This is a genomic window from Bradyrhizobium sp. URHD0069 (assembly GCF_000701345.1).
Classification (GTDB): Bacteria; Pseudomonadota; Alphaproteobacteria; order Rhizobiales; family Xanthobacteraceae; genus Bradyrhizobium.
Window position 1 is genome coordinate 1 of sequence record NZ_JNIJ01000031.1, and the last position, 89,644, is coordinate 89,644.

Here is an 89,644-nt window from a genome sequence, read left to right on the forward strand (position 1 = left end):
CAGCAGCATGAGGGGCACATAAGATCAGTGCGATAGGAGGACACCCGAGATCCACCGGGCAGTGGAAGGATGTCCCTCGCGGGACGATGGATGAGGTGAGTTCGCATGTCCGCTTGGACCTGCCGTTATCTGACGGCAAGGCCGACTAAAAGATTGTTCCGCCTCGTCTTCGAATCCCATGATGGAAGGGCCTGGTGCCGATTCCGAAGAGAAGCACGAGCCCGCGAGCGACATCGACACTGCAGTGGCGGATAGTCTGAAAGCGCTTGACCCCAAATGGCCGATTAGAGAAGCGGACATTGCTCGATGCCGTGGGATGGAGCCGAAGCGGGCGGCCTGGCTGGGGGGCGGGTTCTGAGATGGCTCGATAACAATTTTAGGTTGATTCAGGTATTTAGAAGTGCCATTTTCAAATTTTCTGGATGGGTGGCACATGCGAAATTTTATTTTTTGGCTTCTTCTTGTTTTGCCTAGCTCAGCGTCGTTCGCCGCAGATGGGCGTATTGCTTTCATTCCCGGCACGGGAGGTGATCTTAAGTTTACCAGTTTGTATTCGGTCGACTACAAGTGCCGGTTTGATCAACAGCGCAGCGATGCTTTGATTCGGTCTCTTATCGATGCGACCGACTCGTTCTTCGGAGTCGGTACGTTAAATATGAACGTCAGCATTTTCTCGTCTAACGCGGCTGCTGCGCCAGTTGTACCAGCTGCTGGTGCGACAAGGACGCCAATTTTTAGCTCGAATGTGGCAACACTTCAATTTCGAGTTTTTCACGCTAGTGAACTCGCCGGGCGGCCTTGTGCGGGACAATTCTTTATAAGTGGATCCGAAAATTACAATGTCGAGGCGCAACTAGGGGTCAACGTAACTAATCGAGCCGCCGAGTTCTTCTCCAAACTTACTGCTCTGACCTTGTCGACTGCAACAAACCTGTATGCCTTGTTCAAAGCCCAGCCACCCCCGGAATTAGCAACCTCGGTCAATAATGGGTCCGCACTCCTCACCAATTATCTGAATGCTCGAGACCTCTTTGGAGCAACCGCAACTGTTTCTAAACAGGATGGTGGCCAGCTGAGAATCGGAAAGAACGTTGTCTATACCTACGACGGTGATGGAAAAGTTGTTTCATCGATGGAAATGATCGTAAATCCTGTGGTTAGTCTGGTGATGGACGGCCACACAAAATTCCTGGCTGCGTATTACGCTGCTAGCAGCACGAGTGGGGCTGCTGTAACTGTAGCAGGAACGGACGATGCGATGCGTGGACAGTGTGCTCAAGCAACGCAAGTGTATTACAGTGCCGGCATATCCGATGATCGCGACGTTGCGTTTCTACTTTATCGTCGCCTGATCTTAGCGGACAATTCAACTGACAAAATTACCAAGTGCCTTGGTCCTGCAATCGCCAGAGCTGCTTTGACAATCATGGATAAGTTGCAAAGGCTCGAACCTCGATACCGTATAACCCTCGCCAATGTAAAAGACCTGGTTCCTGTCAATACTTCAGATCAACCGCACAACCGACCGACGCTCGCGGATGAAATGGATTCGTTTACTGATCTACTGGCCAGGCACTTGCAGAGTGATGGTCTTCGGGCGGGACAGCTGAGTAAGCTACTTAGCTACTTTGCGCCGACGGTTACGGTTGAAGATCAAACCGCAAATTATAAAGCACTTAAGCTCCTTTACCCGGAAGTTACCGCTGACACGAGCAAGACGCTTTCACGGGACGAGATGCTCGCGTCTTTTCGAGAGAAGGGCTTAAAGCGATGGCTCTGCGTGCAGAGAACTAAAGCGAACACTACTCCGACGGTACCTCTTTATGATCCAGAAATAGACTCTGCCGTGACCGTAGTCGCTGCAAAGGCCGAAGCGAGCGAGGTGCTTGATAAGAATAAAAGCACGTTGTTTGGTGTCCATATCAAGTTTAACAAGGCCTTCAATAGTGAGCCTCTGATCATCAACAAGCTAATCTTTGAAGAGAAGAGACTCGGTATTATACTGAAGGCGAACCCAACCTGCATTCCTGACGTCGGGGCGAAACCGGCAGCATAGCTATTTCTAATAGCTCGATACCTTGTGCGTCCGACAATCGTAAGGCCCGTCCTTCCCGGTGCCTTTGATATTCGCATTGAAGTACCGCCCCATCGATTGAGTTCATCCGATTGCTGGCTTCGCTGAAGCATGGGAAATGATGACGGCAAGTTGCAGTTCGACGCGCGGCGCACTCGATCAAACTGCCGCATCAATTCCCATTCCGCTTTGGGTCAAACTGAGAAGAACTCAGTACGAGCATATGATTTCCGCTTCGCCCTCGAACTCGGACATTGCTCGATTCAGTCGGCACTTCGCTTTTGTGCCGGAAGGCGACGGTAGCTTGCTTCATAAGTTTAGCGAAGCTGTCGGAAGAAATTCTGAATTTCACCGGCAAGCGCAGCCGGCTGCTCCATGGCAGCGAAATGACCGCCCTTTTTCATCTCCGTCCAGCGCTGGATGTTTGTGTACGTTTTTTCGGCGATTGAACGACGCGGCAGGATTATGTCCTTTGGAAACGCAGCATAGCCCGTTGGGACGGTGATCGGATGCTCTGGCGAGATCGGCAAGCCGGAGTGCAGGCGACCATAGTATGGCCAGAACGACGAGCCAATCGCTGCAGTGAACCAGTAGAACGCGATATTCGCGAGCATGCGATCACGGCTTATGGCGCTCTCTGGGAGACCGTCGTTATCAGACCATGAGCGAAATTTTTCTACGATCCATGCGGCTAGACCTGCGGGAGAGTCCGTGAGCCCGAAAGCCAGAGTCTGTGGTTTGGTGCCTTGAATTTGTTGATAACCGGTTTCTTCTTTTAGCCAATGCGCAACTTGTTCATTGTATCGCGCTTCGCCTTCCGAATTCGCCATGGTCTTGTCGCGTGGCGTGAACAGTAAATTAAGGTGGATGCCGCAGACGGACGATGGATATTTTTGTCCAATGAGCGAGGCAGCGGCGGCACCCCAATCGCCGCCTTGTGCAGCGAATTTCCGATGTCCAAGAATCTTGGTCATCAGATCGTGCAAGCAGGCTGCGATGTCCTGAAGAACAAACCGTTTCTGCCCAGGCTTAAAGGAAAGCCCATATCCGGGCAGCGACGGTACGATGACGGTAAAAGCGTCCCTTGGATCGCCCCCAAATCGAGCCGGATCGGTCAGTCGGGGAATAATGTCGAGGAATTCAAAGACTGAGCCCGGCCAACCGTGCATTAGCAGGAGTGGGTATGGGTTCGGGCCAACGCCGGGAACGTGCAGAAAATGCAGATCGATGTCGTGCAATGGCACCTTGAACTGCGGGAATGCATTCAAAGCTGCTTCTTGAGCGCGCCAATCGAAACTGTCCTTCCAGTAGGACACCAGGTCACGAATATAAGCGACGCTGGTGCCGTAGGCCCATGGCTCGCCGGGGGCGGCATCAGGGAAACGGGTGAGACTGAGGCGGGTTTTCAAATCGGCAATGTCCGCGTCGGGAATCCTAAGTACGAATGCCTGGGGTGCCATCTCCAAATGATCCTTGAACTATCGTTTCGCGATACGGATTGAATACTGCCATTACCAAGAGAAGCCCGCCGAACTCGCGTCGGGCATGCCCGCCACGAACAGAATGCGGCAGTGTAGCTGTCTAAACTCGACACCTGGAAGCCGTCAGGGAGCGATCCAATGAAATTTCCTTGGTGATCGCAATGTCCGGTGTGGGGTCAAACTGAGAGGAACTCAGTACGAGCCCATGTTTTCCGCTTCGCCCTCGAACTCGGACATTGCTCGATGCGGTCGGCACTTCGCATGCTCCATAATCAAAGCGGATTGGGCCCGATCTTTCCAACCTCCCCCGGTGGATTTACGCAATCAGCAATCTCAACTTTCACCTTGTGAGCGGGAATGCGAGCGGCGGGGAACGGCGAATTCGTGCCTGACCTCCGGGGTCAAAACCCGAACCAGGGGCGGCGCGACCGCCAATAGAGCTCGGAATCGACGGTTCGAAGCAGAGCGGGGATCAACAACGTCTTGGAGGAGAACCGTGAACCGCCGTGAATTCTTGACCGCCGCTGGCGCTGCTGCCGCCGCAAGGACCCTCAGTGGATTAGCCCAAGGAAAGGAAGCAATCATGACCGACGATAGTTCGTTCTGGCCGAATGGCGCTCGCCTCGCGATCAGCATGTCCCTGATGTACGAAGGCGGCGGCCAGCCCATCTCCGGCGCCCCCGGCGTCATCCCTGAGCCGATCAAGAACGGCCTGCCGGACATGCCGACCAACGGCGTCTTCGAGTACGGCATCTACGAGGGCACACCGCGTCTGCTCAACCTATTCGACAAGCACGATATCAAGGTCACCGCCTTCATGATCGGTCAGGCGGTCGACAAGGATCCGGCGCTCGCCAAGGAGGTTGTGCGCCGTGGACACGAGGCCGCCGCCCACGGCCGCACGTGGTCGGCGAGTTACGATCTGAGCCCGGCCGACGAGCGCCAATTCATCATCGACAACATGCACAGCATCGAGCACGCCACCGGTCAGACGCCGAGGGGGTGGAGCGCGTACTGGGTGCGCAATAGCCCGCACACCCTCGACATACTCAAGGAGCTCGGCTTCACTTACTACCTGGACGAAGCCAGCATGGACCAACCGTTCATCCTGCCGGTCAAGGGCGGCGACTTCGTCACCGTGCCCTACACCTTCCACATGAACGACATCGTGTCCTACCCGTTCGAAGGCTACAACCCGGCCGCCTACGAGCAGGCGCTCAAGGACGAGTTCGATCAGCTTTACGAGGAAGGGGCCACTCGCCGCCGGATGATGGTAATGGCGCTCCATGATCGCATTTCGGGTCACGCCAATCGTGCGCGCGTCCTCGACCGTTTTTTCACCTACGCCAAAAGCAAGCCGGGCGTCTGGTTCGCTCGCAAGGACGAGATCGCGGATTGGGCTTTGAAGACCCGCGACAAGACCCCCTATCTCGATCGCGGTCCCGTGCAGAAGACCGGCCTTTCCGGCCCGTCCGCCTGAAGCGACCTGCAGGCCCAGCTGAACGTTGGAAGCCTCCCTCCAATGTTCAACTGCGTACTTGTTTCGCCTTCAATTGTGCATTCTTGCACAATCGTCGCGCATGCAGTCGGCACTTCGCATCTGTGCCAAAGCCAGGACATCGGCCGATCTCATTCGATCACCTTGTCGCTGCCCCCATGTTGGCCAAACGCAGGTTACCGATGTAACCAGGTAAATCAAAAATGCCACTCATCCGTAACGTGCTCCAATTTATTTTGTTGATCTGCAACCATGGCGGCGGATCAGGAGAAGCAAGATGACTGAGCTGAAGGAGCACGTAATGCCTGACATCATGCCTGACATCGCGATCGATGACGCTACGCCGACCTGCCGAGTCGTTGGCGCGGGGGCGGAAGCCAGCGGAAAGCAGGGACACTTGTATACGCCCGGTATTTCTGCGCAGTCGGTAGGAGCGCGGAGAATCCATTTGCAGATCGTAAGATTCCCGCCGGGCGGACGGGCCAATGCGCATAAGCACGACGGACACGAAACTGCCATCTATGTCCTGAGCGGCGAATCCGGCATGTGGTATGGTGAGAGACTTGAACAACATCTCATCGCACGAGCCGGGGAGTTTCTATACATCTCCGCCAATATGCCTCATCTGCCCTACAATCTGAGCGCTTCGGAGAGCTGCGTCGCCGTCATTGCGCGCACTGACCCCAATGATCAGGAGAGTGTCGTATTGCTCCCGGAACTCGATGGAGTTCACGGCGCTTGAGAGTGCAGCTTGCGGTCGACGCAACGCGCGCGCCGGTATGCACTGCGATTCCGGCAATGTCGTTGCCTACGAGCTCGCATTCACCGGTATGAAGGCCGCACCGTAGTTCAAGATGGAGCGAGCGCGCCGTGTCACGGATGGCGCCGGCACTGCGCACCGCTCTTCACCGCGGACCTTCGCTACGGCCGATCGTGGCCCCCTCAGACCGACCGTCGCCGCCCGTCAGATCCCACCGTAACAGACCTGCTTCATGGCTTCGTGGTCGCGCTTTGGTTCCGGAACGCCGCCTCTCCGGCGTCCGACACCTCGACCCACTTCTTGTCGGGCGCTGCGTCCGCGACGTAGCTGTCGTGCCAGTTCCACCACTTGTAGGTCGGGGTCTGAGGATAGCCCTCGGGCGAGTCCTCCCAGACCTCCTGCCGGCCCAGCGGCGTGATGTCGAGGTAGTTCCAGGTGCTCCCCATCTGCTCGTCGCCGCGGTTGTTGATGAAGTAGGTGCGGAACACGCGCTCGCCGTCGCGGTAGAACACGTTCGTGCCGTGCCACTCGTCCACGCAGAAGTCGGCGTCGAAGCTGTCCGTGAGGGTGAGCCACGGCATCTGCCAGCCCATCCGCGCCTTCAGCCGCGCGATGTCCGCCTGAGGCGCACGCGAGACGAAAACGAGGGTAGTGTCACGGGCGTTCAGGTGGGCGACGTTGGCGACCTGGTCGGCCACCATGGAGCAGCCCCGACAGGCGTGGTCGGGCCAGCCGAACACTCCCGGCTCGAAGAAGGCGCGGTAGACGATCAGCTGACGCCGACCGTCGAACAGGTCGAGCAGGCTGGCCTTGCCCGCAGGACCCTCGAACGCATACGCCGTCTCCACGGCCATCCATGGCATTCGTCGACGCTCGGCGGCCAGGGCGTCGCGGGCGCGGGTCTGGGCTTTTTCCTTCACGAGCAGCTGCTCGCGTGCCGCCTCCCACGCCTGCGACGACACGACCGGTGGTGCGTGCATGGCAGGTTGACTGCCTTTCCGTCCGTTCTCGGCTGATGTAGTCATCGCGTCTGAACCTCCTAGTTTGAGCGAATTCCCGCGCCTTGTGGCTGAAGCGCGATTCCATTCGCGGCTCATCGCTCGTTGCTGGTCGTGAGATAGTTTGGCACCGGAAATCGAACGGTGGGAGTAACAAGTGTGGCGGTATTCAGACGGGGTCGCTGATTGCAGCCGCGGCGCGTGCGCTCGAAGCGGGCGATCCCCTCGGCGGCCTTGAACCGCGTGGCGTTGCGCGACGGTGCTCCTGCGCTCGCGCTTCGAGGGATCGCGATGGTCCGGCACGGCCGCTTTCCGGAACACGATCCGATGAGCGCGAGGTCCGGATTGGGTCCATTGGCGTCGTTTGACCGCCCGCCGATGACTTCCGATCTACCCCGGTGAACCGACATCACAGTCGGTGCGCATGTCAAAAAAAAGCCATGTGCGGAGGTAGCCGAACCTCAGATGGTTGCTATGGTTCTCATCTGCTTTGAGAGATGAGGGAAGCGGTGATCGTTCACCCTCGCGGAGACGCCAGTCGTTTCCTGAAGAACGCCAGGATCTCGTCGCGGGCCGCGATCGTCGGCTGGCCGGCCTCGTCGATCAGATGAGCGGTCACGACACTGTGCGGGGTTATGGCGTTGCGTTCGAAAAACGGCGCAAGATCGGTATTTCCCGCGCTGTCCGGAAGCACGCGGCCGATGAAGCGATCGCCGAGCACCTCAGCATAGGCCTCGAACCGCTGGGCCATGCAGAATTTGTCGCCCTCGAAGCGATAGGCCATTACCGTCAAATCTTCCCGTTCGAGCCGTTCGCGGACGGCCTTCACTTCGTCCGGCGCGATTTCAATGCCGGCCGGATTGTTCAGTGGCAGTGACGGCTGGGAAAGTACCGGCGCCAACACCGACGGTTCGAGCATCATGGTCAGCGCGAAGTTTCCTGTAAAGCACATCCCGATGGCACCGACGCCGGGACCGCCGCACTCCCCGTGCGCAAATCGGGCCAGCGACCGCAGCCACTTTGTCACCGGACTGGATTCGTTCGAGGCCAAGGCGCGAAACTCGGCGCTCACAGAGGCGTGCTGAAAGACCGCGGCACCCTCCTCGGCACCTGGAACGGCGCCATCGCGGCCGAACAGCGACGGCATGTAGACGGTGAAGCCGGCGTCGCGGACCCAGCGCGCAAACCGTGCGACATGCGGGCTGATGCCTGGCATCTCCGTCATTACGATGACCGCGGGTCCCGAGCCTGCCACGTACACGCCCTTGCTGACATCATCGAGGGTAATGTCGCGGCGCGTGAAATCCTCAAGCGGATCGTCGTGCTTCATGGACCGCTTCGGCATCGGCGTAATTTCCTTGTTGGCGACAACGCCGCACGTCTCGAACCCAGAGGTCACTGGATCCGCGGTCCCGTGCACCTGGAATCTGCTTACAAGCAGGTCATGCGCTTTACAAGCAGGTCACGCGTTCGGCGGCGACGTAGCCGAACAGCAAGCCGACGCCGAACAGCAGCACCAGTCCCGCCGCGCCGAATTCCACACCGCGCATGATCAACGCGCCGCTGCCCTCGCGGCCACCGCTCAAGCGCGCGGCGAGGTCCTTCGCGGTGACTGCAATTACTGCAATGATCGCCACCGTGATCGCGGTGCCGAGCCCCATCACGAAGGTCGCGGCGATGCCGGCCCAGAACATGCCCTGCGCCAGCGCGAAAACCAGCACCAGGATCGCGCCCGAACAGGGCCTGATGCCGACGGCGAAGATCGCGCCAAATCCGCGCCGCCAGCCGCCGGGACCGGCGAGTTCGCTTGGATCGGGACCATGGGAGTGGCCGCAATGCTCGTCATGGACGTGGCCGTGCTCGTGTCCATGGCCATCGTGAGCGTGCTCATGATCGTGATGCGCTACATGGGCGTGAGAATGCGAATGGTCGTGGCGGTGATGGTCGTGTCCATGTCCGGCATGATCGTGAGGCGCCGCTGCGGCTAGCGCCATCGCCGGTGCCAGCGGCTTTACCTGCAGCGCGCGAATAAATCCGCCACCCTTGGTCCAGACCAGCCGTGCGCCGAACGCCGCGATCAGCGCATAGCTGACGATCTCGATCACCTTCTCGGCGCCGCACATGGTTTTGGCGGTGGCGTTGAGCAGCCAGGCGCAAATCCCGACAATCACCACCGCAACCAGCGACTGCATCAGCGCGGACGCGAACGACAGCGCGATGCCGCGCCGCGCGGTCTCCTGGTTGGCGACCAGATAGGACGAGATCACCGCCTTGCCATGGCCGGGCCCGGCGGCGTGAAAAATACCGTAGGCGAACGAGATCGCGAGCAGCGTCCAGACCGCGCTGCCGTCAGACTTCGCGGCGCGGATGGTGGCGGACATCTCGCGATAGAATTCCGATTGCTTGGCGAGCAGCCATCCGACGATGCCGCCGACCTGCGGCTCCGCCCCGCTCGGGCGCGGGCCGCCGAACGGGTTCTGCGCCATCACGACGTGCACAAAGCTGTCGAGCGCCAGGATCACCAACGCCGCCGCGACGCCAACCGTCAGGACGCGCGCGAAGCTCGGGCTGAATTCCGGCCTCACGGACAATCCACCGTGATCTTGTTGGCGAACATCGCCCCGTAGTTCGAGTTGTCCCCATCGAGGAAATTCTGCTCGCCGAGCCGTTGCGCAGTGGCGGTGCCGTCATTCGGCCGCTGGAATTTCATCTGGCAGGCGGCGGGAGCTCCGACCAGCTTGATCGGATTTTTGTCCGCGAACTTGAAGTCGATGAAGAACGCCGGATCGAACACCTCCAGCGCAAGTTCCCTGAATTTCACCGGCGTCTTCAGCGGCAAGGTGAAATGCAGCGTCAGCTCGGCATCCTTGTATTCAAGGAAGTAGTCGACCGGCTCCTGGAATTTTTCCTTTTTGCCGTCGGCCTTGGCAAAGGTGAAGAAGCCGAATTCCTTCAGCGATTCGACGTTGGTCTGCGCCAGCGGCGCCAGTTCTTCGCGGCTGTAGACACCCTTGGTCTTGGTCTCGATGCCCTGCAATGCGTAGGTCGAGAACATGTCGTCAAAGGTCCAGGCGTGACGCACGCCGGTGATCGAGCCATCCGGGGCATAAACCAACTCGCTGGTTGCGGTGATCCAGACGTGCGGATGCGCCTGGGCTGGTTTCGCACCGAGCGCAAGGGTGCCGGCAAGCAGCAGCAGAGCCATCAACCGAAGCATCAATGTATTCACGTTAGATTGCCTCTGATGTTTCGAGCAGGCCGCGGCGACGCAGCAGCGCGTCGGGCTCCGGCTCCCGGCCGCGGAACGCGACATAGGCGTCTTCGGGATCGCGCGAGCCGCCTGACGAGTAGATGTCGTCGTGCAGACGTTTGGCGACCACGGGATCGAAGATGTTGCCGGCCTCCTCAAAGGCGCCGAAGGCGTCGGCGTCCATCACCTCGGACCACATGTAGCTGTAATAGCCCGAGGCATAGTGATCGCCAGCAGTGGAAAAGATATGGCCGAACTGCTGCGGCCGGTGCCGCAGCGCGATTTCCTCGGGCATCCCGATTTTCTCCAGCTCCTTGCGTTCGAACGCCCGCACATCCCGGCTGGCCGCGGCCGGCTGGGTATGGAATTCGAGATCGATCAGGGCCGAGGAGACGAATTCCACCGTGGCAAAGCTCTGGTTGAATTTGCGCGCGGCGAGGAAGCGCTGCAACAGATCGTCCGGCAGCGGCTCGCCGGTCTGGTAATGCCGGGCGAATTGCCGCAGCACCTGCGGCTGCTCCTGCCAGTGCTCGTAAAGCTGCGACGGCAGCTCGACGAAATCGGTGAACACAGAGGTGCCGGACAGCGAGGGATAGGTCACGTCCGACAGCATGCCGTGCAGGCCGTGGCCGAATTCGTGGAACAGGGTCCGCGCGTCGTCCGGCGACAGCAGCGACGGCTGGCCCTCGGCGCCTTTGGAGAAATTGCAGACGTTGATGACCAGCGGAGCGACGTCGCCGTCGAGCTTCTGCTGGTTGCGCAGCGAGGTCATCCAGGCGCCGGAGCGCTTCGAGGGCCGCGCGAAGTAGTCGCCATAGAACAGCGCCTTGTGCTTGCCGGCACTGTCCTTCACCTCCCAGACCCGCACGTCCGGATGCCAGACCGGAATGTCCGTGCGCTCCGAGAAGCTGAGGCCGAACAGGCGGGTCGCGCAGTCGAAGGCGGCCTCGATCATGTGGTCGAGCACCAGATAGGGTTTTATGGCGGCGTCGTCGAAATTGGCCCTGACTTGCCGCAGCTTTTCGGCGTAGTAGCGCCAGTCCCACGGCGCCAGCGCGAAATTGCCGCCCTCCTCCGTCACCAGCGCCTGCAGCGCATCGCGATCCGCCAGCGCCTGGGCCCGGGCCGGCTTCCAGACCCGCTCCAGCAGGCCCCGCACCGCCTCAGGTGTCTTGGCCATCGAATCCTCCAGCCGATAGGCGGCGAAGGTGGCAAAACCCAACAGCTTGGCGCTCTCCTCGCGCAGCTCGAGGATTTCGACGATGATCGCGTTATTGTCGTTGTCGTTGCCATTGTCGCCGCGCGCGGTGAAGGCCTTGAATACCTTTTCGCGCAGGTCGCGGCGGGTGGAGCTCTTCAGGAACGGCTCCACGAAGGAGCGCGACAGCGTCATGATCGCCTTTCCCGGCATGCCGCGCTCATCAGCGGCGGCCTTTGCGGATGCGACAAAGCTGTCGGAAAGGCCGTCGCGATCGGCCTCGCCGAGCTCCATGAACCAGTCCTGCTCATCGGCCAGCAGATGGTGACTGAATGCCGTGCCGAGATGCGCCAGCCGCTCGTTGATCTCGGCCATTCGCGCCTTCGCCGCTTCGTCGAGCCCGGCGCCGGCGCGCTGGAAACGGGTATAGGTGCGCTCCAGGAGCCGCATCTGCTCGCCGGTCAGTCCGAGCGTGGCGCGGTTGTTGTGCAGCATCACGATGCGGCCGAACAGCACCGCGTTCATCATGATCGGGTTCCAGTGCCGTGCCATGCGCAACGACACCTCGTTGTCGATCTCGAGCAGCTCCGGATTGGAATGCGCCGACACCAGGTCGTAGAACACAGCCGATACCTTGGAGAGCAGCTTGCCCGAGCGCTCCAGCGCGGTGATGGTGTTGGCGAAGTCCGGCTCGGAGGGATCATGGGTGATGGCGGCGACCTCGGCTGCGTGGTCGGCGAAAGCCTGCTCGAAGGCGGGGAGGAAATGCTCCGGCGCGATCTCCGCGAATGGCGGCGTCTCGAACGGGGTCTGCCACGCCTTCAGCAGCGGGTTTACTGGAGCTTGCGAGGTGACCGCCGTTTCCGGGGTTTCCGACATAACAATTCCCGTTTTGCGTTCTAGGTGAATGGAGAAGCTATAGCACGCGATGGGGCTTTTTTGAGCCCTTTTGCGCTTGATAGCGGGGGCGTTTTCAGAGAGATTGCGCACCCAAACCAGGATCAATCCCCATGAGCTCGCAGCCCTCCCCGACCGCAGCCCGCCAGATCGTCTGGCCCAGCGTCATCACGGTCATCAGCGCGGCGATTTTGATCGGCGCCGAAGTGTTCGGCGCGGCATTCGCCGGCGGCTGGGCGCTCGCGATCCTGTTCGGCCTCGAGGACACCGCCGCGCACATCCTGCAGGCGGTGCTGTTCGCGGCCGGTGTGTTCGTCATGACGACGTTCATCCGTGCCGCGCAGCGAGTCGAGCCGTTTACGCGACGCGCGTAAGGCGGGCTTAAGCAACAAAGCCGCTCGCGGCTTGCTTCGAACGTTCACGCTTCCTTAAAGATGCTTAACGGCTGTTCACATTAAAGCCTGCTCGCAAGGCCGCTTGCAGCGCGCTTGCGTGCGCTGAGCGCTGCGCTTGCGACCGCGCGTAGGCAAATTTGTCGCGAGTCTAAAAAAAATCTTGCGAAGCCGAGTCAAAACCCTTATTTCCGTTCTTGCCCAATTTCGCACGTGCCTGTGGTCGTGTGTCAGTCGGTAGGTATCCGGACAAGAGGCCGGACAGCCGCCAAGGGATGAAGAACCGAGGGTCGCTTAAGTCTTCCAGGCTTAAGGGGCCAGCACCTCTCTCAAGAGATGCCGTTGAAGGTCTCTTCGCTCCTTGCAACCGTGACTGGCAGCCGGAGGCGAACCGGCGCACCTCGTTCTCAACGGGGGACGCGACTTAAAGCAACGACGGATCGGGCTTTTTTGGTCTCTGCCGGCTTTCCACCAGCCGGCGCGAATACCGAAGAGGCTTGTCCTTCATTGCCAGGTGTGCGGGCGGGATCCTTCCCAACCAATCCACGGCAGCACAATTCGGTTTGAGTCTTTTGGCTTCATTGCGCCTCCATCGCGCGATGTGGCCGAAGCGCTCGTATCCGAGATCATTTTTGAACGTGTCCCGTCGCTGGGCCGTTTGGGGGAGTGCTATGACCGAACGTATTCAGGAATTCCTGCGCAACCGTCGTAACGAGGGCCAGGACGTCGAGCCGTGCCTTGTCGTCGACCTCGAAGTCGTGCGCGACAACTATCAGACCTTCTCGAAGGCGCTGCCGGACAGCCGCGTTTTCTACGCCGTGAAGGCCAACCCGGCGCCGGAAGTGCTGTCGCTGCTGGCCTCGATGGGCTCGTGCTTCGACTGCGCCTCGGTCGCCGAAATCGAGATGACGCTGGCTGCCGGTGCGCCGGCGGAGCGGGTTTCCTATGGCAATACGATCAAGAAGGAGCGTGACATCGCGCGCGCCTTCGCGCTCGGCATTCGCCTGTTCGCCGTCGATTGCACCGCAGAGGTCGAGAAGATCGCCCGCGCCGCCCCCGGCGCCAAGGTGTTCTGCCGCATCCTCTATGACTGCGCGGGCGCCGAATGGCCGCTGTCGCGCAAGTTCGGCTGCGATCCGGAGATGGCGGTCGAGGTGCTCGATCTCGCCAAGCGCCTCGGCCTCGAGTCCTATGGCATCTCGTTCCATGTCGGCTCGCAGCAGCGCAAGGTGAAGGCGTGGGACCGCGCGCTGGCGATGGCCTCGACGGTGTTCCGTGACTGCGCCGAGCGCGGCATCAACCTGTCCATGGTCAACATGGGCGGCGGATTCCCGACCAAGTACCTCAAGGACGTGCCGCCGGTCGTGCAGTACGGCCGGTCGATCTTCCGCGCGCTGCGCAAGCATTTCGGCAACCAGATCCCGGAGACCATCATCGAACCGGGCCGCGGCATGGTCGGCAATGCCGGCATCATCGAGACCGAGGTCGTTCTGATCTCCAAGAAGAGCGACGAGGACGAAGTGCGCTGGGTGTATCTCGACATCGGCAAGTTCGGCGGTCTCGCCGAGACCATGGGCGAGTCGATCCGCTACGCCATCCGCACCCCTCATGACGGCGCGGAAATGACGCCGTGCGTGCTCGCAGGTCCGACCTGCGATTCCGCCGACGTGATGTACGAGAAGATGCCGTACCCGCTTCCGGTGACGCTTGAGATCGGCGACAAGGTGCTGATCGAGGGCACCGGCGCCTATACGTCGACTTACTCGTCGGTGGCCTTCAACGGCTTCCCGCCGCTGCGGACCTACCACATCTGAGGTCGCCTCTCTGAGGCACGAGTACTCGGGAGCCGGTTCGCCGGCTCCCTCCCCTCACAGCAGATTTCCACCAACGCTCCCCTGGCCTCGCTGCCGGGGACGCTAGGATCGACGCGCCATGACTGTTTTGCCGAAGGCTCCGCCTGCATACCCCGCCGCTCCGTTTACGATCCGCAACGAGCGTGCCGCGGACGTCGCTGCGCGTGAAGCGCTGCTCGATACCTGTTTTGGCGCAAACCGTAACCTGCGCACCTGCCAACGGCTGCGCAACGGACAGGCGCCCGCCGATGGCCTCGCGTTTTCGGCCGTGCGCCAAGGCCGCATGGTCGGAACGTTGCGGTTCTGGCAGGTGAGCGCCGGCCGCGTGCCGGCGCTGGTGCTCGGCCCCCTCGCCGTCGATCCGTGCTGCCGCAAGCTCGGCATAGGACGGGCGCTGATGAAGCACGCGCTGGCGGCGGCCGCGGCGCACGGGCATGGCGCGGTGATCCTGCTCGGCGATGCGCCTTATTACGCCCGCTTCGGCTTCTCGAGGCGAAAGACCGGCGAATTGTCATTGCCCGGACCGTTCGAGCGCGATCGCCTGCTCGGCCTCGAGCTGCGCGAGGGTGCCCTCGACGGCGCCCGGGGAATGATCGTGCCGACCGGCAGGGCGGCCGCGCAAAGCAGGCCGCGGCTCGCGGCAAAGCTGCGGAAACTGGTGCCTCACGCGGCCTGATTTGCCAGAGCGCGATCAGCAAAAGCGGAATCCGGTTTTGCGTCCGATCGCGCTCTAGATTATTAAACCGGCGCATGATCCGCCGAACCGCTCACACTTCGGCGAATCATGCGCTGGAGACACGGCAATGGCGTGGCCTTCAACACGGTCACACGACGTTCCGCCCCGAGGTACACATATGTCCCGCCGCCTGATTTCCACCGGCTCGCCTTTTGAGAAGACGGCAGGCTACAGCCGCGCCGTCATCGATGGCGATTTCGCCTTCGTTTCCGGAACCACCGGCTACGACTACACCACCATGACCATGCCGGCGGATGTCACGAACCAGACACGAAACTGCTTCAAGACCATCGAATCCGCACTCAAGGACGGCGGCTTCGCGATGGCCGATATCGTCCGCGCAACCTATTACATCACCGAAGCCAAGGACGCGGACGCCCTGTTCGCCGTCTGCGGTGAAAAGCTTGGCGATATCAGGCCGGCCGCAACCCTGCTCGTCGTCGCGGGCCTCTACAAGCCCGAGATGAAGGTCGAGATCGAAGTGACCGCGAAGCGGCGCACCGCCTGACCGATTCCGTCCTTCCCAGCGCTTCCCTACTCCGGAGAACAGTTCATGAGCCCGCCCGATCGGCAAATCCACGCGAAAATTTCCGGCCCTATTGTCATGATCGGCTTCGGCTCGATCGGCAAAGGCACATTGCCGCTGATCGAGCGGCATTTCGACTACGACAAGTCGCGCTTCGTCATCATCGATCCGCACGAGGATGGCGAAATCGCCCGGCAGCACGGCGTGCGCTTCATCAAAGAGGCCATTACCCGGGACAATTATCGCGAGCTGCTGGTGCCGCTGTTGACCGCCGGAGGCGGCCAGGGATTTTGCGTCAATCTGTCGGTCGACACCTCTTCGGTCGACCTCATGACCATGTGCCGCGAGGTCGGCGCGCTCTACATCGACACCGTGATCGAGCCGTGGCTTGGCTTTTACTTCGACAAGAATATCGGCCCCGAAAAACGCTCGAACTACGCGTTGCGCGAAACGCTGCTTGCGGCAAAGCGCAAGAATCCGGGCGGCCCGACCGCGGTCTCCACCTGTGGCGCCAATCCCGGCATGGTGTCCTGGTTCGTCAAGCAGGCGCTGCTCGACATCGCCCGCGACACCAATACACCATTCAATGAACCGAAGAGCCGCGAAGACTGGGGTCAGCTCGCCCACAAGCTCGGCGTCAAGGGCATTCACATCGCCGAGCGCGACACCCAGCGCGCGAAGAAACCGAAGCCGATCAACGTATTCGTCAACACCTGGTCGGTTGAAGGCTTCGTGTCCGAAGGCATGCAGCCGGCCGAACTCGGTTGGGGCACCCACGAAAACTGGATGCCGGACATTGGCCGCACCCACGACTACGGCTGCGGCGCGGCGATCTATCTGCTGCAGGCTGGTGCCAACACACGCGTGCGCTCGTGGTGTCCGACGCCGGGCGCGCAATATGGCTTCCTCGTTACCCACAATGAGTCGATCTCGATCGCCGACTATTTCACGGTGCGCGATGGCCAGAGGGTGATGTATCGCCCGACCTGCCATTACGCCTATCATCCAACAAACGACGCGGTGCTGTCGGTGCACGAAATGTTCGGCGCCGCCGGCAAAATGCAGCCGTCGTGGCGAATCCTCACCGAGAACGAGATCGAGGACGGCATCGACGAGCTCGGCGTGCTGCTCTATGGCCACGGCAAGAACGCCTACTGGTACGGTTCGCACCTCTCGATCGAGGAAACAAGGCAGCTCGCGCCCTACCAGAACGCCACCGGCATGCAGGTATCGTCGGCGGTTCTCGCCGGCATGGTGTGGGCGCTGGAAAATCCGACCGCCGGAATCGTCGAGGCGGACGAGATGGATTTCCGCCGCTGCCTCGAAATCCAGACGCCGTATCTCGGTCCGGTGAAGGGAATTTACACCGACTGGACACCGCTCAGCGATCGTCCCGGGCTGTTCCCGGAAGATATCGACGCCAGCGATCCCTGGCAGTTCAGGAACGTGCTGGTGCGGTGAGGCAGCTACACGTCATCCGGGCTGCGCCAGCGCGAAGCCGCCCGATTGGTCAAGCGAGCCCTGTTCGGATGGTTAGCCAAAAGTCGCTGAGCGAGATTCGGGCGCGCGTGAGCGCGCCCGAAATGATGGTGTTCATTTCTTCATATAATCGAACGCGACCGTCCCCAACCCGAGTGTCAGGTCGGCCTTGAAATGCAGGGCGGAGACGACCTCGCGCACTGGCAGTCGCGCCACATCCGCAAGCGCGTGCGGGAACAGGCCGAGCGCCGAGGGGCCGGTCCAGGCCTCTTTCAAGATGATGTCCTCGAGATTGAAGCGAACCAACTCGCAGATTCGTGGGCTGCCATCGACATGCGGAATGATCTTCAGGATGAAATTCGGCGCCTTCATGCTCTTCAGCACGGTGTCATGATCGACGGGACGGTGCTTGTAACCCATGGTTCCGCTGACGCAGAGCACCGAACCGTAATGCAGCGATCCCACCAGCACGTCGCTCTCGACTTCGATCTTCGGCGAAGCCCGCTTTTTGGGAAATCCCCACAATTCGCGGCCGCCCGCGATCGGCGCATCATCGTCGAGATACATTGCGTGGGTATAGGCACCGTCCTCGCCGTTGAGGCGGACCGGGATCACCTGTCCGGTTTCGGTGTAATCGCCGAAGCCGGTTGAGTCAGGCATCCGGATGAATTCGTATTTCACAACGGGCTCGGTGACTTCGAGCGGCTCCGGGACCACAGCGGCGAGCGCTTCCGGATCGGTGCGATAGGTGATGACGAAATATTCCCGGTTGAAAAAACGATAAGGTCCCGGCGGGAAAGACGGGCTGGTGAGCGGCATCGAATAGGCGGTTCGCCGGACATCGTCGATCTTCATCTTCAGCCTCATGCGTCATCTGCGCTGCCGCGAGTTTCGAGGGCATTATGCGGCAGCCGGTGGCAACAATCGAGGCTGTAAAATCGGCAGCATGGATCACCTTGTCGTAGGCCCGCCGTCATTCCGGGGCGATGCTAACGGGTCCAGCCTCTGGTCGGCTCGATGACAGGCTCCGCATCGAACCCGGAATCTCGCGCCTCATCTCGGGATTCCGTGTTCATCGCTGCGCGATGCCCCGGAATGACGATGCTACCTTTCCTTGATCGGCGAACCAGTCTTTTCAGCCGGAGCGGACGGCAGCACAGGCGTCGCGCCCGCCTTCTGCGCGTCCGTATCGGGACGGGCAGGCTCAGGCGCCGGCGTCGTCGGGCGCTCGCCGCCGGGCTTCGACTCGGCGGGTGGGGAATTCTGCGGCGTGGGGCTGGGGGACGCTTGCAGCGGCGGCGTCGCCTGCGCCATCTGCGGATGGGCGGTCGTGAGCTGGATCAGCGCAAGCCCGGATACAGTCAACCCAACCACGATCAAGGCGGCCGCGATGAGGATATCCTCCCTGTAAACGCGTTTTCTTTTCTCCGGGGACATCTTGTTCACCGCGCAATCATTTCGCGGCGTCAACGGCCAGAGGCCCGTATTGTTCCCGCCGGGAACAATGATCGCCGGCTAAAGCTCCAGCAGGCCTGCGTCGCCGTCCTCGGCGGCGAACGCCAGCAGCGTGCCTTTGCCGTTCCAGGCCAACGCCGAAACCGGCGCGGTGCCGTTCCGACGCACCAGAATTTCCGCGCCATCGTCGATCCGCATCATCAGGATAGTGCCGTCGCTGTAGCCCGCGGCGAGGATATCATGCTTCGGATGGCAGGCGACCACGGCAACGCGCGCCTGCAGCGGCGCCAGCATTGCAGGCTCCTTGCCCATCGGGCCGTCCTTGCTGCCGAACGGCCACATGATGACGGTATCGGCGCCCGAGGTCGCCAGGGCCTTGCCGCCGACGCTCCACGACATCGAGCGGACGCGTCCGGGATAACCGGTCATACGCATGTGGCGGTTGTCCGCCAACCGCCAGCCATGCAGCGCCGGCTCATGCATCGTGCTGACCAGAAACTTGTTGTCCGGGCTGAACGCGACGCCGAGATGCGAGCCGGCCCACCCCAGAAACTCTGGCTGGGCTGCCATGTTGGGAAACCACAAGGTCACGCCGTTATAATGCGCGACTGCGAGCCGCAAGCCCTTCGGCGCGAACGCCAGCCCGCCGACGGTCGAGGGCACATCTAGGGATTTTTCCTCACGCTTGCCACTGCGGACAAAGGCGGTCTTCCCCGCCGACCACGCCACCGCGCCATCGGGATGAAGGGCGACATTGTCGATCCAGCGCCGTTTTGCGTCGGTCGCGATGAGCGCGACCTCGCCGCTTGCGCTGAACGCAACCAGCTTGCCGTCATCGCCGCCCATGACGATGCGTCCGCCGTCGGATGCCGCGCACATGATGCCGCCACCGTGGACGGCGACCGGCGAAACCTCAGCCTCCCCGCCCACCACAAAGACGTTTTCCTCGGCGCCGACGAAGGCTGCGCTGTCGCCGAGAAAATGCACCGACGTCACGGGCATGCCGATCTTGACCGGGCGCACGCGGTCGATAACGGAAGCGATGGAGGCCGAATTGTCGCCGGGATCGAACTCTTTCATCACGTGGTAATGCAGCTCTCGAAGCCGTCGCGGATGGTCTGCTCGGGCAATTCGCGGCCGATGAAGACGAGGCGGCTCTCGCGCGGTTCGCCTTCCTTCCAGGCCCGCTGGTGATCGCCCTCGAGCATCATGTGGACGCCCTGGAAGACATAGCGGTCGTCATCGTCGCTGAAGGCAAGAATACCCTTCGAGCGCAAGATCTTCTGGCCTTCGCTGGCGACCAGGTTTTGCAGCCAGGGCATGAATTTGGTGGGATCGAGCGGCTTATCCGATCGCAGCGACAGCGATTGCATCTCCTCGTCGTGATAGTGCTTCGGGCCGCCATGGCTGTGGCCGTGATCGTTGTGGTGATGATGGCCATCGTGGTGATCGTGATGATCGTGGTCGTCGCCGCCGTCCAGGAATTCCGGTTCGATTTCGAGGATCCGATCGAGATCGAATGCGCCGCGCTCCAGCACGTCGGACAACGCGACCTGACAACGCTCGGTGCGATGCAGCTTGGCATAGGGATTGATGCCGCGAATCCGGGCCTCGACTTCGGCGAGTTCCGCCTTGGTGACGAGGTCGGTCTTGTTGAGCACGATGACGTCGGCGAACGCGATCTGGTTCTTGGCTTCTGGCGCGTCCTTCAAGCGATCGTTCAGCCATTTGGCGTCGGCGACCGTCACCACGGCGTCGAGCCGCGCATTCTTCTGAACGTCCTCGTCGACGAAGAAGGTCTGCGCCACCGGCGCCGGATCGGCGAGGCCGGTGGTCTCGACGATGATGGCGTCGAATTTGCCCCTGCGCTTCATCAAGCCATCAAGGATCCGCACGAGATCGCCGCGCACGGTGCAGCAGATGCAGCCATTGTTCATTTCGAAGACTTCTTCGTCGGCGCCGATGATCAGATCGTTGTCGATGCCGATCTCGCCAAATTCATTGACGATGACGGCGTATTTCTTGCCGTGATTTTCCGACAGAATGCGATTGAGAAGCGTGGTCTTGCCGGCGCCGAGATAGCCGGTCAGCACGGTCACGGGAATTTTTTGGGACGTCAATTCTGGCATAATAACTCCGGAGCGGTATTCGCGGCGCACGGCAGCAGGGAGGCCCCTGCCCTAGTTCGAAAGCGCGCTCGTCAGGGCCTTTATATTGTGCCTGACCATATCAATGTAAGTGGGGGCATCGCCCTTTTCGCCGGTCAGGCTGTCGGAATACAGCGTTCCGCCGATCCTGGCGCCGGTCTCGGCCGAGATCCGGCGCATCAGCCGCGGATCGCTGATGTTTTCAAGAAAGACCGCCGGGACTTTCGAGGCTTTTATCTGCGTGATGATCCCTGCGATGTCGCGGGCGCTGGCCTCGGATTCGGTGGAAACGCCTAACGGCGCGATGAATGCGATGCCATAGGCGGCGGCAAAATAGCCGAAGGAACCATGGCTCGAGATCACCTTGCGCCGCGCTTGCGGAATTTGCGCGATGGCCTCGCGCACCTCGCGATCGAGCGCATCGAGTTTTGCCAGATACGCATCTGCATTGGCACGATAGATCGCGGCTCCCGTTGGGTCGGCGGCAACAAGCGCGTCGCGGATATTGGCGACATATGTCCTGGCGTTGGCGACCGATTGCCAGGCATGCGGATCGGCATCGCCGCCGACCTTATGCGGCGCGATGCCTTTGGTCGCCGTCACGATGGCGGCCTTGCCGCCTGAGGATTGCACCAGCCGCGGCAGCCAGCCCTCCAGACCGAGGCCGTTGATGACGACGAGCTTCGCGCCCGCGATCTTCTTCGCATCCACCGGCGCCGGGGTATAGACGTGCACGTCGCCATCGGGCCCCACCAACGACGTCACGCTGACCCGCTCGCCCCCGACATTTTTTGCGAAATCGCCGAGGATCGAAAAGCTGGCGACGGCGTTCAGCCGATCCTGCGCGCGCAGCGGCGCAGCCGCCGCCATGAGGATCAGACAGATCAGCCACAGTTGAAAACGCCGCATCGTGTTCGCCCTTATGCTTCGAGATGGCGCCCGGGAAATATCTGCCTGAACAGGCCACTGACGCTGCCGAACACCACAGAGCCAACATACAGCACCGCCGCCACCAGAATGATCGCGGGCCCCGACGGCAGCCCGGTTTGAAACGACAGCACTAGTCCGGCGTAGCCCGAAACAATCGCGCTCGCGACCGCGATGCAGATCATGCCGGTGATATCGCGTGACCAGAACCGCGCGATGCCCGCGGGCAGGATCATCAACCCGACCGCCAGCAAGGTGCCGAGCGCGTGAAAGCCATTGACCAGGTTGATGACGACCAGCGCCAGAAACGCCAGGTGCGCCGGCGCACCGGCACGGCTCACCGTACGCAGGAATACCGGATCGACGCTTTCGATCACCAGCGGGCGATAGATCACCGCCAGCACGATCATCGTAATGGTGGCGTTGAAGGCGATGACCAGCAGGGTCTGGTCGTCCATCGCCAGGATGTTGCCGAACAACACGTGCAGGAGATCGATATTGGTGCCCTTGATCGAGACGATGGTGACACCGAGCGCCAGCGACACCAGATAGAAGGTGGCCAGAGAGGCGTCTTCTTTCAGTTCGGTGGTGCGCGACACGACGCCCGCGAGGATCGCGACCGTAAAGCCCGCGATCAATCCACCCGTCGTCATCGCGAACAGATTGAGGCCAGATAGTAGGAAGCCGATTGCCGCCCCGGGCAGGATCGCATGCGCCATCGCATCGCCGACCAGGCTCATTCGCCGCAGCATCAGAAACACGCCGATCGGCGCGCCGCCCAGCGCCAGCGCGATCACCGCCGCAAGCGCCCGGCGCATGAATTCGAATTCGGTGAAAGGCGCTACCAGCGCGTCATAGATCATCACGGTCAGGCGGCCCGCGAAGGCATATCGCCCACCGCACAGGCGGCGGCGCTGTCGTCGAACGCTTCGCACATCCGCCGCGCTTCCAGAAGGTTGTCCGCGCTCAACACGTCGGCGGTTGCGCCCCAGGCGACCTTCCCCCGCGCCAGCAGCAAGGTTTCGGGGAAGTTGGCGCGGACCAGATCCATGTCGTGCAGCGCCGCCAGCACGGTGCGCTTCTCGGCGTGCCAGTGCCGCACCAGCGCCAGCAGATCGGCCGAGGTCCTGGTGTCGATGGCGTTGAAGGGTTCGTCCAGCACGATCAGGCGCGCGTCCTGCAACAGCACCCGCGCAAACAGCATCCGCTGCATCTGCCCGCCCGACAGCGTACCGATGGTGCGGTTCTCAAAGCCGTTGAGGCCGACGGCCGCGAGCGCCTGCGCAATCTTCTCTCGCTCCACCTTGCCCATGCCGCCGAAAAACCCGGTCGAGCGCCAGAGCCCGGTGCCGACCAAATCGAACACCGAGATCGGAAAGCTGCGGTCGATATCGGTCGTCTGCGGTAGATAGGCGATATCCCGGATATTGAGACCGCCTGTTATGATCGACCCCGCAAGGGGTTTGAGAATGCCGACGATACCGCGAAACAGCGTTGATTTGCCGGCGCCGTTGGGCCCGACGATTGCGAGCAGCGCGCCGGGGGCGACTTCGCCGGAGAGGTGGTGCACCGCCGGGTGCCGGTCGTAGCCCAGCGTGACGTCACGGAATTGCAATTGCGCAGCCATGCTCACCTCATTGCCAGGAGCACGAAAACCCACAGGCCGGCGCTGACGGCAAGCGCAGCAGCCAGCCGTGAGATGACAGGCATGCGCAGGATCGACCAGGGTGCGGCTTGCGGCGGATGCGGCGAAGCCGGCCCGTGACTGTGGACGTGCCCGTGTCCGTGGCTGTGGGGCTGGGAGGGAACCATCCGAGAATGTTATATTATAACATAATCCGTGTCCACCGAGGCCGCTATGGCCTCCCCCCAATTACCATCACAATCGCGGCTGGCAGAACCGGTCCCGCAGCACCAGCCGCTGAAAAGCCGCTGGAAGGTGAGCAGCGCCCCTGGGGCGGCCCGCCGCCGGCCCGATGGAGGCCAGCCAAATGGAAGAGTGACGAGACCATGCGGGTCTCAAGGATGCGGGTCTCATGGATGCGGGGATTGCTCACGTCAGATAGCGAACCAGCGCAATACCGGCGAACAAGCCCAAGATCGAAAACGCCACCGAACCCAGCACGTAGAACAGTGCAAGCCCGATCGCGCCGCGCTCATACAATAGCACTGCATCGAGCGAGAACGCCGAGAACGTGGTGTAGCCACCGAGCACGCCGGTCATCAAAAACAGACGCCAGGGCTGCGACGCTTCACCCTTGAACGCGAGATAGCCCGCGATCAGGCCCATGATCGTCGAGCCGGTGATGTTGATGAGGAAGGTGCTGTAGGGAAACGCGGTGCCGATATAGCGTGCGCATACAAGGTTGACGATGTGGCGCAGCGACGAACCAAGACCGCCGCCGATAAAGACCAGGACATAGCTCATCCAGCTTTTTCCCACGCCGCGCGGACCAAGCCCACCGGCTAAAGCATTTTCCCCTGCGGTGGCCTCATCCTTCGAGACGACGCGGAGTTTATCATCGGGCCGCGCGGAGCCTGTCATCGGGCGCGCGCATTCGCGCGACCCGTTGGCGCGGACCCGTTGGCGCCTCCCCAGGATGAGGTTCTAAACCCTCACCGCGGCAACGCCGCACGTCTCGAACGGCGAGGCCATTGGATCCGCGATCGAGTCCACCTGCAGTTTGCTCCAATCACGGGTTGTGCCGGAAGCCCGCGGCCGCCGCAAGGATCAGGACAAGGATCAGGACAAGATCAGGAAATGTCAAAACAAACGAAGGGGCGGCAGCTCAATGCCACCGCCCCGGGATAGTGCCTGATATTTATCAGGCCTTTGAGAACAGCTGGTCGACATACTCCCAGTTGATCAGATGATCGACAAACGCCTTCAGGTAATCCGGACGGCGATTGCGGTAGTCGATGTAATAGGAGTGCTCCCAGACGTCGACGCCAAGGATCGGCGTCGCGCCATGCACCAGCGGGCTTTCGCCGTTGGGCGTCTTGGAGATTTCAAGCTTGCCGTTCTTGACCGACAACCACGCCCAGCCCGAACCGAACTGGCCGACACCGGCGGCGGCGAAATCGGTCTTGAATTTCTCCAGCCCGCCGAGGTCCTCGGTGATCTTCTTTTCCAGACGGCCGGGCAACTTGGTGCCGCCGCCATTGGGCTTCATCCAGTTCCAGAAATGCAGGTGGTTGTAGTGCTGCCCGGCGTTGTTGAACAGCGGCGCATTCTTGCCGAACGAGCCTTTGACGATCTCCTCGAGAGATTTGCCCTCGAATTCAGTGCCCTTCAGCAGATTGTTGCCGTTGGTCACATAGGCCTGATGATGCTTGTCGTGATGGTATTCCAGCGTTTCCTTCGACATATGGGGAGCAAGCGCGTCATAGGCGTAAGGAAGGTTGGGAAGCGTGAAGGTCATGGGGTGATGTCCGCAATGATGGGAGACGTAGCTTAACGGGAACTCTTATAGAAGGTTCCACCGGTCTTAAACACCGCAATCTGGGAAACGCGGGGCGGGAGTGCCCGGCACGTTGCCACAGAACTCATGGCGGGCGGCCCCTCAATCGCAAATCTGCCCTGCGGTCGAAGAATTGTGCGGAGCCCCCGAAAAGTTGCCTGTCTCGATCGCGGAATCGGTGACTCCCCCTGCGTGCAGCGCGTATGAGGGGAGCACGCGGCGCGCCGGAGGTTGAGGGTGGAATGAGCATCGAGATCGACGTTTTGAACGGAGACGCATCGTGGCCATTGGCAGAGCCGCTGTTCAAGGCGGTCTGGCCGTCCGATGTGGTCGAAAAGCAGCCCTGGGGACATATCAAATGGGCCAATGCCGACCTGCGCGTGCTGATTGAGGCGCCGTCCGGCGGTCTCGCCTGTCATGTCGGAATTTACTTCCGGACGGTAACCTGGAACGGCCGCAAGGTTGATATCGGCGGCATCGGGGGTGTTTCGACCCGCGAGGACTGCCGGCGCCATGGCTATGCCAGCATCGCGCTCAACGCGGCGATCCAGACCATGCGCGACCACGAAGCCGTTCGATTCGCACTGCTGTTCTGCGAACCCCACAATTTCGCATTTTATCGATCGCGCGGCTGGCATCCATTCGCCGGTGAAATCTACGCCGAGCAACCCGAGGGACGAATTCGCTTCGAGGCGATGGCGCCGTTTATCTTCGATTTCAGCCGCGCCCCACGGGAGGGCGTCATCGACCTATGCGGCCTGCCTTGGTAACCATGCGCGCCCCGGGGTGGCGTTAGCCGGCCGGCCTATAATATGTTACTCATAATCTATTGCTGGCGCCCGAGGCGTGAGCTAGCTGGTGACGCATGACGATTGACGCTCCGCTCAATGCAGTCCCGGCCGGCGCTCCCGCAAACAGCCTGTTGACGTCGCCGATCCTGCCGACGCTGCTGAGGCTCGCTTTTCCCAATACAATCGCGATGGTCGGCACTACCCTGGTTGCGGTGGCCGAGACGTCCTATATCGGCCGGCTCGGAATCGAGCCATTGGCTGGCATCGCGCTGGCTTTTCCCTTTGTCATGCTCACGCAGATGATGTCGGCGGGCGCGATGGGCGGTGGCGTCTCCTCCGCCATCAGCCGCGCGCTCGGCGCGGGAAAGCGCGATCGCGCGGCAATACTTGCGCTGCACGCGGCGATCATCGGCGTCTGCGGAGGACTTTTCTTCACCGTGATGATGCTGCTGTTCGGCCGGCAGTTGTTCTCGCTATTGGGCGGGCGCGGCCGCGTCCTCGAAGAAGCCTGCAACTATTCGCAGGTGCTGTTTTCCGGCGCCGTCGCGATCTGGCTGGTCAATACGCTGGCATCGGTGCTGCGCGGCACCGGCGACATGCGACTGCCGTCGGCAACTCTTATCGGTGTAGCACTGATCCAGATCGTCGTTGGCGGCGCGCTGGGTCTTGGCCTTGCTGGTCTACCGCAATTCGGAATGCGCGGCGTCGCCGCCGGGCAGCTCACGGCGTTCTCGCTCGGCGCGATATTTCTGTCGTGGTATCTCATCAGCGGCCGCAGCCGGCTGCCGCTGGACTTCTCCGCGTTCACGTTTCAACGCGGCATGTTCACCGATATTCTCAGGGTCGGCGCGATCTCCTGCCTGTCGCCGCTGCAGAGCGTGCTGACGATCCTGATCTTCACCAAGATCCTGGCCGGCTTCGGCACCGAAACGCTGGCCGGTTACGGCATCGGTTCGCGGCTTGAATTCCTGTTAATTCCGATTGCGTTTGCATTCGGCGTCGCCTCGGTGCCGATGGTCGGCATGGCCATCGGTGCCGGCCTCGTGACGCGTGCGCGCCGGATAGCGTGGACCGCAGGCGGCGCTGCCGGCTTGAGCGTCGGCCTGATTGGGCTGATCGTGGCGGTCGAACCGGCGCTCTGGGTCTCGCTGTTCACCCGCGATCCCGGCGTCACGGCCGCGGCGAATTCCTACTTCGCATGGGCCGGTCCGGCCTTCGGCTTTTTCGGCATGGGTGTTTGCCTTTATTTTGCTTCGCAGGGTGCCGCGAAGGTCGGCGGGCCGGTGCTGGCAAGCACCGCCAGATTATTGTTGGTCGGGATCGGCGGCTGGTGGCTGGCGTCAATCGATGCCCCGTCCTGGACGTTGTTCGCTCTCGTCGGCGGGGCCATGATTGTGTTCGGCCTGAGCACGGCCGCATCCATTCGACTGACGCCGTGGGGCAAATGATCGGTGGATGCCCGGGGGCTGTGTCGGCGCGCTGTGCGGCGGCGAAACCCGGACACGATCGGCGCGCTGAGCGTCTACTGAAAGACGCGCGGTGTTTTCCTCGTCCCGAGGAACGGCGTCTTCGCCGCGTCTCGAAGAATGGGGGCGCATCGGCTCACGGTTCGAGACGGCGCGCCGGACAGCGCAAGAGCGCTGCCAGGAGAGCGCCTCTCGCCTTGAGGAGTGAGTGGATTCAGGCCGGTCTCGCCTTCAACGCCGTGGCCGCCGAGGCATAGCCGCCCCGCGCGCCGTCGATGAAATGCACATGATCGCTGCGCAGCGCCGAAGGCGTAAAGCAGGTCATCATCGCCGCATCCTGGCGATGCAGGCCATATCGCGCAACGCCTGCGGAGCCAGCTTTGACGAGGCGCTGCGTCAACGCGCTCTCCAGTTCCGGCGTGCAATCGAGGATCATGCGCAATCCGTCGTCGTATTTGCGGAAATCGGAATTCTCCACCACCTGCTGCACATAGGTTTTCGGCACGAAGCCGCCCACGCTGATGCCGAGGCGCATGATCAGATAGGCAAATAGCGTATTGGCAAGCACGAACGCGCGCCGCCTGAACAATGAGCCGCCGCGCGCGGCCCGCGCCTCGAATTCGACACCGGCCGGCGGCCATCGAAGCGGCGGACCGCCCTGCGGCACCGGCCGCCCCGCATCCGGAGTACGCTCGGCCAGCGCGACGATTTCTTCGATCAGCTTGCGAAACGCCAACGGATCGGCACCGCGCGACGGTACCACCAGCACCGACAGGATAAGACCGCGCACCGAGGGGATTTCCTCGAACCGGCACGAAAGCCCCGAAAGATCGGGCTGCGTGCCGGACGGCGCAAGCGGCACCACGAATTCCCCGCGCTTCATCGCCGCTTCGGCCCAGCCGAGACCGCCGCCGGAAAACATCGCATAGGACAGATTTGGCGACGGGCCGAACCGGGCGACGCGGACGTCCAGGCTCTGCGCCCGAACGGCTGCGACGGGCACCAGCGCAACCCGCATCATCAGGTTGAGGTCGTCCTTGACCCAGGTTGCGGTTGCCGCCAGCGCAGCGCGGGCGGGCTCCAGGTCGTCGGGCGATACTGCAAAGCTTGCGCCGTCACCCCCGAACACGAACGGAAACTCGCGGCCCTCAAGCGCATTGGTGACCGCCGCGATCACGGCGGCGCCGGCCATGTTGACCGCCTTGTAGCGCGCCTCCGCGATTGCCTTGGTCGATTCCACGATATCGGCGACGCCGATGGTCCAGTCATCCGGCAGCGGCGAATACAGCGCTGGGTCCATCAGCCTGCCGAAGCCGCGAAAGACCGGAATGCTGCTGTAAAAGGCGTCGGTGCCCTGGGGCGTGGTCATGGCTTCGGGATCGTCCGGATTTTGAAATTGTCAGATAGATACGGTCGAATTTGAAATTCGGGTTCGCGGCGAGAGCTGATTTGGCGATTCGAAGCCGCATATTGAATAGCAAGCCCCGCGCAAACAAATGATTTCAGGGCGGATGCCGATGCCTCGGCGGAAGCTCCCGGCACGTTGCGGAACGCCAACGTCGTATCCGCAGGCTGACAGAAGGTCCGCCGGAACGCTCCAGTGAGCGCGTGACCTGCCCAAGCGAGGAAATCAGCGGCTTTCGCCATGCCGCAGGAACCTAGCGAAGCGGATTCCGATCTTCGTGCTTCGCTGCCTGCGGATCGTGACAGCCGACCAACTGCACCAGTTTTTGCGGATGCATCTCATGAGAGCTGTCAGAATGTTGCTGCGACATTGGGCCATGAGGACCGCTGTCAACAATCACATTTGTTCTTTGCGAAGGTTGTGCGGGCACCGAGCGCTGTTTTGAAGGAATCATGAACAGCTCCTTCGTTGGGGAAGCTTGGTTAACCCAATGGAACCAATCGACCTCACTCCAAACTATAGCGCTAAATCGAGCGCAATGATGGCTCGGATAATTTCCGGAGGCACCGGCCCGGGTGTCGCGAGGAAATTGCAGCCATAGCCCGGTCTCGTGACCCAGGTCACATACCCCGGGCATGGACCGCCCGTAGCGTGCCTGCAACCAATCTCACGCCGAGATTTGTTGTGGGAGAACGTCATGAGCTTTTTCAAGGGAAATCTGTTGGGAGCTTTGGTTTTGGCAAGTCTGCTGGCGGTCGGACCGGCAGCGTCGGCTTATGCCCAGAACGTAGCAACCGCTAACGCCGCTGCAGCGACGCCATCGCAGGCGGTTCAGAAATCAGTGCCGGCGGCGGAGAAGCCGCTTGGCGCAGGCAATTCCATGGCCTTGACCGGTCCGGAACAGCGCATCGCGCTGGTGATCGGCAATTCGAACTATCAAAACGTCGTTCAGCTCGCCAATCCCGCCAACGACGCGAAATCCGTCGCTCAACTGCTCAATAGCGCGGGCTTTGAAGTCATTTCCGCCACGGATCTCAGCCACAATCAAATGATTGAGGTGATCCAGAATTTCTCCAGCAAACTTGCCGGCCTCGGTCCCGATACTGTGGCGATGGTGTATTATGCCGGCCACGGCGTGCAGCTCGCGGGCGAGAACTATCTTGTTCCGGTGGACGCAAAGATTTCTTCCGAGCCTGACCTGATCAGCGGGTCACTCCGACTCGTCGACATGATGGCGACGCTGGAGGCGATTCCGAGCCGGATGCGGATCGTCATCCTCGATGCCTGCCGAAATAATCCGTTCCCCTCGCTCAACGATGCGGGACGCGGACTTGCGATCGTCGACGCGCCGAACGGCTCGATCGTCGCTTATTCAACGGCACCAGGTACGGAAGCGCTCGACGGCGTCGGCAACCACAGTCCCTATGCCGATGCATTCTTGCGGTTGGCGCACGAGAAAAACCTGCCGATCGAGCAATTGTTCAAGCGTATTCGCCTTGACGTGAACAATTCAACCGAAGGCCAACAGACCCCGTGGGAAAGCTCGTCGCTGACCAGCGATTTCTATTTCTTCGGCGATACCGCGGTGGCAGCAACCAAAGCGCCGGCGCAGGTGAAGACCGCCTATGCGGCCGACAATCTTCCCTCGCGTGCCGCGCGCCAGGCCTATGACTACGTGCTGGCCGAAAATTCCGTCGAGAACTATCAGGAATTTATCCGGTTTTACCCTCACGACCCGCTCAGCGACCGCATCCGCGCGCTGCTGGCCAGCCTGGTGCAGGCGAAAGCGTGGCATAGTGCGGTGGTCGCAAATTCTCCGGTCGCGTATAAATCGTTTTACGACAAATTCTCGGGCAGTCCCTATGCACAGAATGCGTTGAAGTTGGCGGCGCAGCCGAAGATTGTTCCGCTTTCGCAGCCGACACGCATTATCGCGCCAGCCTCGATCAAGCTCGGTGGGTTCGGTATCTCGAAGGACAATCCCGGTCTCAACGCACAGGGCTTGTTGCAAGGCCGTGCGGCTCCGCGGCAGGGAAATGTCTTGCAGAGTATCGGCAAACCAGGCGCGGACAAGCCAGGCATTGGCGGCCGGATCGTCACGCTGCATTCGCCCGGCACCACTGCCCCTTCAGCGAATAATCGCCCCGGCAAGATCTTCAATCTGCCCGGCGGTAGTTTGAACAAGACCGGTGCACAGCAGAATTCGAAACCTGACGGAGGCGTAACCCGGATTGGCGATCGGCATGCGAAATCGCTCTCGCAAATTCAGGTTGGTCAGCAGCCGCCGAAATTCCGGCAGGAGCGCATCTCATCGACGCAGTTCAATGGATCGGCGATGCAGTCCCAGGGTCGATCCAGTGGCAGGTTTGGGCGTTGGTAAGGGATGGGCGGGTTAGGCCACCGGATGCACGATCCGCAACCCGGTGGCCGACCCGTCCTACGGGTTGCAGTCTTATATTTCGTCATCGAAAACAAGAAGTGACGCCCGGCATCTTCATTGCCGGGCGTTTGTTCTTCACGCCGTCTGCAAATGTCCGGTTAAAAAAGCGTGACGCGGAGGTCCACCCGCGCCGACGCCCGAGGCTAAGCCATTCCCTGCAAGACGAGGCGATTGAGGCGGGCGGCGAAGGCCGCGGGGTCCTCCGGCAATTCGCCGTCAAGAATTTGCGCCTGTTCCAGCAGCAGCAGCGACAGGTCATTTGATGTCGCTGACCCCGCTTCGGCCTTGGCTATCGCGGCAACCAGCGGATGCCGCAGATTGATCTCCAGGATCGGCTTGGTTCTCGCGCCCCGATTCTGCTGTGACAACAACCGCTCCAATTCCCGGTCAGGCCCATGGCTGCCGGCGACCAGACAGGACGCGCTCGTGGTCAGGCGCTGAGAGGACCGCACGTCGCTGACGCGATCGCCGAGGCTCGCCTTGATGGTGGCGATCGTCACCGCCTCGTCGGCATTGGACTCGGGCATGTCCTTTGCCTTCTCATCGAGAAGCGGAATCGGATCGAAGTCGACATCGCCCTGGCTGAGCGACTTCAGCGGCTTGCCTCCAAAATCGAGCGGCGCCGAGGTCCAGAACGCATCGACCGGATCTGTCAGCAACAAAACCTCGATGCCGCGGGCGGCGGCCGATTCCAGCCTCGGATTAGACTTCAGCCGCTCGATGCTGTCGCCGATCAGAAAGTAGATCTCGGTCTGATTGGGCTTCAGGTCCGCGATATATTGCTTCAGTGTCCGTTTCTCGCCGGTCGTGGTGGTGAACCGCGACAACGCCAGCAATTTCTCGCGCCGCTCAAAATCCTCGTAAATGCCTTCCTTGATCACCGGGCCGAAGGCATCCCAGATCCCAGCGAAACTTTCCGGCTCCTTCTCGGCGAGCGATTCCAGTTCCCCGACCACGCGGCTGGTCACGGCTTTGCGGATCTGCGCCAGCTGCGGATTGTTCTGCAACATTTCGCGGGAGATGTTGAGCGGGAGATCCTCGCTGTCGATCACGCCGCGGATGAAGCGCAAGTGGGCCGGCAGCAGATCGGCGTCGTCGGTGATGAACACCCGGCGGACGTAAAGCTTGACCTTGCCCTTGCCCTTGCGCGCCGGCTCGAACAGGTCGAACGGCTTTGTCGATGGCGCGAACAGCAGCACCGCGTAGGAGTAGCGGCCTTCGGCGCGGTAATGCAGCGTCATCGCCGGCTCGTCGAAGGCGCCCGCGATCGACTTGTAGGCCTGCGTGTAGTCCTCCGGCTTCAATTCCGATTTTGAGCGCTGCCACAGCGCGCTTGCCGAATTGATCTGCCGCGGCTCGCCTTCTTCCGGCACAAGCTCGATCGGAAACTGGATGTTGTCGGAATAGGCGCCGACGACGCGCTCGATCTCGTAGGTCTCGAGATATTTTTTCGTATCAGGCTTCAGGTGCAGCACGATTTCGGTGCCGCGCGCGATGCGCTTTGCATCGTCCTCGCTGCCGCGCGCGATCTCAAATCCGGAGCCGCCCGAGGATGACCAGGTCCAGACCTCATCCGAACCCGCACGGCGGCTGGTCACGACAATGCGCTCGGCCACCATGAAGGCGGAATAGAAGCCGACGCCGAACTGGCCGATCAGGCCGGCGCCGTCCTTGGCCTCGGTAAGACGCGACAAGAAAGACCTGGTGCCGGAGCGGGCGATGGTGCCGAGATTGTCGATCAGCTCCTGCCGGTCCATGCCGATGCCACTGTCGGCAACCGTCAGCGTGGTGTCTTTCTTGCTCGGCACGATTCGGATTTTCGGCGGCTCGCCGTCAGCAACCAGCTCGGGCCTGGCGATCGCCTCATAGCGCAGCTTGTCGCAGGCATCCGACGCGTTCGAGATCAGTTCGCGCAGGAAGATATCGGTTTCCGAATAGACCGAATGCACCATCAGGTGCAGCAGCTCGGAAACCTCGGCCTGAAAAGGTTGGGATTCGACTGGCGTATCGGTAGTCGGCATCTCGCTAGCTCAAAGGGTTTATGCGGATGATGAGGGGTAGTGGGAAAAACGTCGATATAGCGCGGCGGACTGGAGATCAAGTATTGAAAAAGAACGCCGCCGCGTCATCGGCTTGGGATCTATCCGGGCTGTGGGTACAAGCTAAGCGCCGACTTGTGACTAGACAAGCCATCGTTGCCCGCAACAGCCTCACTTCGCCCCCTGCTGGGATCGCTACTTTCAGGAATGCCTCAAGAAAATCCCTGCACGGAACGGGTAAGGTCCGGTGTAGGGTTGCGAAAGCCGGAATCTAGCTTGGTCCAGTCGAGACACATACAATCCAATGATGTGACAGCGCACCTCGGACCACGTTCAGATCGGATCGGCCATTGACGTCATTTCCGCCGGATCTAGATTCGTGAGTTTGCGATAGACTTCGGGGGCTGTCGCGCCTTCGGTATTGAAAAGAAGAACGCGCGACGTGGCGTTCAGATCCAGCATCGTCCGCGCATTGGCGTCCCGCATCACCGCGATCAAGCCGGCGAGACCCGCACCTCCGCTTTCGCCCGCAATGATTGCGGCACTGCTATCGCGTGGGCGCGCAAGCTGATTCATGGCCGCAATGGCATCTTCATCGCGTAAGGTCATATATGCGTCGGCGACGCGCGAAAGAACGCCCCAGGCAAGCAAGGATGGTTCGTAGCATTCCAGCATTGCCATCACGGTCGGTTCGCTTGCCTCGATTTTGATGGGTTTGCCAACGCGATTGCTCTCGAACAGACATGCCGCACGATCAGGTTCAACTATAATGAATTTCGGCCGAGCCGTGCCAAGGGTGAGACAGATGTTCGCGGCCACCGAGGCGGCGAAGCCACCCACGCCGGCCTGCAAAAACACATGCGTCGGCGGTTTCGGCAATTGGGTAAGCGCCTCCGTCACCATCGCGGTGTAACCCTGCATCACAAGGCGAGGAATGCGTTCATATCCCGGCCACGACGTATCTGAAACGATGGTCCAACCTTCCAAACGGCAAACGCGTTCCGCCTCAGCTACGGCGTCATCGTAGTTTCCGGGAACGTGAATGAGTTTTGCACCGAACCGCGCGATGGCGTCGACACGTTCGCGGTTGACGTTGTCATGCACGAAGATGCTGGCTTTGCAGCCGACAAGATTGGCGCCCGCCGCAACCGAGCGGCCGTGATTGCCATCCGTGGCGCAACCAACCGTCATCTGCGCGACAAGTGAACGAATCTCGGGATCCAGCAGTTCCGACGGAGCCACGTTGCGCTTGAGCAACCGGCCTACTTCTTCGAGCACAAGACAGACGACGGCATAGGCTCCGCCAAGCGCTTTGAAACTTCCGAGGCCAAGACGATGGCTCTCATCCTTGATGTAAACCGATTGGACGCCGAGCGTTTTCGCGACGTCGGCCAGCGCGCGAAGCGGAGTCGCACGATGGATCGGAAGCAGCTCCAACATTTGTGTGACCCGGGCGGCGGCCTCAGGTCCCAGCATTTCGCGATCGATGGCTCTGAGCGCTTTGCCGTAGTCTGCGTGTCGGTTGGCTTCAATCATGTAAAGACTTGCCTCCTGACACAAACTTATCTCGCAAGTTTTGATTTTTGTGCGCTATTATCGGATTGTTATGCAATATATTTGCGTTTAGGGGCCGTCCGGATGAAAACACACGATCTTGATGCCTTCGATCTGAAAATCCTCGACCGCCTTCAGGCAAACAACCGGACCTCGCTTAGTGAAATTGGCAAGGCGGTCAATCTGTCCGCGGCGGCGGTGCAACGACGCGTCCGGCGAATGGAAGACGCAAAGATCATCCAGGCGAATGTCGCGGTGGTGGACCCGCCGGCTGTCGGACGCCCGATCACGCTTATCGTCGAAGTACACCTTGACAGCGAACAGGCCGACATTCTCGATAACGCGCGGAATGAATTCGCGTCGGTGCCGGAAGTGCAGCAGTGCTACTACGTGACGGGCGCGGCAGATTTCATACTCATCATCACGGCGACAAGCATGGAAGAATACGCCGCGCTCAGCCACCGGTTGTTTCTCGAGAATCCCAACGTGAAGCATTTCAGCACGAATGTCGCGATGAGCCGCGTCAAGGTCAGCCTTGCGATACCGGTCGAACACGGCGGTTGAGCACGCGGCCGACCGGCCACCATCAACCGCCGAGATAGGCCTGGCGAATGTGATCGTTGTCGATCAGTTCGCTGCCCTTGCCAGACAGCACGATCGAACCCGCCTCCATCAGATAGGCGTGATCGCACAAGTCGAGGGCGGAATAGGCATTCTGCTCCACCATCAGGACGGTCGTGCCCGCCTGCCTGATACCGTCGATGATCTCGAACACCTGCTCGACGATGTTGGGTGCAAGACCGAGCGAAGGCTCGTCGAACATCACCAGTTTCGGCCTCGACATGATCGCGCGACCGATCGCCAGCATCTGCTGCTCGCCTCCGGACATCGTTCCGGCCACCTGCCTGCGGCGTTCGGCCAGTCGCGGAAACTGGGTGAAGATACGATCCTTGTCGGCATTCATGCCTTCGATGTCGGATCGCAGATAAGCGCCCATGTCGAGGTTCTCCTCGACCGTCATGTCCGGAAAGATACGCCGGCCTTCCGGACAATGGGCGATGCCGCGCATCAGAATCTCCCGCGCCGAACATCGTGCAATGTCCTGCCCTTCGAACATGATCCGGCCGGAAGTCGGAGACAAGACGCCCGAGATGGAGCGCAGGGTTGTGCTCTTGCCGGCGCCATTGGCCCCGATCAGCGCAACGAGCTGTCCCTTCTTGATGGACAGCGAAATTCCCTTGATCGCTTCCACCTTGCCATAGCGGCAAACAAGATTGCTAATCTCTAGCACGCTTTTTCGCTCCCACCCCGAGATATGCCTGAATGACTTCCGGATTGCCCTGGATCGCCGCGGGTGGTCCATCGGCGATCAGGCGGCCGTAGTTCATAACCACGATACGATCCGATATGCCCATCACCATGGGCATATCGTGTTCAACCAGTAGTATGGTGACGCCCATGCCGCGCAGCTTCGTCAAGACCCGCATGAAGGCGGCGGTCTCCGAGGCGTTCATTCCCGACACCGGCTCGTCAAGCAGCAGCATCGTCGGATTGGCCGCCAGCGCGAGCGCGACGCCGAGCAGGCGCTGGTCGCCGTAGGACAACGAGCCGGCGATATCCGCCGCCCGATGCTCGACGCCGACCAGCTTGAGGATCTCGTGGGCGGTGTCCCTCAGCTCCTTTTCCGACTGCCGCTCCTGCGGCAGGGCCAGCAATGTGTCCCACAGGCTGGAACGACCGCGCCTGTGAAGTCCGGTCATGACATTCTGGAACACGCTGATGGTCTGGAACACGCTGGTGCGCTGGAACGTGCGCACCAGTCCAAGGCCGGTGATCTCATGGGGCTTGAGCCCGTTGAGCGACGTGCCACGATAGCGGACCGTCCCCTTCGTCGGCTTCAGGAATCCGGTGATGATATTGAACGCCGTGGTCTTGCCGGCGCCGTTGGGCCCGATCAGGCTCAGAACCTCGCCCTCGTTGACGTCGAAGTTCAAATCCGAGATCGCGACAAGGCCGCCGAAATGCACGGCGATGTGCTCGACCGACAGGGCCGGCACGCGCGGCTTCGGCGCCGCCAAACCAGCTGGAGTGGAGATAGTCATTATTTCGCCGGCTCCAGCTTTGCACGACCCTCGTTTTCATCGACGACGCCGAACCAGCGCTCGATCGCCGGCACGATGCCTTGCGGCAACACAAAGACGATCAGAATCATCAGGGCGCCATAGAGGATCCACTGCGATTCCGGAGAAGCGAACGAGCGAGCGACCACCGGAATGAATCCGAAAATCAGACCGCCCACGATCGGACCGGCGAGCGTCCCCTTGCCTCCCGTAATCACCATGATGACCATGGTCACGGTGTAGAGGAACATGAAGACGTCCGGATCGATGATCCGCAGATAGTGCGCATATAGACTTCCGGCAGCGCCTGCGATCGCCGCAGAGGTCACGGCAGCCAGGATCAGATAGCGCGTGACGTCGATGCCGACCGACACCGCGAGCGACTCGTTTTCCTTCAACGCCACCATCGCGCGCCCGACCCGCGATCTGGTCAGACGGCTGATGATCACATAACAAACTACGCCAATGGCCAGTACGAGATAGAAATTGGCGGCCTTGCCGTAGAGATCGAGGTAGCCAAGACCGGGCAGACCGAGCGTGAACGGCGGAATCGACGTCAGCGCGAGCGGTCCTTGCGTCAGTTCCACCCAGTTGAGCGCGACCAGCCGAACCACTTCAGCGAAACTGATCGTGACGATGACGAAATACGCGCCGCGTACGCGGAACGACAGTTTGCCGACCAGGTAACCGCAAATCCCGGCAATGATGACGGCGAGCACGAAGCCGATCCAGACCGGCCACGGTTCGTGAACCACACGAATGCCGCCGAAGAGTTCGATATCGAACCCCAGCGAAGTGAGCGCGCTGACATAGGCGCCAATACCGAAGAAGGCGACATGGCCGAGGCTCAGCTGGCCGGTGTAGCCCAGCAGCAGGTTGAGACTCATCGCCGCGATGATGAAGATGCCGGTCGTGACGCAGGCATTTAACAGATAGGGATCTTTGAGCCAGAGCGGAATCGACGCGAAGGCGAGAACCGCCAGGAGGGGTAATAGCCGCCTCATCCGATTCGCTCCGATCGTGCGAACAGGCCGGTCGGCTTGAACATCAGCACCAGGATGATGATCAAGAATCCCATCGCATCGCGATAGCCCGACGAGATATATCCGGCACCCACCTCCTCGGCGAAGGCAAGGATAAACCCGCCGATGGTTGCGCCACCGATGCTTCCCAAGCCGCCGAGAATGACAATCGCAAAGGCCTTGAGCGAAGCGATATCACCCATGTGCGGCGAGATCACATATACCGGACCAAGCAAGGCGCCAGCCGCAGCCGCCAGGCTCGATCCAATGGCAAACGTAGCCATATAGATCACCTGAATGTTGACTCCCATGAGCGACGCCGTGTCGCGATCCTGGAACGTCGCGCGCATGGCCTTGCCGATCTTGGTTCGGTTGATGAGAAGATAGGACCCCGCGATCAGGGCCAGCGCCGAAAAGAAAACGAAGACGCGCAGCCAGGAAACCGAAACGGGACCAAGCGCCAGCGTCGATTCACCGAAAGGCGTCAAAACCGACTTCGCGACGCCGCCCCAGACAAATTGCTCGGTATTCTGCATGACGATCATCGCGCCGATCATCACCAGCATCGTGGTGTCGATGTCCGCTCCGCGCATCGGGCGCAGCAGGAAAAATTCGATCGCCGCGCCGAGAATGCATCCGAAGGCCACGGCGATGATGAGCGACAAAAAGAAGTTCACCCCGATCACGGTGGATACGAGATAAACGAAATACGCACCAAACGTGTAGAGCTCGCCATGGGCGAAGTTCACCACGCGCATGATTCCGAAGATCAACGTGAGGCCGATCCCAAGCAAGGCATAGGTACCGCCAAGGATCAACATGTTGACGATGTGCTGAAGAAACTCATTCATTCGAGTTACGAGGTCCTTGGAATTCTTTCAGGTCAGAACATCCGAAGGCAAGCGGGGGCCAAGACTCGCGCCTGCCCCCCGCTTGCCATGCTTTCAGGATTTCGGGTGTGTGACTTTGCCGTCGACGATCTTGATCAGATAGACGTTGGGACGGCTCTGTCCGCTTTCCTTACCGGACGGTCCCCACTTCTCGAACTTGATCGGACCGTTCAGGCCCTTGATCTCGGTCTGCCACAGCGCTTCGGTGATCGCAGCCGGCTCGGCCTTGCCAGCCTTCTCGATCGCGGCGGCGATGGTGCGGATGCCGTCATAGCCACGGAAGCTTTCGGTGGAGCCTGCGAAATTGAAGCCGCGCTTTTTCCACTCACCCAGGAAAAACTTGGTGGCTTCGGGGTTCGGCGTTTCATCCGGCAGCCACGGCAAGAACGTGGTGAGATGCATCGAGTTATTTGCCGCAGTACCGGCCTGGTCGATCAGCTGGTCCGGATTCTGCGAGCCGCCCGTGGTGACTATCTGCTTCTTGAGGCCAAGCGCATTGGCCTGCTTCAGAACCAGCGTCAGCTGTTCGACAGCGGCCGTCACGATCAGTGTGTCGGCATCAGATGCCCTGATCTTGGACAATTGCGCATTCATGTCCTGCGACGACTGGTCCATCATCTCGACCGAACGCACCTGAACGCCTTCGGCCTTGAAGAGCTTGGTGAAGTCATCGGCGGTGCCGCGGCCCCAATCGTTGTTGATGACGAGGAAATCAACCTTCTTGATTCCAAGCTTCGAAATCATCGGCTTGAAGGCCGCCTCTTCGATCGATGACGGCGGCGAAATGCGGAAGATGTACGGATTGCCGGTGGTTGTGATCTTTCCCGATGACGAGGTCTCGACGACCATCGGCACCTTATATTCCATCAGCTTGGGCATCACGGCGAGCGTGAGGCTGGATCCCCATGCCCCCATCATCACCGGCACCTTGTCGCCCGAGATGAGCTTCTCCGCGACCGCGGCCGCTTCCGTCGGATTACTCTTGTTGTCTTCGATGACGAGTTCAAGCTTCTTGCCGAGAACGCCGCCCTTGGCGTTGATCTCGTCCGCGGCGATCTTGGCGCCGTTGACGACATACGTCCCCGATGCGGCAAAAGCTCCGGTCAGCGGCTCATTGACGCCGATCTTGATCGTTTGCGCGGACGCCTGGGCCGCGAACCCGGCAGCGAAGACGACAGGCAGTACAAGTCTGGTATAAGATTTCATTTCGGACTCCTCCATTTGCCCGCCCACCGAGCAAGCACCATGCCAACTTCAGTAGTTGATCTCTGCTGCAGGGCAGCCGGTGGCCGGTTGCGGGCGGCTACATCATACTAACATTAGAATGATGCGACATCCTCGTAAATGGGCAAAACATCCTTTTCAGCAATTAGGGACATTGACGGCCAATCCGCCGCGGGAGGTTTCCTTGTATTTTGCCTGCATGTCGGCGCCGGTTTCCATCATGGTTTTGATCACCTGGTCCAGCGAGACGTGATGGGAGCCGTCGCCGCTCAGAGCCAAAGACGTGGCGTTGATGGCCTTGATCGCGCCGAATGCGTTGCGCTCGATGCAGGGAATTTGCACCAATCCGCCCACCGGATCGCATGTCATTCCCAAATGATGCTCCATGCCGATTTCGGCGGCGTTCTCGATTTGCTCGGATGAACCTCCGAGCGCGGCGGTCAAACCCGCCGCCGCCATCGAACAGGCCACGCCCACCTCGCCCTGGCAGCCGACTTCCGCACCCGAGATCGACCCGTTCATCTTGAACAGAGAGCCGATGGCGGTCGCGGTCAAGAGAAACGTTCTCAGGCCTTGGTGGGACGAACCCGAGCAATAATCGAGGTAGTAGCGCAGCACCGCGGGTATTACTCCTGCGGCGCCATTGGTGGGAGCCGTTACGACCCGACCGCCTGCGGCATTTTCCTCGTTGACGGCGATCGCAAACAGACTGGCAAAGTCCATGGCCTCCACCGACAATTGCGCGTTCTTGCTCCGCGCAGCTTCAAATCGCGCCTGCAGACCGCGCGCGCGGCGCTTGACCTTCAGGCCCCCGGGCAATTCACCCTCGGTGCGCAGCCCGCGCTCGATGCAATCGAACATCACCGTCAGAATGTAATCGAGCCTTGCAACGACGTCGTCCTTGCTGCGCTGGACGCATTCATTGGCGAGCACGATGTCGGCGATCGACAGACCTGACTGCCGCGATACCGCCGTCAAATCGGCCGCGCTGCTGAACGGAAAAGGAAGCGTAGGAACGGACGCGGCCGCCGAGGCGCCCTCACCTTCCCTATGGATAAACCCGCCACCCACCGAAACCCAGACTTCCTGACGAAGCACCTTGTCTTCGCCATCCACGGCGACGAACCGCATCGTATTCGGATGGGACGACGGGACGGTGTCGAAATCGAAGACGATGTCGCGAGCCGGATCGAATGCAAGACCCTCGCCGGTCGGAAGCACGAGGCGCCTCGTCTCCGCGATCTTCTTCACGATCTCATCGACTTTATCGGGGTCCAGCGTTTCCGGGGATTGCCCCGACAGGCCGAGCGTAATCGCCTTGTCGGTGGCATGCCCCTTCCCGGTCCAAGCCAACGACCCTAACAAAAACACGCGCAGACCCCTGATCTGCGCGCGCTCTCGATCATCCAGCGCCGCGACGAAAGCCGAGGCCGCTTTCATCGGCCCCGTCGTATGCGAGGACGAGGGACCGATACCGACTTTGAAAACGTCAAAAACGCTAATCATCACCGGCAACCGGTCAGGAAGGTCGATTACTTCGTCTTGTGGGCTCGCAGCTGCGGAATGACTTCCTTGGCGATCAGTTCGACCTGATCCATCTGGTACTTGTAGGGTACGAAGATGATCTTCTGAACGCCCGCATCGAGATGCGCCTTGAGCTGTTCGATGCATTCTTCGGCGGAGCCCATGATCGCGGAATCCCGCGAACAGTCGCTGTTCTCCGGGAAATCCCACTCCTTGTTGAGCCAGTCGAGCATGTCCGCCTGAACCGCGGCCTTGGACTTGCCGATCATGATCGGCAGTTGGGACGCGTTCAGCAGCTTATCGGGATCCTTGCCACCTTCCTTGGCGAAGTTGCGGATTTTCGTCCACGATTTCGTGAAGGATTCCGCCGTGTAGAAATATGTCAGCCAGCCGTCGCCTGCGGTTGCCGCACGCTGCAATACCTTGTCGACATAGCCGCCGATCAGGATCGGAATCCGCGGCTGGGCCGGCTTCGGATACATCACTGCAGCGGAAATATTGTGCTGCATGTATTTTCCCTCAACCATATGCTCCGACCAGAGACGATTGAGAATCTCCAGATTTTCGTCCATCAGCTTGCCGCGCTTTTCGAACGCAATTCCCATGGCGTCAAACTCGCGCTTGTACCAGCCTGACGCCATGCCCATGATCAGACGGCCGCCGGAAAACTGATCCATGCTGGACAACTGCTTGGCCAGTGCAACGGGGTTGCGTAACGGCAGCACCAGAATGCCGGTTCCGACCTTGAGCTTGGTGGTAGTGGCGGCGATCGCCGTCAGCGTTGTCAGGGAATCGAGGATCGGGAAGTTCGGTTCAACTCCAAGCAGCATGTGATCCCAGACCCACAGCGAGTCGTAACCGAGTTCTTCAACGCGCACCCCATATTTGATCAGGCCCTTCGGGTCCGGCATTTCCGGATACGCGGTGAAATTGCGGGCAGCGATGCCGAACGTGTTCGAAAGTATTTCCATGGCTTCTTTCCTTGAACTTCTACGCGATGAAGAGGCGGTCAGGATCGAGAACCCTGAGTGTGGTTAGCTCCTGATTCGACGGCGGCTCCGTGACGGTCACGTTCTTGTCAAAGACAAGATCGAAGCCGGTATTGTCCTGAAGGTTTTCCTTTGTGACACCCGGATTGAGCGCCAGCACCTTCATCTCGCGGCTATTGTCGTCAAACGAGAATACCGCCAGTTCGGTGATGACGCGAAACATGCCGCCTTCCGGCAGTCCGCTCTCCGCGCGGGTGTTGTTTCCGCGAATAAATCCGGGGCTGGTGATGAAATCGACCTTCTCCACAAATCGTCGTTTCTCATGCTTCATCGCGACAATCATGTTGGTCAGGCTGGCGATGTCGTTTCCGCCGCCGGTGCCCGGCAGACGCGTTTTCGGTTTGGCCGGATCGCCGATGTAGGACGAATTCAAATTGCCGTACCGGTCGATCTGGGCGCCGCCCATGAAACCAACATCGACATATCCGCGCTGCAGCAGCAAAAGCACGTCGGCGCTGCCCAAAACCATGTTGGCACGCTTGGTGCAGCGCTGGTCGTTGGTCGATGGCGGAAGTTTTCCGGGCTCGACGAACGCACCGATGACGCCGCCCTCGAACAGGATTGTCAGACCGGGGCAGTGCAGGCGTTGCGCCAGCGTCGCCGCCAGCAGCGGCGTTCCAATGCCGGCAAAGACGATCTGCCCATCCTTGAGCTGTCGTGCGCTCAATACGGTGATGATCTCGGATGCGGTATATTTGGGTGCTTCAATCATCGAAAATGCTCCGGCCACGACGGCTTGCAGCCACTATCTCCCCGACGCCGATCATCGACAGGAATTCGGTCCACGACTTCGGGCCATAGACGTAATCGTCGAGATATTTCTTCATGCCGGCGATCGGATCGCCGTTGACCTGCGCGACATACATCTCAAGGTGCTGCATCATCGGCTCGTAGACACCGAAACACTCGTGCGGCGCCGAGCCATAGGGCACTTCGACAACCGCATCGACGCAGAAGAACGGAATTTTCGTTTGATCCGGCGCGCGGCGAATCTGATCGTTGGAGACGATCCGCTCGGTCGTCAGGATCACGCGATTGGCGGCCATCGCTAGGTCGATGTCCATGAACTGAAGGCCGTCAATCTGTGCGTTGCCATACGCGTCACACCTCTGGACATGGATCAGCGCGACATCAGGATTAAGGGCAGGCACCAGCAGCAACTTCTCGCCGGTGAACGGGCAATCGAATTCCTTGGCTTCAGGACGCTGCTTTGCGACGCCGGATCCCAGCATCGAGCGGATGGGGAGAAACGGCACGCCCATTCCGCCGGCCCGGTACCGCATGCCCATCGCCATGTGGCTCCATTCGTCGTAACGGCACGCGCCGCTTTCGACGTTGTGGCGCATGACTTTCGACAAGCCCCAGAGGATGCCCTGCGCGAACCAGCTGGTTTCGATGTGATTGGCCGCGCCGGAGCCGAACAGCAGATCGCCGTCGGTCGAGACGATGCAACGCGAGCAGGACAGATCCTTCTTTCCGGCGCGGATCAGCTGCCAGATCAACGCCATCGGCGTGCGCGACATGGTCGACCCGCCGATTCCCACAGACATGCCGTCGCTGACAAAGGATGCCGCCTGTTCAAGCGTCACGACCTTTTCACGAAGACTGCGATCGCGCCGGGCGAGCCGGCCTCGAAGCTCTTCGTAAGATTGAACCGTACCGGGTTCCACGTTCATTCTCTCCTTGTTCGCACTGGTCTGCATCATGCGGCGACGCCGGCCTTTTCGTTGAATTGCTCGATCAGGCGGTCCCAAACCGGGATATCGGCGACGAGACCTTCCCAGAACGACTGATCTTTCCGGACGTCGAAGTCTTCGGCACTGATGCCCTGCTGCTCGACCCAGGTGTAGTAGCCGAGGTTGAAGATGCGCCGGCGCGAGGCATGGGTCAGTTCCTCCACGTGATCGTCCGTGGTGGACTCCAGAGCGGCGCCGAAAATCTCCCCGGCATTCACCTCATCGAATTTGCCGTCATAGTGCTTGGCGACATACATCTCCCGCTCGCTCTGGTAGAGCGCAGCACTATCGGTCGCGATGGTCACGATCACATCGTCGGGACCGTAATCGAGGTGCTTGGCGAGCTTGATCGACGCGACGATATTGGCAAAACCGGAAATTCCGACACCGTCGAAAGCAGCAATAAGCCGGGCATCGAGCTTGCGGCGATTCTGAAGATATCTGCGGCCGACCTCGTTCCCGAACAGCACGTTGAGGCGATCGCTGACACGATCGGAAACGCCGATCGCGACATTGGTGTTCATGACATTGTGGATGAACGGAATGTGCTTGTCGCCGATGCCCTGAATGTTGTGCTCGCCATACCCGTTCGAGAGCATGGTCGGACATTCGATCGCCTCGACCGCCGCGACCTTTGTGCCATAACGCTTCTTGAGATAATCACCGGCGGCGATGGTTCCGGCGGATCCTGTTGCCGAAACGAAGGCGGCCAGCCGCGCCTTGGCGGTCTTGCCTTGCATATCCGAGAAGGCTTGCTCGCATGCTTGACCCGTGCAGGCATAATGAATGATGTAGTTCGAGAACGACGAGAACTGATTCAGGATGACGTTCTGCGGATCGCTCTCAAGCTCCGCGCATTTGTCGTAGATTTCCTTGACGTTGCTTTCCGTACCTGCCGTGCGGATGATGTCGTCGGGATGGGTGACCCATTTCTCGAGCCAATCGAACCGCTCGCGGCTCATGCCAGCAGGCAGCACCGCTATTCCGCGGCAGCCCAGGACGCGGGACACGGCGACACCGCCGCGGCAGTAATTTCCGGTCGACGGCCATACCGCCCGATGATGCGAGGGATCGAAACGCCCCGACACCAATTGTGCCGCGAGCGCGGAATAGGCCGGCAGCACCTTGTGCGCGCCGATCATGGGAAACCGGCAGCCGAGCATGACCAGAATCGGCGCCCTCACCCCGGTCAACTCGGGGGGCAGCACGATATAGCCGGGCACATCCGCCCGGCTCGTGCGGTCAGCGCCATTGTACCAGTTGATGCGCCATAGATTTTTGGCGTCCGGCTGATCCGCACCGGTGCCCGCGAGCGAACCCGATATTTTCGATGGAATCGAGCCGGCATCCGCCAGTTGCGAGAACGTCGGCAACACAACACCGACTTTCCGCGCGTATGCTGCGGCAAGATCCCGCGCCCTAGCGTCGATAACTTCCGGACGGACGACAGCAAGACTCATAAAACACCTCTATACAGGATTGGTGCTATCATTAGTATGTTAGGAAGTCGAGCGGCCCACCGATTTTTGTTAGTGGGCCCGCGTCGCATCTGCAGCCGCGGCGCGGTCCACATCAGCGGCTGCGAACGAGCGATCTCGAAGGCTGTCATTGGCCGTTGCGTAGAGCGTCGTTCGCTGGCGCGACAGACGACCTGCCGAACGAATGATCGCTTCCATAGCCTGTGGCGTCATCTCCTGCCCGTGCGACGCACCGGCTGACCGCGAGATGGTTTCATCCATCAAGGTGCCGCCGAGGTCATTGACGCCGGCCGACAAGCACCAACGCACGCCTTCCGCGCCGAGTTTGACCCAGGATGCCTGGATGTTCGGAATATGCGGATGCAGCACCAGCCGCGCGACGGCGTGCATCAGGATGGTTTCGCGGAACGTGGGACCGCGCCGGGCTCGGCCCTTGAGATAGATCGGCGCTTCCATGTGAACAAAGGGCAGCGGGACGAATTCCGTGAAGCCACCGGTTTCGATCTGAAGGTCGCGGATCCGCTGAAGATGCCGCGCCCAGTGTTCGTAACGCTCCATATGTCCGAACATGATCGTGGCGGTCGAGCGGAAGCCGAGGCGGTGCGCAGCGCGCATGACGTCGAGCCATTCGCCGGTCCGTATCTTGTCGTGACAGAGAACCTCGCGCACCTCGTCGTCGAGAATTTCTGCGGCCGTCCCAGGCAACGTTCCGAGCCCGGCTTCCTTGAGCCGGAGCAGGAATTCGGTCACGGGTATATTGAGGGTCTGCGCGCCCTGATGGACTTCGAGCGGAGAAAACGCGTGGACGTGGATGTCCGGCGCCGCCGCCTTCACCTCGCGGCAAATCTCGACATATTTATCGCCGGTGTAGGACGGATGGATACCGCCCTGCATGCATACTTCCGAAGCACCCCGTGCCCACGCCTCGCTCGCCCGCCGCGCGATCTCTTCCATGCCAAGATCGTAGGGTTTGCCCCGCAGGTTTTCGCTCATCTTGCCCTTGGAGAAGGCGCAGAACTGGCACTTGAACGAGCAGATATTGGTGTAGTTGATGTTGCGCGTGACGACGTAACTCACGGTGTCGCCGTTCATGTGCTGCCGGATATCGTCGGCCGCGCGGCATATCGCCGAAAACCCGTCGCCGCGCGCGCGAAACAGATCGACAATCTCCCCTTCGTTCAGCGCGTGGCCCCGCTGCGCCTTGGCCAGCACAGGCCCAAGCCGGGATGGCGTCACCACCTGCCATGCCTTCTCGAGCAGGCCGACCTCACGCGCCGGCAAAGATCCGGTGCTGCCCGGACACCAATCATCGGTCCGCGGCGAACCTTCGCCGTCAACCAGGTCCAGCACCGCCTTGCGCAGACCCTTGTCGATCCACCGATCCGGATATTGGGCATAGGCCGGATAGATGGCGAGACGCTCGACCAGATCCTTCCCGGCCGCCCGCGTCGCGGCCTCAAGCACACGCAGATGCGGCCACGGCGCCTCGGGGTTGACGTGATCCGGAGTTACTGGCGACACGCCGCCCCAATCGTTGATCCCGGCGGCAACCAGGGGACCGAGCGCTCCGGAACTCAAGTTCGGCGGCGCCTGAATATTCATGCTTGGCTCGAAGATCAGCCGCGCTATCGCGATCGTCCAGAGATGATCGTCGAGGTCAGGTGCTGCAGCATGCGCCATGCGGGTTCCGGGTTTCGGCCGGAAGTTCTGCACAATCACTTCCTGCAGGTGACCGTGCGCGTCGTTGAGATCGCGCAGCGCCAAAAGCGAGTCGATCCGCTCCTCGCGCGTTTCACCGATGCCGATCAAAATGCCGGAAGTGAAGGGAACGGCGTGCTCTCCCGCGATGCGGATGGTCTCCAGCCGCGCGGCCGGCTGTTTGTCCGGCGAGCCGTGATGCGCCGCACCCGTAACCATCAGGCGCTCGGATATGCTTTCCAGCATGATGCCCTGTGATACCGACACGCGGCGCAAGTCTGCAATGTCTTCGCCCGTCATCAGGCCTGGATTGATGTGCGGCAACAGGCCGGTCTCGCGGAACACGGCACGCGCGGCTTCGGCCAGATAGGACAGCGTCGTGGCGTGGCCAAGCTTTTCGAGTTCTTCCCGCGCGGCGCGGTAACGCAGTTCCGGCTTGTCGCCGAGCGTGAACAGCGCTTCCTTGCATCCGGTGGCCTTGCCGGCCTGTGCGATCGCGACCATTTGCTCGATCGACAGGAAAGCTTTTTCACCGGGCCGCGGCGGGTGGGCAAAGGTGCAATAGTGACAGACGTCGCGGCACAACTGCGTCAGCGGAATGAAGACCTTGCGCGAATATGAGATCTGATGCCCGTGCGCCAGATCCCGGCGCTCCGCCGCGGCGTACATCAATGCACCGAGATCCGGCTCCTGGATCAGCGAGATCGCTTCTGCCCGGGTCAGCCGCCGGTTTGACGAGAAATTCTGCAAAACGGATACAGCCATTATAGCTGCCCTCCCAGACTTTGCAGGACGGGCGGTCCCACGCGCGCGTGTACTAAGTTCAGTTCGTCAAGCAGATCCGATGTCCGCGACCCCGACCGTCGGGGAGCGGCCACCAGATCATCGGGACAATCGATGTCGTGTCCGAGGCTATCGAGATGACAAATCTCGCAGGTGGCGCCCATACGGCGTGCTGCCGTCAGATGCCCGCTGAAACTGCCGTCGCCGAAGCACGGCTGGATCGCGTAAGGATAGGTCATCGCAAGACAGTTCGTTCCGCCATCGCGCAGCGCTGGCGCCAGAACAACCGCCCGATCCTCCATCGCACGCAAGACGTCGCGTACTTCCGCCGCGGTAACGAAGGGCACATCTCCGGGGACAATCATCGCGCCGGCCATCCGTTGGCTGGAAAGCGCGTTCAGCCCTGCCCGGACGGCATCATTCACGCCGGTTTCCGGGACGTCATTGAGGATCTCGGCGCCGAAAGGACGAACGGCCTCCGCAACCGCCGGATCGCAGGACACCACGAGAATCCCGGCAAGCTCGTCGACACTGCTCAGAACCGTCATGACGTCATGCAGCATTGCGCGCGCAAGGCGTGCGCGTTCGGAGGTGGTCAACACCGCCGCGAGGCGTGATTTGGCCTGACTGAAACGCTTGGCCGGAACAATCGCCCAGACCTGATTTTCGCTGCAATGCTGCGATGCCATCAAGAAGCTCCTCCGGATGTCTGCGACGCACGCGCCGTCAATTTTATCGCGAACTCGGCGGTCGTTCGCGCCAACCTCGTGCGATCCTCAAGATTTCTCATCAGGGTCGGCGCCACGCACACCGGTAAACCGAGCCCGGCCGCGTCGGCACGATCCTGCTCATCGATGACGATGCCGTCGATCAGTCCCGCATAATGCGCGACCAGCGCGCGCGATTCCGCAGGCACGCCCAGTTCCGCCATGATCTTCGCCGTCGGGCCCTTCACGGCCTGGCCGCCGATCAGCGGCGAGACGACGACGATGGGAACAGCCGCTTCTTTCAGGGCGCTGCGCAAGTTCCGAATCGACAGGATCGGATCGATGCTCAAATAAGGATTGGACGGACAGATGATGATGGCTTCGAGACCGGGATTTCGCAGCGCCGCCAGCACGGCATCCGACGCGCTGGCGCGCTCCGCGCCCCTGAACTCAATGCGCTTGACCACCGGCGTGCATTGCTTCTCGACGAAATAGCGCTGGAACGGCATCGCTGCATTGGCCGTGATCACCGTGGTTTCGACGCGATCGTCGGACATCGGCAGGATCGTCGCCGCGATGCCGAATTTCTCCGCGATATCGCGCGTGATATCGGTCAGGGAAACGTTCGCACGCAACTGGCGCGTCCGCTCCACATGCATCGCAAGATCGCGGTCACCGAGCTGAAACCAGGTCTCGCCGCCGAGTTCATGCAAGGCCTTCATGAACTGCCAGGTCTCCCCGGCCCGCCCCCATCCGCGCTCGAGATCGCTGCGGCCACCGAGGGTATACAGCACGGTGTCGATATCGGGCGAAACGTGAAGACCGAGATGCTCGAAATCGTCACCGGTGTTGACGACGATGCTTACGGCTTCACCATAGAGGCGCTCCAGACCAAGCGCGAGCTTCGCGCCGCCGACGCCGCCGCACAATGCCAGCAGCCTTGGAGCGCATGACGACGGGGGACGGGTGGCGTTCATCTGAATTTGTCCTTCTCGCGTGAGCGGACCAGCGACGAGGCGGGTCGCGCTGCGGCCGAGAATTCGAGACCGCGCACGATGACGACAGGCAGCCCCTCGTCGGCCTGCCCCATGATCAATGAGGCGCCCGCGGCGATTTCATCGGCGACCGCCACTTCCGTCACCTGCATCGGCCGCCCGAACATGTCGGGCGCGCCAATCAGGTCGATCAATGACGGCACGCCGGCGGCTCCCAAGGCCACACCGACAACGCCGTTGCGCCAGGGGCGTCCGAAGCTGTCGTTGATGATGACACCGCTGTTGACGCCGAACCTGTCGTCGAAGTGCGCCTTGAGAACGGCGGCGGATCCGTCGGGATCGCTCGGCAGCAGCAGCACACGCTCGTTGTCGCTGGACTGGCTGATGTTCGAATGATCCACGCCCGCATTGGCCATCACGAACCCCAGACGATGGGCGACGATCAGGACGTTGGGCCAGGAGCGGACGACTTCGTCCGACTCCGAGAGCACGACCTCGACGTATCGCGCATCCTTTTCGATCTTCTCGCCGAGCGCCCGGGCCGCTTCCGACGGCACGACGTCCCTGAGATAGACGTAGCGCCCTTCCGCCTTGGACACGATCTTTTGCGCGATGACGACGATGTCGCCATCTTCGAGCGAAAGTCCGGCCGCGATGATCGCATCGGCGATGACACCGGCGAGTTGATCGCCGGGCTCGACTTGCGGTATTCCCGGCACGGCGAGATAGCTGACGCTCTTGACCATGACGTCCGACTACGCAGCGGATGAAGGAAGCCCCGTGATACGGATGCCCGCACCTGGCACTTTGTACTTGCGGTTGATGCCGATCAGGACCGACGTCAACGCCTCGGCCGCCGCCGAATTCGCCAGCATGCCGCCATCGACGCCGCGCGTCGCAACAACGTCAGCCAGCCCGATCACCAGTTCACGCGCTTCCTTGTCATTGCTGAACACCAGCACGTCGCATTCGGCGCGCTTTCCCTCGTGCAGCTTGCTGGCGCCAACGTTGTGAAAGGCCGAGACGACGCGGACGCCGTCGCCAAGCAGGTTCTGCGCGATCTGCGCCGCTGACCCTTCCGGCGGCAGCTGCACGGTGGATACCTTCGGAGGCACCAGCGGCACGGCGGCATCGACGACGATCTTGCCCTGCACGACGTCCCTTACTTCGCGCAGCGACGCTTCGTGATTCGAAAACGGAACGGCCAGAATGATGACGTCGGCCGCCCGGGCTGCTTCGACATTGTCTTTTCCGGTTGCATTGCCGCCCAGTTCCGCCGCGAACGCCTGCGCCTTCTCGGCTGAGCGCGAGCCTATCACGACCGAATAGCCGGACGCGAGCCAGCGCTTTGCCAGTCCGGAGCCGAGGTCGCCGGTGCCGCCGAGGATCGCGATAATGGGTCTTGAATTTTCAACCATGCATTTTCCAGTTCGTCTTAAACAAGCCAGGGAACAACAATCAATCGAGCTTCATTTCCGTCAGCGGCACCAGTTTGACACCTGCCCGTTCGAGCCCCTCGCGCACGCTCCTCGCAAGCGCGATGGCCGTCGGTTCATCGCCGTGTACACAGAGCGTATCGACTTTGCACGGAAGTGCTTTTCCGGAGCGCGACGTGATCGTCCGGTGCACGACCATATCGATCACCTGTTTGGTCGCCACGGCTGGATCCTTGATCACCGAGCCCGCAATCTTGCGGGATGTGAGGTTGCCGTCGTCTTCGTATTGACGGTCGCAGAAACCCTCGCGTGCAACTTTCAAGCCGAGCGCGCGGCCCGCCTTCTCCATTTCAGAGCCGGCCAAAGCCACATAGATGATATCGCGATCCACGGCCTTGATCGCGCGCCCGATCGCCATCGCGTAGTCGCTGTTTTCGGCGGCGATGTTGTTGAGCGCACCGTGCGGCTTCAAATGCGTGACCTTGGAATCGGCATAGCGCGCCAGCGCCTGCAGCGCGCCTATTTGATAGGCAACCATGTATTCCAGATCGTCCGAACGCATATCGATCCGGCGGCGGCCGAAGCCCCACAGATCATTGAAACCCGGATGCGCGCCAATCGATACGCCCTCGCGCTTGGCATCGCGGACAACCCTGTGCATGGTCAAGGGATCACCGGCATGAAATCCGCATGCAATGCTGGCGGAGCCGATAATCTTGAGAATGCTGGTATCGTCGCCAATGTCATAGGCGCCGAAGCCTTCGGCCATATCCGCGTTCAGATTGATCTCGATTGACATCGGCCCTCCCTCCTATCCGGACGTCGCCGCCCCGGACGCCCATCCTCGAAATGTACTATCATTAGTACCTTAATACAAATGTGGATTTTAGTCCGTTTGGCGCCTTATTGGCCACGTCCGGTCATCTTGGCCCACAATGCCTTGAAACGCGAAACAATCACGGAAAACACCAGCGCTCCGGCATCCAGTTCCGCGACAACAGGCGCGGCGCCAGTGCCGCCCGCGGCCTTGTGCGAGAGTTTTGCCTCAAGATTTTGCACAAATGCGCCGATCAGCCGGCCGGCCACATCCTGAACCAGTCCCGAGCGGCTGAACTGCGCCAGCGCGCCCGTCAGCGTGAAGCCGATGTTGATATTGACTCGGGTTTCGTCCAGGTTTGCGCCCGGCACCACTTCGTAGCCGATAAGGCCGCGAGTTGACGAATTGCTTCGCTTATCCTTGCCGCTGCCGTCGATCGTTCCGGTGCGGGTAGTGTCGTCGCGCGTGACGTCGGCAACTCCAAGGAATTCAGCCGAGATCGGCCCGACCTTGACCTTGATCTGCCCCTCGACGTGACCATCGACCGGATCGCCCGCGAGCGACGCACCCGGCAGGCAGGATGCCACTTCAGGAATGTTGCCGAAGAAGTCCCAGACCACATCGACGGGATGGGACACCGTAAAGCCCTGGACGAAGCTCGTCTGCGGCTTCCAGTCGGTATCCTTGCGCGGCGCGGGCGCACTGGACTTCGCCGGCTTCTTCGTGGCGGCAGGCGAAACGGCTTTGGGCCGCGCTGTCTCCGCGACCGACGCAGGATCGGCATGGCCCGAGCCCGACGGGCCGAGCCGTTTGCGGTTGCCGTCGGGAATCGCAGCGATGCCGCGTCCCCGGCGCGCCTCGACCACCCGTTGAATGGCGCGCACGATCCCGACATAGCCGGTGCACCGGCAGAGATTTCCGCTCATCGCAACCCGGACATCGTGCTCGGACGGCGCAGCCATGCGCTGCACCACATCCCGCGCTGAGACGATCATCCCTGGCGTGCAGTAACCGCATTGCAGACCGTGCTCCTGGCTGAAGGCGGCCCGCAGCTCTCGCGTGATCTCGTCGTTGTCGAGCCCCTCAACCGTCGTGACTTCGGCGCGTTCGCAGGACACGGCAAACGTGATGCAGGAGCGCGTGGGCACGCCATCGACGAGAAGCGTGCATGCGCCGCAGACGCCATGCTCGCATCCCAGATGGGTGCCAGTCAGGTTCAGGGTCTCGCGCAGAAAGTCCGCCAGATGCGTGCGCGGCTGGATCGTGGCGCTGACCGGCTTGCCGTTGACCGTGAGATTGACTGTGTTCATGCTGATTGCGCCTGCTCGAGAGCCCGGCCCAACGCAACAATGTGGGTCTGCTTGTCGATCGGATTGGTCATTCCGGCAGCCTCGATCACTTCGCTGACGGCATGACTATCAAAAGCAGCATCCAGACGTTCGGCCCGTCCATCTCCAATTATGTTGCCGGCGTCGGTGATGACGATCGGCCGGCTTTCGGTCGCCCCGATCACCACGCGAATGACCCCGCGGTCGGGATCGGCGAGGAATGCGCCGATCGCATGAGCAAACTCGCCGGTCTTGCGGCAACTCTTGTAATAGCCCCAGCGCGCCGATCGGCTGAGCTTCGGCACCTTGATAGACACCAACATCTCTCCCGGGCCCAAATCGGCCTCGAGCGCACCGAGCATATAGTCCTCCACCGGAATCGTCCGCTCGCCCGCCGGGCCGCGCAACACCACCTTCGCGCCGAGCGCAGCCATGATCGAATGCCAGTCCGCGGAAGGGTCGGCGTGGGTCAGGCTGCCGCCGACGGTGCCACGATTGCGCACGGCGCGATAGGCGATGCCGCGGGCAACGCTGGGCAGCGCGCCGCACGTGACGTCGGGGATGCGCAAGTCCTCGATATCGGCGTGGGTGATGCAGGCGCCAAACTCGATCTCGTCGGGCCGCTCGTCGAAGCGGCGAAGTTCCTCGATCCCCGTGATATCGACCAGCAGATCGGGCTGCACCAACCGCATGTTGAGCATCGGGCCGAGCGACTGGCTGCCGGCGACGATCTTGACCGTCAGGCCCTCGTCGGCGATCAGCTTGAGCGCCCCGCTGACTTCACCGGGACGCGCATAGTCGAAATTGACCGGTTTCACGCGGACACTCCTTCAGGCATCCTCTTGTTTCGCTTGTTCCTGGCCTCCTCGATCGCCTCGAGCACGCGACGCGGCGTCATCGGCGATTGGAGCAACTCGACGCCGTAGGATTTGAGCGCATCATTGACCGCATTTCCGATCGCCGCCGGCGGGGCGATGGCGCCGCCCTCGCCAATGCCTTTGACGCCAAACTGCGTGTACGGCGCGAGCGTCTCCATATGGCCCAGCTTTGGCGCCGGCACTTCGGTCGGGCCGGGCAGAAGATAGTCGGCGAACGTCGATGCCAGAGGCTGGCCGGAGGAATCGAAATTCATTTCCTCATAGAGCGCCGTTCCGATGCCTTGCGCGAGACCACCATAAATCTGTCCATCGACGACCATCGGGTTGATCAGCTTGCCGCCGTCCTCAACGATAACGTAGTCGATGATCTCGATGTCTCCCATTTCCGGATCGACGGCGACGACGGCGATATGCGCCGCGTAGCTGAACGTTCCGGAGTCACGCACCGGTTTGTAGCCGATGGTCGATTCCAGGCCGCGCGGATCGACCGAGGGCGGAAGATCCTGCGGGCGCCGATACCAGGTGTGCGCGATTTCCTGCAAGGTGACACTGCCGGCGGGTCCGACCACCGAGCCATCGACCAGTTTCACCTGATCGAAATCTACCTGAAGCAGATGCGCGCCAATACGCATCGCCAGACCGGCCACCTCCTTCGATGCCGTTGCGACGGCGCCGCCTGCCATCACGGCACAGCGAGAACCCCAGCTTCCGGTGGAGTACGGCGTGTATTCGGTATCGCCGTGAACGAGCTTGATCTTGGCGACATCTATTCCGAGAATCTCGTTGGCGACCTGCGGAAGCGTGGTCTCCATGCTCTGACCGTGCGAGTGAACGCCGACGCGCAGTTCCAGGCCGCCATCCGGCGTCATCCGCGCCGTGGCCTGCTCGTGTCCCGGCACCATCGGGATACCCCATCCGGCATAGACAGACGTTCCGTGGGCACCCTGTTCGCAATAGATTGAAAGACCGACGCCGATCAGACGCCCATCCGGCTCGGCCTTCTTTTGCCGTTCGCGAATGCCAGGCAGGTCGATCTTCGCCAGCGCCTGCCGCAGCGCCTCCGGATAGTCGCCACTGTCAAAATGCTTCTTGGTGATGTTGTCGAACGGCATCTGATCCGGTCGCACCAGGTTCTTGAGACGCACTTCATAGGGCTCAAGCCCGGCCTCACGCGCGATGGCGTCCATCATCAATTCGATCGCATAGCAGACGCCGGTTCTGGCCACGCCGCGATAAGGCAGGATCGGACATTTGTTGGTCGCAACAGACCACGTGCGGCATCGATAGGACGGAAAATCGTAAGGCCCCGGCAGAATACTGGCGACCTGCGCGGCTTCGAGACAGGCCGAGAACGGGTACGACGAATAGGCTCCCGAATCGACCGTTGCCTCGCACTCGACGCCACGCAGCTTGCCGTCGCGATCCGCATAGACGGTGATCTTGTAGTAATGTTCGCGGCAATTGGCGCCCGCGGTCAAATGCTCGCGCCGGTCCTCGATCCAGCGAACCGGGTGGCCGCAACGCATCGCGAGCCAGCCAAGACAAACATCCTCGGTCAGCAAAATCCCCTTATAGCCAAAACCGCCGCCGACATCCGGAGAGATGATTCGAATCTGGAGCTGCTCGATTCCCAGGCATTCCGCGAGCCCATTGCGCACGATATGGGGCTGCTGGTTGCCGGTGTGGAGCACGAGTTGGTCCATCCGGTTGTGCCAGACCGCAACCGTTCCGCGGCCTTCCATCGGCGCCATACTCTGGCGCGCCGTGGAAATCTCGCGGGTTATCTTGATCGGCGCGTCGAACGCTGCCTCCATATTGATATCGACGAACGTCTCCAGAAAGACATTGTCTCCCCAGTGCTCGTGGAGCAACGCGGAATCAGGCTGCCTCGCCTGCAGCATGTCATGGACGGCCGGCAGTTCCTCGAAATCGACTTCCACGGCGGCGGCGATGTCTTCGGCCTCGGCGCGCGTATCGGCGACGCAAATCGCGATCAATTCGCCGACCTGGCGGACCTTTTCAAATGCCAGGATCGGCTGCTCCGATGCCTTGAAACCCGGCAACCCGGACACCGCCCGGATCGGCTTGACGTCCTTGAGATCGGCGGCCGTGAAAACAACGTCCTTGTACTGCGGCGGGATCCTGATGCCGCGAATCCGGGCATGTGCGACCGGACTGCGGACAAACGCCACATCGCGCAGCCCGGGCAGACGGATATCGGCGACGAACTCTCCGCGCCCCCGCAGGAACCGATCATCTTCCTTGCGAAGCAGACTTGCGCCAATCCCCTGGCCGGCCATGCTGAGCTCCCATAGAACACCTGCTCCTCTAGATTCATCCTATTTCTAGGATGATAGCAAGAGTTCGTTTGCGGACGCTCGCATTCCCAAGCGTTGCTTTACAACGCCTTGCGGGATTTGGCCGGGAACAGGCTCACGGCGTTGTCACCGCCACCCGCCCGCTTTTTGCGGTCCGCCTTGGTGCCCAGGAGATCGACCCGCAGTTTAATACAATCGCTGCGGTAAACGATGTTCGCGACATAAATGGCGATGCCCTTGTCGTCGATCACGATGCAGCGGCACTGCATGGTCGCCGCGCCTAAGGGAATTTTCAACAAATCCGCAATCTCGGGGTCGGCGCTTCCGACCACGAGCGTTTGATGGGCTTCCCCAAGCGCAATACTGTCCATGGCGTCGATGGTCGGCAAGGCTGCCGCGGTCATGAACCGCTTCGGATTCATGTCGAAGATGGTGCGCGCGAGATGAAGATTGACGACCGAGTAAGGCTCTTCGTTCTTGTACTGCACGCTGCACAAACGCACATATCGGGCCGCCAGCTTGCCGTCTCCCTCATCGAGATGCGGCGGCGCGCCGGCTTTCTCGACGACGATCATTTCGGGGACGTTGTCTTCTAGCGAAGTGACCAGGCTGTTCCAGCCCGTCGCGAGCTGCAACCAGTGCCGGTCCTGCTTTTCGCTCGAAACAAACGTTCCGCGCCCCTGACGAGCCTCCAGCAAGCCTTCCTCGTTCAGGACCTCGACGGCCTGACGAACAGTAACGCGCGCCACTTCAAACTCACGCTCCAGTTCTTCAAGCGTGGATATCTTTTGACCCGGACTCCACAGCCCCGACTGAATCCGATTCCTCATGACCGAGGCGACCTGAATGTAGAGCGGAACCCTACTTCTGTCGTATGACTTAAGAAGCTTTGAAACCATGAAACATCTTCAGTGAATTCGGGCGGCAGCGGCAGCGCTGCATATAGAGTGTCAGCGCTATACTACAACGAAAGCCGGGAATGAAGGCCTAAAATCAGAGGTCGTATCGGCGTTATGAACCGATGCCGATTTCCTCGCCCCAGCGCCGAACCATATCGTTCTTCAGGCCGAAGAGATCCAGCGCACGGCCGACCGAGTGGTTGACGATGTCCTCTACAGTCGTGGGCTTGGTGTAAAATGCCGGAACGGGCGGCATCACGATCGCCCCCATTTCCGTCACTTGCGTCATCGACCGCAGATGGCCGAGGTGATACGGCGTTTCTCGCACCATCAAGACGAGTCTGCGACGCTCCTTCAAAACGACGTCCGCCGCCCGTGTGAGCAGGCTGGACGTAACGCCGCTCGATATCTCGGACAACGTCCTGATCGAGCATGGCGCGACCAGCATTCCTGTCGTCTGGAAAGATCCGCTCGATATCGCCGCCGCGATATCGTCGATCCGATATACGACATCCGCGAGCGACGTCAGTTCGGAGAACTTCAATTCCAGCTCGTGGGCCGCGGTGATTTGACCGGAGCGGGAAACGATGAGATGACTTTCTACGTCGGCCCTGCGCAAGGCCTTGAGCGCGGCAACGCCATACGCAGCTCCAGATGCTCCCGTGATGCCGACGATCAACCGTTGCCTGATCATGCTGCTACCCACCGCCGGCAAACTGCGCGCCGGCGCCTCGTATCGACCAGCTCGTCATCCGTCGTTCAAAGAAGTCGAAAATCGCGTACATCCCGACGCCCATGAAGCCGACGACGAGGAGCGCCGCGAACACCAGTGGTATGTTGAAATTGGAGCTGGCGATCAACATAACATTGCCGATGCCGCTGTTGCCCGCAACGATCTCGGCAATGACCGAGCCGACGAATGCCAGCGTGATCGCGATCTTCAGCGACGCGAAGAAAAACGGAAGCGAACGCGGGATTCCGATCTTCAACGTCATGTCGCGCTGCGAGGCGCCGAGCGAACGCATGACTTCCAGCAGTTCCGGTTCGATGGTCGCAAACGCAGTGGCCACGTTTGCGACCACGGGGAAAAACGAAAGCATGAAGGCCGTGATCACCGCTGGAACCGTCCCGGCGCCGAACCAGATCACAAGCACGGGCACCAGCGCCGCCTTCGGAACGCTGTTGAAGCCGACCAACAGCGGATAAAGCGCGCTATAGGCCAGACGCGACGACCCGACCAAAATCCCCAATACCATTCCGAACGCAACGGCAATCGCAAACCCGACCAAAGTCGTGGTCAGCGTGGCGAGCCCGTGTACGAACAGGGGATAGCGGAATTGATAGATCGCTTTCACCGCTTCCCAAGGCGACGGAAGGACGAAGCTCTTGATATCGAAGATGACGACGCAGAGCCACCACACCGCCACGAAGGCAGCCGTGGCCAGCCAGGGCGCGAGCCTTTGCATGGATCGGGTATTCAATGTTGTTTCCCCAGGCTGATGTGATGCCGAAGATCATGAACCAGATCGACGAAATCCGGTTGAAAAGTCGACTCAAGGGTACGAGGACGCGGGATATCGACAGAGCTCGTTTTGATGATCCGTCCCGGTCGCGAGCTCATCACATGGACGGTTTCCGCAAGATAGACCGCTTCACGTAACTCATGCGTGACGAGGATGATCGTACACTTTCTGAACAACCATAACTCCTGCAACACGCTCCAGAGATCTTCGCGCGTGAAGGTGTCGAGCGCGGCAAACGGTTCGTCGAGCAGCAGGATCGAGGGCTCGTGGATCAGCGCCCGGCACAGCTGCGCGCGCTGCTGCATCCCTCCCGACAATTGCCATGGCATGCGATCGGCGAAACCCGACAAGCCGACCTTTCCCAGCAGCGTCTCGGCGCGATCGCGGTTTGCCTCGCGATCCTGCTTCTGACGGCTGCGGTACGGCTCGACGATTTCCAGCGGCAACATCACATTGTCCCGGATATTGCGCCAGGGCAGCAGCGTTGCATTCTGAAAGGCCATCCCCACCGTCTTGAGGGGATGCGTCACCTCCAGGCCATCGACCGTGACGCTTCCGCGGTTTGGCCTGACAAGGCCTGCGATAAGCTTGAGCAATGTCGACTTGCCGCACCCGCTCGGGCCAACAATGGCAAGAAATTCGCCAAGCGCGATGTTCAAATTGGCGGACGACACGGCCAACGTCTCGCCCCCAACCTCCTTCGCTCCAGCGGAGCCATAGACCAGGTCAACATTCGTCAACTGGATAAACGTCATCTCCAAGACCTTCTTTATTGCTGCAGAGACAGATCGGGATCTAGTTGATCTTCCTGTCGCTTAGCGAAGGCAGATAGGCGGGGTCGAAGACCTCCTCGAGCTTGGGCTCACGGGGAAGCTTGTAAGCCTCGGTGATCAACGAGATGATCTTGCGAAGACGCTCCTGGTTGACGTCACCGAAGCCGTCCTTGCGGACAGTCGGCGTAACGATGCAGCACTCCATCGCGACGCGAAGCCGATCCCGCTCGATATCGGGATTGAGCAGCGGTTCATAGGCGATCGCGGCCTTGACGGCAATTTCGGGATCGCGGGCCATATCTTTCAGCCCCTTCATCGTCGCACGCAGGAAACCTTTCACGGCCTCCGGTTTCTCTTTCAGAAAGCGGCGCGACGCGGCAACGGAATTGGCATACAGTTCAAGCCCGTAGTCCTTGTACATGAAATAGCTGACATCGGAGGCCGGAACACCCTTCGCCTTCAGCTCAAGCAGCGAATTGAAGACCTGTCCCGGAATCGCGTCGATTTTCTTCTGGGCCAGCAGCACTTCCCGCAGACCGGGGTCGATGCTCTGTATCTTCATCGTGGAGATATCGATACCGGTCTGCTTAGCGAAAACCGGGAACAGCTTGAACGTCGAATCGTGAGGAGCCGAACCCAGATGCTTGCCGTTCAACTGCTTGGGATCGGTAATGCCGCTCGACTTCAAAACGATGATCGCGGCGGGCGCTTCTTCATAGCCGCTCATGAGAGCCGGAAACGCCTGTTCCGGATTCTTCGAGTTGAAATCCATCAGGACGTTGATGTCGGGGAAACCCATGTCGTAGACATCGGCAGCAAGCTGACGGACGACTTCAGCCGAGCCCTTGCCCCGATCGATGGTCACGTCAAGACCTTCGGCCTTGTAGTACCCCTTCTGGAGTGCGATCAGAAATGCACCGTGCGTCGCACCGGGAATCCAATCAAGCGTGAAGCGAACCTTGGTTTGCGCGTTTGCCGCCACGGATCCCATAACGGTCGTCATGAGAAGCAGTCCAATCACAGCGAGATGTCGTTTCAACGTCATGTTGTCCTCCCTAAGCCAGTGTTGATCGCCTCGTTACCAGTCTCCATCCCTCAGCGCGAAGACAGCTTCGGCTGGGGGTACCCTTCAAATTTTTGCGGCTTTGATCAGATCGCCTTTTCGTCAGACCACCTTGGCGTTGGCAAGAATTGCCCGGGCGCGATCTCGTTGCGCATCGGAAATGGTCAAACGCTCTGCAAATTTCTCATCCAGGGGCGCGGTTGCGTCGATGCCCATCTTGGTGACGGTAAAGTTGTTCGGATCGGATGTCGGATCGATGATCGCGGACTTCACACCCGGCACCATGAAGATATCCTTCTCGGCCCGCATCCGCGTTGCGACGGCCCACATCACGTCGTCCATATCGTAGATATCGACGTCATCGTCCACGACAATCACATGCTTGGTATAGAGCTCGGTGCCAAGGGCCGTCAGCATCGCCATCTTCGGTTCGCCTTCCGCAATCTTCTTCATCGATACGATTGCAAGAAACGCGCCACAGGTTTTGTGGGGAACATGCACGGCGCGAACATTCGGCAGATTGCGGCGCAGCGCATTCAGGATCTCGCCTTCCCGCGTGATGCAGGAAATCAGAATGTGATCGCGGGACATGCCTGACACAACACTATGGAAGTAGGCATCCCGCCGCATGCGAACGCGTTTCGCAACAAAAACGTTCTGCGTGCTGCGATATGATGCATAACCGGTAAATTCTCCGAACGGACCCTCGGGCTCATGCACACCGGCCAGAATTTCGCCCTCGATAACGATCTCGGCAGCTGCGGGAACCTCGATGTCGCCGACGCCGCAGCGGGCGAGGCGATACGGCTCACCGAACAACCCACCGATGATTTCGAATTTGCGGATATTTGGAGGATACGCATAGACCATCGAGCCCATGTAGTGCAGCGGATGCACGCCGATCACGATGGCAGCGGGCAATGACTGCCCCTTTGCTTCGGCGCGACGATGGAATTCATACATCCGGCGACGCGAGTGGAGGGAAATCCCGAGCCGGTTTTTGCCCTTCAGCATCAACCTGTGAAAGCCCGTCGTATCGACGCCGGTTTCCGGATCGCGCGCGGTAATCTGCCCCGCAGTAATATACGGTGCGGCATCGACGGAGAATTGATATGGAATTGGCAACTTCGTCAGATCAATCTCGCTTCCTTCCAAGACCACATCGTCGAAGGCGCCCTTGGCAACCACTTCGCACGGAATGTAATTCTGGCATCGATCGCGAAAAGCCGTCGGAAGATTTTGAACATCGCAATTAAGACTGCGCGCCAGCAATTTACGATTGCCCGCGATATTCGTGACGACCGGCATGTCGAAGCCGACGACGTTCTCGAATATGACAACCGGACTCTTGTTGAGACGATCGAGCTCGAAAATCGTCGACGTCATTTCCAGTTGCTGGCTGACCGGCTCGCTAATCCTCAGAACGTCCCCTGCGTCCGCCTTCTCCGTCGCTTCGATGAATCCACGCAAGCTTTGATTGTCTGCCGCCAACGTAATCTCCCCGCTGCTTTTCGCCTTCTATTAAGTCATCAGCTTATATTATAAGTTGAAGTGAGCAAGCGCAGGACTGCTCAAAATCCTTGCGGATTTGCATCGTTTTACGCAAAACATCGGCGCCACGATGCAAAATGGATGTTCTGTGATAGGCCTGCGCGACGATTGCCGCATCGAAAGACACGCTGGCAACAGGCCCGGAGAGCGTTAGAAAGTACTTACAAGCCCGCCCGACAACGCCGCGAGATGCGCGCTCGGAAATTCAACGTCTAAAATAAAGGCATAGGCCTTCAGATTACGCACTTCAGCCGTCGCGGCATCATCAGGTTCGCCTGGGTTCGTAGACGCGGTTTCCATCGCGCTCTGCTGCAAATGCTGGGCTTCCAGTTCTTCTGCGGCACGCGTTTTACTGCCCTTTTTCCTATACCTTGCCGTACTGACCCGCCACGTTACATGCAACATACTGTCGCTGCCCTCGCTGAAGAGCGGCCAGCGGGGGAACCACGTCCGTTAGGATCTGCCGTCGAGGCGAAGTTTACCCAGTATTGCGCGAGCTGGTCCGAGAGCTTGCGATCTTCGCGAGAACGCTAGGTACGCGCCAGACGACCCAACAAGGTCGCGAGATGCGCGGACGGAAATTCAACGTTTAAAATATGGGCATATGTCTTCATGTTGAACACTGCGGCCGTTTCGGCGTCATCAAGTTCACCGAGGTCCGCAAACGCCGTTTCCATGGTGGTTTGCTGCAAATGCTCGGCCTGCAATTCTTCTGCTTGCACGCGCTGGCGGAGTAAATCGACGTCTTGCGACGGCCACCCCGGCGCCGGAGTCTTGAGAAAATGTCTCACCGTTCGCAGCGGCCGCACGACGTTCATTTGCCAGGTTTGCACAAGTTCGATCACGTTACGAACGTCACCATCGCTTAATCGCCGCCCCCTATATGCCTGCCAAAGCCCATAGAGCACGATGTTGACGTCCGCTCCGAAGCGATCTTGAAGATCAAGACAAGCATTTCCTACTTCCGGTTGGGAGTAGAATTTTAAAGAGAAGGTCCAGAATGACATGGTGTCTTGCATATTCCGACCGCCAGTTTGCAGCATCCGCGTAACCCGCATATCATGACATTGCGAGCCGGATACCTACTGAATTCAATCGAGAGCAGATTTCAAGAGAGCGTTCCGAGCCGGTGTGATAACACTCATTCCATCATCAACATCCGCAAACCGGAATTTATGGCACGACAATTTATGGCACGACAATGACGCACAAACAGGCTCAGCGCATCACCGTTTCACACAACTTGACGGATCGTATCACACTGATGCTGCGCAATGACATTGTCAGCGGCAAGTATCAACCCGGGCGACAGTTGCCGGCCGGAAAGGATCTCAGCGATTTGTTTGGGGTTAGCATCACTGTCGTTCGCGAGGCACTTTCGCGCCTGAAGTCGGACGGCTTGGTTGCATCACACCAGGGCAAGGGCGTGTTCGTGGAGAATGATGCCAGGGCCCGCCCCTTCAGATTGGCAAGTCCGACCGGAAAACAGAGCTCATTGCTTCATATTTTTGAATTGCGCATGGCGGTTGAAATGCAAGCTGCAATTCTGGCGGCGCAACGGCGCAAGCTGAGCGACCTCAAAGCAATGGCGAAGTGTCTCAAGGAGATGGAGCCCGCTCGAAAACCGTTTGAGCAGGCCCTTGCCTCGGACATCGCCTTTCATCTCGCCATCGCGGAAGCAACACAGAACCCCCTGATTGTGAGCTTTATGCAATTTCTCCAGCCGCATTTGTATGAGTCCATCTCGAAAGCCCGCCGCAACTCGGCCAAAAAGATCGAGACCGAGACCATCGCCTACAAGGACCATTACGCGATTTACGAAGCGATTGCCGCGTCCGACGCTCATCGCGCGCGGCTGGCCGTCCGGCGCGTGCTGGAAGGCAGTCTCCGGCGACTCAACCGCAGTGGCCAGCTTGAGGACAAGCGGGCCTCCTTTACCGCGAAGCGCGTATAGCCTTACGGCTGATACTATCATTCTGATTATAGTATGATAGCTTGAACGAGGTTAAGCCCTTTCGGCGCGCGAATTTGCCTGCAACAGGCGGGTTCCGATATTTCGGCGCGCGTCCTGGTCTTAGCATTCACGGGCTTATCCGCCCGATGTAGTTCAATGTCTAACTGTTGAGGCCACTATGACCGATACCACTCGTCAAAAAATTCTCGATACCATCGACAAAAACCGCGACAGGGCCATTACGTTTCTGCAAGACATGATCCGCATCCCGAGCGTCACCGGCGATGAGGCGGCTATTCAGCGCTTCTTGTCGGATTACATGCGCAAGATCGGCCTCGATGTCGATATGTGGGAGACCGACTGGGAGAAACTCAAGCAGCATCCCGGCTATCGTCCGGTGAATCGCGGTTACGAGGGGCGTCCAAACATCGTCGCAACCCTGAAGGGAACGGGTGGCGGACGATCCCTGCTGCTCAACGGACATACGGATGTGATTCCCGTCGGCGACGGCTCCGGCTGGAGCGACGACCCCTGGTCGGCATCGATCAAGAATGGCCGCATCTATGGCCGCGGCTCCTGCGACATGAAGAGCGGTGTTGCCAGTCACATCCTCGCGGTTGAATTTCTGAAACAACTTGGCTTGACGCCAAAGGGCGATGTTCTCATCAACGTCGTCATCGATGAGGAGGTGAGCGGACACGGCACGCTCGACACCGTTATTCGCGGCTATAAGGCGGATGCGGGTATTTCCGGCGAAACCAGCGATCTCGCCGTCCAGCCCGCCTGCATCGGCCGCATCTGGTTCGAGATCGAAATTCAAGGCAAGCCCGCCGGAATCCAGAAGCGCTACGAGGGCATTAGTGGAATTGATCTCGGCAACAAGGTCGCAGCCGCGGTCGCAGATCTCGAAAAGACGCGTGTAGCGACGGTCAAGCATCCACTTTACCCGAATGCGCTAGATTCCCTGCCGTGCATCGTCGGTAGCTTCTCGGCCGGCAATTATCCCAGTGCGTTTCCGGCGACCTGCTTGTTGAAGGGCAGCATCGGTACCGTTCCCGGCGAGGATCATGAGGGGGTAAAGCAGAGCCTCGTTGATCAAATTCATCGCGCGGCCCAGGCAGACCCTTGGATGAAACTTCACCCGCCTAAGGTTCGGTTCGTTGGATATGACGCCCAAGCCTCGGAAATTCCGCGCGATCATTCGATTGTTCACACCGTCTCAAAAACCTATAAAGAGGTCACGGGAAAAGACCCGGTAATTAGCGGGCGCCAAGGCGCCGCCGATACACGTTTTCTGAATCTTTATGCTGATACACCGACCGTGATCTTTGGCCCCGGTTCGACGGCCGTCATGCACTCCGACGACGAATATGTTTCGGTCGATGACTACATCACGTCCATCAAGGTGATGGCTTTGAGCATATTCGATTGGTGCAATTCGGAGCCGAATACCGCGGCTAAGAAGTAATTCGATTTCTGGCGAGCGTTCCGGCAAAAGAGTCCAGGGAATGGATGTCTTGTCTTGCATCGCATGACATCCGTTCCCTGCATCTACCTATGCCTGGCGCGACTACCGGGAATGTGAGCATCTACCGGCGTCGATTAGAGCCAGGAAATCGCGGAGCGGCTGAATGAACGCCAACAAGAGCTCAGGCGGCCTCAACGGCGGAAACGAGCCAAGTGCGTGTCCCCCAACGCGGGTCGACAGTCCCGTCCCGGGTACCCGATAGTCGCCAAGCTCCGCCTGACTCAAGACGCGACGCGGGTAATCTGATCACCTGGATGATCGCTCGCGATGCGATATCGCCCTTGTGCGAACAAGAGCGCATTTCGCTCGAACTGTACGGCCCGCCACACACGACCAACGACGATCAGATGGTCGCCGCCTCGATGCTGGGACTCCGTTCCACATTCAAAAAAGGCCGCAACACCGTCCAGGATTGGCGCGCCATTTTTACCTTTGGTCCACGGGACGGTTGAGAATTTGTCGCCGCCCGATTTACCGAAATGGCGCGATAATAATATCTGATCCTCCGCAAGTACGTTGATGGCAAAGTTCGCCGCGCCGCTAAACTTGGCGAAGCTGGTCGACGATTCGCCGATCGACCACAAAATAAGCGGTGGGCTTAAAGAGACTGAGGCAAACGAATTGACTGTCAGGCCGACAAGTTCGTCACCGATATTCGCAGTAACCACCGTTACGCCCGTCGCAAATTGCCCAAGACAATTGCGAAAAGCCTGTGGCTCGACGGCGGGATCCCCGTCAAAGGCGGCAACACACTGATTCATTGTAGTTCCTTGTGCGCAGAAGCCTCACTTAATGCCTTCGAAGAACGGCGTGCGGGCGCATTTCTGCTAGTCGGGCGCTTGAGGCCCAAATTCTCCCGCAACGTCCGGCCGGTATATTCGGTCCGGAACAAGCCGCGGTTCTGAAGCTCTGGAATGATCCTGACGATGAATTCGTCAAGGCCGGCCGGCAGGACCGGCGGCTGGATCAGATAGCCATCGACGCCGCGATTCAAAAACCATTTCTCCATCTGGTCGACAATCGCGGTTGGCGTTCCCTTGACTGTTCTTTGTCCACGGCCAGTGCCGAAATTTTCGTACATCTGGCGCAAAGTCGGCTTATCCTTGAACAGATAAGACACGCGCGAATTGGTTTTCTGCATCTCCTGAGAAACGATGTGATCCGGAAGGGGCTCATCCACATCGTAGTCGCTCAGGTCGAGGCCACCGAGCGCAGTTGAGAGTAATTCTTTGCCTACCTCAGGATGGATCAGGCTTTGGAGGTACTTTATCTTCTCGTCCGCATCCTTTTCGCTGTCCGCCACCACGACGTTTAGCCCGGGCATAACGACCAAGTCGTCATCGGTGCGTCCGTACTTCGCGGCGTGATCCTTCAATTCCCGGTAAAACTTCTGTGCCTGCTCCAGATCGTGCAGCGGCGTGAAGATGACCTCGGCGATCTGCGCCGCGAGCTCCTTGCCGGTATCTGACGCACTGGCCTGAAAGATCACCGGATAGCCCTGCGGCGGTCGGGCAACATTCAAGGGTCCGCGAACCGAGAAATGCTTGTCTTTGTGATTCAGGTAATGAATCTTGGCGGCATCGAAGTAAAGCGCGGACGCGCGATCCCGCACAAACGCATCGTCGTCCCAGCTATCCCACAGCCCTTTCGTCACCTTTACGAATTCGTCGGCCCGCTCATAGCGTTCGCTATGACCGAAATGAGCATCTCTGCCGAAGTTGAAGGCCTCGGATGGGTTCGAGGAAGTCACAACGTTCCATCCCGAACGCCCGCCGCTCATGTGGTCAAGCGACGCAAACCTGCGCGCGACCTGATAGGGTTCGTTGAAGCTTGTCGTTGCTGTTGCCACGAGCCCAATGTTTTTCGTCACCGCCGCGAGGCCCGCCAGCAATGTCACTGGATCAAAGTAGGCCATATATTGCGGCCAGCGACGTAGCGCCTGAAGGTTACCATCCCGCGTCGCGATCGCATCAGCAAGGAAGATCAGGTCAAACTTCGCATTTTCGGCAGCCTGCGTCATCTGTACATAATGCGAGAAGTTCGTTCCCGCATCGATCTGAGACCCCGGAGCCAGCCACGCCGCGACGTGGTGCCCGGTCGGGTGAAAGAAAGCCCCCAGCTTCATCAGGTCTTTACGTTTTGTCACGTTTCCTCCCTGCGCAATATCCGCGCCTATATTGGGGATGCGGCCTACCGCATCCAGTCAGCGGCTCTCACCAGTTCGAGGACTTTGCGTTTTCCTCGATTTTCTTCTGATCAAAATTGTTGATCTCGGAGATGAACTGGTTGGTATAGGCGGCCTCTACATTGAAGTTCTTCGGAATCAGCCCTTCCTGAATCGAGATGTCAGCCATCCGCTTCCACACCGCTGGAACGTTCTCGCCCCACTTCACCCCAGGCTCTCGTTTGGTGAGATCAAAGCGGGAATTAAAAATGTGACGCCCCTCACGAAACGTTTCGTCGTTCATGACAGAGGGCTTTGTTTCCGGATACATTTTCCAGTGATTGCGCAGTGTCGCATCTGGATTTGCCAATCCAAAGACGGATGATTTGGCAATGCCGCGCGCAACCTTGATGACGAGATCCGGATTTTTCGCGATCGTCTCCTCGCGCGCAACGATGACATTTCCGAGAATTTCATTGAGCCAGGGCGGATCGATATAGCGGAGCTTGAATCCGTTGTTCTCCAGAGATGCAATCACGGTGTCCCAGGCGGCCCATCCATCGACCACGTTCTGCCGGAATGCATTGGCGGCCTGGCCGCCGATACCAATCGACAGCCATTTAACATTCGTTTGCGGATCAACGCCGGCGGACGCCAGTGCGGCGCGCGCATAGGGGGCGGAACCGGCCGACATGTCGGGTACACCCAATGTCTTGTCCTTGAAGTCGGCAAGCGTCTTGATGGTGCTGTTTTCGGGAACCACGATCCGATAGATCGACTGCCGTGCGTAAACGTAGACGGCTTTCACCTTCAGACCTTTGGCGCGCGCGATGAGAAGCGCATCGCCTCCAACCGTCGCGAACTCCACCTGTCCGCTCGCGACTTGCTGAATGCCGGCAGTCGCACCCGACAACCCCACAACGTCGACATCGAGCCCTTCGTCTTTCCAGTAGCCTTGTGCGAGCGGAATTGACGATTGTGCGGCGTGTCCAACCGATATGTTGGAGGTGGCGACGGCATATGTCACTTTTTCCGCGGCTTCTGCCGGCGCCATCGCAAACAGCGCCATCGACATTAAGCACACAGACAAGCCAATTCGCTGCATATGATATCCCCGTGAGTTATCAATCATGATTTGGTCCCGTTGTTTCAGCTCAGCGCCTTGTTCCAGAACAGGAAGATGTTTTGCAAGACCCGCATGATCTGGCTGAGCACCAGGCCAAAGACGGCGAGAATGACGAGCACGGCAAAAATGCGCGCAACATCGAACTGAAAGTTCGCTTCGAGGATAAGATTTCCAAGGCCGGCCTTGGAGCCGACAAATTCACCGACGATGGCGCCCAGGATCGCGAGAACGATAGCCACGTTCAGTCCCGCGAAGATGAACGGCAAGGCGTTCGGCAGTCGAACGGTACAAAAGGTTTCCCAGCGGCCGGCGCCAAGTGACTGCATCAGGTCAAGCTTGCCCTGATCGCAAGACTTCAAGCCCATGATCGTATTGACCAGGACCGGAAAGATCGCCACGAGAGCAACAATGAAGATCTTCGACCCGATACCATAGCCGGCCCAAATGATGATCAGCGGGGCGATGGCCACCTTCGGAAGCGTCTGGAGCGCGACCAGCCAGGGATACACAATTCTCTCGACGAGAGAAAACTGGGCGACAAGGGCTCCCGTCGCGATTCCGACTACCGCTGCGAGTAGAAAGCCGATCAGGGTCTCAAAAGCGGTGACGCCAAAATTGTAGATGAAAATGCCGGAGACGAAGCCGGTATAGAGAGACGATGCGATCGCCGAGGGCGCGGGAAGAATGTAATCGGGAATCGCAAACAGCCGAACCGACGCTTCCCATATGCCGACGAGCAAGATAAATCCGGCGAGCGAGATGAAATAGTCGGAGCCGGAGATGGCGGCCCAGCGCAAGCGTTCGCGCTTGCGCGCCGCAACGATTTTGGTGGCGGATGTTGCATCGATCGTCATGATGAATTCTTTGCGTTAACGGCCTGAAGAGCGCTGACATCGAGCAGGCGGCGCAACTCGCGGGTGTAGCCGCCAAAGCGTTCCTCGCTCAGCATGTCGATATTGCGCGGGCGGGACAGCGCGATAGGGATTTCGGCGATCACTCGTCCCGGTCGAGGCGACATCACGACGACACGATCGCTCATGAACACCGCTTCGGAGATCGAATGGGTAATCATGAACACCGTTTTCTTGGTGGTATCCCATATTTTCAGCACTTCGGAATTCATGACTTCGCGTGTCAGGGCATCGAGCGCACCGAACGGCTCGTCCATCAGCAAGACCGAGGGATCGTGGACGAGCGCACGGGCGATGGAAACTCGCTGCCGCATGCCGCCGGACAGCTCGAACGGATACTTGTTCTCGAAACCTTTCAGACCGACGAGTTCGATCAACTCATGTGCGCGCGCGATCGAAGCGCGTTTGTCGAGGCGCAGCACCTGCGTCGGAAGCAGAACATTCTGCAAAATAGTCCGCCACGGCAGCAGATTTGCGTCCTGAAATACGATTCCGACATTTCGGCGCGAGTTGTCGCCACCGCGTCCATGCAGAGTCAGCTTGCCGGCATAGCCCCCCTCAAGACCGCCAATGATCCTGAGCAATGTCGTCTTGCCGCAACCCGAAGCGCCAAGCACCGAAACAAATTCACCGGCGCCGACATCGAGATTGATATTGCTTAACGCATGGACTTGTTCACGAGAGGCGGTCTCATAGATCTTTGTCACATTGTGCAACTCGATGGCGGCGGATGGTCGCATATTCGCAACCGGCCGGTCGGCAAGCAAAGGTGTGACGTTCGCACTGGCAGTCATGATCAATCCTCCCGATAACTCTGTCGCAGTTGATCTGCAATTCTCGAGCCAAACGTTTTTTATCTAGGCCGTGTTCACCTGCCTTCTGTGAGCGGCAAACAAGCCACTGCCCGTCTCTTCCAGGTGCGCACAAAATGCAGCAGCGCTTTTCACGTGATCGTGCATCGCCTGTGCTGCGCCAGCCTCATCTCGACGCTCGAGCGCCGAAAGTACACGCTCGAGTTCCGCGAATCCGTCCTGCACGCGCTCCATCGAAACGGAGCACACGCGACGGATCCACTGCACCTTGTCGCGCAGGTCGAGAAGAATTTGGCAGATCAGTTTGTTGTCAGCCGCATCGTAGATCGCCGAATGAAGCTGATTGTCGATCGTGACAAATGCGTCGGCGTCGCCGGTGGCGATGCGACTGCCGTGCAGCTCAAAATCTGAGCGCAAGGTAGCCAACATTTCATCAGACATGCGGCTCGCGGCATCGGCGGCAACACGCATCTCCAGCATGATACGCAAATCCGCAACTTCGCGGATTTCGCGCAGGGTCATAGCCTTAATGTAGGTTCCGCTTTGTGGCGAGATGGCAATCCATCCCTCCAACTTCAGGCGCCATAGTGCCGTGCGAATCGGCGAACGGCCGACGCCGAGTTCTTCGGCCAGCCTGGCTTCCGATAACCGCTCGCCAATGCCGTATCGCAAATTGACGATACGCTGCTTGATCTCGCGGTAGACCATGGAGGTCGAGTTGGCATCGTCGAACTGCATCAACGCGCTCATGTCCGCTCCTCCAAACTGAAGAACTAGTTGTCTAGTTAATTAGAAGGCCTCAAGAACTTTGTCAACTGGCCAATATGAGGGGTTGGCGGCTCCCGGGAAGCGGCGCCAGGCTTCTGCACTGGATTTGCTGAGGCCTTTACCGCGCGGTGTTCCCGACACCAGCACAGCCGCCCCGCGCCACAGCCCGAGACGCGCGATGAAGACGTCACCTCGCGTAAAACTGAGTGGGTGCATCGATCGCACCGGCGACGAGTGCGTCGAAGACAGCGTCGACAGTATTGACGATCAATGGGGACGCAGCACGCGAAGCAGGGCGCAGCGGTCATGTGCCACGACGCTGAAACGCATATCGGTAAGGTTCATCTGCTGATATCGAGACTGCAGGGGTCGACATTCGACCATCGCGCCGCCGGACGATGTTTCCAATTATTTTAGTTGGCGTTGCCGGACCCGTCGCGCGAGCATGAGATCTGCGCTGTCATTCTTGTTGCCGGCTCAGCGAAGCACGATGCCAATCTACCCCGGAGTCCATTAGGGTTGGGCGCCTCAGCGCGCTGATGATTTGCCAGGGTCCGCTATAGGTTCGGCGTGATGATTCAGACAACTATCAGCGCTAACAGAATGAGTTGGGTTGTTACGTCTAAACTCCAGGGCGTTTTCAATGTGAGTGCGCATTGCGACAGATGCGGCTTCTCCGTCGCGCGCTTCGAGCGCATCGAGAACAGAATGAATTTCAACGAAGGCGTCGTTAATCCGAAGTGGATGCGCAGCACTTCCACGGCGAATCCAGCGCACCTTGTCGATCAGGTTGACGAGAATCCCGGCGATCAATTGATTGCCGGCAGCCTTGTAAATCGCCAAGTGAAACTGAAGATCAAGCTCAAGGTAGTCATCTAATCGACCGGTTGATACCCGTTCACCAAACGCAGAAAAGGCCTCTCGAAGCCGGACTAGTTCGGCATCGCTTATCCTTTTGGCAGCACGGCCTGCGAGATACGACTCCAGAACAAGGCGGGCTTCGAGTATCTCGGTAATCTCAGTATCGGAAAGACCGCGCACGAACGTGCCGCTCTGCGGCGAAATCTCGATCCACCCCTCGCTTTGGAGACGGGAGAACGCGGTGCGAACCGGCGAGCGGCCAAAGCCAAGCTCAGTTGCAATCCCGACCTCTGACAATCTGTCTCCGGGCTTATAGAACAATTCCGTAATACGTCGCTTGAGCTCGCGATACGCGACACCGGCGTTACTGAGTTCATTATTAGGAATATTGCCAATCATCTGTTGAACTCAACCACAATGCTATCGTTCGGAATCTTTCGGGATCACCACACAGTCCAGTGCAATGCAGCCCTGCCCCTTTTCCATGACCGCAAGCGGATTGATCTCAATTTCAGATATGCGGTCGGAAAATTCCGCAATGAACCGTGACAAGGCACTCATCGTTCGTGCGACAGCCTGAACATCTCCGGCCGGCTGCCCACGAAATCCGCTGAGAAGCTGCACGACCTTTGTCGATGCAATCGCCTCATTCGCTGTTTCTTCGCTGATCGGCGCCAAGCGGATAGCGACATCCTTGTAAAGCTCAACCTGGACTCCTCCAGCTCCTACAACAACCAACGGGCCGAAATCGGCATCTACTCTTGCGCCAACAAAAATCTCTCCAAGCGACGATATCTTTCGCTGAACGAGAAAGCCAAGAAAGTGATTGGAAAGATTGGCTGTCGATAGCAGCATCGCCTCGGCTGCGAGCCGTACCTCCTCCGCGGAAAGAAGTCCCAGTTTGACGAGCCCCGCATCGGATTTGTGGACCATATTTTCCACTAACCCCTTCAGCACGACGGGGAAACCGATCTCTGCGGCGGCAGCGACTGCCCCCTCCACGGAGGAAGAAAATTGCTCCCGAGGGCCAGCTACGCCGTAACTCTTGAGGATGTCTCGCGCTTCATGCTCGGCCGCCAAACGATGCAATGGAACAGCGTCGAGGCGGGATTTTGCCAGACTCCCTTCCTTGGCTGAGCCCGCGACAAACGACTGCGCGGGCCTCGTCGACCACGTTACGTAGCGAGAGATCGCTGAGAGCCCCACTCGGGTCCCGCGCAAGTAGGGAATTTTTGCACTATCCGCGATCTCCTGAAGTGCCGGATGCGGCTGATCCGAAACGTTAGATAGCGCAACGACCGGGATTTTCGCAGAAGCCGCTCCCTTTCCAACGGCTTCAAGCAGCTTGGAATAGCGGGTTGCCTGCTGTAACCCCAGCCCTGCCGGCGCATCCTGGAGAAGAAGAAGCATGCCGACATTGGCTTGGGATGCAATCGCCTCTGCACACCCTTGTGCGACTGCGGGATCATAAAGACCTGCCCAGGTCAGATCCAGTGGGTTCGCAAGGTATGCGAACGGCGGAAGCAGCTTCTTGATTGTTGGCAAAGCCGAATCCAGCGGCGCAAACTCTGCTCCGATTTCTTCGGCTGCATCCAATACGAGAGCGATTTCTCCTCCTGAGAGCGATAGACCTCCAAGCAAAGGCTTGGTCGGTCGCGTCAGACTCTTTGAAGCGAGCAACGACGTTTCGATCAGATCGTCGAGCGAATGGACCTGCATTGCACCTGCCGCAAGCAAGGCCGCATCGCAGGCCTCATCGCTGCCTGCTATCGCGCCGGTATGCGCCATCACCGCCGCCTTTCCAGACTGCGACCGGCCGCTCTTGAGAACGACAACCGGCTTGTTTGCTTCCCGGGCGCGCCGAAGCGCCTGCATGAATGCAGCAGGTTTCTTGATCTGCTCCGCAAAGACTAGAATGGTGGTGACATTTGGATCGTCAATGACCGCCTCAAGATAATCCGATGCAGTTGTGACCGCCTCGTTGCCAGTTGTGATCAGGTAACTGAAGCCAATCCCCCGTGCGGAATTAAGCAACGCAATACCGACCGATCCGCTCTGCACGATAGCGGCCACGCCGCCGCGCGCGACCTTGTCCGGCAACGACGTGCCAAATAGCGCAGAGCGCCCGACAAAATTCAACAGCCCAAGACAGTTTGGCCCGCACACCGCCATGTCATTCGCTTCAGTGATCTCCACCAGCGTGCGTTGCGCTACTTTGCCGTCCTTTGTCTCACCAAATCCGCTCGACAAAATCGCGAGCGCGCCGGCACCTTTCCGGGCCGCCTGTTTTGCCACCTCGACCACGGCATCGGCCTGCACCGCAACAAATACGGCGTCTACGCTGTTAGGTATTTCGTCGAGAGATGCATATGACCTGCGACCGAACAGTTCCTGAGCCCGTGGGTTTACCAGATGGAGATCACCCTCATAGCCTACGAACTCCAGCGCCTTCACGGCGTTAAACCCCGGGCCGATTTTCTCCGAGGCGCCGACAATCGCGATGGACTTCGGCTGGAGTAGGCTTTGTACACCCATCAGAGAGCCCCGAATTTCGGCTTGCGCTTTTCGGAGAATGCCTTTGGTCCCTCATGGGCATCGGGATGCGCGAAGACCTTCTCGCAAATCTCGATTTCGAAATCGACCATGTCCTTCCAGCTTTCGCGGGAGTTGAAGGCGATCGCATCGCGCGTCGCACGGATGGCGGTCGGCGAAGCGCTGGCGATCCGCTCCGCGACGCTCTTCGCCTCTTTCGCCAGGTCGGCCTTCGCGACGACGCGCGTGACCAAACCAAAGTCATAAGCGGTCTTGGCGTCGAAATCCTGCCCTAGAAGCAGAATATCAAGGGCGCGGTTGCGACCGACGTAACGTGGCAGCCGCGTCAGTCCCATTCCCCAACTCGGCACCATTCCGATATAGGCATCGCCGGCGCGGAAGACCGTGTTGTCGGCCGCAATTCGTATGTCGCAAGCCCAACCCAGCGCGGTACCGCCGCCGATGCAGAAGCCATGAATCGCCGCGACAATAGGTATCGGGAAAGTTTCGAGACGGTTTAGTGTCTCTCTTCCAAGCGCGCGAAATGCCTTCGATGCCTCGGGGCTTCCAAAGTCCTTCTCTTCACGCAAATCGCCGCCCGCGCAGAAGGCTCTATCGCCGGCACCGGTCAGGATGACGCAGCGCGCATCCCGGTCCTTTTCGATCTCGTCAAGGCGCGCATGCAGCGCATTCATAAGTCTGGTCGATGCGGCGTTTACCGGGGGATTATCCAACGTCAGCGTGGAAATAGCGCCATTTCTTTCAAGACGTACGAGGGACTCGGTCAAGATCAGCTCCTTGGAGTTTGTGACACGGTTAATTTGGACCGGAACGTAGATTGTCCGGCTTGGCCCAGAACACGAAACGGACGTGAAGAAAGCGAACGAGGGCGTAGAGAACGATTCCCAGCAGCGCGAGGACGGTGAGCACGGCAAACATCCCGGAGATGTCCATGTTGAAATTTAACTGTAGCAGGAGATTTCCAAGCCCCCGGTCGGCGCCGATAAACTCGCCCACCAGAGCGCCGGTAATGCTGAGAACGATTGCCACGTTCAAGCCGGCGAAAATGAAAGGCAGGGAATTCGGGAAGATAACGATACGAAACTGTTGCCAGCGTGAAGCCACGAGCGAGCGCATCAGATCGATCTTCTCCGCTTCCACCGTTGAAAATCCGACAATCGCGTTGATCAAGACCGGAAAGAACGAAATGATCGCAGCTATCAAGATTTTCGATTCAATCCCGATACCGACCCAGACGACGATCAGGGGTGCGAGGGCAACCTTTGGAAGCGCCTGAAGGCCGACAAGGTATGGCATTAACGTTCGCTCGATGATCAGCGAGCGCGTCACAATGAAAGCAAAGAAAATCGCAGTCACGGAGCCGATCGTAAAACCAAGCAGCGCCTCAGCCAGCGTTACCAGGAAATTCTCGACCAGCAGACCGCGATCATAGATAAGCCACAGCGATTGGGCGATCGAGGATGGCGGCGGAAGCAGCAGTTTCGAAACATTGAAAATAGCCGGCACGAATTCCCAGACGAGCAGCATCACGATGCCGCCGAGAATGGGCGGGCCGTATCTTTCAAGCATAGCAGCGACGCGAGTTTTCATTTTCCGGCGTCCTTGTCGGCTTCAAAGTAGCTTCGCAGTTTTTCAGCGAGGCGAATAAAGACCGGATCGGATCTCGTCGCAGCCGAGCGCGGCCGCGCGATTGGAACGTCGATCAATTCGCGGACGAAGCCCGGCCTCGGCGCAAATACTGCGACCCTGTCGGAGAGAAGAAGTGCTTCCTCGATCGAATGCGTCACAAGAACGACCGTCTTGGTGCTGGCCTGCCAGATCCGCAGCAGCTCAAGATTCATCGCCTCGCGGGTAAGGGCATCGAGTGCGCCGAAGGGCTCGTCCATCAGCAGGATATCAGGGTCGTGCATGAGCGCACGGGCTATTGCCGCGCGCTGCTTCATTCCGCCCGACAGCTCATCAGGATATCGATCCGCAAAACCGTCAAGACCCACAAGCTTCAGGAGGTCATGCGCTCGTTTTTGCGACGAGGTTGAATTTAGCTTCAGGACCTCGGCCGGGACGAGAACGTTCTTAAGAACGGTCCGCCACGGCAACAGAACCGGACTTTGAAAGACCAGCCCGATGTCGCGACGCGGCCCCAGAATTGGGACGCCATCGATCTCGATCGTGCCGCCCGAAACGGTCTCCAGACCGGCGATCATTCGCAGCAGCGTGCTTTTGCCGCAACCGGACGGGCCGACGATGCAGAGGAACTGCTTGGCCTGCACCGCTAACGACGTATCCGACAGCGCTTCCAGAAAAGTGCCTGAGCGGGAGCGGAACTGCTTTCGAACGTCACGGATGTCGATGAGCGGCCGAGCTACGGCTGTCATCGATAGGATTCCGCCTTCTTAATGATTGCCGCCTCGTCAAAGCGATTTACGTCGTCGATCAGACTGTTGGTGAAATACTCTCCGACGTCTGGCTGCTTAGTGATGACACCGACATCGAAGAAAAACTTCTGCGTCGCCAGCCACTCGTCCCGTGTAAACGCGCCGAACCGCGGATCGGCGCGTCCTTCAAGCTTGTATTTCGAGAGCCGCGCCTGAAGAACGTGCACGGCCTCGCGCAACGCCTGGTCTTCAGGAATGTTCGTCGGTTTCGATGCTGGATATTTTTGCCAATGGATACGAACCGCCGCTTCCGGATTGGTGAGCGTGAACAAGGTTCCCTTTGCAATGCCTTGCGCGAACTTCATGTCCGCACTCGGATTCGCCTTCAGGAAATCGCCGTTCGCAATCACCATGAGGCTCAGGAGTTTCGACGTTCCCGGCGTCTCGAAATGCCTGAACTGAAATCCTGCGTTCTCGAGGATCGCATATGCCCAGTCCCACATTGCAATGGCATCAACCTGATTGGCCTTTAGTGCGTTGGCGGATTGCGGGCCGAGGCCGATGGGGAGCCACTTCACATCTTTTTCCGGATCGTAACCAGCGCCGCGAAGCATTGCCTTTGCGACAGCTGTCGCGCCGCTTGAAAGGCTCAAGACGCCTATCGTCTTGTTCTTGAGATCTTCGATCTTCTGAATCGGACTGTCTTTCACGACGGCAATGGTATAGATCGGCTCGCGCACGTGGTTGTAAATGCCCTTGATATTGGCGCCTTCCTGGCGGCCAACGAGCAATGCCTCCGGACTTGCCATCGTAAATTGGGCGCTTCCGGAGATGACAACCTGAGTGGCTCCCGTCGATCCATTGAACGGCGACACTTCGACATCCAGCCCGAGTTCCTTCCAGTACCCAAGCATCTCCGGGACCGAAGAATGTGCGGCTTCAGCAACGTTCGGCGATGGTGATGTGAGCAGGTATCGGATTTTGGTTTGGGCCGAAGCAGGCGAGGCACCGTGCAGCAGAAGAAGCGCAAAGAAGAAATATCGGCTGAAGACTCTCATCAAACCCTCCGTAATGCGGCAAGGACTAGTCGACAAGTTACCTAGTTAACTGCGAGCCGAGAGGATATGCAAGTGACACTTGTTTGGAGGCAGCGCACCGGCAATTATGATGCAGTGCACTCGGCAGAGTCGGCGAGCGACGCTCACGGCCGCCAGCGCCTGCCGCGTCCAGACTAGCTTGCCTTGGACAGTGCCCGGATGCTGCGGGCCAATGAAAAAAAATATCAGAATCTGCGGCGACCAAACGAACGCGCGTCGTTCGCCAACTCATTATGATCACGAACCTGGTGGACGCGATCCAGCGGCCGCTCGATATCCGGACCGAGGGCGCCATCGGTCACTATCGATGCGAGGTATGCTCTCCGAACTCCATGAAGAAGCACGCGGGCTGACGTTCATTTCGAATATTCCGCCCTTATGAGCCAGGCGCAAAAAGATCCAAGATTCGCGAACTTTGATGCCAGGCTGCCGGCCGGACGATTGGCAGGTGCACACCGGCATCGCGGTAGGCCTGGACTTTCTTCAAGACATCGTCCGGCGTTCCGGAGGCCGTGAGACCTTGAACGGTTTTCACAGATAATGCCTTCGCCAGCGCAGTCTTGCCGCCAGCTTGATAGGCCGCATGAAGCCGCGGCAGTTCATCCGGATCGATATAAGGCTCCCCGACCCGCTGTCGCGCCGTCGACTGCGACGCCGCTTTCTCCGGCATGAACTTATTCGCAACTTCCCAGCGAACGGCATCGATCGCGGCGTCGGGATCATCTTCCACTGACGTGTTAATAAGGATCGCAACCTGAAAGTCGTTCCAGTCCCGGCCCGCTTCCTCTGCAGCTGTCCGAACGATCCGTATGGCGTTCTCCGCGTATTCGGGAGATGATACCGTGTTCAGCAGGACTCCGTCGCCGAGCTTTCCGGCAAGCCGAAGCCCTGTTGTGCTGGTCGCAGCGAACCACAATGGAATTTTGGGGCGGAACGGCTTCCACCCGAGCTGCGCTCCTTTAATTTTTAAGATTTCGCCTTCGTAGTCCACCGATTCGCCTGACATCACCATCCGGAAAACGTCGACCCATTCCTTCAGCGCCACGGCGGGAGTGCTATGAGCGAAACCGTGACGCGTGGCGTGCACTGCGGAGGCCGCCCCCGGACAAAGTATGATCCTTCCGCCGGATAGTTCATCGAGGCTTGCGGCTGTTTGTGCCATCACGACGGGGCTGCGAAGCCTCACGATCTGCGTGCATCCCAGATTCATCTGCTTCGTGGCCAGTGCGAAAGCAGACATGGCGGTCACGGAATCCCGCATGAGAGCCCAAGTCTCCGAGAAGAACCCGATATTGAAGTTCCGTTCTTCTGCGGCGGTCATGCAAGCGGCGAAATCCTTAATTGTTGCCGTATGATCGTATCCCGTAGCGAAGCCGATGCGTTTCATAGTAATCCCATGTCTGCGTTGTGTTGATAGTGATCTCGAAATTCGGCCGGCCAGCAGATCTCCGAACGATGCTGGCTGCGACTGTCGAGCACGTCGGCTCGCTTATCTCCTCGCCGTCGGGCCTCATCCTGTAGAGAGCGAAGTGCTAATCCTGAACCACCAACGATCACCAGCATGCCAGGAAATCCAGGCAGACCGGACACAAGACGGAGAAATAGCCCGCTCCCATGCGCACCGACGTGTTAAGTTCCCGAAATCGCATTTGCAACGCCCGGTTTGGGGTCCAGAACTATTGCGGTTTAACGCCCGCCTTCTCCAGCACGTTTCGATATTTGGTTATCTCGGACGCCATGAGATCACGAAGCTCTTCAGGCGTGCTCGGAGTCGCCTGAAATCCTTGAAGTTCATATCCTGTTTTGACCTCGGGTGACTCCAGGGCAGTCCGAATAGATTTGTTGAGGAAGTCAACGATCTCTTTCGGCGTACCGGCCGGGACGAGGATTGAACTCCAGTTCGTGGCTTCAAAGCCCTTCTCAATCGCCTCGCTGAAAGTCGGCACATCGGGAAGCGCGAAGAAGCGTTCGGGGCTGGTAACAGCCAAGGCCTTAAACACACCGTCTTTTACGAATGGCAACGCGGTGACGTCACTCACCGCAAAATCGATAACCCTACCCAGAAGCGCGGTGGCAGACGGACCAGCGCCGTTGAACGGAATGTGCTCGACTTCAATTTTGGTAGTGGCGGTCATCATTTCCGCCGCCAGATACGGACTCGAACCAACGCCAGGCGTTGCGTAATTTAGTTTCCCCGGCTTGCTGCGGGCCAGCGCGAGAAGTTCTTCCGCCGAATTTATGCCGGACGCGGAATTTACAAGCAGAAGAACGGGGGAGCTAGCCACGCGAGAAACCGGCTCGAAGCTCTTGATGGGATCGTATCTGAGGTTCTTGTAAAGACTTGGCACGATCGCATGGGAAACGCTGTTCAGATAAAGCGTGTAGCCATCCGGCGTTGCGCTCGCGGCAAAGGTCGCTCCTATCGTCGTTCCAGCCCCCGGCTTATTCTCGACGATGACTTGCTGCTTCCATATTTTGCTTAATTGCTGTGCAAGCGTTCTTGCCTGTGCGTCCGACGAGCCGCCCGGCGGATAAGGAATGATAATGCGAACGAAACGCGTAGGAAAGTCCAGCGCTTGGCCTGCTGACGCAAAACCGAATAGCAATATGGCCGACAACAATATACGACTGAGTTTGATCATCGTTCGCTCCTGCCTATCATCTTCTCTGCGCGTTAAATCTTGACGTTGTGAAATGTGACGCACGCGCTTCGCACGAAGATTTAAGATTGAAACTTCACCGACGCCCGCGCTCGTCGATCTTCGCCCGTGCTTCGCCCGAAAGATTCTGAAACGAACAGCGCCATCAAGCGGCTATTCGAAAATCCCCCTGATGATAGCCCGCCCCTCATCAACCGCTAATTTCCCCATGGCGACGACCTTGTCGATCGTCAAATCCTCGTTCAGGACAACGAGATCGGCATCGGAGCCAACCGCGATCGTTCCCTTCTGCGGATAGAGTCGCAGATGCCTCGCCGGATTCACGCTTACCAAATGGAGAGCGGATGCAAGGTCCACGCCAGTATCTACGATGTCTTTGAATTCACGATGGAGAGCACTGGTCTCCCACCGCGCCATGGCAGGCTTTCCGTCTGCGTCCGACAAATGCGGGAAAACGCCTCCGCCATCGGTACTCATGCTGATGCGCTCAAGCGGGACCTTCTTGGCCAGAAGATATTTCACCGCATCGGGGCAGGTGACAAAACCCGGTATGATCCTGATGGTGGTGAGGTCCACCGGCCCGCCGAGCCCAGCCCACTTCACCATCTGATCGAGGACCATGCTGTTTCGATTGCAATGGGTCGGCAAGTAGGTATTGGCAGGCAGATCGCTTTGCTCAACCGCATCGAAGAGAAGCTCGATCCCTTTCTTTCCGGGCCCAATATGGACGTTCACGATCCCGCCTCGCCCGGCGAGACGCCCTGCGATGCAAGCGTCGGCACCGATGCGAATGATTTCCTGAAGTGTCGGCTGCGACGACCGCATGTCTGCAATGGCGACTTCGCCAATGCCCAACGCGTTCGAAACAAGTACAATATCCTTCTTCAGATCACCCGTGAACGAAGGAAGGGGCAGGTCATAAGCGCCCACAAGAATGTAAGCGGACATGCCTTCAAGCTCGAGCGAGCGCGCTTTAGCCAGCAGCCCCATCAAATCCCGCGTCAGACCATCGGCGCCTAACAAGCCGACGACGGTGGTCGTCCCATTGGTGGTGAACTCGGTGAGATTGAGTTCAGGGCCTCGGGTAATCGGGCCATTGCTGCCGCCACCTCCAAGAATGTGAACATGGCTGTCGATAAATCCAGGCGCGACCGCTTTTCCCTGACAATCGACTTCTAGGACACCGGGCAAATCAGAGCGTGGCAGTGAGTCCGCAATGGCGGCGATACGGTGGCCCGCGATCAATAGATCCTTGGCGCCCAAATCTTTGGGGGTATACAGACGGCAATTACGCAGCAAGGTAATCATCACATCAGGCCCTTCTGTAATGAGATCACCGCTTCCAAAAGCGCAAGAGCGCCAACCGGCAAGCTCGTCGGATCCAGAAATTCTTGCAAGGTGTGAATGCTTCCGCCGGCCGTCACTCCCATCGAAGCAGCAGGAATACCGCGCGAAAGCGGAATGTTGGCGTCGGTACTTCCCGGCAGCAACACCGGATCTATCCCGACTTTTGCGTAACCTGTCACGATCGCCTCGACTAACGGGTGATCGGACGAAATCATTCCGCCAGGACGATCTCCAATGACGGTAATCTCAATGCCCACTCGCTCATCACGAGGAACGGCTTCGATAATCCCTCGGACTTCCGCTTCGAGCGCCTGGACGACGGCGTTATCGACGGATCTGATATCAAGCGAGAAACGAGCGAGCTGGGCGATCGCATTGACTGACGTTCCGCCGCTCACCGTACCGATATTGAGAACGGTCCTCGGGCTTGAGGGGATTGCGATTTCGCTTATTTTCCCGGCGATGCGCGCAAGCACATGGATGGCGCTCGGCTTTCCGGCATCCGCCCAGCTATGTCCGCCTTCGGTCTTGATGACAACTTCCAGCCGGCGAACGCTGATAGCGACGTGATTGACGACGCCCAGATTTCCATCCACGGCGACCACTGCCGAGACACGCCCGGCATATCGATCCATCAAGGCTCGAATTCCGCGAAGATTGCCCAGCCCTTCTTCGCCAACGGAAAACGCCAGCGTGACGTCGCCCGACAATCGCACAGCTTTACGGCGCAGCAACTCTGGAAACAGAAGCACAATGGCAGCGGATGCGCTGTTGTCTCGGATTCCGGGCGCGCGCCAATACTGACCATCCCACCGGGGCTCGACGTCGGTCCCTTCAGGAAAGACAGTGTCGATGTGAGCGACCAGCATGATCGGCTTCCCGCCGCCTTCCCCTGCGGGGAGCAACGCCGTCACATTATGTAGATCGTCAATCTCGACCTGCAGGCCCATCTCCCTCAGACGGCCGGCGATGTACTGCGCACGTTTTTCTTCCGCGAAGGTGGGAGACGGGATTCGGCAGATGGCCAGCGCTTCTTGAACAAGGGCCTCTCCAATCCAGGCGTCTTCACAAGTGTTCAAGCTCGACTCCACCGTTATCCCTCTGCCGCCGGCAACCGATCGCAGACCGAAAACTCGTCACTGGCAGATTGACAGCATAATTCTGTCACTGATGCAAGTTTTCTGCTATATTTCCATGAAAAGGGGACTCCCACGCCTTAACGCATTGCAGATCCTTCCGCTCAATCAACGAGTGACGAGCGAACCGCTGTGTTCACTGGGGAGTACCCTATGAAGAGCCAAGCTGTTGCTGGTGAGCCTCTTCAATCAATTCCCATATCCGGGGAGGAGAAAGCGGCAGTTCCAGAGGCTGCACATTGAGGTGAAACAAGGCGTCAGCAACCGCATTGCCGATGACTCCTCCCACCGGGATCACACCACCTTCGCCGGCCCCCTTGGCTCCCAATGGATTATTGGGGCACGGCTTCAGCTCAAGCGTGATCGAGCGAATATTCGGGAAGTCAGACGCTGTCGGTAGCAGGTAATCGGCAAACGATCCGGTGAGAAGCTGACCTTCCGTATCGTAAACAAGGTGCTCCAAGAGAGCCCCGCCGAGACCCTGAACGATGGCACCGATCGCCTGCCCGTGCAGCGTTAATGGATTGATCATTCGGCCGACGTCTTCGACCGAGAGATAATCAACCACTTTGACTTCGCCTGTTCCTGGATCCACAGCGACATGCGCCGCCTGAGTACCATAAGCCCAAGTGTGCTTGGTGTTATAGAAAGAGGCTTCAACCTCTAACGGCACGGCTGACAGCTTTGAAAGCGACAGATGATTGCCTGCGTAGCTCACTTGCTCGCCATCGATCAAAATCTCGGCGGGACCGCAATTGAACCGCTTCGCCGCGGTTTCTCGAATTAGCTCCTTGAGCTTCTCTCCCGCGAGCAGAATCGATGAGCCACCCATGACGGTGGAACGTGAATGATAAGAGCCGTAGCCGTCCTTTACATGGCTTGTCGATCCATGGTTGACCGTAATTTTCTCGAAAGGAAGCTCGGTCGCATCGGCTGCGATCTGAGCCATGATCGTTTCCAAGCCTTGGCCAATCGCCGATGAACCGAGATACACCGAAAGCGAACCGTCCGTTTCAAGAACAAGGCGGGCATCCTCTTTTGGGCCGGCGGCGCCGCCCTCGATAAAGCTGCCAATCCCGAGGCCGTGATAGTAGCCGTCGACTAGCTTGCCGCGCAGCTTGCTTCTTTCCTCCCAGCCAAACTCCTTGAGGCAACGTTCAAATACCGCGTGATAATCTCCGCTGTCGAGTTCGTTCGAACTGTCCGACGGGGTGATGAACGGAAGCCTATATGGCATCTGGCTGTCAGCGACCAAATTGCGGCGGCGCAGTTCGAGGCGGTCGATCTTCAGTTCCCTTGCCACGATATCGATCAAACGCTCCCGGATAAAATCGGTCTCGAACCTGCCTGGACCCCGATAGCTGCCGCTGGGTGTCTTGTTTGTCGTCAGCATCGAACACTTCAGATCGACGTTGCCGAAGCAATAAGGGCCGGACATGAACTGCGCGACGTTTCTCGGCCCCATCGAGCCATTGGTTCGCAGGTAAGCACCGATGTCAGCCCAGATCTGGCCACGAAGCCCGAGAAAGCGCCCGTCCCGGCTCACCGCAATCTCGACATTACACTCGATCTCGCGCGCGTGGTTAGAACTCATCATGTGTTCCCGCCGATCCTCCGTCCATTTCACGGGGCGCTGCATGATCTTGGCCGCCGCGGGAATCAGATAATCCTCGGGATAGAATTCTCCGCGGGATCCGAACCCGCCTCCCACATCGACCTCGACTAAATTCACAGCGTCTTCGTCCAGACCAAGAGCTGCTGCGAGCACGCGTCGGTTGTGCCACGCCAATTTCGCCGCTCCCCACACCGTCAGCTTAGCCGCCTCAGCGTCCCATTCAGCGACAAAGCCTCGCGGTTCCATAAACATCGCAGTGTGGCGCTGAATCTGGAATCTTTCCCGGCGAACATAATCTGCGGTCTTAAAGGCCGCGTCGGCGTCGCCAAGTAACGCCTTCCATGTAATTGCGGTGTTGGAGCCATGATCTTCGAAGAGGACCGACGCTGCGGCCTCCACCTGCTCTCGGTTGGTAATTGCAGGCAGTCGCTCAATATCGAGATCGATATGTTCCAGCGCATCTTCGGCGATGGCGGCGCTTTCGGCGATAACAACGGCGATAGGTTCGCCGACGTAGCGAACTTTCCGGTCCGCAAGCATTGGCTGACGAAATGGCTCAAGCTCCGGCAACGGCTGCAAACGTACGGGAATCCTCGGAACGGTCGCACCCAGATCAGCGGCGGTCAGGACAAGCTTCACACCGGGCAATTCAAGAGCGCGGGTAAAATCGATAGAGCGAATTTTTCCGTGCGCAACGGAACTGCGTAGGATCACTCCGTAGAGCTGATCGGGCCGATTGACGTCCGCAACGTAGGTGCCCCTGCCTCGCACCATGCGCAAATCTTCAACACGGTCCATCGGTCGCCCGATATAAGAATTCGACGCCTTCATCGCCTATTCCTCGCCCCGCGCATAATGAATGCGAGCGTCGAGAACAGCCTCGACGATCGGAATATAGCCGGTGCACCTGCAAAGATTGCCCGAAAGGACATCTCGGACCCGCTCTTCATTGACATTCGGCTCATTGGTGAGAAGCGCGTGGGCCGTGGTGATGAAACCGGGTGTGCAGAAACCGCACTGAAGCGCATGATGCTTGCGAAACGCCACCTGCAACGGCGAAAGCTCATCTCCGGACAATCCTTCGATTGTCACAACTTTATCGCCCTGAACCTGAACAGCTAGCACGAGGCAGGCGCGAACGGCATCGCCATTGATGAGAACGGTGCAGGCGCCGCATACACCATGCTCGCATCCGACGTGGGTTCCAGTTTTCCGCAGGCCGTCCCGAATGCAATCTGCAAGCGTCGTGCGAGGCTCAACGTCCGTGATGACCGCCTCTCCGTTGAGTTCAAATTGGACTTGCATTTGTTTCTCCCCGGGAGGCCGACTGATGAAGGCCACGGCCCAACAGCGTACCTAACAAGGCACGGCGGTAAGCTCCCGACGCATGAATGTCAGATGGCGGATCAATCGATCCTTTTGCAGCTGCGACGACAGCAGAGAAGGTTTCCTCGGTGAGGGCGTTACCGTTGAGCGCCGCCTCGGCCGCGGTCAGCCTGATGGGGCAATCAGAAACGCCGATAACGCCGATATGCGCATCGACCGCGCGATTTTCCTGGTCTAGGTCATAGAAGAGCGCCACTCCCGCCATAGCGAAATCGCCCTTTCTGCGAGCGAATTCGCGAAACGCCCAGCGTCTATCGGCAGGCCAACTCGGAAGATGCACCTCGGTGATGATTTCGTCCGGCTCCAGACTCGTCGTCAATGGACCGATGAAAAAATCGGACGCCTTCTCAATCCTCATTCCACGGCTTCCCACAATCGTCATCAGTCCATCACAGGTCAATGTGACGCCAGGCATCTCCGCTGACGGGTCCGCATGCGCAAGCGATCCGCCAACCGTTCCTCGGTTGCGAACCTGATAGTGGGCTACGTGCTTTATCGCTTCAGCAAGCAACGGATGGCTTCGGTCCAATCGCTTGTCGCTTTCAATGTCGCACCACCGGACCTTGGCTCCCAGCCGCACTCCATCGTCGCGGATGATGATGGTGTTGAGGTCTTTCAGTTGTTTAAGGTCGACAAGCAATTCAGGCGAGGCGAGCCGGAATGCCAGCATCGGCATTAAACTCTGCCCACCCGATATCACCTTTGCATTCCCGTCGCGTGAGGCGAGCAGGCTTACCGCTTCAGCTATTGTCGAAGGAGAAGCATACTCAAAAATAGGAGGCTTCATATTGTCTCCTGATGACTCTCAGAGCGGCCTGCCATAGCGCTTTGCGGCCGGATCTTAGAAGAATCCAATCGGGCGCTAACGTCACCGTCTGCGAGGCTGTCAGGGAGAGCTAGCGCCGTGAGGCAGTATTGAGGAATCATTGAAGCTCGCTGAACACGCCACAGACCGTTACTGGACCAGCTCATTGCACCCTGTTGGCCTGGAACGCCCAGGTCGAAAAAACCGCCCGCGGGCGCGTCGGTCGCAATCATCGAAGGAAGAAAGCTCCTCAGCAGCGCGGTGACCGGGAGCACAACCCCAAGAGATCAATCGTGTACGCGTTCAACACTAACCTCGAATCTACTCGCAGCTATGCAAGGCCCGTGAACACGTTAATCTTCCGCCGTTCTCGGACTGTTGCGATACTTCGCGTAAAACTTCCAAAGGAGATTCCCGTCGCGCCCGCCAAAACATTTCCCGAGCCAGCCGGTAGATTCACTCAGATGTCCAAACTTCATTTGATGCCATTATCCACGGCCCAATCTCGAGGTGGCCCCCAACGGCCTATACAAAGATGACAGAAGTCCGTCATTGATGCAAGCATTGCGTTATCATGGTAACGTCAGCGCGGCGCATGCCGCTGCGGGCCGGAATCCAGAAAAAGGAGATTGGATTTGCGCGAACGATCCCTGCTCGACCGCCTAAGCGTCATTGAGCGATCCTTGTCGGCCACTCACAACAAGATCGCAGCGTTTCTATTGAAAAGTGGACATAAGGCGGCATTTTTGACGGCGGCAGAGATCGCCTCAAATGTCGGCGCCAGTGAATCGACGGTTGTGCGCTTTGCGAGAATGCTTGGATTCCACGGATATCCTGAATTGCAGGATTTTCTGCGCGAAGGGTTGCTCGAAACCCTTTCTCCCATAGATCGTCTCGTTGGCCACGACGAAATCAAAGATGAGTCGAAGCTTATCGAGCATTTGGCAGAAAGGGAGACCCTCAATCTCCGCGCAGCGCTCGAACGCATCGACGGCAACGCCCTGCATAACCTCGTCGAGGCTATTTGCGCCGCTCAAACTTGTTACGTCGTTGGGCTTCGCTCGTCGCGGGCGCCTGCTACTTTGTTAGGTCACTACCTCACAAAGATCGCGCCCAAAGTCATTGTAATTGAGTCAAGCGATTCGATGTTCGAGCAATTGAGTTGGGCAAACAAGGACGACGTTTTGATCGCCTACTCCTTTCCCCGATATAGCAAACAAACGATTGATGCGATCCGGATTGCAAAATCTTGCGGAGCGCGTACGGGCGCGATCACTGACTCGCAGAGCGCCCCAGCAGCGCAACTCAGTGACTACAGCCTGATCGCACCCGCCATTTCAGATTTTTATGGCAACTCGTTTGTTGCCGCCGTTGCCATTACCAATCTTTTGCTCGCATCCTGCGTGCATGCTCGGCCGGAAACCGTTCGGCAAAATCTCAGTCGCGTGGAGAAGGTCGCATCCTATAGTGAGCGTTTCGTTCGACTTAGTGACGATCCGGATCGTTTCTGAAAACCGGCTCAGCTGGGCACTTCACTTCCAGCAAGCGTGTTGCACTAAACGACGATCTAGGGATGGCGAGTTCAACCGATCGCTGCAACACATTCTGCGAACTTCTCAGCCGGCGTCTGATAGAGCAAGGTCTTTCTCGGCCTTTCATTGAGCTGCCTTGCGATGGCACTGAGCTTGGCCTGGCTGTGCAAGGACAGATCGGTGCCGCGCGGAAGATACTGGCGCAGCAATCTGTTGGTGTTTTCGTTTGAGCCGCGCTGCCAGGGAGACCGAGGGTCACAAAAATAGACATCAACCTCGGTGGCCAATGTCAGGCGCTGATGGTCGGCAAGCTCTTTGCCTCTGTCCCAGGTCAGCGACCGGTAAAGCTCGCTGGGCAATCGCTGCGATTGCTTG

The 89,644-nt window shown here is 59.4% G+C and carries 82 protein-coding genes and 1 pseudogene; 16 read left to right on the top strand and 67 right to left on the bottom strand.

Translation table 11 applies throughout. The features are described 5' to 3' along the window. The first annotated feature begins 433 nt into the window (after window positions 1–433). Window positions 434–2,056: a hypothetical protein gene (locus N554_RS0119235; protein WP_029584952.1), complete on the top strand. Its 1,623-nt coding sequence runs from the start codon at window positions 434–436 to the stop codon at window positions 2,054–2,056. A 335-nt stretch (window positions 2,057–2,391) separates the two neighbouring features. On the opposite strand, the gene N554_RS0119240 is transcribed toward N554_RS0119235, so the two are convergent. Beyond that, window positions 2,392–3,534, bottom strand: a complete 1,143-nt coding sequence (locus N554_RS0119240; protein WP_029584953.1) for an epoxide hydrolase family protein — start codon at window positions 3,532–3,534, stop codon at window positions 2,392–2,394. A gap of 604 nt (window positions 3,535–4,138) precedes the next feature. Here N554_RS0119240 and N554_RS0119245 point away from each other — a divergent pair. Together N554_RS0119245 and N554_RS0119250 are read left to right on the top strand one after the other, a co-directional pair. After that, window positions 4,139–5,035, top strand: a complete 897-nt coding sequence (locus N554_RS0119245) for a polysaccharide deacetylase family protein (RefSeq protein ID WP_051677576.1) — start codon at window positions 4,139–4,141, stop codon at window positions 5,033–5,035. A 331-nt stretch (window positions 5,036–5,366) separates the two neighbouring features. After that, on the top strand, window positions 5,367–5,795 hold the full coding sequence (locus N554_RS0119250; RefSeq protein WP_036053652.1) for a cupin domain-containing protein: 429 nt from the start codon (window positions 5,367–5,369) through the stop codon (window positions 5,793–5,795). Window positions 5,796–6,043: 248 nt separating this feature from the next. Here N554_RS0119250 and N554_RS0119255 read toward each other — a convergent pair whose 3' ends face one another. Then, window positions 6,044–6,838: a DUF899 domain-containing protein gene (locus N554_RS0119255; protein WP_029584956.1), complete on the bottom strand. Its 795-nt coding sequence runs from the start codon at window positions 6,836–6,838 to the stop codon at window positions 6,044–6,046. 140 nt (window positions 6,839–6,978) lie between these two features. Here N554_RS0119255 and N554_RS42135 point away from each other — a divergent pair. Then, window positions 6,979–7,117, top strand: a pseudogene (locus N554_RS42135) (helix-turn-helix domain-containing protein); the annotation flags it as partial. Between the two features lie 211 nt (window positions 7,118–7,328). Here N554_RS42135 and N554_RS0119265 read toward each other — a convergent pair. From N554_RS0119265 to N554_RS0119280, 4 genes are all read right to left on the bottom strand, one after another. Next, entirely contained in the window at window positions 7,329–8,156 is an 828-nt protein-coding gene (locus N554_RS0119265) for a dienelactone hydrolase family protein (protein ID WP_029584958.1), read from the bottom strand. A 106-nt stretch (window positions 8,157–8,262) separates the two neighbouring features. Next, window positions 8,263–9,396, bottom strand: coding sequence for a nickel/cobalt transporter (locus N554_RS0119270; protein WP_029584959.1), 1,134 nt, complete (start codon window positions 9,394–9,396; stop codon window positions 8,263–8,265). Beyond that, a complete protein-coding gene (locus N554_RS0119275) occupies window positions 9,393–10,028 on the bottom strand; it encodes a DUF1007 family protein (RefSeq protein ID WP_029584960.1) in 636 nt (211 codons plus the stop codon). The genes N554_RS0119270 and N554_RS0119275 overlap by 4 nt, the downstream gene beginning before the upstream one ends. 13 nt (window positions 10,029–10,041) lie before the next feature. Next, window positions 10,042–12,138 carry a M3 family metallopeptidase gene (locus N554_RS0119280; protein ID WP_029584961.1) on the bottom strand — a complete coding sequence of 699 codons (2,097 nt, stop codon included), beginning with the start codon at window positions 12,136–12,138 and terminating at the stop codon, window positions 10,042–10,044. 131 nt (window positions 12,139–12,269) lie between these two features. Between N554_RS0119280 and N554_RS0119285 the strand changes: the two genes are divergently transcribed. The 5 genes from N554_RS0119285 (at window position 12,270) to N554_RS0119305 (ending at window position 17,124) form a co-directional block, all read left to right on the top strand. Next, on the top strand, window positions 12,270–12,530 hold the full coding sequence (locus N554_RS0119285) for a hypothetical protein (RefSeq protein WP_029584962.1): 261 nt from the start codon (window positions 12,270–12,272) through the stop codon (window positions 12,528–12,530). 689 nt (window positions 12,531–13,219) lie between these two features. Next, window positions 13,220–14,362 carry a type III PLP-dependent enzyme gene (locus N554_RS0119290; RefSeq protein ID WP_029584963.1) on the top strand — a complete coding sequence of 381 codons (1,143 nt, stop codon included), beginning with the start codon at window positions 13,220–13,222 and terminating at the stop codon, window positions 14,360–14,362. A gap of 118 nt (window positions 14,363–14,480) precedes the next feature. After that, entirely contained in the window at window positions 14,481–15,077 is a 597-nt protein-coding gene (locus N554_RS0119295; RefSeq protein WP_029584964.1) for a GNAT family N-acetyltransferase, read from the top strand. A 178-nt stretch (window positions 15,078–15,255) separates the two neighbouring features. After that, the gene (locus tag N554_RS0119300; protein WP_029584965.1) at window positions 15,256–15,645 is read left to right on the top strand and encodes a RidA family protein; all 390 of its coding nucleotides are present in this window, start codon (window positions 15,256–15,258) and stop codon (window positions 15,643–15,645) included. Window positions 15,646–15,690: 45 nt separating this feature from the next. Then, a complete protein-coding gene (locus tag N554_RS0119305; RefSeq protein WP_029584966.1) occupies window positions 15,691–17,124 on the top strand; it encodes a homospermidine synthase in 1,434 nt (477 codons plus the stop codon). A 132-nt stretch (window positions 17,125–17,256) separates the two neighbouring features. Here N554_RS0119305 and N554_RS0119310 read toward each other — a convergent pair whose 3' ends face one another. The 9 genes from N554_RS0119310 to N554_RS0119350 all read right to left on the bottom strand — a co-directional run bounded on the left by N554_RS0119310 (window position 17,257) and on the right by N554_RS0119350 (window position 25,093). Then, window positions 17,257–17,997, bottom strand: a complete 741-nt coding sequence (locus N554_RS0119310; protein ID WP_029584967.1) for an acetoacetate decarboxylase — start codon at window positions 17,995–17,997, stop codon at window positions 17,257–17,259. Window positions 17,998–18,246: 249 nt separating this feature from the next. Beyond that, window positions 18,247–18,579, bottom strand: coding sequence for a hypothetical protein (locus tag N554_RS0119315; RefSeq protein WP_029584968.1), 333 nt, complete (start codon window positions 18,577–18,579; stop codon window positions 18,247–18,249). Between the two features lie 78 nt (window positions 18,580–18,657). Next, window positions 18,658–19,677, bottom strand: a complete 1,020-nt coding sequence (locus N554_RS0119320) for a WD40 repeat domain-containing protein (protein WP_029584969.1) — start codon at window positions 19,675–19,677, stop codon at window positions 18,658–18,660. Beyond that, window positions 19,677–20,726 carry a CobW family GTP-binding protein gene (locus tag N554_RS0119325; protein ID WP_029584970.1) on the bottom strand — a complete coding sequence of 350 codons (1,050 nt, stop codon included), beginning with the start codon at window positions 20,724–20,726 and terminating at the stop codon, window positions 19,677–19,679. The genes N554_RS0119320 and N554_RS0119325 overlap by 1 nt, the downstream gene beginning before the upstream one ends. Before the next feature lie 51 nt (window positions 20,727–20,777). After that, window positions 20,778–21,653 carry a metal ABC transporter substrate-binding protein gene (locus tag N554_RS0119330; RefSeq protein ID WP_029584971.1) on the bottom strand — a complete coding sequence of 292 codons (876 nt, stop codon included), beginning with the start codon at window positions 21,651–21,653 and terminating at the stop codon, window positions 20,778–20,780. 11 nt (window positions 21,654–21,664) lie between these two features. Continuing rightward, window positions 21,665–22,534, bottom strand: a complete 870-nt coding sequence (locus N554_RS0119335) for a metal ABC transporter permease (RefSeq protein ID WP_029584972.1) — start codon at window positions 22,532–22,534, stop codon at window positions 21,665–21,667. A 5-nt stretch (window positions 22,535–22,539) separates the two neighbouring features. Continuing rightward, complete coding sequence (locus tag N554_RS0119340; protein ID WP_029584973.1) at window positions 22,540–23,298, bottom strand: metal ABC transporter ATP-binding protein; 759 nt, start codon at window positions 23,296–23,298, stop codon at window positions 22,540–22,542. Window positions 23,299–23,724: 426 nt separating this feature from the next. Beyond that, entirely contained in the window at window positions 23,725–24,099 is a 375-nt protein-coding gene (crcB, locus tag N554_RS0119345; protein ID WP_029584974.1) for a fluoride efflux transporter CrcB, read from the bottom strand. 397 nt (window positions 24,100–24,496) lie between these two features. After that, window positions 24,497–25,093, bottom strand: coding sequence for a superoxide dismutase (locus N554_RS0119350; RefSeq protein ID WP_029584975.1), 597 nt, complete (start codon window positions 25,091–25,093; stop codon window positions 24,497–24,499). Window positions 25,094–25,374: 281 nt separating this feature from the next. Between N554_RS0119350 and N554_RS0119355 the strand changes: the two genes are divergently transcribed. Both N554_RS0119355 and N554_RS0119360 read left to right on the top strand, forming a co-directional pair. Continuing rightward, window positions 25,375–25,902, top strand: a complete 528-nt coding sequence (locus N554_RS0119355) for a GNAT family N-acetyltransferase (RefSeq protein ID WP_029584976.1) — start codon at window positions 25,375–25,377, stop codon at window positions 25,900–25,902. 95 nt (window positions 25,903–25,997) lie between these two features. Then, window positions 25,998–27,371, top strand: a complete 1,374-nt coding sequence (locus N554_RS0119360) for an MATE family efflux transporter (RefSeq protein WP_029584977.1) — start codon at window positions 25,998–26,000, stop codon at window positions 27,369–27,371. A gap of 232 nt (window positions 27,372–27,603) precedes the next feature. Here N554_RS0119360 and N554_RS0119365 read toward each other — a convergent pair whose 3' ends face one another. The 3 genes from N554_RS0119365 to N554_RS40125 are packed head-to-tail and all read right to left on the bottom strand — an operon-like array spanning window position 27,604 to window position 29,248. Beyond that, the gene (locus N554_RS0119365; RefSeq protein ID WP_029584978.1) at window positions 27,604–28,758 is read right to left on the bottom strand and encodes a DUF3095 domain-containing protein; all 1,155 of its coding nucleotides are present in this window, start codon (window positions 28,756–28,758) and stop codon (window positions 27,604–27,606) included. Further along, window positions 28,755–29,036, bottom strand: coding sequence for a hypothetical protein (locus tag N554_RS0119370; RefSeq protein ID WP_029584979.1), 282 nt, complete (start codon window positions 29,034–29,036; stop codon window positions 28,755–28,757). The genes N554_RS0119365 and N554_RS0119370 overlap by 4 nt, the downstream gene beginning before the upstream one ends. A gap of 11 nt (window positions 29,037–29,047) precedes the next feature. Next, window positions 29,048–29,248 carry a hypothetical protein gene (locus N554_RS40125; RefSeq protein WP_156041997.1) on the bottom strand — a complete coding sequence of 67 codons (201 nt, stop codon included), beginning with the start codon at window positions 29,246–29,248 and terminating at the stop codon, window positions 29,048–29,050. Between the two features lie 243 nt (window positions 29,249–29,491). On the opposite strand from N554_RS40125, the gene N554_RS37420 reads away from it, so the two are divergent. Further along, window positions 29,492–31,174 carry a caspase family protein gene (locus N554_RS37420; protein ID WP_051677577.1) on the top strand — a complete coding sequence of 561 codons (1,683 nt, stop codon included), beginning with the start codon at window positions 29,492–29,494 and terminating at the stop codon, window positions 31,172–31,174. A gap of 203 nt (window positions 31,175–31,377) precedes the next feature. On the opposite strand, the gene htpG is transcribed toward N554_RS37420, so the two are convergent. Together htpG and N554_RS0119390 are read right to left on the bottom strand one after the other, a co-directional pair. After that, window positions 31,378–33,255, bottom strand: a complete 1,878-nt coding sequence (gene htpG / locus N554_RS0119385) for a molecular chaperone HtpG (protein ID WP_029584981.1) — start codon at window positions 33,253–33,255, stop codon at window positions 31,378–31,380. 351 nt (window positions 33,256–33,606) lie between these two features. Then, the gene (locus N554_RS0119390) at window positions 33,607–34,809 is read right to left on the bottom strand and encodes a diaminopropionate ammonia-lyase (RefSeq protein WP_029584982.1); all 1,203 of its coding nucleotides are present in this window, start codon (window positions 34,807–34,809) and stop codon (window positions 33,607–33,609) included. A gap of 102 nt (window positions 34,810–34,911) precedes the next feature. Between N554_RS0119390 and N554_RS0119395 the strand changes: the two genes are divergently transcribed. Beyond that, a complete protein-coding gene (locus tag N554_RS0119395) occupies window positions 34,912–35,391 on the top strand; it encodes an Lrp/AsnC family transcriptional regulator (protein ID WP_029584983.1) in 480 nt (159 codons plus the stop codon). 22 nt (window positions 35,392–35,413) lie between these two features. Here N554_RS0119395 and N554_RS0119400 read toward each other — a convergent pair whose 3' ends face one another. The 27 genes from N554_RS0119400 to N554_RS37425 all read right to left on the bottom strand — a co-directional run bounded on the left by N554_RS0119400 (window position 35,414) and on the right by N554_RS37425 (window position 63,658). Further along, window positions 35,414–36,118: an ABC transporter ATP-binding protein gene (locus tag N554_RS0119400; RefSeq protein ID WP_029584984.1), complete on the bottom strand. Its 705-nt coding sequence runs from the start codon at window positions 36,116–36,118 to the stop codon at window positions 35,414–35,416. After that, complete coding sequence (locus N554_RS0119405) at window positions 36,105–36,929, bottom strand: ABC transporter ATP-binding protein (RefSeq protein WP_051677578.1); 825 nt, start codon at window positions 36,927–36,929, stop codon at window positions 36,105–36,107. Before N554_RS0119405 ends, N554_RS0119400 begins: the two co-directional genes overlap by 14 nt. Beyond that, complete coding sequence (locus tag N554_RS0119410; RefSeq protein WP_051677579.1) at window positions 36,929–37,951, bottom strand: branched-chain amino acid ABC transporter permease; 1,023 nt, start codon at window positions 37,949–37,951, stop codon at window positions 36,929–36,931. The genes N554_RS0119405 and N554_RS0119410 overlap by 1 nt, the downstream gene beginning before the upstream one ends. Continuing rightward, window positions 37,948–38,820 carry a branched-chain amino acid ABC transporter permease gene (locus N554_RS0119415; RefSeq protein WP_029584987.1) on the bottom strand — a complete coding sequence of 291 codons (873 nt, stop codon included), beginning with the start codon at window positions 38,818–38,820 and terminating at the stop codon, window positions 37,948–37,950. The genes N554_RS0119410 and N554_RS0119415 overlap by 4 nt, the downstream gene beginning before the upstream one ends. A gap of 93 nt (window positions 38,821–38,913) precedes the next feature. Further along, window positions 38,914–40,065 (bottom strand): ABC transporter substrate-binding protein, encoded by a 1,152-nt coding sequence (locus N554_RS0119420; protein ID WP_029584988.1) that lies wholly within the window; start codon window positions 40,063–40,065, stop codon window positions 38,914–38,916. A 156-nt stretch (window positions 40,066–40,221) separates the two neighbouring features. Further along, on the bottom strand, window positions 40,222–41,589 hold the full coding sequence (locus N554_RS0119425; protein WP_029584989.1) for an L-serine ammonia-lyase: 1,368 nt from the start codon (window positions 41,587–41,589) through the stop codon (window positions 40,222–40,224). A gap of 26 nt (window positions 41,590–41,615) precedes the next feature. Beyond that, window positions 41,616–42,578, bottom strand: a complete 963-nt coding sequence (locus tag N554_RS0119430) for an LLM class flavin-dependent oxidoreductase (RefSeq protein ID WP_029584990.1) — start codon at window positions 42,576–42,578, stop codon at window positions 41,616–41,618. A 19-nt stretch (window positions 42,579–42,597) separates the two neighbouring features. Then, window positions 42,598–43,368 (bottom strand): CoA-transferase subunit beta, encoded by a 771-nt coding sequence (locus N554_RS0119435; protein WP_029584991.1) that lies wholly within the window; start codon window positions 43,366–43,368, stop codon window positions 42,598–42,600. Beyond that, on the bottom strand, window positions 43,361–44,332 hold the full coding sequence (locus N554_RS0119440) for a CoA transferase subunit A (RefSeq protein WP_029584992.1): 972 nt from the start codon (window positions 44,330–44,332) through the stop codon (window positions 43,361–43,363). The genes N554_RS0119435 and N554_RS0119440 overlap by 8 nt, the downstream gene beginning before the upstream one ends. A 26-nt stretch (window positions 44,333–44,358) precedes the next feature. Then, window positions 44,359–45,852 (bottom strand): pyridoxal-phosphate dependent enzyme, encoded by a 1,494-nt coding sequence (locus N554_RS0119445; protein WP_029584993.1) that lies wholly within the window; start codon window positions 45,850–45,852, stop codon window positions 44,359–44,361. Between the two features lie 69 nt (window positions 45,853–45,921). Continuing rightward, a complete protein-coding gene (cofH, locus tag N554_RS0119450; RefSeq protein WP_029584994.1) occupies window positions 45,922–48,333 on the bottom strand; it encodes a 5-amino-6-(D-ribitylamino)uracil--L-tyrosine 4-hydroxyphenyl transferase CofH in 2,412 nt (803 codons plus the stop codon). Continuing rightward, window positions 48,333–49,040 carry a 2-phospho-L-lactate guanylyltransferase gene (cofC, locus tag N554_RS0119455; RefSeq protein WP_051677580.1) on the bottom strand — a complete coding sequence of 236 codons (708 nt, stop codon included), beginning with the start codon at window positions 49,038–49,040 and terminating at the stop codon, window positions 48,333–48,335. The genes cofH and cofC overlap by 1 nt, the downstream gene beginning before the upstream one ends. Continuing rightward, window positions 49,040–50,035 carry a 2-phospho-L-lactate transferase gene (gene cofD / locus N554_RS0119460; RefSeq protein WP_029584996.1) on the bottom strand — a complete coding sequence of 332 codons (996 nt, stop codon included), beginning with the start codon at window positions 50,033–50,035 and terminating at the stop codon, window positions 49,040–49,042. Before cofD ends, cofC begins: the two co-directional genes overlap by 1 nt. Then, window positions 50,032–50,799: a coenzyme F420-0:L-glutamate ligase gene (gene cofE, locus N554_RS0119465; protein ID WP_029584997.1), complete on the bottom strand. Its 768-nt coding sequence runs from the start codon at window positions 50,797–50,799 to the stop codon at window positions 50,032–50,034. The genes cofD and cofE overlap by 4 nt, the downstream gene beginning before the upstream one ends. 9 nt (window positions 50,800–50,808) lie before the next feature. Then, window positions 50,809–51,471, bottom strand: a complete 663-nt coding sequence (gene npdG / locus N554_RS0119470; protein ID WP_029584998.1) for an NADPH-dependent F420 reductase — start codon at window positions 51,469–51,471, stop codon at window positions 50,809–50,811. 40 nt (window positions 51,472–51,511) lie between these two features. Next, a complete protein-coding gene (locus tag N554_RS0119475; protein WP_029584999.1) occupies window positions 51,512–52,288 on the bottom strand; it encodes a LamB/YcsF family protein in 777 nt (258 codons plus the stop codon). Between the two features lie 104 nt (window positions 52,289–52,392). Next, the gene (locus tag N554_RS0119480) at window positions 52,393–53,616 is read right to left on the bottom strand and encodes a xanthine dehydrogenase family Fe-S subunit (RefSeq protein ID WP_029585000.1); all 1,224 of its coding nucleotides are present in this window, start codon (window positions 53,614–53,616) and stop codon (window positions 52,393–52,395) included. Beyond that, the gene (locus N554_RS0119485) at window positions 53,613–54,452 is read right to left on the bottom strand and encodes an FAD binding domain-containing protein (protein ID WP_029585001.1); all 840 of its coding nucleotides are present in this window, start codon (window positions 54,450–54,452) and stop codon (window positions 53,613–53,615) included. Before N554_RS0119485 ends, N554_RS0119480 begins: the two co-directional genes overlap by 4 nt. Continuing rightward, on the bottom strand, window positions 54,449–56,812 hold the full coding sequence (locus tag N554_RS0119490) for a xanthine dehydrogenase family protein molybdopterin-binding subunit (RefSeq protein ID WP_029585002.1): 2,364 nt from the start codon (window positions 56,810–56,812) through the stop codon (window positions 54,449–54,451). Before N554_RS0119490 ends, N554_RS0119485 begins: the two co-directional genes overlap by 4 nt. 98 nt (window positions 56,813–56,910) lie before the next feature. After that, on the bottom strand, window positions 56,911–57,729 hold the full coding sequence (locus N554_RS0119495) for a GntR family transcriptional regulator (protein ID WP_029585003.1): 819 nt from the start codon (window positions 57,727–57,729) through the stop codon (window positions 56,911–56,913). A gap of 112 nt (window positions 57,730–57,841) precedes the next feature. Beyond that, window positions 57,842–58,423, bottom strand: coding sequence for a UbiX family flavin prenyltransferase (locus N554_RS0119500; protein ID WP_029585004.1), 582 nt, complete (start codon window positions 58,421–58,423; stop codon window positions 57,842–57,844). A 4-nt stretch (window positions 58,424–58,427) separates the two neighbouring features. Next, window positions 58,428–59,195, bottom strand: coding sequence for an ABC transporter permease (locus tag N554_RS0119505; protein WP_036053639.1), 768 nt, complete (start codon window positions 59,193–59,195; stop codon window positions 58,428–58,430). Window positions 59,196–59,206: 11 nt separating this feature from the next. Next, the gene (locus N554_RS0119510) at window positions 59,207–59,992 is read right to left on the bottom strand and encodes an ABC transporter ATP-binding protein (RefSeq protein ID WP_245283652.1); all 786 of its coding nucleotides are present in this window, start codon (window positions 59,990–59,992) and stop codon (window positions 59,207–59,209) included. A 55-nt stretch (window positions 59,993–60,047) separates the two neighbouring features. Next, on the bottom strand, window positions 60,048–61,070 hold the full coding sequence (locus N554_RS0119515) for an ABC transporter substrate-binding protein (protein WP_029585007.1): 1,023 nt from the start codon (window positions 61,068–61,070) through the stop codon (window positions 60,048–60,050). Between the two features lie 120 nt (window positions 61,071–61,190). Further along, window positions 61,191–62,579: a UbiD family decarboxylase gene (locus tag N554_RS0119520; RefSeq protein WP_029585008.1), complete on the bottom strand. Its 1,389-nt coding sequence runs from the start codon at window positions 62,577–62,579 to the stop codon at window positions 61,191–61,193. A gap of 210 nt (window positions 62,580–62,789) precedes the next feature. Next, entirely contained in the window at window positions 62,790–63,044 is a 255-nt protein-coding gene (locus N554_RS36110) for a hypothetical protein (protein WP_036053645.1), read from the bottom strand. 125 nt (window positions 63,045–63,169) lie between these two features. Beyond that, on the bottom strand, window positions 63,170–63,658 hold the full coding sequence (locus N554_RS37425; protein ID WP_197033641.1) for a TIGR02444 family protein: 489 nt from the start codon (window positions 63,656–63,658) through the stop codon (window positions 63,170–63,172). A gap of 182 nt (window positions 63,659–63,840) precedes the next feature. On the opposite strand from N554_RS37425, the gene N554_RS0119535 reads away from it, so the two are divergent. Together N554_RS0119535 and N554_RS0119540 are read left to right on the top strand one after the other, a co-directional pair. Then, complete coding sequence (locus N554_RS0119535) at window positions 63,841–64,593, top strand: FadR/GntR family transcriptional regulator (RefSeq protein ID WP_051677583.1); 753 nt, start codon at window positions 63,841–63,843, stop codon at window positions 64,591–64,593. 178 nt (window positions 64,594–64,771) lie between these two features. Then, entirely contained in the window at window positions 64,772–66,061 is a 1,290-nt protein-coding gene (locus N554_RS0119540; protein WP_029585011.1) for an ArgE/DapE family deacylase, read from the top strand. Between the two features lie 281 nt (window positions 66,062–66,342). Here N554_RS0119540 and N554_RS0119545 read toward each other — a convergent pair whose 3' ends face one another. From N554_RS0119545 to N554_RS0119640, 19 genes are all read right to left on the bottom strand, one after another. Then, the gene (locus N554_RS0119545; protein ID WP_051677584.1) at window positions 66,343–66,882 is read right to left on the bottom strand and encodes a flavin reductase family protein; all 540 of its coding nucleotides are present in this window, start codon (window positions 66,880–66,882) and stop codon (window positions 66,343–66,345) included. Further along, a complete protein-coding gene (locus N554_RS0119550) occupies window positions 66,879–68,267 on the bottom strand; it encodes an LLM class flavin-dependent oxidoreductase (protein ID WP_029585013.1) in 1,389 nt (462 codons plus the stop codon). Before N554_RS0119550 ends, N554_RS0119545 begins: the two co-directional genes overlap by 4 nt. Window positions 68,268–68,334: 67 nt before the next feature. After that, window positions 68,335–69,369, bottom strand: coding sequence for an ABC transporter substrate-binding protein (locus tag N554_RS0119555; RefSeq protein ID WP_245283653.1), 1,035 nt, complete (start codon window positions 69,367–69,369; stop codon window positions 68,335–68,337). 65 nt (window positions 69,370–69,434) lie between these two features. Continuing rightward, on the bottom strand, window positions 69,435–70,265 hold the full coding sequence (locus N554_RS0119560) for an ABC transporter permease (RefSeq protein ID WP_036053648.1): 831 nt from the start codon (window positions 70,263–70,265) through the stop codon (window positions 69,435–69,437). Next, window positions 70,262–71,116: an ABC transporter ATP-binding protein gene (locus N554_RS0119565; RefSeq protein ID WP_156041999.1), complete on the bottom strand. Its 855-nt coding sequence runs from the start codon at window positions 71,114–71,116 to the stop codon at window positions 70,262–70,264. The genes N554_RS0119560 and N554_RS0119565 overlap by 4 nt, the downstream gene beginning before the upstream one ends. Window positions 71,117–71,179: 63 nt before the next feature. Further along, window positions 71,180–71,884, bottom strand: a complete 705-nt coding sequence (locus tag N554_RS0119570; RefSeq protein WP_029585017.1) for a GntR family transcriptional regulator — start codon at window positions 71,882–71,884, stop codon at window positions 71,180–71,182. Window positions 71,885–72,430: 546 nt separating this feature from the next. Continuing rightward, window positions 72,431–73,162, bottom strand: coding sequence for a GntR family transcriptional regulator (locus N554_RS38515; RefSeq protein ID WP_081851325.1), 732 nt, complete (start codon window positions 73,160–73,162; stop codon window positions 72,431–72,433). A 21-nt stretch (window positions 73,163–73,183) separates the two neighbouring features. Next, a complete protein-coding gene (locus N554_RS0119580) occupies window positions 73,184–75,298 on the bottom strand; it encodes an acetate--CoA ligase family protein (RefSeq protein WP_029585019.1) in 2,115 nt (704 codons plus the stop codon). Next, entirely contained in the window at window positions 75,298–76,083 is a 786-nt protein-coding gene (locus N554_RS0119585; protein WP_029585020.1) for an enoyl-CoA hydratase/isomerase family protein, read from the bottom strand. Before N554_RS0119585 ends, N554_RS0119580 begins: the two co-directional genes overlap by 1 nt. Before the next feature lie 28 nt (window positions 76,084–76,111). Next, window positions 76,112–76,906 (bottom strand): ABC transporter permease, encoded by a 795-nt coding sequence (locus N554_RS0119590; RefSeq protein WP_051677586.1) that lies wholly within the window; start codon window positions 76,904–76,906, stop codon window positions 76,112–76,114. After that, on the bottom strand, window positions 76,903–77,691 hold the full coding sequence (locus N554_RS0119595; RefSeq protein ID WP_029585022.1) for an ABC transporter ATP-binding protein: 789 nt from the start codon (window positions 77,689–77,691) through the stop codon (window positions 76,903–76,905). The genes N554_RS0119590 and N554_RS0119595 overlap by 4 nt, the downstream gene beginning before the upstream one ends. Next, window positions 77,688–78,749: an ABC transporter substrate-binding protein gene (locus N554_RS0119600; protein ID WP_029585023.1), complete on the bottom strand. Its 1,062-nt coding sequence runs from the start codon at window positions 78,747–78,749 to the stop codon at window positions 77,688–77,690. Before N554_RS0119600 ends, N554_RS0119595 begins: the two co-directional genes overlap by 4 nt. 415 nt (window positions 78,750–79,164) lie before the next feature. Then, entirely contained in the window at window positions 79,165–80,175 is a 1,011-nt protein-coding gene (locus N554_RS0119610) for an LLM class flavin-dependent oxidoreductase (protein ID WP_029585024.1), read from the bottom strand. Between the two features lie 289 nt (window positions 80,176–80,464). After that, a complete protein-coding gene (locus N554_RS0119615) occupies window positions 80,465–81,430 on the bottom strand; it encodes a Bug family tripartite tricarboxylate transporter substrate binding protein (protein ID WP_029585025.1) in 966 nt (321 codons plus the stop codon). 171 nt (window positions 81,431–81,601) lie between these two features. Beyond that, window positions 81,602–82,756, bottom strand: a complete 1,155-nt coding sequence (gene iadA / locus N554_RS0119620; protein ID WP_029585026.1) for a beta-aspartyl-peptidase — start codon at window positions 82,754–82,756, stop codon at window positions 81,602–81,604. Continuing rightward, a complete protein-coding gene (locus tag N554_RS0119625) occupies window positions 82,756–83,886 on the bottom strand; it encodes a M20/M25/M40 family metallo-hydrolase (RefSeq protein ID WP_156042000.1) in 1,131 nt (376 codons plus the stop codon). Before N554_RS0119625 ends, iadA begins: the two co-directional genes overlap by 1 nt. A gap of 196 nt (window positions 83,887–84,082) precedes the next feature. Next, window positions 84,083–86,377: a xanthine dehydrogenase family protein molybdopterin-binding subunit gene (locus N554_RS0119630; protein WP_029585028.1), complete on the bottom strand. Its 2,295-nt coding sequence runs from the start codon at window positions 86,375–86,377 to the stop codon at window positions 84,083–84,085. Between the two features lie 3 nt (window positions 86,378–86,380). Then, window positions 86,381–86,887, bottom strand: a complete 507-nt coding sequence (locus N554_RS0119635; RefSeq protein WP_371259506.1) for a (2Fe-2S)-binding protein — start codon at window positions 86,885–86,887, stop codon at window positions 86,381–86,383. Next, complete coding sequence (locus tag N554_RS0119640) at window positions 86,835–87,719, bottom strand: FAD binding domain-containing protein (protein ID WP_029585030.1); 885 nt, start codon at window positions 87,717–87,719, stop codon at window positions 86,835–86,837. The genes N554_RS0119635 and N554_RS0119640 overlap by 53 nt, the downstream gene beginning before the upstream one ends. 653 nt (window positions 87,720–88,372) lie before the next feature. Between N554_RS0119640 and N554_RS0119650 the strand changes: the two genes are divergently transcribed. Continuing rightward, a complete protein-coding gene (locus tag N554_RS0119650; RefSeq protein WP_051677589.1) occupies window positions 88,373–89,248 on the top strand; it encodes a MurR/RpiR family transcriptional regulator in 876 nt (291 codons plus the stop codon). Window positions 89,249–89,319: 71 nt separating this feature from the next. Here N554_RS0119650 and N554_RS0119655 read toward each other — a convergent pair. After that, the coding region (locus tag N554_RS0119655) for an IS30 family transposase (protein ID WP_029585033.1) at window positions 89,320–89,644 on the bottom strand (325 nt) is incomplete at its 5' end.

What these genes read in the sequence shown, in the direction of transcription:
- N554_RS0119370 (WP_029584979.1), bottom strand. Translation starts at nt 29,036, where the DNA reads ATGGCGAAAGCCGCTGATTTCCTCGCTTGGGCAGGTCACGCGCTCACT.
- N554_RS0119410 (WP_051677579.1), bottom strand. Translation starts at nt 37,951, where the DNA reads ATGAGGCGGCTATTACCCCTCCTGGCGGTTCTCGCCTTCGCGTCGATT.
- iadA (WP_029585026.1), bottom strand. Translation starts at nt 82,756, where the DNA reads ATGATTACCTTGCTGCGTAATTGCCGTCTGTATACCCCCAAAGATTTG.
- N554_RS0119330 (WP_029584971.1), bottom strand. Translation starts at nt 21,653, where the DNA reads ATGCGGCGTTTTCAACTGTGGCTGATCTGTCTGATCCTCATGGCGGCG.
- N554_RS36110 (WP_036053645.1), bottom strand. Translation starts at nt 63,044, where the DNA reads ATGTTGCATGTAACGTGGCGGGTCAGTACGGCAAGGTATAGGAAAAAG.
- N554_RS0119290 (WP_029584963.1), top strand. Translation starts at nt 13,220, where the DNA reads ATGACCGAACGTATTCAGGAATTCCTGCGCAACCGTCGTAACGAGGGC.
- N554_RS40125 (WP_156041997.1), bottom strand. Translation starts at nt 29,248, where the DNA reads ATGATTCCTTCAAAACAGCGCTCGGTGCCCGCACAACCTTCGCAAAGA.
- N554_RS0119570 (WP_029585017.1), bottom strand. Translation starts at nt 71,884, where the DNA reads ATGAGCGCGTTGATGCAGTTCGACGATGCCAACTCGACCTCCATGGTC.
- N554_RS0119310 (WP_029584967.1), bottom strand. Translation starts at nt 17,997, where the DNA reads ATGAAGATCGACGATGTCCGGCGAACCGCCTATTCGATGCCGCTCACC.
- N554_RS0119240 (WP_029584953.1), bottom strand. Translation starts at nt 3,534, where the DNA reads ATGGCACCCCAGGCATTCGTACTTAGGATTCCCGACGCGGACATTGCC.
- cofH (WP_029584994.1), bottom strand. Translation starts at nt 48,333, where the DNA reads ATGGCTGTATCCGTTTTGCAGAATTTCTCGTCAAACCGGCGGCTGACC.
- N554_RS0119440 (WP_029584992.1), bottom strand. Translation starts at nt 44,332, where the DNA reads ATGAACGTGGAACCCGGTACGGTTCAATCTTACGAAGAGCTTCGAGGC.
- htpG (WP_029584981.1), bottom strand. Translation starts at nt 33,255, where the DNA reads ATGCCGACTACCGATACGCCAGTCGAATCCCAACCTTTTCAGGCCGAG.
- N554_RS0119490 (WP_029585002.1), bottom strand. Translation starts at nt 56,812, where the DNA reads ATGGCCGGCCAGGGGATTGGCGCAAGTCTGCTTCGCAAGGAAGATGAT.
- N554_RS0119500 (WP_029585004.1), bottom strand. Translation starts at nt 58,423, where the DNA reads ATGATCAGGCAACGGTTGATCGTCGGCATCACGGGAGCATCTGGAGCT.
- cofD (WP_029584996.1), bottom strand. Translation starts at nt 50,035, where the DNA reads ATGAACGCCACCCGTCCCCCGTCGTCATGCGCTCCAAGGCTGCTGGCA.
- N554_RS0119355 (WP_029584976.1), top strand. Translation starts at nt 25,375, where the DNA reads ATGAGCATCGAGATCGACGTTTTGAACGGAGACGCATCGTGGCCATTG.
- N554_RS0119535 (WP_051677583.1), top strand. Translation starts at nt 63,841, where the DNA reads ATGACGCACAAACAGGCTCAGCGCATCACCGTTTCACACAACTTGACG.
- N554_RS0119300 (WP_029584965.1), top strand. Translation starts at nt 15,256, where the DNA reads ATGTCCCGCCGCCTGATTTCCACCGGCTCGCCTTTTGAGAAGACGGCA.
- N554_RS0119265 (WP_029584958.1), bottom strand. Translation starts at nt 8,156, where the DNA reads ATGCCGAAGCGGTCCATGAAGCACGACGATCCGCTTGAGGATTTCACG.
- N554_RS0119445 (WP_029584993.1), bottom strand. Translation starts at nt 45,852, where the DNA reads ATGAGTCTTGCTGTCGTCCGTCCGGAAGTTATCGACGCTAGGGCGCGG.
- N554_RS0119340 (WP_029584973.1), bottom strand. Translation starts at nt 23,298, where the DNA reads ATGGCTGCGCAATTGCAATTCCGTGACGTCACGCTGGGCTACGACCGG.
- N554_RS0119435 (WP_029584991.1), bottom strand. Translation starts at nt 43,368, where the DNA reads ATGATTGAAGCACCCAAATATACCGCATCCGAGATCATCACCGTATTG.
- N554_RS0119600 (WP_029585023.1), bottom strand. Translation starts at nt 78,749, where the DNA reads ATGAGAGTCTTCAGCCGATATTTCTTCTTTGCGCTTCTTCTGCTGCAC.
- N554_RS0119640 (WP_029585030.1), bottom strand. Translation starts at nt 87,719, where the DNA reads ATGAAGCCTCCTATTTTTGAGTATGCTTCTCCTTCGACAATAGCTGAA.
- N554_RS0119495 (WP_029585003.1), bottom strand. Translation starts at nt 57,729, where the DNA reads ATGGTTTCAAAGCTTCTTAAGTCATACGACAGAAGTAGGGTTCCGCTC.
- N554_RS0119475 (WP_029584999.1), bottom strand. Translation starts at nt 52,288, where the DNA reads ATGTCAATCGAGATCAATCTGAACGCGGATATGGCCGAAGGCTTCGGC.
- N554_RS0119275 (WP_029584960.1), bottom strand. Translation starts at nt 10,028, where the DNA reads ATGCTTCGGTTGATGGCTCTGCTGCTGCTTGCCGGCACCCTTGCGCTC.
- N554_RS0119360 (WP_029584977.1), top strand. Translation starts at nt 25,998, where the DNA reads ATGACGATTGACGCTCCGCTCAATGCAGTCCCGGCCGGCGCTCCCGCA.
- N554_RS0119615 (WP_029585025.1), bottom strand. Translation starts at nt 81,430, where the DNA reads ATGATCAAACTCAGTCGTATATTGTTGTCGGCCATATTGCTATTCGGT.
- N554_RS0119480 (WP_029585000.1), bottom strand. Translation starts at nt 53,616, where the DNA reads ATGAACACAGTCAATCTCACGGTCAACGGCAAGCCGGTCAGCGCCACG.
- N554_RS0119565 (WP_156041999.1), bottom strand. Translation starts at nt 71,116, where the DNA reads ATGACTGCCAGTGCGAACGTCACACCTTTGCTTGCCGACCGGCCGGTT.
- N554_RS0119420 (WP_029584988.1), bottom strand. Translation starts at nt 40,065, where the DNA reads ATGAAATCTTATACCAGACTTGTACTGCCTGTCGTCTTCGCTGCCGGG.
- N554_RS0119335 (WP_029584972.1), bottom strand. Translation starts at nt 22,534, where the DNA reads ATGATCTATGACGCGCTGGTAGCGCCTTTCACCGAATTCGAATTCATG.
- N554_RS0119350 (WP_029584975.1), bottom strand. Translation starts at nt 25,093, where the DNA reads ATGACCTTCACGCTTCCCAACCTTCCTTACGCCTATGACGCGCTTGCT.
- N554_RS0119515 (WP_029585007.1), bottom strand. Translation starts at nt 61,070, where the DNA reads ATGACGTTGAAACGACATCTCGCTGTGATTGGACTGCTTCTCATGACG.
- N554_RS0119590 (WP_051677586.1), bottom strand. Translation starts at nt 76,906, where the DNA reads ATGAAAACTCGCGTCGCTGCTATGCTTGAAAGATACGGCCCGCCCATT.
- N554_RS0119610 (WP_029585024.1), bottom strand. Translation starts at nt 80,175, where the DNA reads ATGAAACGCATCGGCTTCGCTACGGGATACGATCATACGGCAACAATT.
- N554_RS0119320 (WP_029584969.1), bottom strand. Translation starts at nt 19,677, where the DNA reads ATGAAAGAGTTCGATCCCGGCGACAATTCGGCCTCCATCGCTTCCGTT.
- N554_RS0119305 (WP_029584966.1), top strand. Translation starts at nt 15,691, where the DNA reads ATGAGCCCGCCCGATCGGCAAATCCACGCGAAAATTTCCGGCCCTATT.
- N554_RS0119285 (WP_029584962.1), top strand. Translation starts at nt 12,270, where the DNA reads ATGAGCTCGCAGCCCTCCCCGACCGCAGCCCGCCAGATCGTCTGGCCC.
- N554_RS0119595 (WP_029585022.1), bottom strand. Translation starts at nt 77,691, where the DNA reads ATGACAGCCGTAGCTCGGCCGCTCATCGACATCCGTGACGTTCGAAAG.
- N554_RS0119505 (WP_036053639.1), bottom strand. Translation starts at nt 59,195, where the DNA reads ATGCAAAGGCTCGCGCCCTGGCTGGCCACGGCTGCCTTCGTGGCGGTG.
- N554_RS0119415 (WP_029584987.1), bottom strand. Translation starts at nt 38,820, where the DNA reads ATGAATGAGTTTCTTCAGCACATCGTCAACATGTTGATCCTTGGCGGT.
- N554_RS0119325 (WP_029584970.1), bottom strand. Translation starts at nt 20,726, where the DNA reads ATGCCAGAATTGACGTCCCAAAAAATTCCCGTGACCGTGCTGACCGGC.
- cofC (WP_051677580.1), bottom strand. Translation starts at nt 49,040, where the DNA reads ATGGCATCGCAGCATTGCAGCGAAAATCAGGTCTGGGCGATTGTTCCG.
- N554_RS0119235 (WP_029584952.1), top strand. Translation starts at nt 434, where the DNA reads ATGCGAAATTTTATTTTTTGGCTTCTTCTTGTTTTGCCTAGCTCAGCG.
- N554_RS0119365 (WP_029584978.1), bottom strand. Translation starts at nt 28,758, where the DNA reads ATGACCACGCCCCAGGGCACCGACGCCTTTTACAGCAGCATTCCGGTC.
- N554_RS0119390 (WP_029584982.1), bottom strand. Translation starts at nt 34,809, where the DNA reads ATGATTGAAGCCAACCGACACGCAGACTACGGCAAAGCGCTCAGAGCC.
- npdG (WP_029584998.1), bottom strand. Translation starts at nt 51,471, where the DNA reads ATGGTTGAAAATTCAAGACCCATTATCGCGATCCTCGGCGGCACCGGC.
- N554_RS0119280 (WP_029584961.1), bottom strand. Translation starts at nt 12,138, where the DNA reads ATGTCGGAAACCCCGGAAACGGCGGTCACCTCGCAAGCTCCAGTAAAC.
- N554_RS38515 (WP_081851325.1), bottom strand. Translation starts at nt 73,162, where the DNA reads ATGATTGGCAATATTCCTAATAATGAACTCAGTAACGCCGGTGTCGCG.
- N554_RS0119560 (WP_036053648.1), bottom strand. Translation starts at nt 70,265, where the DNA reads ATGACGATCGATGCAACATCCGCCACCAAAATCGTTGCGGCGCGCAAG.
- N554_RS0119630 (WP_029585028.1), bottom strand. Translation starts at nt 86,377, where the DNA reads ATGAAGGCGTCGAATTCTTATATCGGGCGACCGATGGACCGTGTTGAA.
- N554_RS0119430 (WP_029584990.1), bottom strand. Translation starts at nt 42,578, where the DNA reads ATGGAAATACTTTCGAACACGTTCGGCATCGCTGCCCGCAATTTCACC.
- N554_RS0119405 (WP_051677578.1), bottom strand. Translation starts at nt 36,929, where the DNA reads ATGACTATCTCCACTCCAGCTGGTTTGGCGGCGCCGAAGCCGCGCGTG.
- N554_RS0119425 (WP_029584989.1), bottom strand. Translation starts at nt 41,589, where the DNA reads ATGATTAGCGTTTTTGACGTTTTCAAAGTCGGTATCGGTCCCTCGTCC.
- N554_RS0119395 (WP_029584983.1), top strand. Translation starts at nt 34,912, where the DNA reads ATGAAAACACACGATCTTGATGCCTTCGATCTGAAAATCCTCGACCGC.
- N554_RS0119295 (WP_029584964.1), top strand. Translation starts at nt 14,481, where the DNA reads ATGACTGTTTTGCCGAAGGCTCCGCCTGCATACCCCGCCGCTCCGTTT.
- N554_RS37420 (WP_051677577.1), top strand. Translation starts at nt 29,492, where the DNA reads ATGAGCTTTTTCAAGGGAAATCTGTTGGGAGCTTTGGTTTTGGCAAGT.
- cofE (WP_029584997.1), bottom strand. Translation starts at nt 50,799, where the DNA reads ATGGTCAAGAGCGTCAGCTATCTCGCCGTGCCGGGAATACCGCAAGTC.
- crcB (WP_029584974.1), bottom strand. Translation starts at nt 24,099, where the DNA reads ATGAGCTATGTCCTGGTCTTTATCGGCGGCGGTCTTGGTTCGTCGCTG.
- N554_RS0119540 (WP_029585011.1), top strand. Translation starts at nt 64,772, where the DNA reads ATGACCGATACCACTCGTCAAAAAATTCTCGATACCATCGACAAAAAC.
- N554_RS0119545 (WP_051677584.1), bottom strand. Translation starts at nt 66,882, where the DNA reads ATGAATCAGTGTGTTGCCGCCTTTGACGGGGATCCCGCCGTCGAGCCA.
- N554_RS0119255 (WP_029584956.1), bottom strand. Translation starts at nt 6,838, where the DNA reads ATGACTACATCAGCCGAGAACGGACGGAAAGGCAGTCAACCTGCCATG.
- N554_RS0119580 (WP_029585019.1), bottom strand. Translation starts at nt 75,298, where the DNA reads ATGGGTGTACAAAGCCTACTCCAGCCGAAGTCCATCGCGATTGTCGGC.
- N554_RS0119245 (WP_051677576.1), top strand. Translation starts at nt 4,139, where the DNA reads ATGACCGACGATAGTTCGTTCTGGCCGAATGGCGCTCGCCTCGCGATC.
- N554_RS37425 (WP_197033641.1), bottom strand. Translation starts at nt 63,658, where the DNA reads ATGCAAGACACCATGTCATTCTGGACCTTCTCTTTAAAATTCTACTCC.
- N554_RS0119250 (WP_036053652.1), top strand. Translation starts at nt 5,367, where the DNA reads ATGCCTGACATCGCGATCGATGACGCTACGCCGACCTGCCGAGTCGTT.
- N554_RS0119315 (WP_029584968.1), bottom strand. Translation starts at nt 18,579, where the DNA reads ATGTCCCCGGAGAAAAGAAAACGCGTTTACAGGGAGGATATCCTCATC.